Genomic DNA, 85,604 nt, shown 5'->3' on the forward strand with positions numbered 1-85,604 from the left:
AGTTATTAATGCTTTGATTAATATAAATATATATTTTATTATATACAATCTAATTCCACAAAGATTTAATGGAATTGATAGTGATGGACTTAAATTTACAAGTTATTGTAAAAGTAGGAAGTTATAGCGAAGTATATTATAAAGTGGTAAATGTTTGTTAGATTATAATTTTAGTAGTCAGAAATAGTATCAAGTGATTTTTAGACTCATATGGAGTTTGCTTATAAGGAATACAGCTCTCCATCAAAGGCTAGAAGAACTTATAAAGGTGCGTAGCAGCCGTCATCTCCCACCTTGAAGAGGAGAGTGGTGTTACGGATGGTAGCCATCGGATAAAAAACTATTCACAATGTTGTGATTGACAATGCATGGAACTTACAATATAATTAAGGATAATTAAAAACTATGAATAGGAAAAGTATTTAAGTTTAAACCTTAAAGAGAGTGGCGCTAGATGGGAAGCCATAGGAATAACTTAAAGAAGATCACCTAGGAGTTGGCGGCAGAAATATAAAGTAAGCTTGCTCGTAAGCCTGCGTTAAAGGATAGAGTATTGTTAAAAAGCTCATCTTCATCAAGTGATTCTTAGACTCACGTGGAGTTTACTTATAAGAAATACATATCTCCATCAAAGTCTTAGAAGAACTTATCCAGGGGCGTAGCAGCCGTCATCCCTACCTTGAAGAGGAGAGGGGTGTTACGGATGGTAGTCATCGGATAAATATAGATGAGTAAGAAGCTATCACTAAATTTTAGATTTGGGATATCTGTTTATGTACTTGAGTTACTTTGGCTGATTTTATATTATTGGCCGAACCTTTATAGGTGGTATAACGAATTTAACTTCGTCCTGTTGGATGGGGTTTTTTTATTTGTATTAACTTTAAAAGGCTTATAACTTAGTAAATAAAATTTAAAATAAAAGATATATAAAATAGGAAGGAGATTTAAAATGTACAAAAAGATTGATCCAACAAAAAGTTTTGTTGACATGGAAAAGAGTGTACTAAAACTTTGGAAAGAAAAAGATGTTATTCAAAAGAATTTTGATTTAAACGAAGATGGAAGGTATTTCACATTTTATGATGGACCTCCGACAGCAAATGGTAAGCCACATATAGGTCACGTTTTAACTAGAGTTATGAAAGATCTTATTCCAAGATATAAGGTTATGAAGGGGTATAAGGTTTTAAGAAAAGCTGGCTGGGATACGCATGGTCTTCCAGTAGAACTTGAAATAGAAAAGAAACTAGGCATAACTGGTAAACAAGGTATCGAAGAGTATGGAGTAGAAAAGTTTATACAAGAATGTAAGGAAAGCGTTTTTACATATTCAAGTATGTGGAAAGAAATGTCCGAGAAAATAGGGTTTTGGGTAGATATGGATAGCCCTTATGTGACTTATGATAATAATTATATAGAGTCAGTTTGGTGGGCTTTAAATCAGATGTGGAAAAAGGATCTTTTATATAAAGGTCACAAGGTAATGCCTTACTGCCCAAGATGTGGAACTAGCTTATCATCTCATGAAGTAGCACAGGGTTATAAAGATGTAAAAGAGTCTACCGCAGTAACTAAGTTTAAAGTTAAGGGAGAAGAAAATAAATATATATTAGCTTGGACAACAACTCCTTGGACATTACCTTCTAATGTAGCTCTTGCTATAAATAAGAAGTATAATTATGCTGAGATTAAGGTTGGAGAAGAATATTATATATTAGCAAAGGATCTTATACACTCTGTAATTGGAGATATAGAATATGAATTAGTGAAGGAATTTAAGGGAGAAGAAATATTAGGACTTGAATATGAACAGTTATTTAAGTTCTATACTCCAGAAGAAAAGGCATTCTTTATAATACATGGTGATTTTGTAACATTGACCGATGGTACAGGCATAGTTCATACAGCACCTGCTTATGGTGAAGACGACAGTATGGTATGTAAGGCTCATAACTTACCACTTATAAATTTGGTTGATACTGAAGGTAAGTTTATAGATTGTGTTGAACCTTGGAAGGGAATTTTCGTTAAGAAGGCTGATCCTAAAATACTTGAATACATGAAAGAAAACGGAATGTTATTTAAATCAGAAAAGTTCACTCACTCTTACCCACATTGTTGGAGGTGTGATACACCACTTTTATATTATCCAAAAGAAAGCTGGTTTGTAAAAACTACTGCTTTAAGAGAAAAGTTAATAGAAAATAATAACAAAATACATTGGCATCCAGATAATATAAGAACAGGCAGAATGGGTAAGTTCTTAGAAAATGTTATTGATTGGGGAATATCAAGGGACAGATACTGGGGAACACCTCTTCCAATATGGGAATGTGAATGTGGTCATAGAGAATGTATAGGAAGTATTGAGGAGTTAAAAAATAAAGGTATAAACGTACCGGAAGGCATAGAACTTCATAAACCTTATATAGATAATGTACATTTAAAATGTGAAAACTGTGGTAAAGATATGATTAGGACTCACGAGGTTATAGATTGCTGGTTTGATTCTGGATCAATGCCTTTTGCACAACATCACTATCCTTTTGAAAACAAAGAATTATTTGAAGCTAATTTCCCAGCACAATTTATATCAGAGGCTGTAGATCAAACAAGAGGATGGTTTTATACACTTATTGCTATATCAACAGCTGTGTTCGATGAAATACCTTTTGAAAACAGTGTGGTACTAGGACACGTTCTAGATAAAAAAGGAATAAAGATGTCAAAACATAAGGGAAATGTTGTGGATCCTGTTGAGGTTATAGAAAGCCAAGGAGCAGATGCTACAAGGTGGCATTTTTATACTGCAAGTGCACCATGGCTTCCAACAAGATTTTCGAAGGATGATGTGGCAGAAGCTCAAAGAAAGTTCCTTAGTACATTATGGAATGTATATTCATTTTATGTTTTATATGCGGAAATAGATCAGTTTAATCCAATGGAATATAAAGACTTTAAATCAGAAAACATAATGGATAAATGGATAATATCTAAATTAAATACCTTAGTAAAAACTGTAGATGTAAACCTTGAAGGTTACAAGATAACTCAAGCAGCTTTAGCTATAGAAGGGTTTGTAGATGAATTATCTAATTGGTATGTAAGAAGAAATAGGTCTAGATATTGGAGTGAAGATCTTACAGATGATAAAATAGGAGCATATATGACTCTTTATAATGTACTTGTAACAGTATGTAAAGTATCAGCTCCATTTATTCCATTTATGACAGAAGAAATATATCAAAATCTTGTGGTAAGCTTTGACAAAGATGCTAAGGAAAGTCTACATCTTTGTTCATGGCCAGAATATAATGAGCAATTAGTAGATGAAAATCTTGAAAGAGAAATGGATATGGCATATAAGATAGTGAAGTTAGGTAGAAGTGCTAGAAATGGTGCTAATATAAAAAATAGGCAGCCATTATCTAAGATGCTTATAAATACTACATCTTTACCCGCATATTATGGAAGTATCATAAAAGATGAGCTTAATATAAAGGTAGTGGAATTTGGGGCTGACTTATCTGAATATGTTAATTTTGAGTTGAAACCAAATTTACCTGTACTTGGTAAGCCTTATGGTAAGCTTATACCTGGAATAAAAAAAGAAATAGCTTCAAAAAACCAAATGGAATTTGCAGGCACAATACAAAGTGGGGGAACTGTAACTATAAATGTAAATGAAACAGAAATAGTTTTAGATTCTAACAATTTATTAGTGACAATGCAAGGACTTGAAGGTTTTGCATTTGCAGGTGAAGAACAAATAGGGGTAGTTTTAGATACTACTATTTCAGAAGAATTAAAAGAAGAAGGTCATTTAAGAGAGATAATAAGTAAAATCCAAAATATTAGAAAAGAAAGTGGATTTGAAGTTGCAGACAAGATAAGCCTATATGTATCTAACAATGAAAGACTTCTTCTAGTTGTAAAGAAATTTGAGGATGTAATAAAGCGAGAAACCTTATCACAAAATGTAATATATAGTGAAGAGGCTAATTATAATACATTTAATATAAATGGTGAAGAGTTAGACATTGCTGTAGTTAGATAAATAAATTTATAATTATCACTAAATAATTTATCCTATAATTTTAAAATTAAGAATTTAACCTATATAATATGGTAATAATTAAAAATAATCTGCAAGAGAATTAATTCTCTTGCAGATTATTTAATTCATAAAGTGGTATTATAAATGAAAAAATACGGATAATAAGAATATATGGTATAATATTGATAAATACAATAAAATGTTATTTGGATTGAAATCTTACTAATAGTATTACGAATAATAAATTTCATTTATGGAGTATATAACTTTATTTTTAAAATTTAAATATATGTGTAAAATATTAATTATGAATAATCCATTACATATTAAGAAAGCATAGCTTTTTATAAAAGAGGAGGAAAAGATATGGCATCTTCAATTAAGGATGTAGCTCGAGAAGCGGGAGTATCAATTGCTACCGTTTCAAGAGTTTTAAACGATGTAGACGTAGTAAACGAGGACACAAAAAAGAAAGTGGTAGAGGCTATAAAAAAATTAGCATATAGACCCAATATAGTAGCTAGGAGCTTGAAAACACAAAAAACAAAAACTATAGGGATATTAGTACCAGACATATCTAATCAGTTTTATCCAGAGATAGTAAGAGGTACAGAGGATGTTGCTAACATATATGATTATAACGTAATGCTCTGTAATTCAGATTCAGATTTAGAAAAGGAAAAGGAATACTTAAGAGTTCTAAAGGAAAAAATGATAGATGGAGTATTGTATATGAGTACTTCTCTTGAACCAGAGATTTTAGATCTTATAAAAGAATTAGAACTTTCTACAGTGCTTGTAGAAAGTAAGGATGAGGAAGGGAATCTTCCTAGTGTCACCATAGATAATAAACAGGCTGCTTATGATGCTACAAAGTATCTTATAGACAAAGGAAATAAGAACATAGCTTACATAGGTACACCTAAAAATGTTAAAAACGCTTGGAGTTTAAGGTACCTTGGCTATAAAGAGGCTATAGATGAAAGTGAATTAAGCTTTAGCGAGGACTTGGCGTATTTTGGGGACTTAAAAGCTCAAACAGGGTATGAGGGAGTCGAAAGGCTCATAGAAAGGGAAAATATAGACGCTATATTTTGTGCATCAGATGAGATAGCTATGGGTGCTATAAATGCACTAAGATCAAAAGGAATATTAGTTCCAGAAGATATTGATGTAGTAGGTTTTAATGACTTATATTTAGCATCTATATTTTATCCAAAGCTTACAACTATATCTCAACCAATGTATGATATGGGGTCTGTAGCCATGAGAATGCTTATAAAACTTGTGAATAATAAAGAAAAAGAACTAGACCAAAAGCATTTTGAGCTTCCATATATATTAGTAGAAAGAGATTCTTGTAAAAAGTAATTAAAAGGTTAGTAAAAATGGATTAATGCATTTTTACTAACCTTTTTAATATAATAAAATAAAAAGACATTCTAATGTAAAGACACAATCATATTTTTAAAATAATTGACATAGTAATTACTTTACTTTAATATATACCATATGAGGGTATGTGAAAGGAAGTGTTAATTTGAAAAGATGGATAAAACTTTTAATAGTAATAGTAATTGCTTTAGCACTGTTTGGTGTATATTATGCTAAAGGATCTAAGAAAAATGATATTAAAAACCAGGGTGAAGAAAAAGGTATAGCTTTTGAAAGATATAACCCAGATGATGATAAAGATAGTGATATACCAGTTCTTTTAGAATTAGGTTCACCTACATGTCCTGCATGTAGGCGTATGGAACCAGTTTTAGAAGAATTTAATAATAAATATGGAGATAAGGTTAAAGTTAAAAAGGTAAATATTGAATCACCAGAAAATAATGATTTAGCACAAAGATATAAAGTAAGACTTATGCCCACATTTATTTTTCTTGATAAAGATAAAAAGATAAAGAGTAGATACGAAGGCATGCTTACACTAGAAGACATAGAGAAGGTATTTAACTCCATGGGGGTAGTGGCAGATGAATAATTTTCTTTCGAATTTCAACAATATAATCAGTAATAGTGTTTGGATTGCACTTGTTATGTCTTTTGTTGCAGGAATTGTATCTTCATTTAGTCCTTGTGTATTGTCTTCAGTACCTTTAATTGTCGGGTATATGGAAGGTAATAAAGTAAAAGATAAAAAGGTTGCATTTAAGTATTCACTAGTATTTAGTTTGGGTATTATATTTACATTCACTTTAATAGGAATTTTATCAGCAGTACTTGGAAGATTCTTCTCTGGAGCCGGAAGGCTCTGGTATATAGTATTGGCTGCTATAATGATATTAAGTGGATTACAACTTTTAGGAGTTATAAATTTAGGAAGGTCTCAAAATAGTTGCAAAGTACCAAGCACTAGAAAAGGCTTTTTTGGAGCTTTTGTATTAGGAATTTTAGGTGGGGCTCTGTCTTCACCTTGCGCTACACCAGTATTGGCAGCTATACTAACCTTTGTTGCAGGTAAGGCTAATATAACTTTAGGTATAGGAATGCTTTTATTGTATTCACTTGGACATTGCGCCCTAATAATATTAGCAGGTACTTCAGTTGGATTTGTAGAACATTTGAGTAGTTCACCAAAAACAGTTAAGGTTGGAAATGCATTGAGATTGTTTCTTGGAGTACTTATAATTTTGCTTGGGATATATTTATTTTCATTAGGAATATAAAAAGTTTTAAATTATAGTTGCATCAACAACTGTTTTGTATTAAGATAATAGTTGCTGATGCAACTATTATTTTTTTAGGAGGGATTATGGGTAAAGATAATAAAGTTTATTATGGCAAGACTATAGGACATTATATATCAATATTATATAGATTAGGTGGAATGCATTACTCAAAAGAGTTTGCTAAATTTAATATAGGCAGTGGACAATTTGGATTTTTATCTTATGTTTTTGAACATAATGGGGTTAGCCAAGAATGTATAAGTAATAATCTTTTAATGGATAAAGGAACTACAGCAAGAGCCTTAAAAAAGTTAGAAGAAGAAGGATATATAAAAAGAGAGGTAGATTTAAAGGATAAAAGAATTCGAAGGGTTTTTGTAACAGAAAAAGCTTTAGGTATTGAAGACGAATTTTTTGTTATACTAAAAAGCTGGAGTAAGATTATTTCCTCGGATTTTACTGAAGATGAAAAGAATACTCTTTTAAATTTATTCAAAAGAATGGTAGATAATCAAAAAGAGGTTTTAATAAAGGAGAGATAATATGGAATTTGACAGACAAAAGAGGCTTGGTATAGAGCCAATAGGGGAACTACTTGCTAAATTTTCTATTCCAGCTATTGTTGGAATGTTAGTGAATGCTTTTTATAATATAGTAGATAGACTTTACATAGGACATATAAAAGATGTAGGGCATATTGCTATAACAGGAGTTGGATTAACACTACCTATAACCACAATAATAATGGCTTTCGGAATGCTAGTTGGTATAGGTTCAGGGGCAGCTATGTCCATAAAGCTTGGTAAAAAGAAATTCAAGGAAGCTGAAAAGATTGTAGGTAACGCATTTGTTTTAAATGTAATAATAAGTATAGCAATTACGATTTTAGGTCTTATATTTGTTGGACCATTACTTAAGATTTTAGGATCTAGTAGTGAAACCTTTGGATATGCAAAAGAGTATATAGATGTAATTCTTATGGGAACTATATTCAACTCAATGGCATTTTCTATGAATAGTCTTATAAGAGCAGAAGGAAATCCTAAAATGGCTATGATAACTATGTTAATAGGAGCCTTGCTTAATACAATATTAGATCCTATATTTATATTTACATTTGATATGGGAATTAAGGGAGCTGCAATTGCAACGGTTATATCTCAAGTAGTCTCCGCTACATGGGTATTGAGTTATTTTTTCGGAAATAAAAGTACTATAAAAATAAAAAAAGAAAACATGAAATTAGATAAAAAGGTTGTAAAAAATATATTTTCTATAGGTGTAGCACCTTTTTCTATGCAAATTGCAGCTAGTTTAGTTGCAATAACAGCAAACAAGGCTCTAAAGGCTAACGGTGGTGATTTAGCTATAGGTGCTATGGCTGTTATAAATAGTGTGTCACTTATATTTTTAATGCCCATGTTTGGATTAAACCAAGGAGCTCAGCCTATAATCGGGTTTAATTATGGAGCAGGAAACTATAAGAGAGTAAAAGATACTTTAAAGACAGCGGTTACGGTGGCCACGATAATTGCTATTATAGGATTCATATTAATTCAAGCATTTCCAGATAAGATAGTTGGATTCTTTAATAAAGATCCTGAACTTTTAAGAATAGGTACTCAGGGTATAAGAATATACTTATTTATGCTGCCAGTAATAGGATTTCAAATAGTTAGTTCAAATTATTTTCAAGCTGTAGGTAAGGCAAGACTTGCAATGTTTTTAGGTATGCTAAGACAAGTAATCTTATTAATTCCCTTATTAATTATACTTCCAAACATAAAAGGGCTAGGTCTTGTAGGAGTGTGGCTTGCTGGACCTATATCAGACGCATTAGCTTCAGTTATAACAGGAATATTAATAGTAAAAGAGATGAAAGGTTTAAATGTCGCACATAATGAGTCTATAGTACAAAATTCTAAGCTAGCTTAGTTATTATAAATATTTAAATTTAATTAAGTGCTTTTCTATAGCGTAAAGTATTTAAACAAGCAATTAATAATTTTATAAATATTGGTAATTAAAAAAAGATGATTTCTAATTAATGTAGAAATCATCTTTTTTAAATTTGTTAATTGTATTTCAAAATCTAGATTTAAATACAATTAAGTTATTATAGTTGTGATATTTTTAATTCATTCTTTTTATTATTTCTAGACCGTTATCTTCCTCTACAAATGGTGCAGTAAACATGAAGGACTTTATATACCCGCAACTGGCACATACACAATCACAAACATCAAATGGAACACCGTCCACTAAAGTTATGTCTAAATCTTCAGTTAAATATTCCCCACCACAAACCTCGCAAGGTGTCTGGTTTATAACTTTGTATTCACTTTCAATATATTTCATAATATCTCTTATAGTCATCATAATTATCTAAACAAACCTTTCATATATAATCAAATCATATTGATATTTTAATATTTATACAGCTTTTATGGTAGCACTATTATATTTTAAATGCAACTACTGTATTTAAATCTTAACAGTCTTAATAATTTAAAGTAATCATATATATTAATCATGTATTATAAAACATGTGACTTAAATTATATAAGTTAGGATTAGGATGGGAGGAAAATATGATTAATTACATTTGGTTTTTTATGATAGTTGTAAGTATAATTTTGGGGCTCTTCTTTGGGAAGGCTGAAATAATATCTAAAGCAATTATAGATTCTTCTAGCTCTACTGTAAATCTTACACTAGGACTTTTAGGTATTATTAGCCTTTGGTCTGGAATAATGAAAATAGCAGAAAAAAGTGGTCTTACAGAAAAGATATCAAGGTTACTTTTACCTATATTAAAAGTTTTATTTAAAGATGCAGCAAAAGATGAGAAAGCTTTAGGTGCAATTGTTATGAATTTAAGTGCTAATATTATGGGGTTATCAAATGCAGCCACTCCTTTTGGAATTAAGGCAATGGAACGACTCCAAGAATTAAATAACCATGGTGATACAGCAAGCAATGATATGGCATTATTTTTAGTGCTTAACGCTGCTTGCATTCAATTAATCCCAACTACAGTAATATCTTTAAGAGCAGTTGAAGGATCAAACAACGCCGCAATTATAATAGTACCTGTAATTATAACTACATCAATTGCGGCTATGGTAGGTATAATTTGTTGTAAAGTATTAGAAAGATTTTTTTAAGGTGGGGTGAATAATTATGGTTTCATATATGCTTAAAGGAATTATACCTATAATTATACTAGCCATAGTAGGTTACGGAGGGATAAAAGGCGTAAAAATATACGAATGTTTTGTTGAGGGGGCAAAGGAGGGGGTAAGTGTTTGCTTTAGAATATTTCCATATCTTTTAGCTATGCTTTTAGCAGTCACCATATTTAGGCAGTCAGGAGCTTTAGACCTTTTGGTAAGAGTATTTAAACCTATAATGAGTGTAATAGGTGTTCCCGCAGAATTGGTACCATTAATTTTTATAAAGCCACTTTCAGGCAGTGGAGCTTTAGGAGTATTTACGGAAACTATTAGGCAGTATGGAGCAGATAGTAAAATAGGACTTATAGCATCAATACTTATGGGCTCAACAGAAACCATATTTTATACTGTAACTGTATACTTTGGAGCGGTTGGAGTAAAGAAGATAAGACATACTCTATGGGCAGCTATTATGGCAGATATAACGGCTATAATAATATCGGTGACTTTAGTTAATTTATATTTTAATTAATTTATATTAGATTGATATGAAAATCGAAGATAGAGTTTAGTAACATGCATTAAGAGGTATATTATACGACTTAATGCATGTTTTAAAAGTTGATAATAGATAATATTTAATATAAAATTATATTTAATACATAATATGGGGGGGATTAAATATGATAGAACTTAACAATGTAAGTAAAAGTTATAATGGAACAATCAAAGCTGCAGATAATATAAACATAACTATAAAAGATGGAGAAATATTTGGATTTTTGGGACCAAATGGTGCTGGGAAAACTACTGCAATAAAGATGATGACAGGTATTATAAGTCAAGATTCAGGAGAAATAAAGCTAAATGGTATAAATATAAAAGAAGATTCAATAGAGGCTAAAAAACAATTTGGATTTGTACCTGACAATCCAGATATGTTTTTAAGATTAAAAGGTATAGAGTATCTTAATTTTATGGCTGATTTATATGAAGTGCCAAAAGCTTTAAGGAAAGAGCGAATTGAAAATTTATCTCGTAGGTTTGAGATGAGTAATGCTCTAGGGGATAAAATACAAAGTTACTCACATGGTATGAGGCAAAAGATAGTTATAATGGCAGTGCTTATACATGATCCATCTATATGGATATTAGATGAGCCACTTACAGGACTTGATCCAAAGTCTTCATATATGTTAAAAGAGATGATGAAAGAACATGCAGCTTCTGGTAATACAGTATTTTTTTCTACACATGTACTTGAGGTTGCAGAAAAGGTATGTGATAGAGTAGCTATAATAAATAAAGGTAAGATATTATTTTGTGGAACACTTCAAGAGATAAAAGAACATATGAAAGAAAATTCTTCATTAGAAAATATATTCTTGGAGATGACTGAAAATGAGTAAGATATTTATATTGATTAAGGTATTGTTTAAAAATGGCAGTGGAAATGAAGGGAAGCGAAAAAGTAAATTTCCATCAATGATTTTAAATATATTTTTAGGATTAATACTTGTAATGTCCATAGGTGTACCTATAGGTACTTTTACAGCATCTATATATAAAGATTTCGCTGTAATGGGACAAGAAGGTATAATTTTGAGCCTAGCATTTTCCATGGTTAGCTTTATTATTTTTATATTTGGGATTATATATGTGCTTACTACATTTTACTTTTCTAAAGATATTGAGGCTCTTTTACCATTACCTTTAAAAGCAGATGAAATACTTTCAGCTAAGTTCATAACAGTTTTAATATATGAATATTTAACTGAGCTTATCGTGCTTTTACCTGTAATAATTGGGTATGGTGTTAAGGCTAATACGGGAATAAGCTATTGGATGATTTCTATAATTATATTTTTACTTCTACCCGTTATGCCATTAGTGTTAGCTTCAATACTAAATATGGTTATAATGAGATTTACCAATTTAGGAAAACATAAAGATGCTTTTAGGGTTGTAGGGGGTATACTTGCTATATTTTCAGGGCTTGGAGTAAACCTTTTAGTTCAAAAAGCTAGTTCATCTAATATGGGAGAGCAAAACCTACTTGAAGTTTTCGCTAAAGGTAATAATTCAATGATGAATTTACTTGGAGGGATGTTTCCTACATCTAAATTAGCAGCATTAGCCTTAGTTTCAACTTCAGTAAATAAGGGTATTATGAACTTATTATTATTCATACTCATAACCGTAATATCTTTTGGAGTATTTATGATATTAGCAAGAATACTTTATTTTAAAGGAGTTATGGGATCATCTGAATCTTTCTCTAAAAGGAAGGAGTTGAAATCTAAAGAATTTGATAAAATAACTTCTGAAAATTCAAAAATAAAATCATATGTAATAAAAGAATTAAGGGTTGTATTTAGAACACCGGCATTCTTATTAAATTGTGTAGTTGGTACCATTGTATTTCCTATATTCATGATAATATATGGATTTATGGATCCTAATAATATACAAATGTTAACGAAGATCACAGGTGAGGTAAAAGATCCTAAGTTGATAGGTATTATTTTTGGAGTAGCATTTAGCGTAATTTTATTTATAAGCGGGTCTAATGCTATGGCGTCTACTTCTATATCAAGAGAAGGAGAGCTTATGTTTATAAATAAATATATACCAATTACTTATAGAGAACAGATTTTTTCTAAAATAATATCTTCTGTTATTGTAAATATGATAAGCATTATATTAATTACTGCAATGATAATTATTTTAAAGCTGCCTCTTAGTCTCATTATATCTATATTCATAATATCTATTTTAGGAAGTGTTTTCACATCTACTTTAGGTGTTGTTATAGACATAAATAGACCAAAGCTTAACTGGGATAATGAACAAAAGGCAGTTAAACAAAATATCAATTCATTTATAAGCTTTGTAATATCAATTTTAATTGGAGGACTAAACATATACTTATTCTTTAAATTAAAGCCAACATTATTAATAGGATTTATATCTTTGGTTGTGGTAATAGTATTAATAATTGCTTTGCTTATTTATTATATAAATGGTAAAGGGCAAGAAGTATATGGAAGAATAGAATAATTTATGTTGAAAATTAACCATACTTAAATAATATGTAGGGAGTTATACACAGTTTATTAGAATAGGAATAAATAGAAAAATACAAAGCGATATAAATAAAACAGCTGTATTTAACATAAATTTGTTAAAGCAGCTGTTTTATATTTATAAGTATATAAGTTTGTTTAGATAACTTTATTTTGTTTAACTAAGTTTTTATTTAGATTCTTTTTGTAAAAGTAATATATTATGCTACCATCAAATATCCACTGTACAGAAGTTACAACCCATACCCAAGCTACATTTAGATGTAGTTTATATATAACAATATACATAAGCGGAAGTCTTATTATCCAGCTAGATATTATAGAAACCTTAAAAGGTGTCTTTGTATTTCCAAGCCCTTTGAAAGCTCCTCCGACTATCATGGATATAGCCATAAAAGGCTGTTCTATAGCTGCTATCATAAGGCAAAGTGTACCAAGGTTTATAACATCTACCTCATTAGGGCTTATAAACAATTTAATTAGTCCATTTGGTACTATTAAAAATAGTAAAGAAGACATAATCATAAAAGAGGTTCCTAAAATCATAGATAACTTTGCATATTTTTCTGCTTTTTCTAGATTACCTTCTCCAACCTTATGACCAACTAAGGTGGTTGCAGCAACGGCAAATCCCCAACCGGGCATAAAAGATATGGATTCTATGGTAGTTGTTATTTGGTTAGCTGCAAAGGCTACTGTTCCCATACTAATTACCATGAGATTGCTTATTATTCTACTTGTAGTAAAGGCAGCTTCTTGCATGGAAGAAGGAATAGATAATCGAAGCAAGTCTCTAAAGTTATAAAATTTTATTTTCTTTACATATTTAATTCTAGGCTTTATAGGAGATTTATGTATAACATAGCTTAATATGAACAAAAATCCTAGAAATTGAGCTATGGTGGTAGCTAGAGCAGCTCCACGGATGCCAAGCTCTGGCAGCCCCAAATTACCAAATATAAGACCATAATCTAAAGTTATATTTACTATGTTTATAAGTATTGATGCTACTAGGGGAGTCTTAGTATTTCCGTAACCTCTTAATGAAGAATTTAATAAGATCATTAACATATTAAAAAATATTCCTATAGAAGCTATTCTCATATAAGGGGTACCCATAGCTATTACATTATCATCCGCACCAGTAATAGAAAGTAATTTAGAACTTCCAAAAAAGAATATTAAAAATCCTATAAAAGATAGAATACCTCCAATAATAAAACCTACAGTTAAATATTCCTCGGCTGCGGATTTTAAATTTGCACCAACCCTTCTAGCAACTAGGGAGGTTATGCCTACACCAATACCTACTGCTATGAAAATGTTAGAAAAGCCGTACATAAATTCAGAACCAAGACCAACACTACTTACAGCAATATTGCCACCATAACGGCCTACCATCATTGTATCAAATACCCATACCATCATATATAATATGTTTTCACCTACAGCAGGTAGCGCTAATTCAAGAACATCTTTTAGGTCAGATCTTTGATATTTAAACAATAAAAAACCTCCTTAACTCTAATACTGTAATCATTATATTATATAAGCATCTTTAAAAATAGAGAGTTACTGAAAATATTAAAGTTATTCAAATAAAATAGCAATAAGAAAAGGTATATTTACTTTTACTTATTGCTATTTAGGTTTAGGGCATAAGCCTATATTTAATTATAATGTTCTTGTATTAATCTACATTTATACTTAAAACTAAGACATAGATACCTTTTTCTTTTTATTATATATGCTGTCTACTATTACAGCAATTGCATTATCACCAGAAATGTTGCAAGCTGTACCAAAGCTATCTTGAGTTATATAAAGGGCTATCATTAACGCAAGTTGTGCTTCAGTAAAGTGAAGGTTAGTTTGTAAAACACCAAGTGCAGCCATTACAGCACCACCTGGAACACCAGGAGCTGCAACCATTGTTACACCTAACATTGCTATAAAACCTAGCATTTGAGGCAATGTAAAGCTTACATTATTTAACATCATAACAGCTATAGCACAAGAGGTAAGCGTTATGGTACTTCCTGATAAATGTATAGTTGCGCATAAAGGAACTACAAACTCTCTAATTTCTTTAGAAACAGCATTATTTTCAGCGCATTTTAAATTTACTGGTATAGTAGCTGCTGAAGATTGTGTCCCTATTGCAGTTAAGTAACCTGGAACTTGATTCTTTATCATGCTGAATACATTTTTCTTAGATACCGCTCCAGCTATAGTAAATTGAATTAATATTATTAATAAATGCATAGCAATTACTATTAAGAATACCTTCCAGAATACAGATATAATTCGTCCAACCTCACCAGCATAAGTCATATTTGCAAATATACTAAGGATGTAGATTGGAAGTAAGGGTATGATAACATTAGAAATTGTTTTATCAACTATTTGTTGAAATTCAAAAGCAATTTTCTTAAGCCCTTCACCTTTTACTGCGGATATTCCAAGACCTAATAAGAATGCGAATACTAATGCACTCATAACAGTCATTATTGGATCCATTTCAATGGTAAAGAAAGGTTTTAAAAGATGTTCTTCTGGATTCACAGCATCATTTATCATGTTGGTTGCTTTAATGAAACTAGGGAATATATTTACACCAACTATGTAAGCAAAGAATCCAGAAATCAATGTAGATAAGTATGCAATACCAGCAGTAATTCCAAGGAGTTTACCTGCATTACCTCCAAGATCTGCTATACCCGATACTATGAAACCAAGAATTATTAAAGGTATAAGGAATCCTAAAAAGTTACCAAATATAGAACTAAAGGTAACAAATACCTTTACAACAACTTCAGGCATAAACTTTCCAATAAGTATACCGAGTATAATGGCAGCAATAAGTTTTGGAATAAGTCCAATTTTTTTTGTCTTGTCCAATTAAATCACTCCTTTAAATTATTAATGTTAGAGTTTATATGAATTTTTATAAAATAGATTTTAAAAAATTAAATGTAGAAAACAACATAGTGAACCATTGTTTGTTAAAATATTCTGAATATGACTTTAACCATAATATATAGCATAAACACTATAAAGTCAAATGAAAAGATAAAAATTTTAGTATTAAAAATAGAAAAAAATGCAACAATATGAAAACGTTTTTAAATGGCAGTAAGAAGGAGTAAATACTAGTAAACAGTAGGATAAGAGAATAGATTTAAGTATTCTTTCAAAATTAGAGTATGGATATGTGATAATAAGTTTGATATAATAAATACATACATAAAATTAATATTGTATCTCAGAGGGAAACAATATTGCTGAATGGAACTAAATATAAGGAGGCAATGATATGGGAAGCAAAGCTTTACAGAAATTTTTAAATGAGAATCTTAACGATTTAAAAAGCAAAGGCCTATATAATGAAATTAATGTTTTGGAGAGTGCTAATGGTCCAATAATAAAAGTGAAGGGCAAAGAGCTTATAAATTTATCATCAAACAACTATTTAGGATTAGCTAATAATGCTAAGATGATAGAAGCATCTATTAAAGCCACTAATGAATATGGTGTAGGTGCAGGAGCGGTTAGAACTATAAATGGAACATTAAAAATACATGAAGAACTTGAAAAGAAATTAGCTGAATTTAAGCATACAGAAGCTGCTATAGCATTTCAATCAGGATTTAATTGTAATGCAGGTGCTATACAGGCAGTTATGAATAAAAAGGACGCTATATTATCTGATGAATTAAATCATGCATCTATAATAGATGGGTGTAAATTATCAGGAGCTAAGATTATAAGATATAAGCATAATGACATGGAAGATTTGAAAGTAAAAGCAAAAGAAGCAAAAGAAAGTGGATTATATGAAAAGTTAATGGTTATTAGTGATGGAGTTTTCTCTATGGACGGAGATGTTGTTAATTTACCAGGACTTGTAGAGGCGGCAGAAGAGTTTGATTTAATAAGCTATATAGATGATGCGCATGGTTCAGGAGTTATGGGAAAAGGTGTTGGAACAGTAAAGCACTTTGGACTATCTGATAAAGTAGATTTCCAAATGGGTACTTTATCAAAAGCTATGGGTGTAGTTGGTGGATATGTAGCTGGTACTCAAGATTTAATAGATTGGTTAAAAGTTAGAGCAAGACCTTTCTTATTTTCAACATCATTAACACCAGCTTCTTGTGGAGCTATAATTGAAGCTTTAAATATAATGACGAAAAGCACAGATCTTGTAGATAAGGTTTGGGAAAATGGAAATTATTTAAAGAAGGGTTTAAAGGAATTAGGATTTAATATAGGTCATAGTGAGACACCTATAACTCCGTGTATAATAGGAGAAGAAAAATTAGCACAACAATTTAGTAAAAGATTAATGGAAGAAGGAGTTTATGCTAAGTCTATAGTATTCCCAACAGTACCAATGGGAACTGGAAGAGTTAGAAATATGCCTACAGCAGCTCATACAAAGGAAATGTTAGATAAGGCACTTACCATATATGAAAAGGTTGGTAAGGAATTAGGTGTAATTAAATAATATTAACTAAATTTTAGGAGGATTATTATGAAGAAGATATTAGTTACAGGAGCCCTTGGACAAATTGGTTCTGAGTTGGTAATGCATATGAGAAGCATATATGGTAATAACAACGTAATTGCAACAGATATAAGAAGAATAGATGGAAATCCAGCAGTAGAATCTGGGCCATTTGAAGTACTAGATGTTTTAGATGCTAAAAAGATGGCAGAAGTTGCGAAAAAACATGGAGTAGATACAATAATACATCTTGCAGCTTTATTATCAGCAGTAGCAGAAGCTAAACCTGTTCTTGCTTGGGAAATAAACATGGGAGGATTATTTAATGCTTTAGAGGTTGCTAGAGAGTTAAAATGTTCTTTTTTCACACCAAGTTCTATAGGTGCATTTGGACCTAATACACCAAAAGACAATACACCACAAGATACTATTCAAAGGCCAGAAACCATGTACGGGGTAACCAAGGTTTCAGGAGAAGTATTATGTGATTATTATTTCAAAAGATTTGGAGTAGATACTAGAGGAGTAAGATTCCCAGGATTAATATCCTATACAACAGCTCCAGGTGGTGGAACTACTGATTATGCAGTAGATATATATTACAAAGCACTTCAAGAAGGTAAATATACATCTTATATCGCAGAAAACACATATATGGATATGATGTATATGCCAGATGCATTAAATGCTATAGTGACACTATTAGAAGCAGATTCATCAAAGCTTATCCACAGAAATGCATTTAATATAACAGCTATGAGCTTTGAACCTACAATGTTAGCAAATGAAATAAAGAAACATATACCAAACTTTACTATGAATTATGATGTAGACCCTGTAAGACAAGCTATTGCAGATTCATGGCCAAATTCTATAGATTGTTCAGCAGCAAAAGCCGAGTGGGGATTTAATGCAAAGTATGATTTAGAAAATATGACACAAGATATGCTTCAAAAACTAGCTAAAAAATTGAATATAAGATAAATATAATTTATATCAATCTTATTTAGAGGAATATTATGAGTGAAAAGTTTTTTATCGTTAACAGCAAAGTATTACCAGATGTTTTTCAAAAGGTAATTCAAGTGAAAGAACTCATATACACAGAAGAAGTTAAGGATATATCAGAAGGGGTAAAAGAAGTTGGTATAAGTAGAAGCGCATATTACAAGTATAAAGACAATGTATTTTCAATGTCAGAGAATATGAAGGGACAAAAAGCTACTATTGCTCTTCTTATTGCTCATGAATCTGGGACTTTATCTAAAATACTAGATAAGATAGCAGAAAATAAGGGAAACATCATGACTATAAACCAGGATATACCTATAAATAATGCAGCTAATGTAACAATTACTTTTGATATATCAAAGATGGAAGTGGATATGAAAAATGTCTTAGAAGATATAAGAACAATAGATAACGTAATAAAGGTAAAACTTATTGCATTAGAATAATATAATAAAATTAACCTTTCTAAATATCATAAATAAAAAAGTACTTAATAACCTTTTAGATTGTTAAGTACTCTTTTATTTATGCTTTATTTTTTTGATACAGTCTCTTCATTTATGGCATATATGTGCTTAAGTAAGCTTTTGATATCTTCTCTAAGCTCTATAGATTTCTCTTTATCTAGATTTGTACTACATAATATTGATTTTGGAATTTCTAATGCCTTTTGTCTTAAATCTACACCTGCTTTTGTTAAGGTTATTAATACTTTTCTTTCATCATCTTTTTGACGTTCTCTTAATAATAGACCGTTTTCTTCCATCTTTTTAAGAAGTGGGGTGAGAGTACCGGAATCTAGGTATAATCTATTACCTAATTCTTTAACTGTAACCTTGTCCTTTTCCCACAAAGCTAATAAAGCGATATACTGAGTATAGGTAAGCCCAAGCTTTTCTAAGAAAGGTCTATATAAACGTATGATTTCTTTAGAACAAGCATATATAGAAAAGCAAAGCTGATTATCTAAGTTTAATATGTCTTCATTCATAGTTGCACCTCTTTTTTTATAATGGATATAATTATAAAATTATATCGAATACAATTAGTTATATTATAAGTGTTATAGATATTTGTTGTCAAGGAAAAAGTTAAATTAGATAATATAGAAGTTTGTAGATAAACCCTTTATAAGTTATAGAATAGTAATCATATAAGATATATAATGTTTATACAGTATGAAATAAGAAAGGGATGTTGTTTTATGAACAAAGATGTGTTTATAAAGAATAGAGAAAGGCTAAGTAAAGAATTAAAAGATAACTCTATCTTGGTAATGTTTTCAGGAGTTGCTCCAAAAAAGTCTGCTGATGAAGAATATCCATTTACTCCAAATAGAAATTTTTATTATCTAACTGGAATTAATGAGGAGCATGTGATTTTGCTAATGGTGAAACAAAATGATATTGTAGAAGAATTTTTATTTATAAGAAGGCCTAATCCTGTTATGGAGAAATGGGTAGGAAAAACAATAAGTGATGAAAAGGCTAAAGAGTGTTCAGGAGTTAATAATATAAAATATACTGATGAGTTTGAAAGATTAATTCATGAATTTATATCTATAAAGAATCTTTGTATAGTGTATATGGATCTTGAAAAGGATGCCTTTAGTTCCATGCCAAATAATGTGCAAAGCTTTGCTTATAAAATGAAAGAAAACTATGTTCAAGTAAACATTAAAAATATATATAACGATATAGAGAAATTAAGGGCTATAAAATCTAAAGAAGAGGTAATGGAATTAAGGAATGCTATAGATATAACTAAAGATGGAATAGAAGCTTTAATGAAAAATTGCAAACCGGGAATGAAAGAATATGAGATTGAAGCTTACTTTGATTTTGTGTTAAAAACTAAGGGTATTAAAGATTTCTCATTTAAAACTATTGCAGCTACAGGTAAAAATGCCACAGTGCTTCATTATGTAGCAAATGATGGTGAGCTTAAAGATGAAGATCTAATATTATTCGATTTAGGAGCTCAATTAAATTATTATAATGCGGATATAAGTAGGACATTCCCTGTAAGTGGAAAGTTTACAGAAAGGCAAAAACAAATATATAACATAGTATTGAAAGCAGAGCTTGAAGTTATAAAGATTATAAAACCAGGGGTTCCATTTCCAGAATTAAACAAGCTTGCTAAACGTATACTTGCTGATGGATTAAAAGAAATAAATATTATAGATAAGGATGAAGACTTATCAAAATACTATTTTCATGGAGTGAGTCATCATTTAGGACTAGATACTCATGATGTAGGATCAAGGGAAGGCCTTTTAGAACCGGGCATGGTAATTACCGTAGAACCAGGATTGTATATAGAAGAAGAGAAGATAGGCATTAGAATAGAAGATGATATCTTAGTTACAGAAAATGGAGCTGAAGTTTTATCAAAGGATATAATTAAAACTGTAGAAGAAATAGAAAAGTTTATGGCAATATAAATTTACATTTGAAAATTAATATTCTTTATAATTTGAATAAAAAGCATATGTAATGATAACACTAAAATAATGGCTATTGACATTAAAACCTTAATTCATTATTATGTATGTAGAATATATAATAATTATTGCTATGAAAAGATGAGTAGTAAGGTAACTGCCTAAAAGAGAGCTGGGGTAGCTGAAAACCAGAGGTGAGGATCTTTATGAATATGGTCTTGGAGCATATTTTCTAAGCTTTAAGTTAAGAAGATACGGTATCCTCCGTTAACGGGAAAGGTGATGGTCACTATAAGTGATATCACTTATAGAGTTGCTGTTGGTGACAACAGCATAAACTAGAGTGGGAATCGCGTTAATATTACGCCTCTATGTGTAGATACACATAGAGGCTTTTTGTTACAAATAATTTTAGAAAACTTTTATAAGATTAAGACTATGTTAAAATTAAACATGAAAATTAAAGGAGGAAGCAAACTAATGTGCGAAGAGAAAAAAACCTTTTATATTACAACACCGATATATTACCCTTCAACTAATCTGCATATAGGAAATGCATACACCACAGTTGCAGCAGATGCTATTGCTAGATTTAAAAGATTGAGTGGATATGATGTTATGTTTTTAACAGGAACCGATGAACACGGTCAAAAAATTCAAAGAATAGCTGAAGAAAATGGTGTAAAACCTAAGGAATATGTGGATAAAGTAGTAGATGGAATTAAGGAATTATGGAAGTTATTGAATATAAGTTATGATAAATTTATAAGAACTACAGATGATAGTCATATTAAAGCAGTTCAAGATATATTTGTAAAGCTTTATGAGAATGGTGATATATATAAAGGTTCTTATGAAGGGTCCTATTGTACTCCATGTGAATCATTTTGGACAGACACGCAACTATTAGATGGTAAGTGCCCAGACTGCGGAAGAAGCGTGGAAAAGGCAAAAGAAGAGGCTTATTTCTTTAAAATGAGTAAATATGCAGAAAGACTTTTGCAATATATAGAAGCTAATCCAAGCTTCATACAACCAGAATCCAGAAAAAATGAAATGATAAATAACTTTTTGAAGCCAGGATTACAAGATTTATGTGTATCAAGAACTTCATTTGATTGGGGAATACCAGTAGAGTTTGATAAAAGTCATGTAGTATATGTATGGATAGATGCATTATCTAATTATATAACAGCATTGGGATATGGAAGTGAAAACACTAAACTTTATGAAAAGTATTGGCCAGCAGATGTTCATTTAATTGGTAAAGATATTTTAAGATTTCATACGATTTATTGGCCAATTATGCTTATGGCATTAGATTTACCTCTTCCAAAACAAATATTTGGTCATGGATGGCTTTTGGTTGATGGTGGTAAGATGTCAAAATCTAAAGGAAATGTTGTTGATCCTGTAATACTTTCAGAGCACTTTGGTGTAGATTCTATAAGATATTATCTTTTAAGGGAAATACCTTTTGGCTCAGATGGTACCTTTACAAATGAAATGTTTATAAAAAAGATAAACTCAGATTTAGCTAATGATCTAGGAAACCTAGTATCAAGAACAATTACCATGATAGAAAAGTATTTTGATGGAGTGATACCAGCACCAACAGCTACAGAACCTATAGATAATGAACTTATAAGGCTTGCACTAGATACTCCAGAACTTGTTGAAAAGTCCTTAGATGATTTAAAACTATCTGAAGCCTTATCTCATATATGGACTTTAATAGGAAGGTGTAATAAATATATAGATGAAACAACACCGTGGATTTTAGCAAAAGAAGAAGAGCAAAAAGAAAGATTAGGAACAGTTCTTTATAACCTTGCTGAAGCACTTAGAATAATATCAGTACTTATATCACCTTTTTTACCAGATACTTCAGATAAGATAAGAGAACAGTTAGGGGTTGAAATATGTACTTGGGATAGCATTGCTTCTTTTGATGGCATAAGTGCAGGTACTAAGGTTAAAAAGGGTAGCATAATATTTCCAAGAATAGATTTAGAAGAAAAGATTAAAGAATTAGAGGTTTTAAAAGTAAATAATAATACAGAAAAAGAAGAAGAATCTTCAAAGCCTATTAAGCCAGAAATAACTATAGAAGATTTTGAAAAAATAGACTTAAGGGTGGCTAAAGTATTAGAATGTGAAGCCATTAAAGGTGCAAAAAAGCTATTGAAGCTTAAAGTTGATTTAGGAGGAGAGATAAGACAGGTTATATCAGGAATAGCAAAACATTATAAACCTGAGGAGTTAGTGGGTAAAAATGTGGTTCTAGTAGCTAATTTAAAACCTGCAAAACTAAGAGGGGAATTATCAGAGGGAATGATACTTGCAGCATCTAACGAAGATGATAGTATACTCTATGTTATAGATTCACCAAGTGAATTAAAATTAGGCAGTGAAATAAGATAAATAAAGTGGGATCTTACAACTTTTTTGTAGGGTCCCACATCTTACAATTAAAGATTTTATTTTTATATGTTTTCTTTTAATGCTTGTACATTTAGAATTAATACATAATCTTTTTCGTAGTCTATTATTCCATCCTCTTTTAATTTTATAAGTTCTCTTGATAGAGAAGGTCTTTGGACACCTAAATTATAAGCCCATTCTTGTTTAGACATTTTAAGTGAAATTTTATTATTGGAATGAGAGTATTCGCTATATAAAAATTCACAAATTTTTTGTCTTATAGTTTTTAAAGTAACTTGTTTAATTTTTGAGCTTAAGGCCATCGCTTTGTTTGATAAAAGATTTAAAAATGAATATAAAAATTCTAAATTTTGTTGACAAAGAACTGCGACCACATCTTTTGAAATGTGAAGTACTAAGCTATCACTTTTAGTAGCTACGGTCATAGGATATATATTTCTATCTCCAAAAAGTAAGTTTTCACCAAAGATATCACCAGTTTTTAAACTAGCTACAGATAAAAGTTTTCCGCTTGGGTCTACCTTTTGTATTTCAACATTACCTTTTAATATTATACTTAAGTTTAAGCACATGTCATCTTCCATAAATATTATCTCATCTTTAGAATAAGATGCAATTTTAACATCCTTAGAATTTAGCAAAAGGTCTAAGTCATTTTGATTAAAGTTCTCAAAAAGGGGTAGGTTCACAAGAAGACATTTATAATCTGATTTAATCATAACTGGATTTTCACTCCTTTTAATTTATCATAAAGTTTTTATTATAACATTTTTCATTAAAAAATGATGCAAATAAGTATTGGATTATTAACAAAGTATATTATAATTATACATTATAATATACTTTGTTAATGTAATTTAAATCACACTATGGTTTACTTAATAAAATATAAAGAATATCTTTATTAGTTGTAAATATCTAAGAGTTATGCTATCAATATAATATCAAGTGATTCGCAGAAAGGAAGTATAATATGAAAAACTTTATTCCATGTATAGTAGGTGCTGTAATAGGATATATAACAAACTGGCTTGCAATTAAAATGCTGTTTAGACCTTATGAAGAGAAAAGAATATTTGGCATTAAGGTGCCGTTTACTCCTGGACTTATACCAAAAGAAAAACAAAGAATTGCCAAAAGTGTAAGTGAGGCTATAGCCAACCACTTGTTATCTAAGGATACCATAGTAAAAGCATTATGTAGCCCTAATATATATAGTCATATTTACAATATGGTTGAAACTAAAATAAAAGATATATATTCATCTACTAAAAATTTAAAGGCTTTAATGGAAGAAAACTTAGGTTTTGATCAAAGAAATATTGACAATATAAATGAAAATATATATGTAGGGGTTTTAAATAACTTAAATGATAATGTTAAAGATAAGATAGTAAAAGAAATATATAATCTGTTCCAAAAAGAATTAAAAAAGGAGCCATTAATATTAGAACACATTTTAAAAGAAGAAAGTATGGGTAAAATATCAGAGATTGTATATAATTATGCATCATCTAAGGATTTTCATCAAAATATAAAAGAAAAGATAAATAAAAAGCTAGGAGAATTAATTTATACTGAAAAGAGACTGAAAGAAGTCATTCCTAAAAATATGATAGATGTAGTAGATGACTTTATATATGAAAATAGGGATAAGATAACAAGAGATATCTTATCCTTATTAGAGGAACCTGATACAAAAGTCAAGATAAAAGTAGCTATTTCTGAAGGCATAGGAACTAATGTAAATCCTTTGGTAGCAATGTTTTTAAATCCTGAAACCTTATATAATAAATTCCTAGATTTTTCTAAAGAATATTTAAAAGAAGATGAAAATAAAAAGCAAATATGCGTAGTAATAAAAAATTATATAGATAAGCTAATGGATGGAAGTGTAAGCGAAATTATAAAGGCGGTAGAGTATTCTAAAATAGAAATTATCATTGATAATTTAGTAAATGATCTGCAAAGCAATGTATTTTCAATAGAAGTAATAAAAGAAGGAATATATGGAATAAAAACTAAATTATTAGGCCATAATTCTATAGACGAAGTATTATTAAATTTTAATCCAAGTTATAAAGAAAACTTATACGGCGTTATAAAGAGATTTGTATATGAGGTAGTGGATGGAGATCGTACTCAGACTATAATTAAAGAGGGTATATCTAAGATTATAAGTGTAACAATAGATAGACCTATTAATAGCTTAATTAAAGTTGAGGAAGATATATTAATAAAATCATCTAACATTTACATAAAAAGTGTTTATGATAGATTTATACAAAAGCAAGCTTCTGATGTAATTGAGATATTGAATATTGAAAAAATTGTAGAAGATAATATTAACTCTTTTGAAGTAGATTTTGCAGAAGAAGTGATTGTGGGTATTGCACATGAAGAGCTTAAAGCAATAACTTGGCTTGGTGCGTTATTAGGAGGACTTATAGGTCTTGTTACACCTTTTTTATATCTTTAAGAGTATAGATATAATTAATGTGTGATAATAGGTTTATTAACTTGTAATATATTATTTTATAATTAAAAGATTAATATTGGAGATATAAAGCAATGTATAACTTAGACAAGGGGGATATTCGTATGTGTAATGATGTTAAAATTAATATTTTTGATTCCCATGCTCATTATGATGATGAAGCTTTTAACGAAGATGTGGAAGGAGTAATAAAAGATATTAAAGATAAAGGTGTAATAGGTGTTATAAATTGTGGGTCTTCCTTAAAAGCTTGTGAAAGCACATTAGAATTATCCAAAAGACATGAAATTTTCTATGCTGCATTAGGTATACACCCTGAAAATGCAAATGAATGGAATGAAGATGTATATAAGTGGATAAAGTCTAATAAGGATAACCCAAAATTAAAAGCTATAGGTGAAATTGGTCTTGATTATTATTGGGAAGGGAATCCACACAAGGATATACAAAAGAAAGTATTTAGAGAGCAGATGCAACTTGCAAATGAAATGAATCTTCCTGTAATTATACATGATAGGGATGCACATAAAGACACATTAGATATAATAAAAGAATTTCCAGAAGTAAAGGGGGTTCTCCACTGCTTTTCTGGTAGTGTAGAATTTGCTAGGGAGTGTTTAAAAGAAGGGTATTATTTAGGATTCACAGGTGTTGTAACATTTAAAAATGCAAGAAAGGTCATAGATGTAGTAAAAGATGTACCTTTAGACAAAATGTTAGTAGAAACGGATGCTCCTTATATGGCACCAGTACCTTATAGAGGAAAGAGGAACAAATCCGATTATATAGAGCATATAATAAAAAGAATATCAGAAATAAAAGATTTATCAATGGAGGAAATTAGTCATATAACTATAAGAAATACTAAGGCTTTATTTGATATAAAATAGAGCCTTAACTGGTACAATATAGATAAGTTTTAATTTGTAATACTGCATTAAATTTAAAAAGTAAACATATAATTATATCAAATAAACAAACTCTAAAATCATTTAAATTGCCAAAATATAGAAGAACAAATATGTAAAACTCCCATGAAAAGGGCTAAATTTGTGTAAAAAGCTATCATTATTTATTTTTTAAATTTAGCTAAAGTCAGTCTATTCAAGGCCTAGAGCATAAAGTTTGACAACAATATTCATTATGGTTATAATGTAAAAGTGCTCTTGCCAGAGGGAGGTAGTTCATTATGTTTGACAAGTTCAAAAGTAAAATTAAAAATTATTTTTCGAACGGTCCAAAGGCAGCATTTGTTATGTCCCTAATTGTAATGGGACTTTTAGTCACAATTTTTAACATGAAAAAAGAGATAACATTGGTAATAGACGGAAAGGAATCTAAAATAGCAACATATAAAGGGACCGTACAGGGGGCTTTACACGATAATAAAATAGTGTTAGGTCCTAAAGATAAGGTAGATCTTGGAGTAAATGAAAAAATCAAAAAAGGAGATCAAATCCACATAAAAAGAGCAGTGGATGTAAATGTAGAAGTAGATGGAGAAGTTTTAAGCATCCTTACTTCTGAAGATAATATTGAATCTATGTTAAACTCAGAAGGAATTTCTCTAGAAGAAGAGGATAGAGTATCACCTTCTTTAGAGTCCCCTATAGAAGAGGGGTTGAACGTTGATATTACAAGGGTAAAAACTGAGATATTAGCAGAAAATCTACCTTTAGATTTTAATACTACAATAAAAAAGGACGAAAAGTTAGCTAATACAGTAAACAAAATAGTTCAAGAAGGTGCACAGGGAGAGAAAATAGTCTCTACTAAAATAATCTATGAAAATGGCAAGGAAATAGATAGAAAAGTGATAAGTGAAATTGTAGTAAAAGAACCTGTAGATAAAGTAGTACTCCAAGGATCCTTAGGAGTTTTGACTGCATCAAGAGGTAGTGGCGAAGATGTATTATATAAAAAGACTATAAAGGTTAGAGCAACAGCTTATTATAATAGTGGAAATAATGGAAATCACATTACGGCTACTGGAACTAGTACTAAGAGAAATCCAAGTGGGTATAGTAGCATAGCTGTGGATCCAAGGGTAATTCCCCTAGGTACTAAGATGTATATAGAAGGCTATGGATATGCCATTGCTGAAGATACGGGTGGTGCTATAAAGGGTAACACAATAGATGTGTTTTTTAACTCAGCTAGTGAAAGCTATAACTGGGGAGTAAAATATGTAAATGTATATATTCTGAATTAATAAGGGGCTTAATAAGCCCTCTTTTTGATGGGAAGGGGATAGTTTTGATAAAAGAAGTTATAGTGGTAGAAGGAAGAGACGATATAACTGCAGTTAAAAGAGCCGTGGATGCGGAAGTTTTAGCGGTAGGCGGCTTTGGTATTAATAGGTCAGTTATAGATAAGATAAAAGAAGCTCAAAAAAGACAAGGGGTAATAATTTTAACAGATCCAGATTTTGCAGGAGAAAAAATAAGAAGTATAATAGCTAAAAGGGTGTCAGGAGTAAAACATGCATATATATCGCAAGCAGAAGGAACTAAAGATGGAGATATAGGAGTAGAGAATGCTTCACCTGAAACAATAATAAGAGCTATTAAAAAAGCTAAGTGTGAGATTAAAGATAAGGTTACTACATTTACCATAGCAGATATGATGAATTATGGATTAGTAGGAGATAAGAAGTCTAGTTTAAAAAGAGATAAGCTTGGAAAAGAGTTGGGAATAGGATATGGAAATTCAGCAAGATTTATTTCAAGATTAAATAGTTTTGGAATAGAAAAAAGTGAGTTTTTAGAAGCTTTGGAAAGAATAGAACTTAATAATAAATAATATATAATAATAACTATACATAATTAAATAAAAAAGAGGTTAATAACATATGGGAGATTATAGAACAAAGGAAATAGTTGATAGATATAAATTTAAGTTTACTAAAACATTAGGCCAAAACTTTCTAGTTGATGATAAGGTTATTGAAGATCTAGTAAATGGAGCAGAAATAACATCACAGGATTTTGTCATAGAAATAGGGCCAGGTGTTGGTACGGTTACACGAGAGATACTGAAAAAGGCTAAAAGAGTTACAGCTATAGAAATAGACAGAGATCTTATACCTATTTTAGTAGAAGAATTAAGGGAGTTTGATAACTTTCAATTAGTGCATAAAGATGCTTTAAAGATTGATTATAATGAAATCATTGGAGAAGAGACTAAGGTAAAACTGGTTGCCAACCTACCTTATTATCTTACAACACCAATAATAGCAAGATTACTAAATGGTAAATACGACTTTCAGAGTTTAACCGTAATGATTCAAAAAGAAGTAGCTGACAGAATTCATGCAAAGCCAAGTACTAAAGAATATGGGGCATTATCTTTATTAGTACAATATTACTGTGATACTAGTGTTATAAGGACCGTATCTCCAACTTGTTTTTTGCCTAGGCCTAAAGTAGACTCTATAATTATCAGGTTAGATAGACTTTCAAAACCAAGAGTTGAAGTAACCAATGAAGAATTATTCTTTAAAATTATAAGAAGCTCTTTCAATATGAGAAGGAAAACTTTGCCAAATGGTTTAAAAGTATTGGGTTTTTCTAAAGAACTTATAGAACAAGCTTTTAAGTCAAGCAATATTGATGTCATGAGAAGAGGTGAAACTTTATCTATAGAAGAATTTGCTATGCTTGCAAACAATATAGATGAACTTTCAAATAATTAAAAGTTATATAATAATATCATGGAAAAAGCTAAGATAAAACTCTTAGCTTTTTTTAATTTGTTTTTTGAGTTCACTTTTAAAAAAACTACTCATATACTATATTGAAGAAATATAGTATGGAGGGAATTAAATTGGCTCACAAGAAGTCTTATAGTAGATATTTCGTTATATTGCAAGAAGATGAAAAGGGATGTGCCTTAGCAAGTGATAAACAGCCTTCGGGGTATAGCAAGATAGAATTAAAAAATGAAAAATTAAGAATGTCCTACTATGTTCAAAACTTAAAAAGAGAAGATAACCCTTATTATATGCTAATAGTATGTAATAAAAGAGATGTTAATAAAATTATAAATATAGGGGTTTTGAACATAGACGATAATGGAAGAGCAGATGTATCCTATGAATTCGATGCAGATAATATAGGGGGAACAGGCATAGCGTTAGAGGATATTGGTGGTACAGCTATATTAAAAAGGTCTAACAGTAAGAGAACTATACCTATGAGTGGATTTTTAAGTAGTGATAAACCTAAGAACTGGAAGGAATATGATATTTTAGAAATTAAATTAAATAGAGATGTAACTGAAAATAAGATGAATAAAGATAATCAATCTATAATTATTAAAAAGGATGTAGAAATATCTAAGGACTCTGTAAAAGAAGACAATAAAAAGAAGGATAAAACAATAAACTTTGAAGAAAGAAAGATTGAAAATAAACCAGAAATAGAAGTAAATATACTAAATAAAAAGGCAAAAGAGAAAAGTTCTATAAGAGATACAAAAAAGAATATAGAAGAAAATATAGAGACCTTTAAAGATGAGGTAAAGGAAATAAAAGAAGATATAAATAATAAAGAGGGTCATGAACATAGATTAAATTTACAAGAGAACTTTAATGAGTATGAAGATAATATAGAAAGGATTAAACAAAAGAAGCTTGAAGTGGCAGATGGTGAAGAAGATGTAAATTTAACTTATGAGTCAGAAGTAATAGAGGAAATAGATAATGAAGATATTCTTCATAAAAAAGAAGAAGACGTTTTTTGTGAAAGAGAAGATGATGGAATAACTGATAACAGAGAAGATGAAGAGTTTTTAGAAGATAGGTATAATAAAAAACATTGCGGATTAGAAAAAGATAAGTGTGCAACAGCTGATACTGAAGACTTTTTCGAAGGAATTGTAAAAGGCTTTGAAAGTGTCAATGGATTTGAAAATCAAATTAAATATTGCGCATGGTATAAGGTCCCTACAAAAAACATTGAGAGCTTATTAAATAATTCTAACTACACAAGATATACTGTTATATATTATCCTATGATAAATTATTATCCATATATCAAAAAGTATGAACACTATATGGTGGGATATAAGTATAATAAAGATAACAGATTAAGATATATAGTATATGCAGTTCCAGGCACTAAAGATAGAAGAGAACAACCATATGGTGGGAAGACAGGATTTATCACTTGGATGCCTTCAAAAACTGATGAAAACTTTGGATATTGGCTTATGTTTTATGACTTTAGGAATAGCATAACTGTAGTACCTATGAAGTAATAATATAGTAAAATATATATAAATTAAGTACATTAAAGTTAAATAGTAAAAAGGTTAAAGAGTAAATTTGAAAGATTGATTTAACAAAAGACTTTCAAATTTGCTTTTTTTATTTAATGATAAAAATTTATGATATAAAGTATATTATTATTTATTGTAGGTTTAAGTCATAACTGAAAGATATAACTAATATAATTTTATAAGAGTATAAATCTTTTGGATAGGAGTGATAACGTGAAAGTAATCGTACTAAATAGGAAAAGATTAAAAATAACAACAGTTATAATTTTACTTATGGTAGTATTATTTAGTGCTGAAAAGATGTTTGATAATAATTTAAAGCTGGCGGCTTTAGTTAATAGTAATTTAGATGTGTTAAAGGAATATAAGGCATTAGAAAATAAATTTACATACAAACTTCCTGAAGACTTTGAAACTAAAGAAATAGATTTTGAAAGTAAGGAGATTGTATATCATAATGCTTTTAATTCTAAGGATCAGAAAATTTATGGATTCGTTCAAGTGTGGAATTATAAAGAAGATTTAAAGAGTTTTTTAGATAAAAGCAAAGAGGTATCACTTAAAGAAAATACGGTAAAAGATTATAGTATACAAGAAATTAATATTAATGAAAATAAGGCCTATGCTATATGTTATACTATGAAAAATGCTAAAGGATCAGTATATACAGCTAACGAGTTTTTCATAGATAATAAGGATAGTTATGTAAGGTTTTCTTTCTTTACTTTACAGAAAAACTATAAAGAAAATATGTTGTCTATATTTAAAGGACTGGCGTCTAGTTTTAAATATGAAAAATGATTTGCTTTAATTAAGTTAAAGTATTATAATTTTAATAAAAAGAATAGAGAAGCTATATAGCTTCTCTTGTTTTTTATGGAGGTAAATATGAAACCAATTCTATTCACTATATTTGGAATAAATATATATGGATATGGACTAATGATAGCCCTTGGAATATTGTTTGGATTTTTACTTTTAGATAAAAGGGCCAAAGATAAAGGTTATGATAGTGATACAATATTTGATGTTACTATATTTGCTATAATAGCAGGCGTTATAGGGGGAAAACTCTTATACATTATAACTGATATAAATGCAATAATTAATAATCCATCTATGCTCAAAGATGTAGGAAGTGGATTTGTCGTATATGGATCTATTATAGGAGGAGCTTTGGCGGTATACTTTTACTCAAAAAAGAATAAGTGGAATGTTTTAAAGATATTTGACTTAATGATACCCAGCGTTTCTTTAGCACAAGCCTTTGGAAGAATAGGGTGCCTTCTTGCAGGATGTTGTTATGGTGCACCAACAAATTCTCCCTTAAGTATAACTTTTACAAATACTTTACTTGCACCACTTGGAATTCCACTTCATCCAACACAGATATATTCTTCTATTCTTGATCTATTATTAACTTTATTATTATTATGGTATGATAAAAAAGAGCCAAAACAAGGCCGTGTATTTTCTATGTATATGATTTTATATAGTGTTGGAAGAATTTTAATAGAGTTTATAAGAGATGACCCAAGAGGAAATGTAGGTATATTTTCAACATCTCAATTTATAGGCATTATAACTATTGTATTAGGTATACTACTATTTAATGTAGATAAAATTAAAGGGAGATTGGTAAAGAGTGATAAAAAATAAAAAAGGGATAGTACTACTTTTTATGTTATCTTTAATTTGTCTATTTACTGGATGTACGAAAACAGAAAGTATTAAGGTGAAACTTGGATATAAAAATCAAGATTTTGATTTCATAAAGCAAAATGATGTACCAAAGATAACAATTCAAAGTAATAGGGATAATGGGTTTAAATTTATAGTAACAGATAAAAGAACTGTAAATGACATTTATAATATATTATCTAGCGGGAAAGCTGTTGAAGGAAAGACTAATTTAGATGCAGATTATACATTTGAAATTTATGAAAATGAAGATAAAATACATAAGTTTAGTTATGTTGCTGGGATTCAAGAAAAAGGTATGGGTAATTTTTATGATGAAAGTAAGAATTATGTGGTTTCAAAAAGAATAGATAATGATATAATTAAAAATATGGCTACACTTAGAAAACCAAGAAATTTTGAAACATTATACTATGACTCAATACTTGCGTTTATAGATCAAAATATTAAGAATACAATGAAAGATGAAAAGAAGATAGGCGTTAACATCTCAAATGATGTGGAAGTAGCTAAATATATGCTTTCTATTGATATAGAAGACTTTAAGATAAATCTAAAAAACAAAATGAGTAATTTGAGTTTGGTAGAAGATAACAAGGAAGATTTCGATATATTGATTAATGTAAAAACTTATGGATATAAGACAACAGTTTATAAAAGTGTAATTACACTATATAATAAAACAGATAATAGTGAAACTGATTATTATGTATGGTGTAAGAATGAAGATAAAGATTGGAAAATAAATATAACTGAAAAGAAGCCGCTAGACTTCTAATTTTATTGAAGGGGGATATTTTATGAGTAGTTGTTCAAGTTGTCCTAGTAAAGATAAATGTAGTGTTAAAAAAGAAGGAAAAGAAAGCTCGTGTTCAAAGCTTTTACCAAAGCATGGTAACATAAAAAATATAATAGGAGTAATCAGTGGTAAGGGTGGGGTTGGAAAGTCTACAGTAACTGGTATCTTGGCTGTGGCATTAAGAAACCAAGGATATAGTGTTGGAGTGCTAGATGCAGATATAACAGGTCCTTCAATGCCTAGATTTTTTGGAATAAATGAAAGAAGAGCATCTATGATTCCATCGGGAGAAAAAGATGAGGTGAAATTTATTCCAATTGAAACCAAACTTGGAATTAAGGTTATATCAATAAATTTGCTTACAGAAGAAGAAGAACAACCTGTTATTTGGAGAGGTCCAATTATAACAGGGGTTTTAAATCAGATGTATTCCGATACTGAGTGGGGGGAATTAGATTATCTATTAATAGATATGCCACCAGGTACTGGAGACATAGCACTTACTGTAATGCAAAGCTTCCCTATATCTAATATGGTAGTTGTTTCAACACCTCAAGATATGGTTTCTATGATAGTTAAAAAGGTAGTAATAATGACAGAAAAACTTGGGGTAAATGTTAAAGGCGTAGTACAAAATATGGCTTACATAGAATGTGACAGTTGTGGGGAAAGAATGAGAGTATTTAGCAAAAAGTCTGCAGAGGAACAAGCTGAATATTTAGGATTACCACTTTTAGCAGAATTACCTATAAATTTAGATTTAGTAGAGAATTTAGAAGCTGGAACAGCAGAAGAATATGTAAGGGGACATAAAGAGTATAACGAAATAATAAATAAAATAATATAATATATCTTTTAATAACTAAAAGCGTGCATAAACACTAGATATAATGCTCATAATAACTTTAAATAATTTAATATTAGTGGAGGTTTTTTTTATGAAAGCTAATGTAGATAAAGATGTTTGTATAGGATGCGGATTATGTCCTTCTATATGCATAGAAGTATTTGAAATGGATGATGATGGCAAAGCAAAGGTAATAGTAGATGAAGTACCAAAAGACCACATTGACGATGCTAAAGAAGCTGCTATAAGCTGCCCTGTAAATGCTATTTCAGTAGAATAAAAAAGAACGGATTGTTTAGACAATCCGTTCTTTTTTGTTAATATGTTAATGATTTATTGTTTTTGTTAGTAGAAGTCTAGAAGTCTTTGCTTTGATATAGATGAACAATTAGAAGAATATACATTTATATTATCTCCAGATTTTTTAAAACTAGAGGCTTTGTTTAAAGGCAATAAACAAAGAGTACAGTCTTCAAATATAATTAAGGCTTCTGATGATGAGTTTTCAATTATTTTACCTTTCATATATAAATCACCTCTTAATATATAGTATTACGAATAAGGTTAACTATATACTTATAAATAAAGATCTTTATATATTAATTTAAATACTTCAAGAGCCTCTTCGATTTTGTTTTGTAAAAGAAACTTTTTGCTTTCTAACTCAACAGCCCCCTCTGTAGTTAATGTATATATTTTCTGAAACTTTTTTTCTGGATTATCCCACTCACCTTTAACAAAGCCTTCCTTTTCATTCTTTTTAAGTATTGGATATATACCGCCAGTACTTGGTACCCATAGCCCATTAGTTTTTTCGCCTATCTTATGTGATATATCATTTCCATTAGTAGGACCTAAACTTAAGATGTAAAGTACATATACAGGAAGAAGGCCTTTTGTAAAAACTTGGCCTACTGCTTCCTTTTCTTTTTGTACTTTTTTAAGTTCTGATAGTTTTCGTTTATATTCTTCATATAAGCGTTTTTCTTCAGATTTTATTTCCTCATCACTAAAATCATTATTGTGCATATAATAAAACTACTCTTCTTTAAATATGGATATAGCTATGAAACCAGGGCCAGTATGAACACCTACTACAGGACCTACTTCGCCAAAACCTACAGTAGTAACATTATTATAATCCTTTAACATATCACGTATCTTTATACATTCTTCTAGGGCATCACCATGAGCTACCCAAAGGCTAGCTTTATGTTTGTCTATCTCATTTTTTATTATAGTTAAAAATTTTGATAGAGCTTGTTTTTTTCCTCTTATTTTATCATAGGTATAATAAACACCATCTTCGTTTATGGAGATTATAGGTTTTATATTAAGTAATTCTCCGATGGTTCCAGAGACTCTACCTATTCTGCCACCTTTTTTTAAATATTCTAGGGTATCAACCATAAAGAAAACAGATACTTTATCCTTTATCTTTGGCAGACTAGATACTATTGATTCATAACTTTCACCTTTATCTATTAACTTACCGCATTCTACTATTAGGGGAACTGTACCAAAAGATATTAATTTAGAATCAAAAATTGTAGATACTATTTCAGGATGATTTTCACTAATAAGCTTAAGGCTATTTGAGGTTCCAGATAAGCCACTAGATATACAAATTGCTATTGCATGAGTATACCCTTCTATTTTCAATTTCTCAAAAAGATTATTCATATCATTCATTGATGGTAATGAGGTTTTAGGTATTTCAACTTTTAAATTATCATATACATATTGAGGTGTTATATCCACTCTATCAGTATATTCCTTATCACGATAAATCACCTTAAGGGGTAGTATATGAACATTATATTTATTTATAAATTCTTCTGGTAAATCAGAAGTGCTATCTGCAATTAATGCTATTTTCTGTAGGTTTTCCAAATTTAACGCCTCCAAAACTTTATTTATTCTATTATATCAACATTCAACAACTATATCAATAGTGATATATATCAATAGTGATATAGTTATTAAATTTATATAAAAAAGATGTGTATAAGTGGTACGTCTTTTTAAAATATAATATTTATATAATAAAGTCTTAAAGATATTAATAGTTAGCGACCTTTTTAATGAAGAGATATTTCATTGGATTTATCTACTATATTCCACCAAGTTTTACCTTCACTTAATGAGACTATATTACCGTTCTCATCTTTTAACTCGGTGACACTATTTGAGTCTTTCTTACTCCAAAGTATTGGGATTACCTTACCTTGGCTTAATACATAGCCATTACCTTCACCAACTAAAGGTATTTCCACGTGAATTTTGTCTTTGCTTAAAGTTATAGTAGTTTGTTGAATAACTATGTTATTTAATTCTATTTCAGAGTTATTTGATTTGTCTATAAATATATCTTCACCAATAAACTTTTTATATATACCTTCTTCATACTTATAAGATGTATCATAATATTTATTCATATTTATTTTTATATCCCTGCAATTTTTAAAATCTTTATTATTCCAATAAGAAGAATCAAATTTTAAATTCGAAGTTGGAATTTTGTTAAATTGTTTTTCGGTTAATAGTGACGTTATTTTTTCACTTGACGTATAAAGGTTATGGGGAGGCTTTTTAGAATTATCTCTCCAATATGAATCACCAAATCTCATTTCATTTAGACTCATAAGATTATTTGAATCAATTGATTTTAAAGCATCTTCACTTCCTCCGCAATGTGCAAAGGGAAGATCTAGGCTTTGAGATATTTCTATGAAATAAGGTCGTACACTTCGAATTGGGCCTATTTTTTTAGCTATTTCCATGTGAAATAGGGCTATGAACCTAGATATACCACCTTCGGCCATGGTTTCAAAAACAATGTCTGCATTAGATAATCCTGACTGAGGTCTGGCATCCTTTGAATTTTCTATTATAGCCATAAAAGGTAGTGAGGTATTGTTTGAAGTCATGGGTTTACCTGTAAAAGGGAAGGTCTTTTCTTCTATAGAATCAGAAACATCAATAGGTAAAGGTTCAGTATTGTTAGGCATGATAGCTTCGCTAGATGAGCACCCGTATAAGATTGTAGAGATTATTAGTATAGATAAAATCTTTTTATTCATCTTTTCCTCCTAAGGTTTAAATTTATCCGATGGCCACCATCCATAACACACCTATCCTCTTCAAGGTGGGGATGACGGATACTACGCCCCTTTATAAGTTCTTCTAATACCAAGATGGAGAGAGGCATTCCTTATAAGCAAACTCCACCTGTGTCTAAGAATCACTTTATCATAGGGTAGTAATTAAAAAAATATAGATATTTAATTATATGCCTTAAATAAATAATTAATTCCGATAAAACAAACAATAATGATTTTCTTTATTGGAATTGAATCTAAATTGAATTATACTGTATATAAAGAATAGATTGGAGAGGTGATTACGATGGAATTTTTTATTAAAGATTTAAATTCTTCTGATTATGAGGGATTAATTTATCCACTTTTTTATGAGGATAATGGGGAAGATACTTGTGATTGTGTAAAGTCTAAGGTTCAAAAATTAAAGAGCTCAGACAAGTTTAAAGGTGAATGTGGAGAAATATTTTGTATAGTAGAAGAGACTGAAGATAAACTTCAATATACTTTATTATTAGGACTTGGGAAAAAAGAAGAACTAACTTCAGAAGGAATAAGGATAGCCTATTCTAAGGTTTTAAAAAAGGTAAAAGAACTTAAGCTTAGCATGATAGCTGTGAAAATGTTCAATTCAGAAAAGATATGTATAAAAAGAAGAATAAAGGCTATGTATGAAGGAATGGTTCTTGGAGATTATAAGTTTGATAAGTATATAAGTGATAAAAAAGAATCTTCAGTAAAGAGCATATTTATAAAAGCTATTAAAGATGAAGACATAAATAAGGCACAAGAAGCATTAGATGAAATTAAGATTTTAACATCATCAGTTATTGAGGCAAGGAACTTAGTAAATGAACCAGCTAACATACTTTATCCTAAAGAATTAGCTAAAAGAGCTGAAAGGATCGGAGAAGAGTATGGATTTGAAGTGGATGTTTATGGCAAAGATAAAATAGAAGAATTAGGAATGCATTCATTTCTCGAGGTAGCTAAAGGTTCATCAAGATCTCCAAAGCTCATAGTTATGAGATACATGGGTGATGAAGAAAATAAAGAAGATATCCTAGGGCTTGTAGGTAAAGGTCTTACTTATGATTCAGGTGGATATTCAATAAAGCCAACAGATGGAATGGTTATGATGAAAAGTGATATGGGTGGTGCGGCAGCTGTTATAGGAGCTATGGCATCTATATCTAAGATGAAATTAAAGACTAATGTTGTTGCAGTTATTGCTTCTTGCGAAAATATGATTTCTGGAAAGGCTTACAAGCCAGGAGATATAATATCTTCTATGGCAGGTAAAACTATAGAAGTATTAAATACAGATGCAGAAGGACGTTTAACATTAATAGACGCAGTTCATTATATAATAGAAAAAGAAAATGTAAGTAAGGTTATAGATTTGGCTACACTTACTGGAGCTGTATTAGTTGCTTTAGGTGATACTACAACAGGAGTGGTTACAAATAATAAAGACTTTTACAAAGAGCTTCAAAGAGCTTCAGAGCTTTCAGGAGAAAAGGTTTGGGAACTTCCATCCTTTGATGAATATAAAAAGCTTATTAAATCAGATATAGCAGATTATAAAAATATTGGTGGAAGAAATGCTGGTACCATAACAGCAGGGTTATTTATAGGCGAATTTGTACAAAATAAGCCATGGTTACATTTAGATATAGCTGGAACAGCATGGAGCGAAAAAGATAATGGATACTTATCTAAAGGTGGAACAGGGGCAGGAGTTAGAACTTTATATTATTTAGCAAAAGAAAAGTGTGAGTAAATAGTATGAAGTAAGAAGTAAAATGAAGGGAGAACTTTATATGAATTACAAAGATAGATATAACAGTTGGATTGAAGATCAGTATATTGATGAAGATACAAAAAAAGAGCTTAGAGATTTAAAGGGCAATGAAGCTGAGATAGAGGATAGGTTTTACAAAGATCTAGAGTTTGGAACAGCTGGATTAAGAGGTAAGCTTGGCGCTGGCACTAACAGGATGAATGTTTATAACATATCTAAGGTCACCCAAGGTCTTGCTGATTATATTAAATCAAGAGGGCAAGATTATGTTAAAAGAGGAGTTGCTATAGCATATGATTGTAGACACTTTTCTGCAGAATTTGCAAAGACAGCATCATTAGTATTAGCTGCAAATGGAATAAAAGCTTTTCTATTTGAAAGCTTAAGACCTACACCAGAGCTTTCATTTGCAGTTAGAACATTAGGAACAGCAGCAGGAATTGTAGTTACTGCTAGTCATAATCCTAGGGAATACAATGGCTATAAAGTCTATTTTGAAGATGGAGCGCAAATTTTAAGTGAAATGGCTGATTCTATAGTTGAAAATATTCAACAAATTAAGAGCTTTAATATGGTAAAGACTATAACAGAAGAAGAGGCTTTGAATAAAGGGCTACTTAATTACTTAGGCAAAGAAATGGATGATATGTATATATCTATGGTTAAAGACTTAAGTATAAGGGATGATGTAGATAAATCTATAAAGATAGTATATACACCGTTAAATGGAACAGGTAATATACCAGTTAGAAGAGTTCTTAAAGAAAGAGGATTTACTAACATAATTGTAGTACCTGAGCAAGAATGTCCTGACCCAGACTTTACAACAGTAGGCTATCCTAATCCTGAAGATACAAAGGCGTTTAAATATGCAGAAGCATTAGGAAAAAAGGAAGGTGCAGAGCTTTTAATTGCTACAGATCCTGATTGTGATAGACTTGCTATAGAGGTTAGAGATCATAATGGAGAGTATGTACCATTTACAGGTAACCAAACTGGTGCTATCTTAATAAAATATATACTTGAAGGTCTTAAAGCCAAGAATAAGCTACCTAAAAATGGTGCTATAGTTAAGTCTATAGTAACTGGGGATTTAGGTAAAAGAATAGCAATGGATTATGGAGTTAAAACTTATGAAGCATTAACAGGGTTCAAAAATATATGTGGAAAGATTCCTGAATTTGAAAAAACAGGGGAAGCTGAATTTATATTTGGATACGAAGAGAGCATAGGTTATGTAACTGGTACAAAGGTTAGAGATAAAGATGGAGTAAGTGCTTCTATGTTATTATGTGAGGCGGCAGCCTACTATAAATCTCAAGGTAAAACGTTGATACAGGTACTTAACGAAGTTTATAGTGAATATGGATATTATAGAGAAAAGCAGATATCATTAGTTCTTGAAGGTGTTGAAGGAAAAGCTAGAATTGAAAGAATGATGGTTCAGTACAGAGATAACTTCATAAAAGAATTTAATGGTGCAAAACTTGAAAAGTATACAGACTTTAATGAAGGAACTACACTTAATATAGCCACAGGAGAAAAAGAAAGTTCCGGAATACCAAAGTCAGATGTACTTAAGTTTATTTTTGATGATAAGAGTTGGTATGCGGTAAGACCATCTGGAACAGAGCCTAAAATAAAGCTTTATATTTATACTATAGATGAAAATTTAGAAAAAGCAGATAAGAAGATAAAGGATATTGAAACTTTAGTTTTAGAAAAGCTAGATAAAGTTAAATAATAAAATAAAAAGAAGTTTATAAGATAATTTTCTTATAAACTTCTTTTTTAACCACTAATAGACTTTAAAAATCAGCATTATTTGGTGTTCTTGGGAAAGGTATTACGTCTCTAATATTAGATATTCCTGTGATGTACATTATAAGTCTTTCAAACCCTAACCCAAACCCAGCATGCTTAGTAGTTCCAAACTTTCTAAGTTCTAGGTACCACCAGTAGTCTTCTTTATTTAGTCCAAGTTCTTCAATCCTTCTTTCAAGGATATCAATTCGTTCTTCTCTTTGGCTTCCACCAATTATTTCACCTACCCCAGGGACTAAGCAGTCCATAGCGGCTACGGTTTTTTCATCATCGCTAAGTCTCATATAAAAAGCTTTTATTTCTTTTGGATAATCTGTTACAAAAACAGGCTTTTTAAATATTTCTTCAGTTATATATCTTTCATGTTCTGTTTGAAGGTCTATTCCCCATTTAACAGGGTAGTCAAACTTTTTGTTTGATTTTTCTAAAAGCTCAATAGCTTCAGTGTAGGTTACTCGCCCAAAGTCTGAGTTTACTATATTAGTTAATCTTTCTATAAGACCTTTATCTATAAAGCTATTAAAAAACTCCATTTCTTCTGGAGCGTTCTTTAATATATAGTTTATAACGTACTTTAACATATCTTCTGCAAGCTGCATATCATCATTAAGATCAGCAAAAGCTATTTCAGGCTCTATCATCCAAAATTCAGAAGCATGTCTAGCTGTATTTGAATTTTCCGCCCTAAAAGTTGGACCAAAAGTATAGATCTTTTGAAAAGCTAAAGCATAGGCTTCACCTTCAAGTTGACCACTTACAGTAAGGTTTGTTTCCTTTCCGAAAAAGTCTTCTTTAAAATCTATTTTACCATCCTCAGTTCTTGGAGGATTTGACATGTCTAGTGTAGATAATCTAAACATTTCACCAGCGCCTTCAGCATCACTACCTGTTATGATTGGCGTATGAGTATACACAAAGCCTTTTTCTTGAAAGAATGTATGGATAGCAAAAGCAGCCATAGAACGAACTCTAAACACTGCGGAGAATGTGTTGCTTCTTGGTCTTAAGTGAGCGATAGTTCGTAGGTATTCAAGACTATGTCTTTTCTTTTGTAGCGGATATTCTGAAGATGACACACCCTCTACAACTACCTTTTGTGCCTTAAGTTCAAAGGGTTGCTTTGAGTCAGGAGTAGGCACAAGAACTCCTTCTACATAAACAGAAGAACTTATAGGAAGTTTAGTTATTTCTTTAAAGTTATCTAAGCTATCTCCTTCTAGAACTACTTGAATATTTTTAAAGAATGTTCCATCGTTAAGTTCCATGAATCCAAAAGCATTAGAAGATCTGGATGTTCTGATCCAACCATTTACTTTAATATTTTGATTATAATATTTTTCGCCATTTCTATATAGTTCTTTGATTTCTAAAGTTTTCATTTTACAATCCTACCTTTCTAATTATTAAAATTAAATATAAAAAAACCTCTCATCCGATAAAGGGACGAAAGGCTATATTTCGTGGTGCCACCCAAGTTTGTCAACATATATATGAATATGTTGATCTCTTTAACAGCACAATAAATGCTGCTCAATTATAACGGATTGATTCCGTCTAAGCCTACTTTCACATTAAATGATTTTGGTTAGAAACTCAAAGATGTTCTTCAATATAGGGCTTGCATCGACCTTTCACTCTTGCCGACTCGCTAAGGCAACCTTCCTAAATTTACTCTTCTTATCATAGTTGATTTAAATTTTTTTATCAATAATCCAATTTTACACTAAAATCATAATTAATGCAAATATCTAAAACACATAAATAAGGATATTTATGCAAAGTTTAAAATGCTTAATAATGAGTTATGCCTGTTTTTTATCACCTGCTCCTCTTGTTGGTACTGTGGAAGCTACGAATCCGATTATAGGTGAAACTAGTGCAGGAGCTACTACGTTTATATATGCAATATATCTAGTCTTATATAAAACTAGAGCAATTAGTGAGGTTATAACAGTAGATGCTAAAAAGATATATACTATAAATTTTGCAAAGGAAGACATAAATTTTTCATATATTCTATGCCTAGTAGGACCGCTTATGATAACTTTAAATATAAAAAAGCTTATTAATATAATTATCAAATTTGCAACTGAAGATACTAAAAAGTTCATCATATAAAACATCTCCTTTTTTAATTTAAAATAGTACATTATACCTACTAAAATAGGATTAAGATTTAATAAAAAAGTAATATAAAAATTAATCCTTAAATTTAGTATTATCTATAATGATATTTTTAAACCAGGAAATATATTATAAAGTAAAATTATTTTTTATTTTTGAAAGATTTAATTATAATAGCTGTAAATTAAGCTAAACAACATTTAAAAACATTTCTCCAACTTTAACTACATCTCCAGCGCCTACAGTTAATATAAGATCTCCTTTTTTTACTTTAGAATTTAGATACTCTAAAGTATCCTCAAAGTTGTGGAAATTTAGGCACTTTAAACCATTATCTCTTATTTTATCACCTAACATATTTGAATTCACAGTTCTATCATCTATTTCTCTAGCGGCATAAATATCAAGTAAAAGTATTTCGTCAGCGTCATTAAATGAAAGAGAAAATTCTTTTAACAAAGATAAAGTTCTACTATAGGTATGAGGCTGAAAAACACAATATATTTTATTGTGTTTAAAGTTTTTGGCAGCTGATAGTGCGGCTTTTATTTCTGTAGGGTGATGGGCATAATCATCTATAACAGTTACTTCATTTTTTATACCTTTTATTTCAAATCTTTTATGAGCACCTTTAAAGCCTTCTAATCCAGATATTATATATTCATTATCAATATCTAAGGCAATAGCAGTAGCTACAGCAGCTAAAGCATTTAAAATATTATGATTTCCAGGAACGTTTAAGCTTAAAGAAAATAATTTTTTGCCTTTATAGTATAGGTCAAGTTTACTCTTACCTTGATCATCGAATTTTATATTACGACCCTGTACATCTCCACAATCAATCCCAAAGGTTAATATATTGCAGTTAACCTTACTCATTACATTAAGAACCCTTTGATCTTCAGCATTACATATTAGGTAACCATTCTTTGGTATTAACATCCCGAATTCTGTAAAGGCAGATTCGATATCATCAATGTCCTTGTAATAATCTAGGTGGTCTGCATCTATATTTAATATTAATCCTATATAAGGAAAGAACTTAAGAAAGGATCTTTTATATTCGCAAGATTCTGTAATAAAATATTCACTATCTCCGGTTCTAAAGTTGCCATCTATTATATCTAAATTTGCTCCCACTAATATTGTAGGATCTAGATTTGCAGAAAGAACTATATGAGATAACATTGATGTACAAGTGGTTTTACCATGAGTACCTGCAACGGCTACATTGTACATATGACCTTTCATGATTTTGCCCAAGAACTCGGCTCTATCCATTAAATTAATATGATTTTTTATAGCATATTTTAATTCTGGATTATTACTGGGTACAGCTGCAGTATAAACTACTAAGTCTACATCTTTAATGTTTTTATCGTCATGACCTATGTAAATCGTTGCACCTTGTTTTCTTAGTTTATCTAAAACATCTGAATCTTTCATATCTGATCCGGAAACACTAAAGCTATTTTTAAGCATTATCGCAGCAAGACCACTCATACTTATACCACCAATACCTATAAAGTGGATTTTTATATTTTTATCATTTAGAAAATCAAAAGACAATATACTTCACTCCTTTTAGTATGAATAAATTTAACTAACTATATATCAAAGCTATAATAAATCTGTAATAAAAACGTTATTTTGTTTACTTAGATCTAAAAAACTTTCATCAAAGTAAATAATGGGTTTTGAAATATAGTTATTATTAATTTTTAATATTTTTGCTATTTTACCCGTGTTTAACTTTACGAGTTCTCCCTCGTAATAATGTATCATATTTTCTACAAAAGTTGTAGAAAACTCAGGATCTAATTTCAAAAAGGAATCTTCTTTTATTATTTCTAAAGCTTTTAAAGGGTTTTGTTTCTGTTTATAAGGTCTATTTGACGTTATAGCATCAAATATATCGCTAATTGAAGTTATTTTAGCATATATATTTACTTTGTCGCCAGTTAAACCTAGAGGATAGCCGCTACCGTCTATCCTTTCATGATGCATAAGTACTCCGATTTCAATACCTGGGTCTATATAAGGAATGGATTTTACTATATCATATCCTTTTATAGGATGAGTTTTCATTATATTAAATTCTTTAGTGGTAAGTGGGCCAGCTTTATTAATTATATTTGAAGGCATTTTTGACTTACCTATATCATGTAATATTCCGGTATAAGTTAAGAGCATTATTTCCCTTGAAGAAAAATTCAGCCATTTTCCAAGCATTCCATTTAAGGTAGCCACATTTACTGAATGACGAAAAAGATAACCATCGGTAGTTCTTTCGCTAATTATATTTTTTATTACTATACCTGTATTTTTCATTTGACAATGAATATCTTCAGAAAGATTTCTTATAGAGTTAACTTGTATTTTAGAATTAGACATAACCTGATTAAATATAACTTCTGCGCTATCAGAGAATCTTGAAAAGTCACTTTCTACTTCTAAATATTCTTTAGAACCTTTTGAGTGTATTATTTCTAACTCATAATTGTCTATATTTTTATATATATTTATGGGGTTAGTAGGAAAAAGATATTTAATCTTATCTATAGTATTTTCAGTAAGCTTTGTGCCTTCTGACAATAGCTTAAGATTTTTTATATATAAGCTTTTTGCAATTATCATTCCAGGTTCAAGGTTAATTGGAAGAATAGATATTATTTTGTGAGCGTTCATCATCTTCTTTCCCTTCTGTATAAATATTTATTCAGCAATATATCTAAGTATATATAATCTTATTTTACCATAAATGGACACTTATATTAGCAAATATTACTTAATTTATAAAACAGTATAGGTTATGCAAAATATAGAACGAAATTTATTTAATATATCTACATTATACGATTAATTCAATTATTAGTTCAATAATAATTGAAATTAAACTTGTAATAGAATAGAATATGAATAATAAGATATTTTTTTAAAATATAGTTCGTAATATGTGAAATGATAGGTGATATAATGGATCGATTTAATAGAAATAATAGAATAGTTGCTATAACACAAATACTTTTAAACAATCCAAGTAGGGTGATAAGCCTTAATAATTTTTTAGAACCTTTAAATGCAGCTAAATCTTCTATAAGTGAAGATATAGTTATAATAAGGGAAACCATTGAAAGACTTGACCTAGGTAGAGTAGAAAGCATATCTGGGGCATCAGGAGGTATAAAGTATATACCTAAGATATCTAAAGAAGACACTAATAAATTTGTTCAAGATTTATGTAAAAACCTTAATTCCAAGGAGCGAATAGTGCCAGGAAACTTTATTTATATCAATGATATAATGTTTAATCCTAAAATAGTATCTAAGGCCGCTACTATATTGTCTTCACTTTTTGAAGGACAGCAAATAGATCATGTGGTTACAGTGGAGACCAAGGGAATACCTTTAGCCTACGAGGTTTCAAAGAACCTTGGAGTAGAGCTTATAATTGTTAGACGAGATACAAAGGTTACAGAGGGTCCCACAGTTAGTATTAATTATGTGTCAGGATCTAGTGGAAGGATACAAAACATGTCGCTTTCTAAAAAGTCTTTAAAAAAAGGCAGTAAGTGTATTTTTATAGATGATTTTATGAAGGGTGGCGGAACTGCAAAGGGAATAATGGATCTTTTAAAAGAATTTGAAAGTGAACTTCTTGGAATAGGGGTTTTAATTGACAACATACAATCAGACAAGAAAGTAATAAAAGAGTACTTCTCTATTATAGAATTTTTAGGTATAAATGAGGATGAAAGTGTATTATTAAAGCCCTCTAATTTTATTAAATAGCAAATTTTCAAAAGATTTATAAAACTTTCTCGTAAAAAAGAAGGAAAAAGAAAATATATATAGAAATATATAGATTGTAAAGCATCTTTGGAGGTGGGGTTTAATGGAAATTACAGACGTTAGGATTAGAAAAATCGCAGCAGAGGGCAAAATGAAAGCAATTGTTTCTATAACTTTTGACAATGAATTTGTAGTTCATGATATAAAAGTGATAGAAGGACAAAATGGACTTTTCATAGCAATGCCAAGTAGGAAGACTCCTGATGGAGAGTTTAAGGACATAGCTCATCCAATAAATACACAAACTAGAGAAAAGATACAACAATCAATCTTAAGTGAATATGAAAAGGTAAAAAGTGAAGAGCCAAGAGAGCCTAAACATGAGGTTAAAGAATCGGAAGTTGATACTGAAGTTGAATAAAAAATAAAAAGGAGATTTCTCCTTTTTATTTTTTTGAATTTTCTTATAAATACAATAAATCATTTCGGTGTTGAAAATAATGTTTTTATAAAATATAATGAAAAGGATGAAATTTTTATTAAGATGTTTTTTTTTATAATAGAATACTCTAAATTGCTCTTATATAACATAAAGAGGTGATAAAATGTATAAATGTGCTATAATATTAGCGGCTGGTAAAGGGAAAAGGATGAAATCTGACTTACCTAAGGTTTTACATAAAGTATGTGGTAAAGAGATGGTAAATCATGTAATTGATACTATGAGAGCATCTGATCTAAACGATATAAATATTGTTGTAGGAAATGGATCAGATGAGGTAAAAGAAAGTACAAAATTTATAGATGTTACTTATTCTTTTCAAAATGAGCAATTAGGAACAGGTCATGCAATAATGTGTGCTAAAGAATTCTTAAAACATAAAAAAGGAATAGTTGCTATATTTAATGGTGATGTTCCACTTATGAGAGAAGATACAGTTAGAAGGCTTATAGATACACATGAACATAATGGGTATCAGTGCACCGTAGCAACCTCAATTTTAGAAGAACCAACCGGTTACGGAAGGATAATTAGAAAAGACGGGCTTGTGGACAAAATCGTAGAACATAAAGATTGTAATAAAGAACAGCTTAATACTAAAGAAATAAATGCAGGAATTTATTGTTTCGATATAGAAAGCCTTGTAAAAAGCTTAGATAAACTTACAAATAATAACGCTCAGGGAGAATACTATCTGACAGACATTATAGAAATTCTTAAAGATGATGGTAAAACAGTAGGTGCTATGGTTGTGGACTATGAAGAAACTATGGGAGTTAACTCAAGGGTTGATCTTGCTGAAGTTGAAAAGATATTAAGAAATAGGATAAATAAAAAGCATTTAGAAAATGGAGTTACATTTATAAATCCAGAAAACACCTATATAGGTTCGGATGTACAAATAGGAAGGGATACTATAATCTATCCAAATAATACAATAGAAGGTAAAACCGTTATAAAAGAAAACTGTATAATTCATTCAAATTGTAGAATTAAAGATAGCACTATAGAAAGTGGAGTGTCTGTAGACAATTCAGTAATACTAGAAAGCATTGTTGGCGAAAATACTACAGTAGGACCCTTTGCATATATAAGACCTGAAACTACAATAGGAAAACATGCAAGGATTGGAGATTTTGTTGAGATTAAAAAATCTACCATAGGCGACAACACTAAAGTGTCACATTTAACTTATATAGGTGATGCAGAAGTTGGCGAAAGTTGTAATTTTGGCTGCGGAACAGTAGTTGTAAATTATGATGGAAAAGGAAAGTACAAGACTAAAATAGGCAATAATGCTTTTATTGGATGCAATAGTAATCTAGTATCCCCAGTAGAGGTAGATGACAATACATATATAGCAGCAGGATCAACTATAACAGATCATGTTACAGAAGGCAGCCTTGCTATAGCGAGAGCTAGACAAAAAAACATTGAGGGCTGGGTAGATAAAAAAGGTATGAAAAAATAAAGAAAACCTAAGGAGGATTCAAAATGATAACCCACGGAAAAACGATTAAGATATTTAGTGGAAATGCAAATCCAAAACTTGCAAAAGATATTTCAGATATATTAGGAATACCATTAGGAGATGCAAAAGTAGGTACATTTAGTGATGGAGAAATATCTGTAGATATTAATGAAACTGTAAGAGGTGTAGATGTCTTTGTAGTTCAATCTACAAATTCACCCGTAAATAACAATTTAATGGAACTTCTAATAATGATAGATGCATTTAAAAGAGCATCGGCAGGAAGAATAACTGCTGTTATTCCTTATTATGGGTATGCAAGGCAAGATAGAAAAGCAAAGTCTAGAGATCCAATAACAGCAAAATTAGTAGCTGATTTAATAACAGCGGCTGGTGCAGATAGAGTACTTACTATGGACTTACATGCTTCACAAATACAAGGGTATTTCGATATTCCACTTGATCATCTTTTAGGAGTACCTATACTTTCAAAGTATTTTGAAGATAAAGGATTTAGGGAAGATGAGGATGTAGTATTAGTGTCTCCAGACTTAGGTAGCGTTACAAGAACTAGAAAGTTTGCAGATAGGCTACAAGCACCTATGGCTATAATTGATAAGAGAAGACCTAAGGCAAATGTGTCTGAAATTATGAATATAATAGGTGATGTTAGAGGAAAAACTGCTATTTTAGTAGATGATATGATAGATACTGCAGGTACCATTGTAAATGCAGCAAATGCATTAAAAGATTTAGGTGCAAAAGAAGTATATGCTTGCTGTACTCATGGAGTTCTTTCAGGACCAGCATTTGAGCGAATAAATAATTCAGCAATAAAAGAGCTAGTTATTCTTAATACTATTCATGTTCCAGTGGGTGAAAACTCTGAAAAAATTACATCTCTTTCTGTAGCACCAATTTTTGCAGAAGCTATAAGAAGAATTTATGATGATGTTCCTCTTAGTATATTATTTGAGGAAGATTAATAACATATAAAATAGAGCATAATAACCTTTTTAAAAAGGTTATTATGCTCTATTTTTATTTACTAGTAAATTATTTGTAACTTTTTTGTGTAAAGTAGTATTTAAATAGTATTTTGTGATAGATTAATATATAGTTATAATTATGCTAAATTATATTGAGGGGGTTTGAAATATGGAAGGAACTATAGGAAAGGTCCTTATAGTAGATGATGATGAAAATATATGTGAAGTTATAAAGATGTATCTACAAAACTCAGGATATGATACAAGGTTGTCTCATGATGGGAAAAGTGCACAGGAGGCATTTTTAAATTATAAGCCTGATATTGTACTTTTAGATATAATGATTCCACATATGGATGGAATAGACGTTTTAAAGTGGATAAGAAAAGAAAATGAAACCCCTGTAATAATGCTTACAGCTAAGGGGGATACCTTCGATAAGGTATTAGGGCTTGAACTAGGAGCAGATGATTATATTGTAAAACCATTTGAACCTAAAGAACTTATAGCAAGGGTTAAAGCAGTAATGAGGAGATATAATTCAGATAATGGAAGTAGAGAGACATTAACATTTCCTGAATTAGTAATAGATATTAATTCTTATACTGTAGTATATAAAGATGAAGATATAAAAATGCCACCTAAAGAATTTGAATTGTTACATTATCTTGCAAATAATAAGAACAGGGTATTTACAAGGGAGCAGCTCCTTTGCGAGGTTTGGGGATATGATTATCCTGGAGATTCAAGAACCGTTGATGTTCATATAAAAAGATTAAGGGAAAAGCTTCATGGCGGGCCTAATTGGCAACTAGAAACTGTTTGGGGTGTTGGATATAAATTTGAGGTGAAATAAATGATTAAAAATAGCCTTGTGTCCAAAATGATAGCAGCATTTACCTTTATTGTAGCAATTATGTTTATTCTAGTTGCTACAATCCTTTCATTTTGGTTTGAAAACTATTATTTTGAGCAAAGAAAAAATCAATTAGATATGCAAGGAGACAGAATTGCAACATCTGCAGTAAATAGTTTAGGAGATAAAAGTACTCTATCAGTAACTAAACTAGAAAACGAGATGAGCTTTATAGGAGACTTACTAAACTCAGATATATTGATAGCCGATAGTTTGGGTTATGTTTACGCGGTTTCTAATGTTAAATATAAAGATATAGTAGCAAATAGTTTAGATTTAAAGGAAATGGATGAATTAAGATTTGGGAAAACTATAGAAAAAAAAGGTACCTATGAAAATATAGTAGATAAACCCTCTTATATTTATATGAAACCTATATTTTCTGGAGATAGTTTTAGAGGCGTAATATTAATGTATACCCCAATAGAACAAATAAAGGCTCCTATAAAAAAGGTTTATTCAATAATATGGTTAGGTGCTATATTTTCTGTGATTACAACTAGTATAATAATATATTATTTTTCTCAAAAGATAATAATAAAACCTTTATCTAAAATAAATTCTGTAGCGAGAAAGATTTCTAAAGGCGAGGTAGAAAAGCGCGTTATTATAGATTCTAATGATGAAATTGGAGAGCTTGCAGAATCCTTTAATACTATGGCAGATTCGCTAGAAAAGGTAGAGAAAAATAGGAGGGACTTTATGTCCAACGTTTCACATGAACTTAGATCCCCAATAACATCTATAAAGGGATTTATTGGAGGAATACTAGATGGTGTGATACCTAAAGACAAAGAAAATCATTATCTTCAAATAGCATATGATGAGGTTCAAAGACTAACGAGACTTGTAAATGACCTTTTAGATTTAGCAGCTATGGAATCAGGAAAGTTTTCTTTACGAGTAACAGAAATCGATATAAATGAAATTATAAAATTATGCATTATAAAATTTGAACCTAAAATCAATGATAAGAAATTAAAAGTTGATGTGTTATTGCAGGATGAACATTTGTATGTTGAAGGAGATAGAGATAGACTTATTCAAGTTTTAACTAATCTTATAGATAATTCTATAAAATATGTACCTGATGGCGGTAACATAAAATTATCGACTAAGATAAAAGGAGATAAACTTCTTGTATCTGTATTTAATGATGGACCTAATATTGAGGAAAATGAGTTAAGAAGGATATGGGATAGATTTTATAAATCTGACAAGGCAAGGACATCTAAAATCAGTACAGGATTAGGATTGCCCATAGCTAGAAATATATTATCACAACTAGGAGAAGACATATGGGTAGAAAATAAAGCAAAGGATCAAGGAGTAACATTTATTTTCACACTAACTAGGGTATAGTAACATTAAAGTAAACATAAAAATATAATTGAAACATAATATTTTGTTCATACTTAATTTAAAAGATTTAAGTATAATTACTTCAGGGTATAGGAGGTGCTTTATGGACAAGAAAAAAAAGCTGAATAAAGGCGCAATTTTAAATCGCGATTTAAAGCTAAAAAATGAACACCTATTAGAGGAAAGCTGCAATCAACATGGCGAGATAAATATAAGACAAAACAAAAGAAGAAAAAGGTTAGAAAGTCTTTGTAAAGGTGTTTTAGTGGTATCTGTTGCGGCTATTTCTGGAGCTATAACTGCCTCCTATATAATTGAAAAGAAATATAATAACATGGTTGATAATAGGAATAATAGTTCAGTTATTTATTCTAATAAGCAACAGATACCAAAGGATGATAAAATAAAAGAGTTGGTACCTAAAAATGATATAAATAAGGTTGTAGAAGGTTTAAGTGGTATTATAGTAGGGGTTAGTAGTAATCCTGAAAGTTTTCTTCAAAATGATATAACCTCAAATATGGGGTCAGGCATAATAATCGATAAGGATGGATATATTGTTACTAATTCTTTTTTATTAGAGAACACAGAAATTGTATATGTTAAGCTATCAAGCTATGGATCGAAACCAATTGAAGCTAAGATAATAGGTAAAGATAAGGCTTCAGATTTGGCTGTGATAAAAGTAGATTTAGAGAATCTTCCTTATGCTCGATTTGGTGATTCTGAAAAGGTGAGAGTAGGAGATTTAGCTATTGCTGTAGGCAATCCTTTAGGTGAAGATATGGCAGACACTGTAACTATGGGTATTGTAAGTGTGATTAATAAAAAGATTGATTTTTTAGATCCTAATACCGGGGAAAAAAGACTTTATAAAATAGTAAAAACAGATGCCAGTATAAATAGCTATAATACTGGAGGAGCATTATGTAATTCCATAGGTGAAATTGTAGGAATAAATAGCTTGAAACTTACCGGTAAATACGCTTCAGAGGGTATAGGGATTTCAATACCTTCAAATGAGGTTAAAAATATAGTAGAGTCTTTGACTAATTATGGCAGAGTTAAAAAACCACATTTAGGTTTTATAGGTCAAACTATAGTTAGAAATAATTCATCCAATACTCAAGGTATAGAGGGAGTTTATGTAAGAGAAGTTACACAAGGAGAAACTCTTTTTAATGCAGGTGTTGGGCCTACAGATATAATTGTAGGATTAGATAATAAAGAAATTAAAAGGATGGAAGATATACAAATCATAGTAGATGAACATAAAATAGGGGATACTATAAATTGTAAGATTTGGAGAGAAGGAAGTGTGTTAGAACTTAGCATAATACTTACAGAAAAACAATAGATGGTTTTATAACCTTTTCAAATAATAAAGGGACTTTAAAGTCTCTTTATTATTTCTGTTTTAATATATTATATAATAACTTTTGTTGTATAATATATTAAAGCAGAATTAAAATTTGAAAATATATATGTAATCATGTAAAGACAAATGGAGGAAATATTAATGCATTTGATAGTAGGACTAGGCAATCCAGGTAAGGAATACGAAGATACAAGACATAATGTTGGTTTTAACTTTATAGATAATTTATCTGTAAAGTATAATATTTCATTAAACAGGATAAAATTTAAAGGAGTATACGGAGAAGGTTTTATACAAGGTGAAAAATGCATATTGTTAAAACCTAGCACATATATGAATCTTAGTGGAGAGAGTGTTAGAGAAATAGTGAACTTTTATAAGATTGATAGTAATGATATTATAATTGTATATGATGATATAAGTATAGAAATAGGAAGAATGAGAATAAGAACCAAAGGTAGCGCAGGAGGTCATAATGGGATAAAGAGCATTATATCTAACTTAGGTACAGATGAATTCCCTAGAATAAAGATTGGTGTTGGGTGTCCTAAAGGAGACCTTATTTCTCATGTATTAGGTAAATTTTCTAAAGAAGATAAAATATTAATAGATAATACAATAAAAGCTTCAACAGAAGCTATAGAATTAATAGTAAAAGAAAACTTATATGAATCTATGAATAAATTCAATGGGTTTATTGCAGATAAATAAAGGGTTTATGTTTTAAGGGGTGTTATTAAGTATGAGATTTAATGGTTTATTAGAGCCTTTAAGGCAAAGCAAAGAATTTTTAAATATAAAGAAAAGTATGGAGGAAAAAAGATATCCTATATCTTTATATGGAATATCTGAGTCATCAAAGGCTTATATAATCGATGCTATATATGAAGAGGAAAAGAAAAAGAACTTTTTTATAATAAGTCATAGCGATTTAGAGGCTAAAAATATGTATGAAGATTTATCTTTGTATATTCCAGAAATATATTACTTTCCTACAAAGGAGGTTGTTTTCTACAATATAGATGCAGTATCAGGAGACCTTAGATGGGAAAGGTTAAAGGTTATAAAAGAGATGATAAGTGACAATAAGAAGGTAATTGTTACTTCTGTAGAAGCTTTATCATCAAAGTACACTCCTGTAGAATTATATAAAAAATACAATTTAAAATACAAAGTGGGAGATGTATTAAATACAAAACAATTAACAGAGAAGCTAATTCAATCAGGATATGAAAGAATGCAACTTATAGATGGAAAAGGACAATTTTCTGTAAGAGGAGGGATATTAGATATTTATCCACCCATAAGCTCTACTCCTTTTAGGATAGAGCTTTTCGGAGATGAAATTGATTCAATAAGAAGCTTTAATGTAGAATCACAAAGAAGTATAGAAAAGGTTGATGAAATAGAGATATTTCCAGCCAAAGAAATGATATTAAATAGTGATGAAATCCAAAAAGGATATAATTTAATAAAAGAAGACCTTGAAAATTTTATAAGTAACCATAAAGGAAAAGAGCATAAAGAAATGGTTAATAAGTTAAAAGGTATGGTTAATTCTAATTTAGAATCTTTAAAGGAAAATTGGAACTTTGAAACCATTGATAGTTACTTGCCATATTTTTTTGATAAGCCATCTAGTTTCTTTGATTTTATGGAGGATGGAATAATTATAATAGATGATATTCAAAGATCTATTGGAAAATTAGAAAGTATATACTATGAGTTTGAAGAAAATTATAAATCCTTCTTAGAAAGAGGAGATATACTTCCAAGACAAGGAAGCCTTTTAATATCTAAAGAAAATATAATTGATCAGTTAGGGTCAAAAGAAACATTAACATTAAATTCTATTGTAAAATCTAACAATTATCTAAAACCAAGAACAGTAGAAAGTTTTTCAGAGATAACTTTAACAAGTTATGGTGGTAAATTAGACTTATTGATTGGAGATATAAAAGATAAAAAGAGTAAGGGATATAAGATTGTAATACTCTCAGGAACAAGGCCTAGGGGAGAAAGATTGGTAGAGGCTTTGAGAGATAAGGGTATTGAAAGTTCATATAAAGATATAGTGTCAAAGATTGAATATGGTGAAGTTGTTGTTACCTTTGGTAATCAAATTAAAGGATTTGAGTATCCGGAGCTTAAGGTATGTTTAATTTCGGATAGAGAAGTTTTTGGTGAAGCTAAGCGAAAAACAAAGAAAAAAGCCCCTAATAAAAAGGGAGTAGGAAAACTAAAAAGCTTTTCCGAATTAAATTTAGGCGATTATGTTGTTCATGTAAATCATGGAATAGGTGTATATAAAGGAATAAAACAAATAGAAGTTCAAGGGCATATAAAGGATTATTTAGATATAAGTTATGATAAAGAAGATAAGTTATATGTTCCCGTAGAACAACTAGATATGGTTCAAAAATATATAGGCAGCGAAGGAAAGGCTCCAAGAGTAAGCAAGCTTGGTGGAACTGAATGGACTAAGGCTAAGAATAAGGTAAGAACCTCTATAAATGAAATAGCACAAGATTTGGTTAAGTTATATGCCGAAAGATCTAAATTAAAAGGATATAAATATTCAAAAGATACAGTTTGGCAAAAGCAATTTGAAGAAGAATTTGAATATGAAGAAACCCCGGATCAACTTACTTCTTTGCAAGAAATAAAACGGGATATGGAATCTGGAAAGCCAATGGATAGACTTTTGTGCGGAGATGTAGGTTATGGAAAGACAGAAGTTGCTATGAGAGCGGCATTTAAAGCAATCATGGATGGAAAGCAAGTAGCCTTTTTAGTTCCAACTACCATTCTTGCAGATCAACATTTTAAAAATATGGTAAAGAGATTTTCCGATTTCCCAATCAATATTGATATGGTAAGTAGATTTAGATCCTCAGCTGAGCAGAAGGCTACATTAGCAGCATTGAAACAAGGTAATGTAGATTTATTAATAGGAACTCATAGGTTAATATCAAAAGATGTTGAATTTAAAGACCTAGGCCTTCTTGTAGTTGATGAAGAACAAAGATTTGGAGTAACTCACAAGGAAAAGATGAAAAAGATGAAAAAAAATATAGATGTACTAACATTAAGTGCTACACCTATACCTAGAACACTTCATATGTCGCTTACAGGGGTAAGAGACATAAGCGTCATAGAAACACCTCCACAAGAGCGCTACCCTATTCAAACTTACGTAGTAGAGTATAATGAACAGCTTATAAGAGATGCTGTATTACGTGAAGTAAATAGAAAGGGCCAAGTTTATTTTGTTTACAACAGGGTAGAGGACATTAAAAATATGGCTGGGTACCTACAAAAACTGCTTCCTGAAGTTAAAATGGCAGTAGCTCATGGACAAATGACCGAAAGAGAGTTAGAAAAGGTAATGATAGGCTTTATGAGTGGTGAAATAGATATGATTATATGTACCACTATAATAGAAACAGGCATGGATATTCAAAATGTAAACACAATGATTGTTTATGATTCAGATAAAATGGGTCTTTCCCAGCTCTATCAATTAAGAGGTCGGGTAGGAAGAAGTAATAGGATAGCATATTCTTACTTTACTTATAAAAAAGATAAAATATTAACAGAAGTCGCAGAAAAAAGATTGAAAGCTTTAAAGGAGTTTACAGCTCTTGGATCAGGATTTAAAATTGCAATGAGAGATTTAGAGATAAGAGGAGCTGGGAACATGATGGGATCTTCTCAACATGGACATATGGCAGCTATAGGGTATGATCTTTACTGTAGAATGTTAGAGGAAACAATAAGTTTTATTAAAGATGAAATAGATAAAGAGCCTGTAGAGACAACCATAGATTTAAAAGTAGATGCATATATACCTAATAATTATATAGAAAATGAGATGCAAAAAATAGGAATATATAAAAAAATAGCTTCTATTGATAATAAAGATGATGTTTATGACATAATGGAGGAATTAGAAGATAGATTTTCAGATATAGTACAGCCAGTAAATAACCTTATAAACATTTCATATATAAGAAGTCTTGGAAAAATTTTAAAGATAGAAGATATAAAAGAAAAGGATGAAGAGGTTATATATCAGTTTGATAAAAAAGAAAATTTAAATGAAGAGCTAATAAAAGGTTTAATGAGTAAGTATAATAAAAAAATTATATTTAAATTTGGAGAAAAACCAGCATTTTCATATAAACTTTCAATGGTTAAACGCGAAGATATGCTAGAAGAATTTAAAAATCTTTTAGAATATATGGTAAGCATAAAGAAAGATATATCTCAAAAGGCAGAAATTACAGACAAAAAATAGAAAAATGGAACATTATTTATTTTTAAAACATATCTAAATATTAATTGAATTTACATTGAATTACTGATAGAATCAGAAATATGCACAAGATTAAAAAGAGAGCGGAGGAATAATAGTGAAGAATATAAAGAAGATGATAACTATGGCTATTATAACTGTAGTTACATTAACAGCAGCGGGATGTAATATGATAGAAAAGACACCGGAAGCTATGGCTAAAAGCCCAGTAGCAAAGGTAGGAAACAAAAAGATTACTAAAGGTGATTTAGATAAGAAAATGCTTCCTTATGATCAAATGATAATTCAACAATTTGGAGAGGATTATAAAAGTAATCCAGAGGCTGTGGAAGGAGTAAATAATCTTAGAGCTCAAATGGTAGATCAATTAGTTGCTCTTGAAGTATTTACAAAAAAAGGCGATGAACTTAAGATTTTACCAACAACAGAAGAAATGGATGCGGAAGTTGAAAAAAGATTAGTTGATATGAAAACTATGTTTGGAAATGATGATGCGAAGTTCGAAGAGGCTATGCAAGCTCAAGGTCTTACTTTAGAAGAGCTGAAAGAATTTATAAAGGAAGACACCACAATGACTAAAATGCGTGAATATATAGTAAAAGATGTTGTAGTAAGTGAAGAAGATTCAAAAGCATATTATGAAGAAAATAAAGAAAAGTTGTACACACAAAAGCCAGGAGCTAATGCATCTCATATATTAGTAAAAGATGAGGAAACTGCAAAACTAATAAAATCGAAAATCGATGCAGGCGAAGACTTTGCTGCACTTGCTAAAGAATATGGAACTGATGGAACCAAAGATTCTGGTGGACAACTACCTTTTATAGAATATGATACTGAAGGGTATGACCCAGACTTTGTAAAAGGATTTAAAAATCTTAAAGAAGGAGAAGTATCAGATCCTGTACAATCTCAATTTGGATATCATATAATTAAGGTTTCAGGAGTTAAAGATACGCCTGAGGTGGTAGAGTTTGAAGTAGTTAAACAACAAATTACTGAAGAAGTATTAAAGACAAAACAAAAAGAAACCTTTGACAATACATTAAAGGATTGGGAAAAGGAACTTAAAGTTAAAAGATATGAAGAGAATATAAATATATAAATAAGATAAAGATAAAAGCTATAAGAAGGTTATGACACCTTTTTATAGCTTTTACTTTTTGGCCAATTAAGTTAGATTTGGCCATTACCTTTGTTAAATTAGCCATATCGAAATAAAAATCTACAATAGTGTATAAAATTACATATGTTGATAGATAATAATAATGCAATAAATTAATAGTAATAAACAAGTGAGGAGGAAAATAAATGAAAGCTACTGGAATAGTTAGACGTATAGATGATCTTGGAAGAGTGGTTATACCTAAAGAGATAAGAAGGACATTAAGGATTAGAGAAGGTGATCCTTTAGAGATATTTACGGACAGAGAAGGTGGAGTTATATTAAAAAAATATTCTCCTATAGGAGAACTAGGTGACTTTTCTAAAGAATATGCAGATTCTTTGCAACAATCAATAGGTAATATAATATTGATATGTGATAGAGATGAGTTTATATCAGTTAGTGGAACCCCTAAAAAAGATTATATGGAAAAGAAAATTAGTGGAGAGTTAGAGAAGGTTATGGAAGAAAGAAGAACTATATTATTGTCAAAAGAAAAAGATGATTTGATTGCGGTTTATAATGAAGAGGAGCCTTCAGAAAAGTATTATGCACAGGTTATATCTCCAGTATTAGCAGAAGGAGATGCAATAGGAGCAGTTATTATTCTTTCCAAAGAGGAACAACAAAAATTGGGTGAATTAGAAATTAAAATCGCTGAAACTGCATCTTCCTTCTTGGGTAAACAAATGGAGCAGTAATTAAATTTAATATAATTCCTATAATTATTTACCACAGCATTAAAATTATTGACATAAAAACAATAATATATTCAACATATTATTGTTTTTAATAAGAGTGAAATTAATAAATAAGTTTTAGTAATAATACTTCAAATCTTAAAATAGAGATAATTAGTAAACTATTTCTAAGATTTGGAGGTATCACATGAAAAAACACTCACTTATTAAGGGTACTATAATACTTGGACTTGCAGGAATTGTATCTAAGTTTTTAGGATTATTTTTTAGATGGCCTCTTATAATGTTAATAGGGGATGAAGGAATAGGATATTATCAAATGTCCTATCCTCTTTATACCTTTTTTATAGCCTTAGCCTCGGGAGTGCCAATAGCTATATCTAAATTAGTTTCTGAAAAAAATGCTTTAGGTGACAAAGAAGGCATAATGAAGGTTCTTAAAGAATCTTTCATATTGATGATTTTTATGGGATTTGGTAGCACTGCTTTGCTTCTTATATTTTCTAAACATATAATAAGTTATTTACAATGGAGCGAAAAGTCATATTATTCCCTTATTGCAATATCTATAGCACCTTCATTTATAGCTATAATGAGTGTACTTAGAGGTTTTTTCCAAGGACTACAAAATATGAAACCAACAGCTGTATCGCAAATTATTGAGCAGCTAGGTAGAGTGATAGTAGGAGTTGGACTTGCTGTTTTGTTATTACCTTATGGAGTAGAATATGCGGCGGGAGGAGCTGCTATTGGGGCATCGGCAGGAGGGCTTTTTGGAGGCGTTTATTTAACAATAAAGTATATAAGAATAAAAATGCCAATAAGGCTATTTAAATTAAAAAAGGATGAAAAGGTTCTAGAAAGCTTACTTAGAATTTCAATCCCGCTATCACTTGGTGCTACAGTTGCAACTATAATGGGACTTATAGATTCTATTTTAGTGCCTAAAAAGTTGCTAGAAGCTGGACTCACATCTAAAGAGGCCACAATACTTTATGGTCAGTTAACAGGGAAAGCTAATGTGTTAGTAAATGTTCCTTTAACACTTTGTGTTGCGTTGTGCTCTGCAATAATTCCAATTATTGCAGAGGCGTATATATTAAGAAGAAAAAATGACATTATAAATAAGGTGGAGGTTGCAATTAAGATATCATCTGTAATTGCAATTCCATCTATGTTAGGACTCATGTTTTTAGCAAAGCCTATAATGACACTTATATTTCCGAATTACGGGGAAGGATATAATATACTAAAGTACTTAGCCTTATCCATACCAGCTACAGCATTAGCTCAAATAAGTACCGCCATCCTACAGGGGACAGGACATTATTTCAAACCTATCATAAACCTTTTCGTAGGTTGCGTGTTCAAGGTAATGATAACTTTATTTATGGTTCCTTTGCCACTTTTCAATATTTATGGTGCTGTTATAGGAACCATAGTTGCATATACATTAGCAGCCTACCTCAATATGAAGGATGTAAGAAAAAAGCTAAATATAAGCATAGATTATTATAATACCACTATAAAACCATCTTATGCATCTGTTATAATGATAATAGCGGTGATTATAAGTTATAATAAAACTATTATTTATACTGGTAGTAATGGTATAGCTTGCATTGTATCCATACTTCTAGGTATTATTATATATATAATTTTAGTGATTGCTTTTGGAATATTTAAATATAACTATATAAAAGATAGATTTTTAAGGAGATAGGGGAGAAACAAATGATTAAAATATTAGGTCTAGGACCTGGCTCACCTGAAGCATTAACATTAGGCACTTTAAATGAGCTTAAGTCAGGAAAAGATATATATCTAAGAACAGAAAAACATCCCACAGTAGACTATATTAAAAGTATGGATATAAAGGTTCATACCTATGATTTTGCTTATGATAAGTTTGATAGCTTTGACAAAGTATATCAGTTTATAGCTGAGGATTTAATAAAAAGACATAATATAGTGGATGAGGTTATATATGCAGTACCAGGGCATCCTTTAGTAGCAGAGCGGACTGTAAATATTTTAATAGATTTATGCGAAAACCAAGGAATAGCTGTAGAAATTGTCCCAGCAGTAAGTTTTATTGATGTTATTATAGAAAGACTAAAGATAGATCCTATAAATGGACTTAAAATAATAGATGCTTTTGATGTTGGAAATCAAAATTTAGATAATAATGCAGGATTAATAATAACCCAGGTATATGATCAGTTAATATCATCAGAGGTGAAAATTAGATTGCTAGATTACTACCATTATGATAAAGAAATATACTTTGTTCGGGCAGCTGGTGTTAAGGGAGAGGAAAGCATAAGGAAAATACCTTTATATACATTAGACAGGCAAGCGGACATAGATTATCTCACATCGTTATACATACCTAAAGGAGGTAAAGAAAATAAAGGGTTAAGCGAACTATTAGATATAATGGAGAAATTACGGTCAGAAGAAGGTTGCCCTTGGGATAGAGAGCAAACACATGAAAGTCTAAAAAGATATCTAGTAGAAGAGAGCTATGAGGTTATAGAGGCTATAGAGGAAAAAGATGATGAAAAAATAATAGAAGAATTAGGTGATGTACTACTACAGGTAGTGTTTCACGCTGTTATAGGGAAAGAAGAAGGTTATTTTAACATTAATGATATCATAAATTCTATAAGCAAGAAGATGATAGATAGACATCCTCATGTGTTTGGAGATACAAAAGTTGATAATTCAATAGAGGTTATGGTAAAATGGGAAGAAATAAAAAGCATAGAAAAGGGATATAGCACTGTGGTAGATGCTATGGAACATATAGCAAAATCTTTACCTTCTTTAATAAGAGCAGAAAAAGTACAATCTAAGGCTAAAAAGGTAGGATTTGACTTTGATGTTGTAGACGGGGCTATGGATAAGATAATAGAAGAATTTTATGAGTTAAAAGAAGTATATAAAGGCTCAAATGAGGCAATAATAGAAGAAGAAATGGGAGATTTAATATTTTCTTGCGTTAATGTAGCTAGGATGCTAGGCATAGATTCAGAACTTGCCCTTAACAAAACTATAAATAAATTCATAAAAAGATTTAAATTCATGGAAGACACAGCTAAAAGTAAAGAGATAAAATTAGAACAGATGTCACTGGAAGAAATGGATCAATTATGGAATTTATCTAAAAGCATATAACAAAAAAGAGCAGTTTAGAAGGAATATTCATATAAATGTAGAATAATAAGATTTATAAAAGCAATTTTGCGTTATTAAATAGCAGGTTATAAATAAAAAAATAAAATACTTGTAATGTAGATGTAGACTTGTATTGCAATTAATTATATAATATGATAATGTATAATAAATTTATAAAACTTATACATACAAACTTATTCAATATATTGTCTAGGTTTAAACTAACTCTAATTTAAAGGAGGAAACAAAAGTGAATAAATCAGAATTAATCTCAAGCATGGCTGAAAAAAGTAAATTAACTAAAAAAGATGCAGAAGTAGCATTAAAAGCTTTTATAGAAAGCGTAGAAGAGTCTTTAGAAAAAGGTGAAAAGGTTCAATTAGTTGGCTTTGGAACTTTCGAAACAAGACAAAGAGCTGAAAGAGAAGGAAGAAACCCAAGAACTAAAGAAACTATAAAGATTCCTGCAACAACTGCTCCAGTATTTAAAGCTGGTAAGGAGTTCAAGGAAAGAGTTAATAAATAACTTTAAAACTATTTAACCCGGGTTTATCTCGGGTTATTTTTGTAGGAGGAATTAAAATGAGATTAGACAAATATTTAAAAGTATCTAGAATAATAAAAAGAAGAACAGTGGCAAAAGAAATTTGTGAAAGTGGTAGAGTTACCATTAATTCAAAAGTAGCTAAAGCAAGTACAGACATAAAAGAGGGAGATATAATAGAAATTAAATTTGCAAACAACTCCTTAAAGGCAGAAGTACTAAAACTTTCAGAACATGTTAAAAAAGAAGATGCTAGACTTATGTATGAAATAATAGAGGGTGAAGAGGATGTAGAGGATTAGAAAACTTTTATAATCGGATTAGAGAAACATTCATAGTTGTATTATATAATTATTGATGTAGGAGTTTTAGCCTCTTAAAGGATGATTAGGTTATAAATCGGTATATCCTAAAAGAGGTGGCAAAAATGAATAGCATATATATACAACCTTTCACATATATTGTAGAGAAATATAGTAGGAGGTTGTTTTCTTATGGAAAATAAAAAAGACACCAAAGGTGAAGATAAAAAAAGTAATTTAACTTTAGATAATAGGAAAAGATTATTCCTTACAGGAGTTATAGAAGTATTTAATTTTAATGAAGAAACTATTTCATTGAACACATCTATAGGAGTATTAAACATAAGAGGTAAGAATTTAAAAATGAACAAGTTGGATGTTCAAAATGGAGAGGTAATAGTCGGTGGAACTATAGATTCATTTGTATATAGCACTTTAGAAGCAAAAAGGGTTAATACAGATAGCATAATAAAAAGATTATTTAAATAGGTGGAGAGAAACATGATAATACCTTTATTATTTCAGTTTAAAACTATACTATTTAGCATATTATCAGGTATTATAACAGGTATTTTATTTGACTTTTATAGAATTATAAGAGGACACAATAAAAATAAAGTATTAGCAGTCTTCCAAGATCTTTTGTTTTGGATTTTAGCATCAATTATTGTATTTGTCTTTTTGCTTTACACCAATTATGCTCTTATTGTACCCTATGTTTACCTATACATAGCTCTAGGGATATATATATACCTTAAACTTTTAAGTAAATATATTTTAAAAGTACAATATGCTATATATAGATTTATAGCAAAAGTGTTTAGAGTAGGCTTTAATCACGTATTTTACCCACTAAAATTAATATTTTATAACAAAAGTAAAAAATAACTATGAAAACACTTGAATAAAATAGGTTTTATATTTAAAATAGAGATATAGATAAACCATACTATTATCTTAAAGGGGAAAAGAACTATGAAAAGCAAGAAAATTACCCTTAAAAGCGTAATAATAATTTTATTATTGATTTTTAGCTTATATACAGTAATAACCCAACAGCTAACTATGGGTAAAATTAAAAAAGATATATATAAGCAAGAAAAGGAGCTAGAATTAGTAAAAGAAAAAAATCAAAAGTTAAAAGATGAATTTGAGTTATCAAACACTGGACTTTACAAGGAAAAACAAGTAAGAGAAAGATTGGGATATGTAAAGGACGGAGAGACTCCTGTAATAGACAGTAAGTCAGAGTAACTCACTTGAGTTTAGGTTTATTATTTTATATAATATAATATATTAATTATTTTTAAGGAGGAGTCTTTTTAATATGACCTTAATGGCAGGAAACATTTTAGAAGGTACAGTGGTTAACATTACTAATTTTGGGGCTTTTGTTGAAGTTGAAGGAAAAACAGGTTTAGTTCATATTTCTGAAGTAGCAGATAATTTTGTTAAGGATATAAGAGAATATCTTAAAGAACAAGATAAAGTAAAAGTAAAAGTTATTTCTATAGATGATAATGGCAAAATTAGTCTTTCCATCAAACAAGCTATTGTAAAGCAAAGATCTAATAAACCAGTTGAAATTGATTGGGAATCAGAAAAAGGTAAGGCAGCTTCAGGTAACTTTGAAGATATAATGACAAGATTTTTAAAGGATAGTGAAGAAAGATTACAAGATGTTAAAAAACATCAAGATAATAGATCAAGAGGATATAATAAGAAAATGTAACTTAATATGATAAGTAGTAACCTCCTAGATTTTTAATATAGGGGGTTATTTTTATTTTAAAAGGCTATTTGATTTTATTAAAAATTTAAAATTAGAAAGATTATTAATAAAACTGATAGCTTTGAAAGGCTTACGTTGTAACATGTTAATGGACTTTTAATATACAAAAATAATATATAAAAGGCATATAGAAAAAAGTTGTTGACAATAGATATAACATCATATATAATAATGTATGTCGCCAAGAAAAAACATAAAACGCTGGAGTGGCGGAACTGGCAGACGCACAGGACTTAAAATCCTGCGGTGGTTAAACACCGTACCGGTTCGATTCCGGTCTTCAGCACCAATGTACTTATATATTTGATTAAATAATAATATCGCGGAGTGGAGCAGTTGGCAGCTCGTCGGGCTCATAACCCGAAGGTCGTGGGTTCAAGTCCTACCTCCGCAACCAAAAAAGTAAATATGGCGGAATAGCTCAGCTGGCTAGAGCATTCGGTTCATACCCGAAGGGTCGTAGGTTCAAGTCCTATTTCCGCTACCAAAAGTGCTGGAGTGGCGGAACTGGCAGACGCACAGGACTTAAAATCCTGCGGTGGTTAAACACCGTACCGGTTCGATTCCGGTCTTCAGCACCAATTTACTTACATATTTAATTAAATAATAATATCGCGGAGTGGAGCAGCTGGCAGCTCGTCGGGCTCATAACCCGAAGGTCGTGGGTTCAAATCCTACCTCCGCAACCAAAAAAGTAAATATGGCGGAATAGCTCAGCTGGCTAGAGCATTCGGTTCATACCCGAAGGGTCGTAGGTTCAAGTCCTATTTCCGCTACCAAAAGTGCTGGAGTGGCGGAACTGGCAGACGCACAGGACTTAAAATCCTGCGGTGGTTAAACATCGTACCGGTTCGATTCCGGTCTTCAGCACCAATTTACTTATATATTTAATTAAATAATAATATCGCGGAGTGGAGCAGCTGGCAGCTCGTCGGGCTCATAACCCGAAGGTCGTGGGTTCAAATCCTACCTCCGCAACCAAAATTAAATATAGATAAAAGTTTATCTAGTATTAAAAAGTATTCGTTAAGATTAATCTTAGCGAATATTTTTTATTTGGGTCTAAAAATAAATTAAATAGATATTTAAACTTTAATGTTATAATTCTTACTTGAAGTAAATAATTTGTTAATGTAAGAGAAATAATATGTGGATATCTTTTTATAACCAAAAGTTATCCACATATTAATAGATTTTTTTTTAATACATGACAAATAAAATATAATTTTAATAGGATACCATATTAAATAATGTGTATTTTTTGAATTTAAGAAAAGATGAGAGCATTTTATGTCCTAATAATAAAAAAGTTTCATACAGCTTATGACATTTATTTCCTCCAGCTCTTGTTATAATCTAATTAAGATAAAGGTTACTTACATTAGATTAAGAAGAAAAGAACTCAAAGAATTAAAGGGGGAAATATACTATGCAATATGGTGCGGAGGTTGTAACTTATAAAAGACTAAAAGAAAGTGCTAAAGAAGAAAAAAGAGAAGAATATGTATCAGTGATTAAAATAATTCTATATTTTTTGGCGGCTATATCTATAAGTAGGGTAATGCTAATTAATAGTACAGCTCCTTTTGGGATAGCTTTTATAATGGCGGTTGTTAATGAAAAGAAGGATAAACTCGATATTGCAGTTGGCACAGGAGCTCTCATAGGATATGTTACCCTATATAATAAAATTGAAGATATAGCTCTTTATATAATAATTATAGGTAGCTCTATACTTTTTGCACATTTAACAACAAAAATAAACAGAAGAAAAAGAATAACATATTTAACTGTAATCATGCTATTAGAATCTATATTTTTTAGAATTATAATAAGTGGATATACACTTGGTATAAATATACTCACTTCGATCTTTCAGATAGGATGTATAATTCCTATTTATATAATTATAGATTACGCATTAACCTGTTCAAAGGATTTTAAAAGTAAGCATCTTTTTACAAATGAAGAAATAATAAGTATGGCTATATTGCTATCCTTAACAATTTCAGGTACATGGGGGATTAAGATTTTTAACATAGATATTAGAAATGTTATAGGTCTCGTATTTGTATGTATAATGGCTTATGTAAATGGAAGCTCTACTGGTGCAGCCACAGGTGTATCTATAGGAATAATTATGGGAATAACGTCGGATAATATGGTTAATTACGTTGTAGTATATTCAATATGTGGGTTTATCATGGGAATATTTAAAGAAACAGGAAAGTGGTTCACCGCATTGTCGTATATAACAGTATTTACACTGCTTAAAGTATATTTAGGGTTAAGTACAGATTTTAAACTTATAGAAGGAGTTTTAAGTGTTTTGATTTTTATGTCAATTCCAAATAAAGTTTACGATAAGATATCTGTAGAACTTGGATGGGAAAAGAAGCAAGACATTATCAATGAAAGCTATATGTATAAATTAAAGGAAGTATTTACGGAGAAACTTGATAGCTTTTCTGATGTATTATTAAATATGTCAAGTACTCTGAATAATTTAGTAGATAATGATAAATTGCAGATGAAAACCAAGAGTAGTGCCCTTGTAGAGAATTTAGCAGATAGGGTCTGTAGTAATTGTGATATGAAATCTATATGCTGGAAAAGAGAGATGCATTGTACCTATATAGCTTTTAGTGAGCTTATACAAAATTATCAGGAGGGTATTCCGAGAATACCGGAAGAGATAGATAGAAAATGTGTCAAAAGAACTTCACTTATAAAAAATTCTGAAGAATTATTAAATTCATACGTCATAAATGAAATGTGGAAAAGTAGATTAGGAGAGGGAAGAATATTATTAGCTTCTCAAATTCATAATATGGCCAAATCCATAGGAGAAATAGTTAAAGATTTTAGTTCGGAAGTTTGCATTAATAATGAAATTGAAAGACATATAAGAAGATATCTTAATAAATTTAATATAAAGATAAATGATATATTATGTTATGATGATAGAAATGCCAGGTTAAAGGTTAAAATTACTCTAGCCTCTTGTGGTGGAGGTCAAAAATGTGTTAAGGAGATATTGCCTGTTATAAACGAAGCGGTGGGAAGACCTATGTGTATTTTTGATGAGGGTTGTGTTATAAATCCAGAAAGTAATAATTGCACTGTCACTTTTGAAGAAACACCTAAATATCATGTTGCTACAGCTATTTCTAGAAGATGTAAAGATGGTGAAGTATTAAATGGTGATAGTTATAGTTTTGGAAAGATTAAAGATGGCACATACATGACTATAATAAGTGATGGAATGGGTTCTGGGCCCCAAGCTAGTGAAGAAAGTAGAGCGGCAATAGAGCTTATAGAAAAGTTTACAAATGCTGGATTTGACAAAATTACGGCTATTAACACGGTGAATTCTATAATGGGATTTAAATTTTCTGAGGACGAAAAGTTTTCTACATTAGATTTAAATTCTATAGACTTATATAGCGGCAAGATAACCTTTATGAAAGTAGGCGCAGTAGCTAGCTTTATTAAAAGGGCGGAAAAAATAGATATTATAAAATCTAAAACCCTACCTATTGGAGTGTTAGATAAGGTGGATATTGATATAATAGACAAAAAGGTGAAAAATGGAGATATAGTTGTTACTGTAAGTGATGGTGTTTTAGACTGTTGTGAGGGTGGAAGTATTGAATGGTTAGCAGAATATCTTGTTAAAAGCAATAAAAATACCCCAAAGGAATTGGCAGAAGATATAATAGAAAAGGTGAAAGAATTATCTGGAGGTAAGATTAAAGATGACATGACTGCTATAGTATCTAAGGTCTATAACTTATATTAATAAAAATGTAGTATAGGGACTCTAAATTTTAAGAGGTTATAATTCTGTATTTAAATTATACATGCAATATGATATTGTAGTAATATATATAGGATTAGCCTCTTTAATTAAAGTATTGAGTTCTATTTTTATTGTAATAAACTATTTATATAAGTATGATATAATATGTTATTATAGGAATTAGGAAGTGGATTAATGAAAAAAAGGATTTTAGAATACATAGAAAAGTATTCAATGATACAAAAAGACGATAAAGTTTTAGTGGCTCTATCTGGAGGACCAGACTCTATAACCTTATTACATATACTTTATAGTTTGAAAGATGATCTAGGAATAACCCTCTATGCAGCACATATAAATCATAAACTAAGGGGGGAGGCGTCTGATAAAGATGAGAGATATGTAAAAGAAATTTGTTCCTCACTTAATATTCCTTGTTATGTAAAACTTGCAGATATTAATGCTATATCTAAAGAAAGAGGAATATCTAGTGAAATGGCAGGTAGAGATGTAAGGTATGACTTTTTTGAAAGCCTAAAGAAAGACCTGAATATAAATAAAGTAGCAGTGGCTCATAATTCTAATGATAGAGCTGAAACTATTCTTATGAGAATTATGCGAGGAACTGGCATAGAAGGACTTGCAGGAATAAAGCCTGTAAGAGATAATACATATATAAGACCTATATTAATACTCTCACGGAAAGAGATTGAAGATTACTGTGAGATAAATAAGCTATGTCCAAGAATAGACAAAACTAATAATGAGCCTATATATGCGAGAAATAAAGTTAGATTAGAAATTATACCTTATATAAAAGAAAATTTTAATAAAGACATAATAAACACATTAAACAGGTTTTCAGAACTTATGGTAAGAGATAATGATTATTTGGAAAAGATATCTTATGAAAAGTTCATGAAATATGTAGAAATAAATTCTAAAAGCGATATAATAATTCATAAAGAGGCTTTTAAAGAACACGATTCAATTGTTACTAGAATAATAAGGTATTCTATAGAAAAATTAGAAGGTACATTGAATAATATCGAAATGATACATATTTCTAGTATAGTATCTTTAAGCAATCAAGGAACAGGAAAGACAGTAAATCTTCCACATGATATCACGGTATCTAATGTATATGGAGATATATTTATAAAAAAGAATTATAAAAAGGTCATAAAAAATGAAAACCTAAGTTCAATAATTAATTTAAAGGATTATACTAAAGAAGATTTAAAAATTGGTGTTAAGATTAATATACCTGAATTTCAAGTGTCCTTATTTATAAAATTGTTAAGTGATTATAATATTAGTAATTTAAACTTAAAGGGCAAATCTAATTGTAAGTACTTTGATGCAGATAAAATCAAAGGAGATATAAATGTTAGATATAGAAAAGATGGTGATAAATTTATTCCTTATGGCATGTCAGGAAGTAGAAAATTGAAAGATATATTTATTGATGAAAAGATACCTAGAGAACAAAGAGATAGCATTGTACTTATATGTTTTGATAAACATATAGCTTGGATAGAAGGGTATAAGGTCAGTGAACTTTTTAAGGTAGAACATAAAACTAAAAATATTTTAAGCATAACTATTGAAAGAGGGGAAAGTTACTAATGAAAAATGATATTGAAAAGATTCTTCTAACTGAGGAAGAACTGGAAAAAAAGGTAAAAGAAATCGGAAGTCAAATTAGTGAAGATTATAAGGGAAAGGAATTAGTACTTATTGGAGTACTTAAAGGATCTGTAGTGTTTATGTCAGACCTTATGAAAGAAATTTCTATATATTGTAGCATGGATTTTATGGCGGTTTCTAGTTATGGAAATGCAAGTGAAAGCTCTGGAGTGGTTAGAATATTGAAAGACTTAGATGAGTCTATAGAAAATAAACATGTAATTATCATTGAAGATATAATTGATTCAGGGATAACCCTAGAGTATCTAATTAAATACCTAAAAGGTAGAAATCCAAAGAGTATAGAAATAGCATGCCTATTAAATAAAAAAGACAGGCGAAAGGCTAATATAGGTGTAAAGTACCTAGGATTTGATGTTCCAGATTATTTCTTAGTAGGTTATGGATTAGACTTTGCTGAAAGATATAGGAATCTTCCTTACATTGGTATATTAAAAGAATCTATTTATAAATAATTAATGTTAGCACTTATTGTAATGAAAAATTTAGTATGTTAAAATCTTATAATAACGAAAAAGAGAGGGGGGCCTATAATGAAGAAATTTTCAAGTGCAACGGCCTGGACTATAGTATTTATATTCGCAATAATTGCGGCTTTAACATGGTCTCAAACAGGTAAAGGTACAAATACAATAGCATTTAATGAATTTCAACAAGAATGGAAAAATAATAACATAACAAATATAAAAGTTAGAGAAGATAAAATGTTAGTAGAAGGTACTCTTAGTGATGGTAAGGCCTTTATAACTGTAGTGCCTGCACAAAGATTATATCAATTTATGACTAGCTATCCTAATACAGGAGAAATAAAGGAGACTTATGAGGTTCCTAGAAATACATCGGTATGGGTTCAAATGATACCTACACTTTTACTTATGGGAGTAATGTTTTTTGCAGTGTGGTTTATATTTATGCAACAATCCCAAGGTGGCGGTGGTGGAAACCGAGGAGTCATGAACTTTGGAAAGAGTAAGGCTAAAATGGCTACACCAGATAAAAAGAAGGTTACATTTAATGATGTGGCTGGTGCTGACGAAGAAAAAGAAGAATTAGAAGAAATAGTAGACTTCTTAAAGCAACCTAAAAGATATTTGGAATTAGGTGCAAGAATCCCTAAAGGAGTTCTTTTAATTGGACCTCCAGGTACTGGAAAGACGCTTCTTGCAAGAGCAATAGCTGGGGAATCAGGAGTTCCGTTCTTTAGTATATCAGGATCTGACTTTGTTGAAATGTTTGTAGGAGTAGGGGCATCTAGAGTTAGAGACCTATTTGAACAGGCAAAGAAAAATGCTCCATGTATTATATTCATAGATGAAATTGATGCAGTGGGTAGACAAAGAGGTGCTGGCCTTGGTGGTGGACATGATGAAAGAGAACAAACATTAAATCAACTTTTAGTTGAAATGGATGGTTTTGGTGCTAATGAAGGCATCATAATGATAGCTGCAACTAATAGACCAGATATATTAGATCCTGCGCTTCTTAGACCAGGAAGGTTTGATAGACAAATAATGGTTGGAGCACCAGATGTAAAGGGAAGAGAAGAAATCCTTCAAATCCATACAAAAAACAAACGTCTATCAGAAAATATCAATTTAAAAGTTTTAGCTAAAAGAACTCCAGGATTTACAGGAGCAGATTTAGAGAATTTAACTAATGAAGCGGCCTTATTAACAGTTAGAAAAGATAAGAAATTTATTGAAATGGAAGAAATGGAAGAAGCAATAACAAGGGTTATAGCAGGACCAGAGAAAAAGAGTAGGGTTATAAGCGAAGGTGATAGAAAGCTTACAGCTTACCATGAAGCGGGTCATGCAGTAGTAATGAAGCTTCTACCTAATTCAGATCCAGTGCATCAAATAAGCATAGTTCCAAGAGGAATGGCTGGAGGATACACTATGCACTTACCAGAAGAAGATAGAGCATATATCTCAAAGTCTAGATTAAAAGATGAAATGGTTGGACTTTTAGGTGGGAGAGTAGCTGAACAACTTATTATAGGAGATATAAGCACAGGTGCAAAAAATGACATAGATAGGGCTAGCACTATTGCAAGAAAAATGGTTATGGAATATGGAATGAGTGAAGCAATGGGTCCTATAGCTTTCGGAGCAGATCACGATGAAGTATTTTTAGGAAGAGATTTAGGGCGCGGAAGAAATTTTAGTGAAGAAATAGGAGCTAAAATAGATAGAGAGATAAAGGGGCTTATAGATAGAGCTTATGATGAGGCGCAAACTTTATTAAAAGATAATTTAAATAAGCTTCATGCTGTAGCACAAGAACTTTTAGTAAAAGAAAAGCTAGAAGCAGATGAATTTGAACAACTATTTCAAAATGCATAAATTAAAAAAGGTTATCCTATTAGGATAACCTTTTTTTTATTCTAAAATTATTAATTGTGGTTAATAGGAATGTGCAATGTATTTTAACTATGAAATAACATTCAGAACAATGCAAAGATTTCCGCTTGATGAAATATTGTTTATTATTCAAATATATAATAAATTGTATAGTATATATAGGAAAATATGATATAATATATTTAAGTTAAAGGCAGAAGCTTTTGAGGGTAAAAGTAAAACAGGTGAAGGAAGTAATCATAGATATATAGTTACCAAAAAGGATTTTAGCTAAAATATAAGTTAATACTAATAGTGTAATAAAATATAATACACAAACCATTAATGAATTTGTGTATTTAAATAAATATATGGAGGGAGGTAATGTCGATAATTTAATCGACATGAAGATGATATGAAAACTGATATTCAAATAGCACAAGAGGCAAAAATGATTCCAATAAAAGATATATCTAAAAAGTTGGGGATACTAGAAGATGATGTAGATTTTTATGGTAAATATAAATGCAAACTTTCATTAGATATTCTAGAAAAAAACAAAGATAAAGAAGATGGAAAGTTAATATTAGTAACAGCTATAAATCCAACACCAGCAGGTGAAGGTAAATCAACTGTTACGGTAGGACTTGGTCAAGCGCTATGCAAAATGGATAAAAATGCAGTAATTGCACTTAGAGAACCATCTCTAGGACCAGTTTTTGGTGTTAAGGGTGGTGCTGCTGGTGGCGGGTATGCACAAGTAGTACCTATGGAAGATATAAATCTTCATTTCACTGGAGATATGCATGCCATAACTACAACAAACAACTTATTAGCAGCAGCTATAGATAATCATATTCATCAAGGGAATGCACTAGAGATTGATTCAAGAAGAATAGTCTTTAAAAGGGTTATGGATATGAATGACAGAGCATTAAGAAAGACGGTAGTAGGTCTTGGCGGTAAACCAAATGGATTTTCAAGAGAAGATGGATTTATGATAACTGTAGCTTCGGAAATTATGGCTATATTATGTCTTTCAAATAGTCTTATGGATCTTAAGGAGCGTATGGGAGATATATTGGTAGCTTATAATTTAAAAGGAAATCCTATTTATTGCAAAGACTTAAAGATTCAAGGCGCAATGGCTCTTTTAATGAAGGACGCTATAAAACCTAATCTAGTTCAAACACTAGAAAATACTCCTGCAATAATTCATGGAGGACCTTTTGCTAATATAGCACATGGATGCAATAGTATAATGGCAACTAAAACAGCATTAAAACTCGGAGATTATGTAGTAACTGAAGCTGGATTTGGTGCAGATCTTGGAGCAGAAAAGTTCTTTGATATAAAGTGCAGATTTGGAGATTTAAAACCAGATTGCGTTGTTATAGTAGCAACAGTAAGAGCTATAAAACATCATGGTGGAGTAAAGAAAGAAGATTTAGGTAAAAGTAATGTAGATGCTGTAGCAAAAGGAATAAAAAACTTAGAGAAGCAAATAGAAAATATCAAAGCTTTTGGAGTCGTACCAGTTGTTGCGATAAATAGATTTGTAACAGATTCAGATGAAGAATTACAGTTTATAGAAAATTATTGCAATAATATAGGCGTAAAAGTAGCTTTAACAGAAGTATGGGCTAAGGGCGGAGAAGGTGGAATGGAACTTGCTAAAATTGTAATAGATACAATAGAAAATGAAGAGAGCAAGTTCAGTGTATTATATGACAGTGATTTAAGTATAAAAGAAAAGCTTAATAAAATAGCAACAACTATATATGGTGCTAAGGGAGTTATTTATGAAATCCAAGCAGAAAAACAAATTCAAGAACTAGAAAAGTTTGGACTTGATAAAAAACCTATATGTGTAGCTAAAACTCAATATTCATTATCTGACAATCCGCAGCTTTTGGGAAGACCAGAAGGCTTTGAGGTTACAGTAAAGGAAGTTAAAGTTTCAAATGGTGCAGGATTTATAGTTGCCTTAACCGGAGATATAATGACTATGCCAGGTCTACCAAAGGTACCAGCAGCAGAAAACATGGATATAACTGAAAGTGGAGAAATACTCGGATTGTTTTAGTAAGATTAATATAAATAAGAAGACTATCTTTAAATGAATTTTAAAGATAGCCTTCTTATTTTCATATATATTTATTAAAAGCTTAAAAGGTTACGATAAATAGCTTGACAAATTATATTTAGTTGTTAGAATTATATTGTTAAACTATAGTTAAAAGTTATTAAGATCATATAATTTTTAGCGTTTAATAAGATAAGAGATATAAAGAAAAGATAAAGGCAGCTTTTTGGCTGCTTTTTTATAATATTTAATAGGGTGGTGATTATAGTGGTATTACTTATAGATGTAGGAAATACTAATATAGTACTTGGAGTTTTTGATAAAGACAATCTTATCGCGGATTGGAGACTGTCCACAGATACAAAAAAGACATCAGACGAATATGGAATAGAAATATTACAATTGTTTTTGTACAGCGATTTAGAATATAAACAAATAAAAGGGGTTATAATATCATCTGTAGTTCCTAATATAATGTATTCATTAGAACACCTTATAAGAAAGTATTTTAAACTGGAACCTATTATTGTAGGACCAGGGATAAAAACTGGAATAAATATTAAGTATGATAATCCTAAAGAGGTAGGGGCAGACAGAATCGTAAATGCTGTGGCAGCACATTATGAATACAAAAGGGCCATCATTATTATAGACTTTGGAACCGCAACTACTTTTTGTGCAGTAAATAAAAATGGAGATTATTTAGGTGGAACTATTTGTCCTGGCATAAAAATTTCTTCAGAGGCTTTATTTGAAAGAGCTGCAAAGCTTCCTAGAATAGAACTTGTAAAACCAAACTCAATTATTGGGAAAAATACAATAACTAGTATGCAAGCTGGAGTAATATATGGGTATGTAGGCCAGGTTAAGTATGTTGTGTCTAAAATGAAGAAAGAAATGATGGATTTAGGGGAAGATGAACCTTTTGTAATTGCAACAGGTGGACTTGCAACCCTTATTTCTGAAGAAGCAAAATGTATAGATAAAATAGATCATCTACTTACATTAAAAGGACTTAATATAATATACAAAAAGAATGAGGAGTAGTCTTATGAATATAGGTGATATATATATTGAAAATCCTGTTCTATTAGCACCCATGGCTGGATTTACAGATGTAGCTTTTAGATCTATTTGTAAAAGTATGGGGTGTGGTCTTACTTATACTGAGATGGTTAGTGCTAAAGCGCTGTACTATGGAAATGAAAACACACAAAGGCTATTAATGGCTTCAGAAAATGAAAAGCCACTGGCGGTACAGATATTTGGGAGTGATCCTTATATAATGGCCAATATAGCAGAAAAGTTAAGTGAAAGAGAGAGTATAGATATAATTGATATAAATATGGGGTGCCCTGCTCTTAAGATAATTAAAAATGGAGAAGGATCTGCACTAATGAAAAATCCGAAACTTGCTTTTGATATTGTTAGAGAAGTGTCTAAAGCATCTAAAAAACCTGTAACTGTAAAGATAAGAAAAGGATTTACGAAAGGTGAATCTACAGCGGTTGACTTTGCTAAAGGATTAGAAGAAGCAGGAGCAAAAGCCATAACAGTTCATGGTAGAACTAGAGAGCAGATGTATCAAGGCAAGGCAGATTGGAATATCATAAAAGAGGTTAAAAGCGCATTATCTATTCCTGTAATAGGAAATGGAGATGTCTTCTCGGCAAATAATGCTAGAGAACTTATAGAACTATCCGGATGTGATGGAGTTATGGTAGCTAGAGGGGCACTTGGTAACCCCTGGATATTTAACGAGATAAAAGACATGCTAAATGGAAAAGATGTTATAAATCCAACCCCTTTGGAGAAGGTTGATTTATGTATACAACATTATAAAAAGTCACTAGAATATGATAAAGAGGAAAAAGCAGTAAGAGAAATGAGAAAGCATATAGCGCTATATATTAAGGGATTAAAGAACTGTACAGATATAAAAAATGATGTTAATATATGTAAAGAGTCAAAGGAAGTTATAGATATATTGCAAAGATATAAAGAAAGTTTAAAAGATACATAAATATAGAAGAGCTGAATAAATATAGAATATAAATATTATGAGGTGAATCTTATGATAGATATATTAAATATAAGTATTCAAAAAAGAGGTACTCCTTATGAAAAATCAACCTTATTTTCTAAAATTACAGATAAAATGAAATGTAGTATAGATAATAAAATTTATGTTAAGGAAATAGATTTAAATATACATTGTGGCAGGTTACCTCAAAATAAACACCACGTATCTTACGTAAATAATATAAAAAATGTAACAAATAAAATGAAAAGCAATGATTTTATTATAAGTCCAAAAGGTATTAGAGAATATGATTATTATTTTACCAATGACTTTCAAAAAGAACTCTTTTCATATAGTGTAGTTAAGAGCATAAAATTAATTCTTAGAAAAACTAATAAGTCTTTAAAAAATAGCACTATATTAATAGACGAAGCCTCAGATCCTAAAGTATATGGTATATTAAAAGAAGTTTCTAAAAGTTGTAGACATATAATACTGTTATCAAAGAACATAAAAGAAACTTTAAAAATACAACAAAATATAATATCAAACTTTGGAGTTTCACCAGAGGTAACTAGTGATGAGAAATATGCTTTAAAATTATGTGATTTTATTATAAGTACTAAGGAAAAAAGTTATGAATATTGTGATAATATATGGTATATTAACAATCGAGATTTACCTTTTAAATTAAAAGGAACAGTAATAAATGACATATCATTTAAAACCCAATGGAATGAACTTTCAAGTGATGTATCTCCAGAGCTTATAGGAGCTATACTGAGCCAAATGCAAGGAAAAGATGTAGAAAGTGCTTTAAGGTATAATGGAGTATTTATTCATAAAATAAAATTTAATGAAAACCTAATAGATATATAGCTTAAAAGGGTATGTTGACAAATACATTTTAGCTGATTTATAATTATTAGAATGTGCTTGACTTATATATAAATCAAGCTTTTATTAATAATAGAGTATAAATATAAATATAAATATATTTAAATTAAAAGGGGAGAAAAAAATGAACGAGGCAAGAAAATATATAATGACTTATGAGGGAGTTAAAAAATTAGAGCAAGAATTAGAACACTTAAAGACAGTTAGAAGAAAAGACATAACAGAAAAGATAAAGGTAGCTTTAGGTTATGGAGATTTGAGTGAAAACTCAGAATACGATGAAGCTAAGAATGAACAAGCATTTGTTGAAGGAAGAATTCTTCAACTAGAAAACATGCTAAAAAATGCTTCTGTTATTGATGAAAATGAAATTACTACAGATGCTGTATCTGTTGGATCTATAGTAAAGGTTAAAGATTATGAATTTGATGAAGAAGTAGAGTATACTATAGTAGGATCAGCTGAAGCGGATCCTATGGAATTTAAGATATCTAATGAGTCACCTGTAGGGAGTTCCTTAGTAGGTAAAAAGGTTGGGGAAATTATAGAAGTAAATGTTCCAGAAGGTGTAAGTAAGTTTGAGGTACTTAATATAAGAAGAGATTAAACAAAGATTAATGGAGGGATAGCCAATGGCAAATGAAGAAGTTAATATTAATGAACTTGAAGAAAAGTATGGTGAACAGGAAGCATTAAGAAGAGAAAAACTATTAGAATTACAATCAAATGGGAAGGATCCATTTGATGTTTATAGAGTTGAAAGAACTCATACTTCCTTACAGATTAAGGACAACTATGATACATTAGAAGGAAAAGAAGTAAAGCTTGCGGGTAGACTTATGTCAAAAAGGGTTCAAGGCAAAGCGGGTTTTGCAGATATTCATGATAAAGATGGCAGAATTCAGTTATTCATTAAAATAGACATATTAGGTGAAGAGAAACATAAAGAGTTTAAATCTTTAGATATTGGAGATTTAATAAGTGTAACTGGTGAAGTTTTCAAAACAAGGACAGAAGAAATAAGTGTTAAGGTTTCAGAGTACCAATTAATTTGTAAATCTTTAAAGCCACTACCAGAAAAGTGGCATGGTTTAAAAGATCCAGATTTAAGATATAGACAAAGAGAAGTTGATATAATAACAAATCCAAAAGTAAAAGAAACGTTTATAATGAGATCTAAAATAATAAAATCCATAAGAGAGTTTCTAGACAATAGAGGATTCTTGGAAGTTGAAACACCTATATTATCACCTATTGCTGGTGGAGCAGCTGCAAGACCGTTTTCAACCCATCATAATGCTTTAGATATGGATATGTATCTTAGAATAGCAACAGAGCTATATTTAAAAAGATGTATAGTTGCAGGATTTGAAAAAGTTTACGATATGGGTAAGAACTTTAGAAATGAAGGAATTGATGTAAGACATAACCCAGAATTTACAATGATAGAATTATATGAAGCTTATGCAGATTATAACGATATTATGGAACTTACAGAAAACCTTGTTGCTTATGCATGTGAGAAGGTTCATGGAAAAACTGTAGTTAATTACGAAGGTACAGAAATAAATCTTACTCCACCATGGAGAAGAGCTACTATGGTAGATTTAGTTAAGGAATATGCAAATATAGATTTTAACGAGATTAAAACTAATGAAGAAGCAATAGCAATAGCTAAAGAAAAACATTTGCAATTTAAAAAAGAAATAGAAGACTGTACTAAAGCAGATGTATTAAATGCTTTATTTGAGGAATATGCAGAAGAAAAATTGATACAACCAACTTTTGTGTGTGATTACCCTGTAGAAATCTCACCTCTTACTAAGAAAAAGAGAGGAAACCCAGAATATACAGAAAGATTCGAAGGATTCATATATGGAAGAGAAATATGTAATGCTTACTCAGAATTAAATGATCCTATAGTTCAAAGAGATAGATTTAATCAACAAGCTAAAGAAAGAGAGCTTGGGGATGATGAAGCTTACGTAATAGACGAAGAATTTATGAGCGCATTAGAAACAGGAATGCCTCCTACAGGTGGACTTGGAATAGGAATAGATAGGATAGTAATGTTCCTTACAGATTCACATTCTATAAGAGACGTTATATTATTCCCAACAATGAAGCCACAAAATTAACAAAAGACATAAAACAAGTTCTAAATGTAAATAATTTTTTAGAACTTGTTTTTTATAAAAAAAGTTTTAAAAATATGTTGCATTTTAAAAATAAATTGATATAATGATAGTGTAATGATATTCCGCGATAGCTCAATGGTGGAGCACTCGGCTGTTAACCGATAGGTTGGAGGTTCGAATCCTCTTCGCGGAGCCATTTTTTTAATATATTAATTACATATATACTAAAGGTCTTCAAAAATAGACATTGGTATGATATTAATAACTTAATACAATTTCACAATGATAAAGAATAGTAACTTTAATTACTTTTTAGAGAGATGGTACAAGGTGCAAACCATTATTGTAATAAAGTGAAAGGAGCTTTTGAGTGATACTACATTTTAAAGTAGGGCTATTGCCAATAAGGGTGGAACCGCGGAAAATATTTCGTCCCTTTTAGGTAAGGCTTTTTTTATTACCCATTTTTAATAATAAATAGGAGGTAACTTATATGACGTTTGAAAAAACAATGGATAAAGTTGTAGGACTTTGTAAGGGAAGAGGATTTGTATATCCAGGATCAGAGATATATGGAGGACTTGCAAATTCTTGGGATTATGGTCCTTTAGGCGTAGAACTTAAAAATAATGTTAAAAAGGCTTGGTGGCAAAAGTTTGTACAGGGAAATCCTTATAATGTTGGAGTAGACTGTGCAATACTTATGAATAACGAAGTGTGGATTGCTTCAGGGCATATTGGCGGGTTTTCTGATCCTCTCATGGATTGTAAAGAATGCAAATCAAGATTTAGAGCAGATAAGTTAGTTGAAGATCATATGACAGAAAATGGAGCAGAGGTAGCTTCAGCTGATGGTTGGAGTAACGAAGAATTAAAAGAGTACATTGATAGCAATGACATACACTGTCCAAAATGTGCAAAGAAAAACTTTACAGATATAAGAAAGTTTAACCTTATGTTTAAAACCTTTCAAGGAGTAACAGAAGATGCTAAATCAGAAATATATTTAAGACCAGAAACAGCTCAAGGTATATTTGTTAACTTTAAAAATGTACAAAGAACCTCAAGAAAAAAGATACCATTTGGTATAGGTCAAATAGGTAAGTCCTTTAGAAATGAGATAACACCTGGAAACTTTACTTTTAGAACTAGAGAATTTGAACAAATGGAATTGGAATTCTTTTGTAAGCCAGGAACTGATTTAGAATGGTTTGAATATTGGAGAGATTATTGCTGGAATTTCCTATTAAATTTAGGAATGGGAAAAGACAATTTAAGAATGAGAGATCATGCTAAAGAGGAACTTTCATTTTATAGTAAAGCTACATCAGATATAGAATACCTGTTTCCATTTGGATGGGGCGAACTTTGGGGTATAGCAGATAGAACGGATTATGACTTGAAAAAACATGCAGATAATTCAGGAGAAGATATGAGCTATTTAGATCCTACTACAAATGAAAAATATGTGCCTTACTGCATAGAACCTTCATTAGGAGCAGATAGAGTTGTATTAGCATTTCTTTCTGAAGCTTATGAAGAAGAGGAATTAGAAGGTGGAGATGTAAGGACAGTATTACACCTGCATCCAGCTTTAGCACCTTTTAAAGCTGCAGTGTTACCCCTTAGTAAAAAGCTTTCTGAAAAATCTACAGAAGTTTATTCTAAATTAAGAGAAGAATTTAATGTGGATTATGATGAAGCAGGAAGTATAGGTAAGAGATATAGAAGAGAAGACGAAATAGGAACACCATACTGTATTACAGTAGACTTCCAAACTCTTGAAGATGACACTGTTACTATAAGAGATAGAGATACAATGAAACAGGTAAGAATGAATATAGATGAACTATCAGAATTTATAAAGTTAAAGATGAAATTTTAATTTGTATTTAAATAAATATAAATACTTAAAAGGCAAGTAGGGTTATTTTTATAGCCTTACTTGTCTTTTATTTAATTTAAGGGTGTCTTTATTTAGTAAATCATAATAAGTTTTTGAATTTACCTTCATGATTTAAAAGCCATTGCTTTTTCCAAAGCCCACCGTTATACCCTATAAGATTACCATTACTACCTATAACCCTATGGCAGGGAATTATAATAGCAAGGTTATTTTTATTGTTAGCACCACCTACGGCTCTAACCGATTTTTCATTTTTAATTTTACATGCTATTTCTTTATAGCTACAAGTGCATCCATAAGGTATAGTTTTTAATGCATTCCAAACCTTTATCTGAAAAGGAGTGCCTTTGTTATAAAACATATCTATATCGAAGTCTTTTCTAAGACCTTTAAAATAATCATCAAGTTGAGTAATACAATTTAAAATTAAATCATTAGTTACAGATTCGCTTAAGTTGTCAACGAAGTTAATTGAAAATATGCCTTTATCTTTAGCTAATATTTCTATTATGCCAATTGGTGACCGGTAATATCCTTTAAATTCTTTATCCATATTTAATCCACCTTTACACATTAATTATACCTATATATTATTAGAAATGAACACAAATTACTATTATATAAGCTACAAATTCTTAACTTATTTTAATTAATATGATAGAATCATTTTAAACACAAATGTTATCATGATGTAATATTTTAAAATATAAAATTTGTTATATAAAATACAGGGCTTATTATTAAATTGGAGGTAGGTTATGTCTAAGAAAAAATTCAAGGAGTTTGAGGAATATATAAAAAGTAAGAGAGTTGCGGTAGTTGGTGTAGGGGTAAGTAATATACCGCTTATAAGTTTTTTAGTTGATATGGGAGCTAAAGTTACAGCCTTTGATAAAAAGACAGAATTAGAACTAGGAGATATAGTTAAAGAATTAGAAGCGAAGTCTGTAAATTTTGTATTAGGGGAAGATTACCTAGATAAGCTTTCTAACTTTGAAGTTATATTTAAAACACCATCTATGAGAATAGATAGTAAGGAGCTTCTTAGAGCTAAAAGTGAAGGTTCCTATATAACATCTGAAATGGAAGAGTTTATAAGATACTGCCCAGCGAAGATATATGGAGTAACTGGTAGTGACGGAAAGACTACTACTACTACAATAATATATAATCTTTTAAAAGAGCAAGGGTACAAGACTTGGGTAGGTGGTAATATAGGTACACCTTTATTTTCAGATATAAAAAAAATAAAACCGGAAGATAGAGTGGTAATAGAACTATCTAGTTTTCAATTAATGACCATGGATGTTTGTCCAGAAGTTTCAATTGTAACAAATCTTACACCGAATCATTTAGATATTCATAAAGGTATGGAAGAATATATAGAATCTAAGAAGAATATATTTTTAAATCAAGATAGACAGGGATTGTTAATATTAAATAGAGAGAATAGTATTACTTATGAAATGAAGGATGAGGCTAAAGGCAAGGTAGAATTTTTTAGTAGCAAAAGATTCCTAAGCGATGGAGCTTACTATAAGGATGGGATCTTGTATTTAAAAGATGAGGCTATATGCAAAGAAAAGAATATGGCTGTTAGAGGAATTCACAATGTAGAGAATTATATGGCTGCATTTTTAGCTGTAGAGCATGAAGTTAGCAAAGAGACTATGGCAAAGGTATTTAGCAGTTTTAAGGGTGTTCCTCATAGAAATGAATTCGTAAGAGAAGTTAAGGGAGTAAGATATTATAATGATTCTATAGGATCAAGCCCTACTAGAACTCTTGCAACTATATCTGTTTTTGAAAAGCCTGTTATATTAATTGCAGGAGGATATGATAAAGCCATACCTTTTGAACCATTAGCAAATGAAGGTTACAATAATATAAAATCAATTATATTACTTGGCAATACAAAAGAAAAGATAAAAGGGGTATTTGAAGAATTAAAAAGATCTAAAGGTATAGATATACCTATATATGAAGTGGATTCATTAGAAGAAGCTGTGATAAAGGCTCAATCAATATCAAGCTATGAAGATAACGTAGTGTTATCGCCAGCTTGTGCAAGTTTCGATATGTTTAAAAATTTCGAGGTTAGAGGAAATAAGTTTAAAGAGTTAGTTAATAATTTAAAATAAATTACTTTTAATACAATAAGTAGACATATATAAAATAATATTATACGTGTGGATAAAACATAAGTTAGCACTTTCGCATTTCAAGATATTATTATATGAAATATACCAGATTAATAAATAAAGAATTATATATAAACTTTAAATATATAATTCTTTATTTAATTAAATATCAATATTCAAGGTGTGATTTTTATAATGAATGAATGTATGGTGATATATTTAAAACAAACACTTCCTAGTGTATCCACTTAAGATATATCTAGATATAAATAGTAAATAGGTGAAAAAGGGATATAATAAGCTTAAATGGACTATAATAACCATCGCAGCGAGATAATATAATGTTATTATAAATGAGCACTCGAGAGAGTTGCACAAGATTCACCAAAAGTTGACTACATAGTATAAGAACATTAAAGATTCTAAAAAACTTGTTGACAACTTACAAAACAAATGATATACTAATATAGTTGCTTCATTAAAGAAGCACATTGATCTTTGAAAATTGAACAGAAAAGATATATAAAGACCAGCAATTCTTTTGAATTATGTAATTGAGTAGATTAAACTTACTTAGAGAATTCAGATTCAGATATTCTGAAAATGGAAACTCACTCAGCAAAGCTGAGGAGTAAAAGTCTATACCAAATCACAGATTTGGAATATACTTTTAAATTGAGAGTTTGATCCTGGCTCAGGACGAACGCTGGCGGCGTGCTTAACACATGCAAGTCGAGCGAAGTTATTCCTTCGGGGAT

Annotated in this window: 72 protein-coding genes, 9 tRNA genes, 1 rRNA gene, 1 pseudogene and 4 other annotated features; of the genes and pseudogenes, 69 read left to right on the plus strand and 14 right to left on the minus strand. The window is 30.2% G+C overall.

Annotation, left to right across the window (positions count from 1 at the left end; genetic code table 11):
- Positions 1–396 precede the first annotated feature (396 nt).
- Positions 397–559, plus strand: a binding site (T-box leader).
- A gap of 393 nt (positions 560–952) precedes the next feature.
- The 6 genes from ileS to BD821_RS04625 all read left to right on the plus strand — a co-directional run bounded on the left by ileS (position 953) and on the right by BD821_RS04625 (position 8,673).
- Complete coding sequence (gene ileS, locus BD821_RS04600; RefSeq protein ID WP_104409527.1) at positions 953–4,060, plus strand: isoleucine--tRNA ligase; 3,108 nt, start codon at positions 953–955, stop codon at positions 4,058–4,060.
- A gap of 366 nt (positions 4,061–4,426) precedes the next feature.
- The gene (locus BD821_RS04605; protein ID WP_104409528.1) at positions 4,427–5,431 is read left to right on the plus strand and encodes a LacI family DNA-binding transcriptional regulator; all 1,005 of its coding nucleotides are present in this window, start codon (positions 4,427–4,429) and stop codon (positions 5,429–5,431) included.
- A gap of 169 nt (positions 5,432–5,600) precedes the next feature.
- The gene (locus tag BD821_RS04610; protein ID WP_169993991.1) at positions 5,601–6,050 is read left to right on the plus strand and encodes a thioredoxin family protein; all 450 of its coding nucleotides are present in this window, start codon (positions 5,601–5,603) and stop codon (positions 6,048–6,050) included.
- On the plus strand, positions 6,043–6,735 hold the full coding sequence (locus BD821_RS04615) for a cytochrome c biogenesis CcdA family protein (RefSeq protein WP_104409530.1): 693 nt from the start codon (positions 6,043–6,045) through the stop codon (positions 6,733–6,735). The genes BD821_RS04610 and BD821_RS04615 overlap by 8 nt, the downstream gene beginning before the upstream one ends.
- Positions 6,736–6,821: 86 nt before the next feature.
- On the plus strand, positions 6,822–7,280 hold the full coding sequence (locus BD821_RS04620; RefSeq protein WP_029451555.1) for a MarR family winged helix-turn-helix transcriptional regulator: 459 nt from the start codon (positions 6,822–6,824) through the stop codon (positions 7,278–7,280).
- A gap of 1 nt (position 7,281) precedes the next feature.
- Positions 7,282–8,673, plus strand: a complete 1,392-nt coding sequence (locus BD821_RS04625; protein WP_104409531.1) for an MATE family efflux transporter — start codon at positions 7,282–7,284, stop codon at positions 8,671–8,673.
- A 198-nt stretch (positions 8,674–8,871) separates the two neighbouring features.
- Here the strand turns inward: BD821_RS04625 and BD821_RS04630 are convergent, their stop codons facing one another.
- Positions 8,872–9,114, minus strand: a complete 243-nt coding sequence (locus BD821_RS04630; protein WP_029451553.1) for a hypothetical protein — start codon at positions 9,112–9,114, stop codon at positions 8,872–8,874.
- 215 nt (positions 9,115–9,329) lie between these two features.
- Between BD821_RS04630 and BD821_RS04635 the strand changes: the two genes are divergently transcribed.
- From BD821_RS04635 to BD821_RS04650, 4 genes are all read left to right on the plus strand, one after another.
- Positions 9,330–9,905 carry a nucleoside recognition domain-containing protein gene (locus BD821_RS04635; RefSeq protein WP_104409532.1) on the plus strand — a complete coding sequence of 192 codons (576 nt, stop codon included), beginning with the start codon at positions 9,330–9,332 and terminating at the stop codon, positions 9,903–9,905.
- Between the two features lie 28 nt (positions 9,906–9,933).
- Complete coding sequence (locus BD821_RS04640; RefSeq protein ID WP_242971461.1) at positions 9,934–10,446, plus strand: spore maturation protein; 513 nt, start codon at positions 9,934–9,936, stop codon at positions 10,444–10,446.
- 151 nt (positions 10,447–10,597) lie between these two features.
- Positions 10,598–11,323, plus strand: coding sequence for an ABC transporter ATP-binding protein (locus BD821_RS04645; protein ID WP_029451550.1), 726 nt, complete (start codon positions 10,598–10,600; stop codon positions 11,321–11,323).
- Positions 11,316–12,974: a putative ABC transporter permease subunit gene (locus tag BD821_RS04650; RefSeq protein ID WP_104409533.1), complete on the plus strand. Its 1,659-nt coding sequence runs from the start codon at positions 11,316–11,318 to the stop codon at positions 12,972–12,974. The genes BD821_RS04645 and BD821_RS04650 overlap by 8 nt, the downstream gene beginning before the upstream one ends.
- A 164-nt stretch (positions 12,975–13,138) precedes the next feature.
- On the opposite strand, the gene BD821_RS04655 is transcribed toward BD821_RS04650, so the two are convergent.
- On the minus strand, positions 13,139–14,506 hold the full coding sequence (locus BD821_RS04655; RefSeq protein ID WP_226104337.1) for an MATE family efflux transporter: 1,368 nt from the start codon (positions 14,504–14,506) through the stop codon (positions 13,139–13,141).
- Positions 14,507–14,713: 207 nt separating this feature from the next.
- Positions 14,714–15,901 (minus strand): dicarboxylate/amino acid:cation symporter, encoded by a 1,188-nt coding sequence (locus tag BD821_RS04660; RefSeq protein WP_104409534.1) that lies wholly within the window; start codon positions 15,899–15,901, stop codon positions 14,714–14,716.
- Positions 15,902–16,316: 415 nt separating this feature from the next.
- On the opposite strand from BD821_RS04660, the gene BD821_RS04665 reads away from it, so the two are divergent.
- The 3 genes from BD821_RS04665 to BD821_RS04675 are packed head-to-tail and all read left to right on the plus strand — an operon-like array spanning position 16,317 to position 18,967.
- A complete protein-coding gene (locus BD821_RS04665) occupies positions 16,317–17,510 on the plus strand; it encodes a glycine C-acetyltransferase (RefSeq protein ID WP_104409535.1) in 1,194 nt (397 codons plus the stop codon).
- Between the two features lie 27 nt (positions 17,511–17,537).
- A complete protein-coding gene (locus BD821_RS04670; RefSeq protein WP_104409536.1) occupies positions 17,538–18,494 on the plus strand; it encodes an L-threonine 3-dehydrogenase in 957 nt (318 codons plus the stop codon).
- Between the two features lie 35 nt (positions 18,495–18,529).
- On the plus strand, positions 18,530–18,967 hold the full coding sequence (locus BD821_RS04675; RefSeq protein WP_104409537.1) for an ACT domain-containing protein: 438 nt from the start codon (positions 18,530–18,532) through the stop codon (positions 18,965–18,967).
- An 86-nt stretch (positions 18,968–19,053) separates the two neighbouring features.
- On the opposite strand, the gene BD821_RS04680 is transcribed toward BD821_RS04675, so the two are convergent.
- On the minus strand, positions 19,054–19,512 hold the full coding sequence (locus BD821_RS04680; protein ID WP_029451543.1) for a MarR family winged helix-turn-helix transcriptional regulator: 459 nt from the start codon (positions 19,510–19,512) through the stop codon (positions 19,054–19,056).
- A 213-nt stretch (positions 19,513–19,725) separates the two neighbouring features.
- Between BD821_RS04680 and BD821_RS04685 the strand changes: the two genes are divergently transcribed.
- Positions 19,726–20,967 (plus strand): aminopeptidase P family protein, encoded by a 1,242-nt coding sequence (locus tag BD821_RS04685; RefSeq protein WP_104409538.1) that lies wholly within the window; start codon positions 19,726–19,728, stop codon positions 20,965–20,967.
- A gap of 124 nt (positions 20,968–21,091) precedes the next feature.
- Positions 21,092–21,341 (plus strand) — a binding site (T-box leader).
- 106 nt (positions 21,342–21,447) lie between these two features.
- Positions 21,448–23,391, plus strand: coding sequence for a methionine--tRNA ligase (gene metG, locus BD821_RS04690; RefSeq protein WP_104409539.1), 1,944 nt, complete (start codon positions 21,448–21,450; stop codon positions 23,389–23,391).
- A gap of 62 nt (positions 23,392–23,453) precedes the next feature.
- On the opposite strand, the gene BD821_RS04695 is transcribed toward metG, so the two are convergent.
- Positions 23,454–24,131 (minus strand): Crp/Fnr family transcriptional regulator, encoded by a 678-nt coding sequence (locus BD821_RS04695; RefSeq protein ID WP_104409540.1) that lies wholly within the window; start codon positions 24,129–24,131, stop codon positions 23,454–23,456.
- 254 nt (positions 24,132–24,385) lie between these two features.
- On the opposite strand from BD821_RS04695, the gene BD821_RS04700 reads away from it, so the two are divergent.
- The 11 genes from BD821_RS04700 (at position 24,386) to BD821_RS04750 (ending at position 34,816) form a co-directional block, all read left to right on the plus strand.
- The gene (locus tag BD821_RS04700) at positions 24,386–25,891 is read left to right on the plus strand and encodes a DUF445 family protein (RefSeq protein ID WP_104409541.1); all 1,506 of its coding nucleotides are present in this window, start codon (positions 24,386–24,388) and stop codon (positions 25,889–25,891) included.
- A gap of 122 nt (positions 25,892–26,013) precedes the next feature.
- Entirely contained in the window at positions 26,014–26,799 is a 786-nt protein-coding gene (locus tag BD821_RS04705) for a TatD family hydrolase (protein WP_104409542.1), read from the plus strand.
- Positions 26,800–27,098: 299 nt separating this feature from the next.
- Positions 27,099–28,121, plus strand: a complete 1,023-nt coding sequence (locus tag BD821_RS04710; RefSeq protein ID WP_029451532.1) for a 3D domain-containing protein — start codon at positions 27,099–27,101, stop codon at positions 28,119–28,121.
- Between the two features lie 44 nt (positions 28,122–28,165).
- Positions 28,166–28,711, plus strand: a complete 546-nt coding sequence (rnmV, locus tag BD821_RS04715) for a ribonuclease M5 (protein WP_104409543.1) — start codon at positions 28,166–28,168, stop codon at positions 28,709–28,711.
- Positions 28,712–28,760: 49 nt separating this feature from the next.
- Complete coding sequence (gene rsmA / locus BD821_RS04720) at positions 28,761–29,603, plus strand: 16S rRNA (adenine(1518)-N(6)/adenine(1519)-N(6))-dimethyltransferase RsmA (protein ID WP_104409544.1); 843 nt, start codon at positions 28,761–28,763, stop codon at positions 29,601–29,603.
- Between the two features lie 131 nt (positions 29,604–29,734).
- Entirely contained in the window at positions 29,735–31,168 is a 1,434-nt protein-coding gene (locus BD821_RS04725; RefSeq protein ID WP_104409545.1) for a DUF7922 domain-containing protein, read from the plus strand.
- Positions 31,169–31,402: 234 nt separating this feature from the next.
- The gene (locus BD821_RS04730; RefSeq protein WP_185157980.1) at positions 31,403–31,990 is read left to right on the plus strand and encodes a hypothetical protein; all 588 of its coding nucleotides are present in this window, start codon (positions 31,403–31,405) and stop codon (positions 31,988–31,990) included.
- 87 nt (positions 31,991–32,077) lie between these two features.
- Positions 32,078–32,848 (plus strand): prolipoprotein diacylglyceryl transferase, encoded by a 771-nt coding sequence (locus BD821_RS04735; protein ID WP_029451525.1) that lies wholly within the window; start codon positions 32,078–32,080, stop codon positions 32,846–32,848.
- Entirely contained in the window at positions 32,835–33,668 is an 834-nt protein-coding gene (locus BD821_RS04740; RefSeq protein ID WP_104409546.1) for a YhfM domain-containing protein, read from the plus strand. Before BD821_RS04735 ends, BD821_RS04740 begins: the two co-directional genes overlap by 14 nt.
- A gap of 22 nt (positions 33,669–33,690) precedes the next feature.
- Complete coding sequence (locus BD821_RS04745) at positions 33,691–34,536, plus strand: Mrp/NBP35 family ATP-binding protein (protein WP_104409547.1); 846 nt, start codon at positions 33,691–33,693, stop codon at positions 34,534–34,536.
- Positions 34,537–34,627: 91 nt separating this feature from the next.
- Positions 34,628–34,816, plus strand: coding sequence for a ferredoxin (locus BD821_RS04750; protein WP_029451522.1), 189 nt, complete (start codon positions 34,628–34,630; stop codon positions 34,814–34,816).
- 65 nt (positions 34,817–34,881) lie between these two features.
- On the opposite strand, the gene BD821_RS04755 is transcribed toward BD821_RS04750, so the two are convergent.
- The 4 genes from BD821_RS04755 to BD821_RS04770 all read right to left on the minus strand — a co-directional run bounded on the left by BD821_RS04755 (position 34,882) and on the right by BD821_RS04770 (position 37,619).
- Positions 34,882–35,061 (minus strand): hypothetical protein, encoded by a 180-nt coding sequence (locus BD821_RS04755; RefSeq protein ID WP_029451521.1) that lies wholly within the window; start codon positions 35,059–35,061, stop codon positions 34,882–34,884.
- A gap of 51 nt (positions 35,062–35,112) precedes the next feature.
- Positions 35,113–35,565, minus strand: a complete 453-nt coding sequence (locus BD821_RS04760; RefSeq protein ID WP_029451520.1) for a PadR family transcriptional regulator — start codon at positions 35,563–35,565, stop codon at positions 35,113–35,115.
- A 9-nt stretch (positions 35,566–35,574) separates the two neighbouring features.
- Positions 35,575–36,429, minus strand: a complete 855-nt coding sequence (locus tag BD821_RS04765; RefSeq protein WP_029451517.1) for a DegV family protein — start codon at positions 36,427–36,429, stop codon at positions 35,575–35,577.
- Positions 36,430–36,617: 188 nt separating this feature from the next.
- Entirely contained in the window at positions 36,618–37,619 is a 1,002-nt protein-coding gene (locus tag BD821_RS04770) for a DUF3048 domain-containing protein (protein WP_104409548.1), read from the minus strand.
- A gap of 325 nt (positions 37,620–37,944) precedes the next feature.
- On the opposite strand from BD821_RS04770, the gene BD821_RS04775 reads away from it, so the two are divergent.
- Together BD821_RS04775 and BD821_RS04780 are read left to right on the plus strand one after the other, a co-directional pair.
- A complete protein-coding gene (locus BD821_RS04775; protein WP_104409549.1) occupies positions 37,945–39,420 on the plus strand; it encodes a leucyl aminopeptidase in 1,476 nt (491 codons plus the stop codon).
- Positions 39,421–39,460: 40 nt separating this feature from the next.
- The gene (locus tag BD821_RS04780) at positions 39,461–41,185 is read left to right on the plus strand and encodes a phospho-sugar mutase (RefSeq protein ID WP_104409550.1); all 1,725 of its coding nucleotides are present in this window, start codon (positions 39,461–39,463) and stop codon (positions 41,183–41,185) included.
- A 64-nt stretch (positions 41,186–41,249) separates the two neighbouring features.
- Here the strand turns inward: BD821_RS04780 and asnS are convergent, their stop codons facing one another.
- The 4 genes from asnS to BD821_RS04800 all read right to left on the minus strand — a co-directional run bounded on the left by asnS (position 41,250) and on the right by BD821_RS04800 (position 46,080).
- Positions 41,250–42,644: an asparagine--tRNA ligase gene (gene asnS, locus BD821_RS04785; RefSeq protein WP_104409551.1), complete on the minus strand. Its 1,395-nt coding sequence runs from the start codon at positions 42,642–42,644 to the stop codon at positions 41,250–41,252.
- A gap of 57 nt (positions 42,645–42,701) precedes the next feature.
- Positions 42,702–42,958: a binding site (T-box leader), on the minus strand.
- 109 nt (positions 42,959–43,067) lie between these two features.
- Complete coding sequence (locus BD821_RS13635; protein ID WP_104409552.1) at positions 43,068–43,379, minus strand: hypothetical protein; 312 nt, start codon at positions 43,377–43,379, stop codon at positions 43,068–43,070.
- 199 nt (positions 43,380–43,578) lie between these two features.
- Complete coding sequence (murC, locus tag BD821_RS04795; protein ID WP_104409553.1) at positions 43,579–44,958, minus strand: UDP-N-acetylmuramate--L-alanine ligase; 1,380 nt, start codon at positions 44,956–44,958, stop codon at positions 43,579–43,581.
- Between the two features lie 51 nt (positions 44,959–45,009).
- Complete coding sequence (locus tag BD821_RS04800; RefSeq protein ID WP_104409554.1) at positions 45,010–46,080, minus strand: HD-GYP domain-containing protein; 1,071 nt, start codon at positions 46,078–46,080, stop codon at positions 45,010–45,012.
- Positions 46,081–46,365: 285 nt separating this feature from the next.
- Here BD821_RS04800 and purR point away from each other — a divergent pair, with 285 nt between their 5' ends.
- From purR to BD821_RS04995, 39 genes and pseudogenes are all read left to right on the plus strand, one after another.
- Positions 46,366–47,181 (plus strand): pur operon repressor, encoded by an 816-nt coding sequence (gene purR / locus BD821_RS04805; RefSeq protein ID WP_104409555.1) that lies wholly within the window; start codon positions 46,366–46,368, stop codon positions 47,179–47,181.
- Between the two features lie 103 nt (positions 47,182–47,284).
- Complete coding sequence (gene spoVG, locus BD821_RS04810; protein WP_029451506.1) at positions 47,285–47,602, plus strand: septation regulator SpoVG; 318 nt, start codon at positions 47,285–47,287, stop codon at positions 47,600–47,602.
- Between the two features lie 184 nt (positions 47,603–47,786).
- Complete coding sequence (gene glmU, locus BD821_RS04815; protein ID WP_104409556.1) at positions 47,787–49,154, plus strand: bifunctional UDP-N-acetylglucosamine diphosphorylase/glucosamine-1-phosphate N-acetyltransferase GlmU; 1,368 nt, start codon at positions 47,787–47,789, stop codon at positions 49,152–49,154.
- Positions 49,155–49,177: 23 nt separating this feature from the next.
- The gene (locus tag BD821_RS04820; protein ID WP_104409557.1) at positions 49,178–50,140 is read left to right on the plus strand and encodes a ribose-phosphate diphosphokinase; all 963 of its coding nucleotides are present in this window, start codon (positions 49,178–49,180) and stop codon (positions 50,138–50,140) included.
- A gap of 172 nt (positions 50,141–50,312) precedes the next feature.
- The gene (locus BD821_RS04825) at positions 50,313–50,999 is read left to right on the plus strand and encodes a response regulator transcription factor (protein ID WP_029451503.1); all 687 of its coding nucleotides are present in this window, start codon (positions 50,313–50,315) and stop codon (positions 50,997–50,999) included.
- Between the two features lie 3 nt (positions 51,000–51,002).
- Positions 51,003–52,421: a sensor histidine kinase gene (locus BD821_RS04830; RefSeq protein ID WP_029451502.1), complete on the plus strand. Its 1,419-nt coding sequence runs from the start codon at positions 51,003–51,005 to the stop codon at positions 52,419–52,421.
- A gap of 103 nt (positions 52,422–52,524) precedes the next feature.
- The gene (locus BD821_RS04835) at positions 52,525–53,778 is read left to right on the plus strand and encodes a S1C family serine protease (RefSeq protein ID WP_104409558.1); all 1,254 of its coding nucleotides are present in this window, start codon (positions 52,525–52,527) and stop codon (positions 53,776–53,778) included.
- A 162-nt stretch (positions 53,779–53,940) separates the two neighbouring features.
- The gene (gene pth / locus BD821_RS04840) at positions 53,941–54,510 is read left to right on the plus strand and encodes an aminoacyl-tRNA hydrolase (RefSeq protein WP_029451499.1); all 570 of its coding nucleotides are present in this window, start codon (positions 53,941–53,943) and stop codon (positions 54,508–54,510) included.
- A 31-nt stretch (positions 54,511–54,541) separates the two neighbouring features.
- The gene (gene mfd / locus BD821_RS04845) at positions 54,542–58,099 is read left to right on the plus strand and encodes a transcription-repair coupling factor (protein WP_104409559.1); all 3,558 of its coding nucleotides are present in this window, start codon (positions 54,542–54,544) and stop codon (positions 58,097–58,099) included.
- 115 nt (positions 58,100–58,214) lie between these two features.
- Positions 58,215–59,222, plus strand: coding sequence for a peptidylprolyl isomerase (locus BD821_RS04850; RefSeq protein WP_104409560.1), 1,008 nt, complete (start codon positions 58,215–58,217; stop codon positions 59,220–59,222).
- Positions 59,223–59,428: 206 nt separating this feature from the next.
- Entirely contained in the window at positions 59,429–59,983 is a 555-nt protein-coding gene (gene spoVT / locus BD821_RS04855) for a stage V sporulation protein T (protein WP_029451494.1), read from the plus strand.
- Positions 59,984–60,170: 187 nt separating this feature from the next.
- Positions 60,171–61,706 carry a putative polysaccharide biosynthesis protein gene (locus BD821_RS04860; RefSeq protein WP_104409561.1) on the plus strand — a complete coding sequence of 512 codons (1,536 nt, stop codon included), beginning with the start codon at positions 60,171–60,173 and terminating at the stop codon, positions 61,704–61,706.
- An 11-nt stretch (positions 61,707–61,717) separates the two neighbouring features.
- Complete coding sequence (yabN, locus tag BD821_RS04865; RefSeq protein ID WP_104409562.1) at positions 61,718–63,163, plus strand: bifunctional methyltransferase/pyrophosphohydrolase YabN; 1,446 nt, start codon at positions 61,718–61,720, stop codon at positions 63,161–63,163.
- A 247-nt stretch (positions 63,164–63,410) separates the two neighbouring features.
- Positions 63,411–63,689 (plus strand): annotated as a pseudogene (locus BD821_RS04870) (HU family DNA-binding protein); the annotation flags it as partial.
- Between the two features lie 56 nt (positions 63,690–63,745).
- Positions 63,746–64,009 carry an RNA-binding S4 domain-containing protein gene (locus BD821_RS04875; protein WP_029451490.1) on the plus strand — a complete coding sequence of 88 codons (264 nt, stop codon included), beginning with the start codon at positions 63,746–63,748 and terminating at the stop codon, positions 64,007–64,009.
- A gap of 192 nt (positions 64,010–64,201) precedes the next feature.
- Positions 64,202–64,498: a sporulation protein YabP gene (yabP, locus tag BD821_RS04880; protein WP_104409563.1), complete on the plus strand. Its 297-nt coding sequence runs from the start codon at positions 64,202–64,204 to the stop codon at positions 64,496–64,498.
- 12 nt (positions 64,499–64,510) lie between these two features.
- Entirely contained in the window at positions 64,511–64,897 is a 387-nt protein-coding gene (gene yabQ / locus BD821_RS04885; RefSeq protein WP_104409564.1) for a spore cortex biosynthesis protein YabQ, read from the plus strand.
- Between the two features lie 87 nt (positions 64,898–64,984).
- Positions 64,985–65,263, plus strand: a complete 279-nt coding sequence (locus BD821_RS04890) for an FtsB family cell division protein (protein ID WP_104409565.1) — start codon at positions 64,985–64,987, stop codon at positions 65,261–65,263.
- 73 nt (positions 65,264–65,336) lie between these two features.
- The gene (locus BD821_RS04895; RefSeq protein ID WP_029451484.1) at positions 65,337–65,741 is read left to right on the plus strand and encodes a S1 domain-containing RNA-binding protein; all 405 of its coding nucleotides are present in this window, start codon (positions 65,337–65,339) and stop codon (positions 65,739–65,741) included.
- Positions 65,742–66,001: 260 nt separating this feature from the next.
- Positions 66,002–66,090 (plus strand) — tRNA-Leu (locus BD821_RS04900).
- A gap of 32 nt (positions 66,091–66,122) precedes the next feature.
- Positions 66,123–66,198, plus strand: a tRNA-Met gene (locus tag BD821_RS04905).
- Between the two features lie 13 nt (positions 66,199–66,211).
- A tRNA-Met gene (locus BD821_RS04910) sits at positions 66,212–66,288 on the plus strand.
- Positions 66,289–66,293: 5 nt separating this feature from the next.
- A tRNA-Leu gene (locus BD821_RS04915) sits at positions 66,294–66,382 on the plus strand.
- Between the two features lie 32 nt (positions 66,383–66,414).
- A tRNA-Met gene (locus BD821_RS04920) sits at positions 66,415–66,490 on the plus strand.
- Between the two features lie 13 nt (positions 66,491–66,503).
- Positions 66,504–66,580 (plus strand) — tRNA-Met (locus tag BD821_RS04925).
- A gap of 5 nt (positions 66,581–66,585) precedes the next feature.
- A tRNA-Leu gene (locus BD821_RS04930) sits at positions 66,586–66,674 on the plus strand.
- Between the two features lie 32 nt (positions 66,675–66,706).
- Positions 66,707–66,782: transfer RNA gene (locus tag BD821_RS04935), tRNA-Met, on the plus strand.
- A 448-nt stretch (positions 66,783–67,230) separates the two neighbouring features.
- Entirely contained in the window at positions 67,231–69,603 is a 2,373-nt protein-coding gene (gene spoIIE / locus BD821_RS04940; RefSeq protein WP_104409566.1) for a stage II sporulation protein E, read from the plus strand.
- Between the two features lie 195 nt (positions 69,604–69,798).
- Complete coding sequence (tilS, locus tag BD821_RS04945) at positions 69,799–71,232, plus strand: tRNA lysidine(34) synthetase TilS (RefSeq protein WP_104409567.1); 1,434 nt, start codon at positions 69,799–69,801, stop codon at positions 71,230–71,232.
- Positions 71,232–71,768: a hypoxanthine phosphoribosyltransferase gene (gene hpt / locus BD821_RS04950; protein WP_029451481.1), complete on the plus strand. Its 537-nt coding sequence runs from the start codon at positions 71,232–71,234 to the stop codon at positions 71,766–71,768. The genes tilS and hpt overlap by 1 nt, the downstream gene beginning before the upstream one ends.
- A gap of 78 nt (positions 71,769–71,846) precedes the next feature.
- Complete coding sequence (gene ftsH / locus BD821_RS04955; RefSeq protein WP_104409568.1) at positions 71,847–73,658, plus strand: ATP-dependent zinc metalloprotease FtsH; 1,812 nt, start codon at positions 71,847–71,849, stop codon at positions 73,656–73,658.
- A 412-nt stretch (positions 73,659–74,070) separates the two neighbouring features.
- Complete coding sequence (locus BD821_RS04960) at positions 74,071–75,741, plus strand: formate--tetrahydrofolate ligase (protein ID WP_104409569.1); 1,671 nt, start codon at positions 74,071–74,073, stop codon at positions 75,739–75,741.
- A 267-nt stretch (positions 75,742–76,008) separates the two neighbouring features.
- Positions 76,009–76,788, plus strand: coding sequence for a type III pantothenate kinase (locus tag BD821_RS04965; protein WP_029451478.1), 780 nt, complete (start codon positions 76,009–76,011; stop codon positions 76,786–76,788).
- A 4-nt stretch (positions 76,789–76,792) separates the two neighbouring features.
- Positions 76,793–77,764 carry a tRNA dihydrouridine synthase DusB gene (dusB, locus tag BD821_RS04970; RefSeq protein ID WP_104409570.1) on the plus strand — a complete coding sequence of 324 codons (972 nt, stop codon included), beginning with the start codon at positions 76,793–76,795 and terminating at the stop codon, positions 77,762–77,764.
- Between the two features lie 51 nt (positions 77,765–77,815).
- Complete coding sequence (locus BD821_RS04975; protein ID WP_104409571.1) at positions 77,816–78,643, plus strand: hypothetical protein; 828 nt, start codon at positions 77,816–77,818, stop codon at positions 78,641–78,643.
- A 142-nt stretch (positions 78,644–78,785) separates the two neighbouring features.
- Positions 78,786–79,268: a transcription elongation factor GreA gene (greA, locus tag BD821_RS04980; RefSeq protein ID WP_029451475.1), complete on the plus strand. Its 483-nt coding sequence runs from the start codon at positions 78,786–78,788 to the stop codon at positions 79,266–79,268.
- A gap of 25 nt (positions 79,269–79,293) precedes the next feature.
- Positions 79,294–80,799: a lysine--tRNA ligase gene (gene lysS / locus BD821_RS04985; RefSeq protein ID WP_104409572.1), complete on the plus strand. Its 1,506-nt coding sequence runs from the start codon at positions 79,294–79,296 to the stop codon at positions 80,797–80,799.
- 121 nt (positions 80,800–80,920) lie between these two features.
- A tRNA-Asn gene (locus tag BD821_RS04990) sits at positions 80,921–80,995 on the plus strand.
- Between the two features lie 77 nt (positions 80,996–81,072).
- Positions 81,073–81,239 (plus strand) — a binding site (T-box leader).
- A 53-nt stretch (positions 81,240–81,292) separates the two neighbouring features.
- A complete protein-coding gene (locus tag BD821_RS04995; RefSeq protein WP_029451473.1) occupies positions 81,293–82,684 on the plus strand; it encodes a glycine--tRNA ligase in 1,392 nt (463 codons plus the stop codon).
- A 100-nt stretch (positions 82,685–82,784) separates the two neighbouring features.
- Here the strand turns inward: BD821_RS04995 and BD821_RS05000 are convergent, their stop codons facing one another.
- Positions 82,785–83,258 carry a methylated-DNA--[protein]-cysteine S-methyltransferase gene (locus BD821_RS05000; RefSeq protein WP_104409573.1) on the minus strand — a complete coding sequence of 158 codons (474 nt, stop codon included), beginning with the start codon at positions 83,256–83,258 and terminating at the stop codon, positions 82,785–82,787.
- 205 nt (positions 83,259–83,463) lie between these two features.
- Here BD821_RS05000 and murD point away from each other — a divergent pair, with 205 nt between their 5' ends.
- On the plus strand, positions 83,464–84,846 hold the full coding sequence (murD, locus tag BD821_RS05005; protein ID WP_104409574.1) for a UDP-N-acetylmuramoyl-L-alanine--D-glutamate ligase: 1,383 nt from the start codon (positions 83,464–83,466) through the stop codon (positions 84,844–84,846).
- Positions 84,847–85,517: 671 nt separating this feature from the next.
- Positions 85,518–85,604, plus strand: a 16S ribosomal RNA gene (locus BD821_RS05010); the annotation flags it as partial.

The organism is Clostridium algidicarnis DSM 15099 (assembly GCF_002934235.1).
Classification (GTDB): domain Bacteria; phylum Bacillota; class Clostridia; order Clostridiales; family Clostridiaceae; genus Clostridium_L; species Clostridium_L algidicarnis.

Bases quoted from the DNA above. Each gene is read 5' to 3' on its own strand.
- BD821_RS04770 (WP_104409548.1), bottom strand. From the start codon at position 37,619: ATGAATAAAAAGATTTTATCTATACTAATAATCTCTACAATCTTATAC.
- metG (WP_104409539.1), top strand. From the start codon at position 21,448: ATGTGCGAAGAGAAAAAAACCTTTTATATTACAACACCGATATATTAC.
- BD821_RS04835 (WP_104409558.1), top strand. From the start codon at position 52,525: ATGGACAAGAAAAAAAAGCTGAATAAAGGCGCAATTTTAAATCGCGAT.
- BD821_RS04680 (WP_029451543.1), bottom strand. From the start codon at position 19,512: ATGAATGAAGACATATTAAACTTAGATAATCAGCTTTGCTTTTCTATA.
- glmU (WP_104409556.1), top strand. From the start codon at position 47,787: ATGTATAAATGTGCTATAATATTAGCGGCTGGTAAAGGGAAAAGGATG.
- spoIIE (WP_104409566.1), top strand. From the start codon at position 67,231: ATGCAATATGGTGCGGAGGTTGTAACTTATAAAAGACTAAAAGAAAGT.
- BD821_RS13635 (WP_104409552.1), bottom strand. From the start codon at position 43,379: ATGATGAACTTTTTAGTATCTTCAGTTGCAAATTTGATAATTATATTA.
- BD821_RS05000 (WP_104409573.1), bottom strand. From the start codon at position 83,258: ATGGATAAAGAATTTAAAGGATATTACCGGTCACCAATTGGCATAATA.
- BD821_RS04825 (WP_029451503.1), top strand. From the start codon at position 50,313: ATGGAAGGAACTATAGGAAAGGTCCTTATAGTAGATGATGATGAAAAT.
- ftsH (WP_104409568.1), top strand. From the start codon at position 71,847: ATGAAGAAATTTTCAAGTGCAACGGCCTGGACTATAGTATTTATATTC.
- BD821_RS04775 (WP_104409549.1), top strand. From the start codon at position 37,945: ATGGAATTTTTTATTAAAGATTTAAATTCTTCTGATTATGAGGGATTA.
- greA (WP_029451475.1), top strand. From the start codon at position 78,786: ATGAACGAGGCAAGAAAATATATAATGACTTATGAGGGAGTTAAAAAA.
- BD821_RS04605 (WP_104409528.1), top strand. From the start codon at position 4,427: ATGGCATCTTCAATTAAGGATGTAGCTCGAGAAGCGGGAGTATCAATT.
- dusB (WP_104409570.1), top strand. From the start codon at position 76,793: ATGAATATAGGTGATATATATATTGAAAATCCTGTTCTATTAGCACCC.
- BD821_RS04860 (WP_104409561.1), top strand. From the start codon at position 60,171: ATGAAAAAACACTCACTTATTAAGGGTACTATAATACTTGGACTTGCA.
- BD821_RS04895 (WP_029451484.1), top strand. From the start codon at position 65,337: ATGACCTTAATGGCAGGAAACATTTTAGAAGGTACAGTGGTTAACATT.
- BD821_RS04780 (WP_104409550.1), top strand. From the start codon at position 39,461: ATGAATTACAAAGATAGATATAACAGTTGGATTGAAGATCAGTATATT.
- BD821_RS04755 (WP_029451521.1), bottom strand. From the start codon at position 35,061: ATGAAAGGTAAAATAATTGAAAACTCATCATCAGAAGCCTTAATTATA.
- BD821_RS04695 (WP_104409540.1), bottom strand. From the start codon at position 24,131: ATGATTAAATCAGATTATAAATGTCTTCTTGTGAACCTACCCCTTTTT.
- BD821_RS04615 (WP_104409530.1), top strand. From the start codon at position 6,043: ATGAATAATTTTCTTTCGAATTTCAACAATATAATCAGTAATAGTGTT.
- BD821_RS04625 (WP_104409531.1), top strand. From the start codon at position 7,282: ATGGAATTTGACAGACAAAAGAGGCTTGGTATAGAGCCAATAGGGGAA.
- BD821_RS04890 (WP_104409565.1), top strand. From the start codon at position 64,985: ATGAAAAGCAAGAAAATTACCCTTAAAAGCGTAATAATAATTTTATTA.
- BD821_RS04635 (WP_104409532.1), top strand. From the start codon at position 9,330: ATGATTAATTACATTTGGTTTTTTATGATAGTTGTAAGTATAATTTTG.
- BD821_RS04750 (WP_029451522.1), top strand. From the start codon at position 34,628: ATGAAAGCTAATGTAGATAAAGATGTTTGTATAGGATGCGGATTATGT.
- pth (WP_029451499.1), top strand. From the start codon at position 53,941: ATGCATTTGATAGTAGGACTAGGCAATCCAGGTAAGGAATACGAAGAT.
- BD821_RS04640 (WP_242971461.1), top strand. From the start codon at position 9,934: ATGCTTAAAGGAATTATACCTATAATTATACTAGCCATAGTAGGTTAC.
- purR (WP_104409555.1), top strand. From the start codon at position 46,366: ATGGATCGATTTAATAGAAATAATAGAATAGTTGCTATAACACAAATA.
- BD821_RS04745 (WP_104409547.1), top strand. From the start codon at position 33,691: ATGAGTAGTTGTTCAAGTTGTCCTAGTAAAGATAAATGTAGTGTTAAA.
- BD821_RS04705 (WP_104409542.1), top strand. From the start codon at position 26,014: ATGTGTAATGATGTTAAAATTAATATTTTTGATTCCCATGCTCATTAT.
- BD821_RS04735 (WP_029451525.1), top strand. From the start codon at position 32,078: ATGAAACCAATTCTATTCACTATATTTGGAATAAATATATATGGATAT.
- BD821_RS04960 (WP_104409569.1), top strand. From the start codon at position 74,071: ATGAAAACTGATATTCAAATAGCACAAGAGGCAAAAATGATTCCAATA.
- yabQ (WP_104409564.1), top strand. From the start codon at position 64,511: ATGATAATACCTTTATTATTTCAGTTTAAAACTATACTATTTAGCATA.
- BD821_RS04650 (WP_104409533.1), top strand. From the start codon at position 11,316: ATGAGTAAGATATTTATATTGATTAAGGTATTGTTTAAAAATGGCAGT.
- yabP (WP_104409563.1), top strand. From the start codon at position 64,202: ATGGAAAATAAAAAAGACACCAAAGGTGAAGATAAAAAAAGTAATTTA.
- hpt (WP_029451481.1), top strand. From the start codon at position 71,232: ATGAAAAATGATATTGAAAAGATTCTTCTAACTGAGGAAGAACTGGAA.
- BD821_RS04710 (WP_029451532.1), top strand. From the start codon at position 27,099: ATGTTTGACAAGTTCAAAAGTAAAATTAAAAATTATTTTTCGAACGGT.
- yabN (WP_104409562.1), top strand. From the start codon at position 61,718: ATGATTAAAATATTAGGTCTAGGACCTGGCTCACCTGAAGCATTAACA.
- spoVG (WP_029451506.1), top strand. From the start codon at position 47,285: ATGGAAATTACAGACGTTAGGATTAGAAAAATCGCAGCAGAGGGCAAA.
- BD821_RS04620 (WP_029451555.1), top strand. From the start codon at position 6,822: ATGGGTAAAGATAATAAAGTTTATTATGGCAAGACTATAGGACATTAT.
- BD821_RS04665 (WP_104409535.1), top strand. From the start codon at position 16,317: ATGGGAAGCAAAGCTTTACAGAAATTTTTAAATGAGAATCTTAACGAT.
- BD821_RS04675 (WP_104409537.1), top strand. From the start codon at position 18,530: ATGAGTGAAAAGTTTTTTATCGTTAACAGCAAAGTATTACCAGATGTT.
- BD821_RS04700 (WP_104409541.1), top strand. From the start codon at position 24,386: ATGAAAAACTTTATTCCATGTATAGTAGGTGCTGTAATAGGATATATA.
- BD821_RS04645 (WP_029451550.1), top strand. From the start codon at position 10,598: ATGATAGAACTTAACAATGTAAGTAAAAGTTATAATGGAACAATCAAA.
- BD821_RS04630 (WP_029451553.1), bottom strand. From the start codon at position 9,114: ATGACTATAAGAGATATTATGAAATATATTGAAAGTGAATACAAAGTT.
- spoVT (WP_029451494.1), top strand. From the start codon at position 59,429: ATGAAAGCTACTGGAATAGTTAGACGTATAGATGATCTTGGAAGAGTG.
- mfd (WP_104409559.1), top strand. From the start codon at position 54,542: ATGAGATTTAATGGTTTATTAGAGCCTTTAAGGCAAAGCAAAGAATTT.
- BD821_RS04975 (WP_104409571.1), top strand. From the start codon at position 77,816: ATGATAGATATATTAAATATAAGTATTCAAAAAAGAGGTACTCCTTAT.
- murD (WP_104409574.1), top strand. From the start codon at position 83,464: ATGTCTAAGAAAAAATTCAAGGAGTTTGAGGAATATATAAAAAGTAAG.
- ileS (WP_104409527.1), top strand. From the start codon at position 953: ATGTACAAAAAGATTGATCCAACAAAAAGTTTTGTTGACATGGAAAAG.
- BD821_RS04685 (WP_104409538.1), top strand. From the start codon at position 19,726: ATGAACAAAGATGTGTTTATAAAGAATAGAGAAAGGCTAAGTAAAGAA.
- BD821_RS04760 (WP_029451520.1), bottom strand. From the start codon at position 35,565: ATGCACAATAATGATTTTAGTGATGAGGAAATAAAATCTGAAGAAAAA.
- BD821_RS04820 (WP_104409557.1), top strand. From the start codon at position 49,178: ATGATAACCCACGGAAAAACGATTAAGATATTTAGTGGAAATGCAAAT.
- tilS (WP_104409567.1), top strand. From the start codon at position 69,799: ATGAAAAAAAGGATTTTAGAATACATAGAAAAGTATTCAATGATACAA.
- lysS (WP_104409572.1), top strand. From the start codon at position 79,294: ATGGCAAATGAAGAAGTTAATATTAATGAACTTGAAGAAAAGTATGGT.
- BD821_RS04670 (WP_104409536.1), top strand. From the start codon at position 17,538: ATGAAGAAGATATTAGTTACAGGAGCCCTTGGACAAATTGGTTCTGAG.
- BD821_RS04875 (WP_029451490.1), top strand. From the start codon at position 63,746: ATGAGATTAGACAAATATTTAAAAGTATCTAGAATAATAAAAAGAAGA.
- asnS (WP_104409551.1), bottom strand. From the start codon at position 42,644: ATGAAAACTTTAGAAATCAAAGAACTATATAGAAATGGCGAAAAATAT.
- BD821_RS04800 (WP_104409554.1), bottom strand. From the start codon at position 46,080: ATGATGAACGCTCACAAAATAATATCTATTCTTCCAATTAACCTTGAA.
- BD821_RS04995 (WP_029451473.1), top strand. From the start codon at position 81,293: ATGACGTTTGAAAAAACAATGGATAAAGTTGTAGGACTTTGTAAGGGA.
- rsmA (WP_104409544.1), top strand. From the start codon at position 28,761: ATGGGAGATTATAGAACAAAGGAAATAGTTGATAGATATAAATTTAAG.